Source organism: Streptomyces sp. NPDC053673 (genome assembly GCF_055585225.1).
Genome location: NZ_JBVJKN010000008.1, coordinates 114659 through 228264 on the forward strand (window position 1 = coordinate 114659; position 113606 = coordinate 228264).

At 70.1% G+C, this 113606-nt stretch carries 101 protein-coding genes and 2 pseudogenes (1 of these 103 cut by a window edge); 49 read left to right on the forward strand and 54 right to left on the reverse strand.

Annotation, left to right across the window (positions count from 1 at the left end; genetic code table 11):
- Together ACZ6ZQ_RS14480 and ACZ6ZQ_RS14485 are read right to left on the reverse strand one after the other, a co-directional pair.
- Window positions 1–4, reverse strand: partial view of an effector-associated constant component EACC1 gene (locus tag ACZ6ZQ_RS14480; RefSeq protein ID WP_469768862.1) — the start only. The gene continues 515 nt to the left of window position 1, outside the view; the window shows 4 of its 519 coding nt (coding positions 1–4); it begins with the start codon at window positions 2–4; the stop codon falls past the left edge of the window.
- A gap of 162 nt (window positions 5–166) precedes the next feature.
- A complete protein-coding gene (locus ACZ6ZQ_RS14485) occupies window positions 167–823 on the reverse strand; it encodes a TetR/AcrR family transcriptional regulator (protein ID WP_469768863.1) in 657 nt (218 codons plus the stop codon).
- Window positions 824–888: 65 nt separating this feature from the next.
- On the opposite strand from ACZ6ZQ_RS14485, the gene ACZ6ZQ_RS14490 reads away from it, so the two are divergent.
- The 12 genes from ACZ6ZQ_RS14490 (at window position 889) to ACZ6ZQ_RS14545 (ending at window position 15905) form a co-directional block, all read left to right on the forward strand.
- Entirely contained in the window at window positions 889–2415 is a 1527-nt protein-coding gene (locus ACZ6ZQ_RS14490; RefSeq protein WP_469768864.1) for a monooxygenase, read from the forward strand.
- A complete protein-coding gene (locus ACZ6ZQ_RS14495) occupies window positions 2412–2600 on the forward strand; it encodes a hypothetical protein (RefSeq protein ID WP_469768865.1) in 189 nt (62 codons plus the stop codon). The genes ACZ6ZQ_RS14490 and ACZ6ZQ_RS14495 overlap by 4 nt, the downstream gene beginning before the upstream one ends.
- Before the next feature lie 156 nt (window positions 2601–2756).
- Window positions 2757–3482 (forward strand): hypothetical protein, encoded by a 726-nt coding sequence (locus ACZ6ZQ_RS14500; protein WP_469768866.1) that lies wholly within the window; start codon window positions 2757–2759, stop codon window positions 3480–3482.
- Window positions 3483–3870: 388 nt separating this feature from the next.
- Window positions 3871–4215, forward strand: coding sequence for a TetR/AcrR family transcriptional regulator C-terminal domain-containing protein (locus tag ACZ6ZQ_RS14505; protein ID WP_469768867.1), 345 nt, complete (start codon window positions 3871–3873; stop codon window positions 4213–4215).
- 171 nt (window positions 4216–4386) lie between these two features.
- Entirely contained in the window at window positions 4387–6411 is a 2025-nt protein-coding gene (locus tag ACZ6ZQ_RS14510) for a M4 family metallopeptidase (protein ID WP_469768868.1), read from the forward strand.
- A gap of 68 nt (window positions 6412–6479) precedes the next feature.
- The gene (locus ACZ6ZQ_RS14515) at window positions 6480–7172 is read left to right on the forward strand and encodes a response regulator (protein WP_469768869.1); all 693 of its coding nucleotides are present in this window, start codon (window positions 6480–6482) and stop codon (window positions 7170–7172) included.
- Window positions 7173–7228: 56 nt separating this feature from the next.
- Window positions 7229–8806, forward strand: coding sequence for a sensor histidine kinase (locus tag ACZ6ZQ_RS14520; protein WP_469768870.1), 1578 nt, complete (start codon window positions 7229–7231; stop codon window positions 8804–8806).
- A gap of 327 nt (window positions 8807–9133) precedes the next feature.
- Window positions 9134–10021: a hypothetical protein gene (locus tag ACZ6ZQ_RS14525; RefSeq protein WP_469768871.1), complete on the forward strand. Its 888-nt coding sequence runs from the start codon at window positions 9134–9136 to the stop codon at window positions 10019–10021.
- A complete protein-coding gene (locus ACZ6ZQ_RS14530) occupies window positions 10018–10530 on the forward strand; it encodes a hypothetical protein (protein WP_469768872.1) in 513 nt (170 codons plus the stop codon). Before ACZ6ZQ_RS14525 ends, ACZ6ZQ_RS14530 begins: the two co-directional genes overlap by 4 nt.
- A complete protein-coding gene (locus ACZ6ZQ_RS14535) occupies window positions 10523–11089 on the forward strand; it encodes a hypothetical protein (RefSeq protein WP_469768873.1) in 567 nt (188 codons plus the stop codon). Before ACZ6ZQ_RS14530 ends, ACZ6ZQ_RS14535 begins: the two co-directional genes overlap by 8 nt.
- Before the next feature lie 7 nt (window positions 11090–11096).
- On the forward strand, window positions 11097–11498 hold the full coding sequence (locus ACZ6ZQ_RS14540) for a PASTA domain-containing protein (protein ID WP_469768874.1): 402 nt from the start codon (window positions 11097–11099) through the stop codon (window positions 11496–11498).
- 15 nt (window positions 11499–11513) lie between these two features.
- Window positions 11514–15905, forward strand: a complete 4392-nt coding sequence (locus ACZ6ZQ_RS14545) for an FAD-dependent oxidoreductase (protein WP_469768875.1) — start codon at window positions 11514–11516, stop codon at window positions 15903–15905.
- A gap of 24 nt (window positions 15906–15929) precedes the next feature.
- On the opposite strand, the gene ACZ6ZQ_RS14550 is transcribed toward ACZ6ZQ_RS14545, so the two are convergent.
- Both ACZ6ZQ_RS14550 and glgP read right to left on the reverse strand, forming a co-directional pair.
- Entirely contained in the window at window positions 15930–17150 is a 1221-nt protein-coding gene (locus tag ACZ6ZQ_RS14550; protein WP_469768876.1) for an alginate lyase family protein, read from the reverse strand.
- A 117-nt stretch (window positions 17151–17267) separates the two neighbouring features.
- Complete coding sequence (glgP, locus tag ACZ6ZQ_RS14555) at window positions 17268–19844, reverse strand: alpha-glucan family phosphorylase (protein WP_469768877.1); 2577 nt, start codon at window positions 19842–19844, stop codon at window positions 17268–17270.
- A gap of 627 nt (window positions 19845–20471) precedes the next feature.
- Between glgP and ACZ6ZQ_RS14560 the strand changes: the two genes are divergently transcribed.
- The 4 genes from ACZ6ZQ_RS14560 (at window position 20472) to glgB (ending at window position 28203) form a co-directional block, all read left to right on the forward strand.
- Window positions 20472–22457, forward strand: a complete 1986-nt coding sequence (locus ACZ6ZQ_RS14560; protein ID WP_469768989.1) for an alpha-1,4-glucan--maltose-1-phosphate maltosyltransferase — start codon at window positions 20472–20474, stop codon at window positions 22455–22457.
- Window positions 22454–24286: a maltose alpha-D-glucosyltransferase gene (gene treS, locus ACZ6ZQ_RS14565; protein ID WP_469768878.1), complete on the forward strand. Its 1833-nt coding sequence runs from the start codon at window positions 22454–22456 to the stop codon at window positions 24284–24286. Before ACZ6ZQ_RS14560 ends, treS begins: the two co-directional genes overlap by 4 nt.
- A gap of 184 nt (window positions 24287–24470) precedes the next feature.
- Complete coding sequence (locus tag ACZ6ZQ_RS14570; protein ID WP_469768879.1) at window positions 24471–25910, forward strand: maltokinase N-terminal cap-like domain-containing protein; 1440 nt, start codon at window positions 24471–24473, stop codon at window positions 25908–25910.
- A gap of 22 nt (window positions 25911–25932) precedes the next feature.
- On the forward strand, window positions 25933–28203 hold the full coding sequence (gene glgB / locus ACZ6ZQ_RS14575) for a 1,4-alpha-glucan branching enzyme (RefSeq protein WP_469768880.1): 2271 nt from the start codon (window positions 25933–25935) through the stop codon (window positions 28201–28203).
- On the opposite strand, the gene ACZ6ZQ_RS14580 is transcribed toward glgB, so the two are convergent.
- Together ACZ6ZQ_RS14580 and ACZ6ZQ_RS14585 are read right to left on the reverse strand one after the other, a co-directional pair.
- On the reverse strand, window positions 28160–30370 hold the full coding sequence (locus ACZ6ZQ_RS14580) for a HelD family protein (protein ID WP_469768990.1): 2211 nt from the start codon (window positions 30368–30370) through the stop codon (window positions 28160–28162). The two genes, glgB and ACZ6ZQ_RS14580, sit on opposite strands and share 44 nt — an antisense overlap.
- Window positions 30371–30533: 163 nt before the next feature.
- The gene (locus tag ACZ6ZQ_RS14585) at window positions 30534–30941 is read right to left on the reverse strand and encodes a DUF4259 domain-containing protein (RefSeq protein ID WP_469768881.1); all 408 of its coding nucleotides are present in this window, start codon (window positions 30939–30941) and stop codon (window positions 30534–30536) included.
- Window positions 30942–31018: 77 nt separating this feature from the next.
- Here ACZ6ZQ_RS14585 and ACZ6ZQ_RS14590 point away from each other — a divergent pair, with 77 nt between their 5' ends.
- Window positions 31019–32062, forward strand: a complete 1044-nt coding sequence (locus tag ACZ6ZQ_RS14590; RefSeq protein ID WP_469768882.1) for a DUF6817 domain-containing protein — start codon at window positions 31019–31021, stop codon at window positions 32060–32062.
- Window positions 32063–32071: 9 nt separating this feature from the next.
- Here the strand turns inward: ACZ6ZQ_RS14590 and trxA are convergent, their stop codons facing one another.
- The 4 genes from trxA to ACZ6ZQ_RS14610 form a co-directional block, all read right to left on the reverse strand.
- A complete protein-coding gene (gene trxA / locus ACZ6ZQ_RS14595) occupies window positions 32072–32404 on the reverse strand; it encodes a thioredoxin (RefSeq protein WP_469768883.1) in 333 nt (110 codons plus the stop codon).
- Window positions 32401–32814: a MerR family transcriptional regulator gene (locus ACZ6ZQ_RS14600; RefSeq protein ID WP_469768884.1), complete on the reverse strand. Its 414-nt coding sequence runs from the start codon at window positions 32812–32814 to the stop codon at window positions 32401–32403. Before ACZ6ZQ_RS14600 ends, trxA begins: the two co-directional genes overlap by 4 nt.
- 146 nt (window positions 32815–32960) lie before the next feature.
- Window positions 32961–33839 carry an NAD(P)-dependent oxidoreductase gene (locus tag ACZ6ZQ_RS14605; protein WP_469768885.1) on the reverse strand — a complete coding sequence of 293 codons (879 nt, stop codon included), beginning with the start codon at window positions 33837–33839 and terminating at the stop codon, window positions 32961–32963.
- A gap of 82 nt (window positions 33840–33921) precedes the next feature.
- Window positions 33922–34443: an Lrp/AsnC family transcriptional regulator gene (locus ACZ6ZQ_RS14610; RefSeq protein WP_469768886.1), complete on the reverse strand. Its 522-nt coding sequence runs from the start codon at window positions 34441–34443 to the stop codon at window positions 33922–33924.
- Between the two features lie 131 nt (window positions 34444–34574).
- Between ACZ6ZQ_RS14610 and ACZ6ZQ_RS14615 the strand changes: the two genes are divergently transcribed.
- The 5 genes from ACZ6ZQ_RS14615 to ACZ6ZQ_RS14635 all read left to right on the forward strand — a co-directional run bounded on the left by ACZ6ZQ_RS14615 (window position 34575) and on the right by ACZ6ZQ_RS14635 (window position 39002).
- Window positions 34575–35489 carry an NAD-dependent epimerase/dehydratase family protein gene (locus ACZ6ZQ_RS14615; RefSeq protein WP_469768991.1) on the forward strand — a complete coding sequence of 305 codons (915 nt, stop codon included), beginning with the start codon at window positions 34575–34577 and terminating at the stop codon, window positions 35487–35489.
- Window positions 35486–36370: an aldo/keto reductase gene (locus tag ACZ6ZQ_RS14620; RefSeq protein WP_469768887.1), complete on the forward strand. Its 885-nt coding sequence runs from the start codon at window positions 35486–35488 to the stop codon at window positions 36368–36370. Before ACZ6ZQ_RS14615 ends, ACZ6ZQ_RS14620 begins: the two co-directional genes overlap by 4 nt.
- A gap of 197 nt (window positions 36371–36567) precedes the next feature.
- Window positions 36568–38049 carry a glycoside hydrolase family 16 protein gene (locus tag ACZ6ZQ_RS14625; RefSeq protein ID WP_469768888.1) on the forward strand — a complete coding sequence of 494 codons (1482 nt, stop codon included), beginning with the start codon at window positions 36568–36570 and terminating at the stop codon, window positions 38047–38049.
- A gap of 14 nt (window positions 38050–38063) precedes the next feature.
- Window positions 38064–38369 (forward strand): hypothetical protein, encoded by a 306-nt coding sequence (locus ACZ6ZQ_RS14630; RefSeq protein WP_469768889.1) that lies wholly within the window; start codon window positions 38064–38066, stop codon window positions 38367–38369.
- 141 nt (window positions 38370–38510) lie between these two features.
- Window positions 38511–39002, forward strand: a complete 492-nt coding sequence (locus tag ACZ6ZQ_RS14635) for a DUF1996 domain-containing protein (RefSeq protein WP_469768992.1) — start codon at window positions 38511–38513, stop codon at window positions 39000–39002.
- Window positions 39003–39070: 68 nt separating this feature from the next.
- On the opposite strand, the gene ACZ6ZQ_RS14640 is transcribed toward ACZ6ZQ_RS14635, so the two are convergent.
- The 3 genes from ACZ6ZQ_RS14640 to ACZ6ZQ_RS14650 all read right to left on the reverse strand — a co-directional run bounded on the left by ACZ6ZQ_RS14640 (window position 39071) and on the right by ACZ6ZQ_RS14650 (window position 41423).
- On the reverse strand, window positions 39071–39391 hold the full coding sequence (locus tag ACZ6ZQ_RS14640) for a GYD domain-containing protein (RefSeq protein WP_469768890.1): 321 nt from the start codon (window positions 39389–39391) through the stop codon (window positions 39071–39073).
- Window positions 39392–39490: 99 nt separating this feature from the next.
- On the reverse strand, window positions 39491–39994 hold the full coding sequence (locus tag ACZ6ZQ_RS14645; RefSeq protein WP_469768891.1) for a helix-turn-helix domain-containing protein: 504 nt from the start codon (window positions 39992–39994) through the stop codon (window positions 39491–39493).
- Between the two features lie 46 nt (window positions 39995–40040).
- Window positions 40041–41423, reverse strand: coding sequence for a cation:dicarboxylate symporter family transporter (locus ACZ6ZQ_RS14650; protein WP_469768892.1), 1383 nt, complete (start codon window positions 41421–41423; stop codon window positions 40041–40043).
- A gap of 136 nt (window positions 41424–41559) precedes the next feature.
- Between ACZ6ZQ_RS14650 and ACZ6ZQ_RS14655 the strand changes: the two genes are divergently transcribed.
- The 3 genes and pseudogenes from ACZ6ZQ_RS14655 to ACZ6ZQ_RS14665 all read left to right on the forward strand — a co-directional run.
- Window positions 41560–43185, forward strand: a complete 1626-nt coding sequence (locus tag ACZ6ZQ_RS14655; RefSeq protein WP_469768893.1) for a sensor histidine kinase — start codon at window positions 41560–41562, stop codon at window positions 43183–43185.
- A 79-nt stretch (window positions 43186–43264) separates the two neighbouring features.
- Window positions 43265–43960: a response regulator gene (locus ACZ6ZQ_RS14660; RefSeq protein ID WP_469768894.1), complete on the forward strand. Its 696-nt coding sequence runs from the start codon at window positions 43265–43267 to the stop codon at window positions 43958–43960.
- 76 nt (window positions 43961–44036) lie between these two features.
- A pseudogene (locus ACZ6ZQ_RS14665) lies at window positions 44037–44189 on the forward strand (carbohydrate ABC transporter permease); the annotation flags it as partial.
- A 44-nt stretch (window positions 44190–44233) separates the two neighbouring features.
- On the opposite strand, the pseudogene ACZ6ZQ_RS14670 reads toward ACZ6ZQ_RS14665, so the two are convergent.
- A pseudogene (locus ACZ6ZQ_RS14670) lies at window positions 44234–44793 on the reverse strand (RNA-guided endonuclease InsQ/TnpB family protein); the annotation flags it as partial.
- 18 nt (window positions 44794–44811) lie between these two features.
- A complete protein-coding gene (locus ACZ6ZQ_RS14675; RefSeq protein WP_469768895.1) occupies window positions 44812–45573 on the reverse strand; it encodes a hypothetical protein in 762 nt (253 codons plus the stop codon).
- Between the two features lie 344 nt (window positions 45574–45917).
- Between ACZ6ZQ_RS14675 and ACZ6ZQ_RS14680 the strand changes: the two genes are divergently transcribed.
- Window positions 45918–46526, forward strand: a complete 609-nt coding sequence (locus ACZ6ZQ_RS14680) for a helix-turn-helix domain-containing protein (RefSeq protein ID WP_469768993.1) — start codon at window positions 45918–45920, stop codon at window positions 46524–46526.
- 167 nt (window positions 46527–46693) lie between these two features.
- Here ACZ6ZQ_RS14680 and ACZ6ZQ_RS14685 read toward each other — a convergent pair whose 3' ends face one another.
- Entirely contained in the window at window positions 46694–47719 is a 1026-nt protein-coding gene (locus ACZ6ZQ_RS14685) for an ATP-dependent 6-phosphofructokinase (RefSeq protein WP_469768896.1), read from the reverse strand.
- Window positions 47720–47933: 214 nt separating this feature from the next.
- Here ACZ6ZQ_RS14685 and pta point away from each other — a divergent pair, with 214 nt between their 5' ends.
- From pta to pyk, 3 genes are all read left to right on the forward strand, one after another.
- Window positions 47934–50015: a phosphate acetyltransferase gene (pta, locus tag ACZ6ZQ_RS14690; RefSeq protein ID WP_469768897.1), complete on the forward strand. Its 2082-nt coding sequence runs from the start codon at window positions 47934–47936 to the stop codon at window positions 50013–50015.
- A complete protein-coding gene (locus tag ACZ6ZQ_RS14695) occupies window positions 50012–51250 on the forward strand; it encodes an acetate kinase (protein ID WP_469768898.1) in 1239 nt (412 codons plus the stop codon). Before pta ends, ACZ6ZQ_RS14695 begins: the two co-directional genes overlap by 4 nt.
- Window positions 51251–51324: 74 nt before the next feature.
- A complete protein-coding gene (pyk, locus tag ACZ6ZQ_RS14700; protein ID WP_469768899.1) occupies window positions 51325–52755 on the forward strand; it encodes a pyruvate kinase in 1431 nt (476 codons plus the stop codon).
- Window positions 52756–52959: 204 nt separating this feature from the next.
- Here pyk and ACZ6ZQ_RS14705 read toward each other — a convergent pair whose 3' ends face one another.
- The 4 genes from ACZ6ZQ_RS14705 to ACZ6ZQ_RS14720 all read right to left on the reverse strand — a co-directional run bounded on the left by ACZ6ZQ_RS14705 (window position 52960) and on the right by ACZ6ZQ_RS14720 (window position 57073).
- Window positions 52960–54258, reverse strand: coding sequence for a hypothetical protein (locus ACZ6ZQ_RS14705; RefSeq protein ID WP_469768900.1), 1299 nt, complete (start codon window positions 54256–54258; stop codon window positions 52960–52962).
- A complete protein-coding gene (locus ACZ6ZQ_RS14710) occupies window positions 54248–54769 on the reverse strand; it encodes a DUF6114 domain-containing protein (protein ID WP_469768901.1) in 522 nt (173 codons plus the stop codon). The genes ACZ6ZQ_RS14705 and ACZ6ZQ_RS14710 overlap by 11 nt, the downstream gene beginning before the upstream one ends.
- Window positions 54770–54864: 95 nt before the next feature.
- Window positions 54865–55500: a DUF6230 family protein gene (locus tag ACZ6ZQ_RS14715; protein WP_469768902.1), complete on the reverse strand. Its 636-nt coding sequence runs from the start codon at window positions 55498–55500 to the stop codon at window positions 54865–54867.
- 595 nt (window positions 55501–56095) lie between these two features.
- Window positions 56096–57073: a tetratricopeptide repeat protein gene (locus ACZ6ZQ_RS14720; protein ID WP_469768903.1), complete on the reverse strand. Its 978-nt coding sequence runs from the start codon at window positions 57071–57073 to the stop codon at window positions 56096–56098.
- Window positions 57074–57290: 217 nt separating this feature from the next.
- Between ACZ6ZQ_RS14720 and ACZ6ZQ_RS14725 the strand changes: the two genes are divergently transcribed.
- A complete protein-coding gene (locus ACZ6ZQ_RS14725; RefSeq protein ID WP_469768904.1) occupies window positions 57291–57920 on the forward strand; it encodes a TetR/AcrR family transcriptional regulator in 630 nt (209 codons plus the stop codon).
- A 360-nt stretch (window positions 57921–58280) separates the two neighbouring features.
- Here ACZ6ZQ_RS14725 and ACZ6ZQ_RS14730 read toward each other — a convergent pair whose 3' ends face one another.
- The 5 genes from ACZ6ZQ_RS14730 to ACZ6ZQ_RS14750 all read right to left on the reverse strand — a co-directional run bounded on the left by ACZ6ZQ_RS14730 (window position 58281) and on the right by ACZ6ZQ_RS14750 (window position 61715).
- Entirely contained in the window at window positions 58281–59981 is a 1701-nt protein-coding gene (locus ACZ6ZQ_RS14730) for an acyl-CoA mutase large subunit family protein (RefSeq protein WP_469768905.1), read from the reverse strand.
- Window positions 59982–60076: 95 nt separating this feature from the next.
- Window positions 60077–60409 (reverse strand): DUF3817 domain-containing protein, encoded by a 333-nt coding sequence (locus ACZ6ZQ_RS14735; protein WP_469768906.1) that lies wholly within the window; start codon window positions 60407–60409, stop codon window positions 60077–60079.
- Window positions 60410–60466: 57 nt separating this feature from the next.
- Window positions 60467–60976, reverse strand: coding sequence for a MarR family winged helix-turn-helix transcriptional regulator (locus ACZ6ZQ_RS14740; protein ID WP_469768907.1), 510 nt, complete (start codon window positions 60974–60976; stop codon window positions 60467–60469).
- A gap of 104 nt (window positions 60977–61080) precedes the next feature.
- Complete coding sequence (locus ACZ6ZQ_RS14745) at window positions 61081–61374, reverse strand: MTH1187 family thiamine-binding protein (RefSeq protein WP_453664144.1); 294 nt, start codon at window positions 61372–61374, stop codon at window positions 61081–61083.
- Entirely contained in the window at window positions 61371–61715 is a 345-nt protein-coding gene (locus tag ACZ6ZQ_RS14750) for a DUF3817 domain-containing protein (RefSeq protein WP_469768908.1), read from the reverse strand. Before ACZ6ZQ_RS14750 ends, ACZ6ZQ_RS14745 begins: the two co-directional genes overlap by 4 nt.
- A 215-nt stretch (window positions 61716–61930) precedes the next feature.
- Here ACZ6ZQ_RS14750 and ACZ6ZQ_RS14755 point away from each other — a divergent pair, with 215 nt between their 5' ends.
- The 4 genes from ACZ6ZQ_RS14755 (at window position 61931) to ACZ6ZQ_RS14770 (ending at window position 64682) form a co-directional block, all read left to right on the forward strand.
- Complete coding sequence (locus tag ACZ6ZQ_RS14755; protein ID WP_469768994.1) at window positions 61931–62563, forward strand: AIM24 family protein; 633 nt, start codon at window positions 61931–61933, stop codon at window positions 62561–62563.
- Between the two features lie 94 nt (window positions 62564–62657).
- Window positions 62658–63308 carry an AIM24 family protein gene (locus ACZ6ZQ_RS14760; protein WP_469768909.1) on the forward strand — a complete coding sequence of 217 codons (651 nt, stop codon included), beginning with the start codon at window positions 62658–62660 and terminating at the stop codon, window positions 63306–63308.
- A complete protein-coding gene (locus tag ACZ6ZQ_RS14765; RefSeq protein WP_469768910.1) occupies window positions 63305–64090 on the forward strand; it encodes an AIM24 family protein in 786 nt (261 codons plus the stop codon). The genes ACZ6ZQ_RS14760 and ACZ6ZQ_RS14765 overlap by 4 nt, the downstream gene beginning before the upstream one ends.
- A gap of 115 nt (window positions 64091–64205) precedes the next feature.
- Window positions 64206–64682 (forward strand): MarR family winged helix-turn-helix transcriptional regulator, encoded by a 477-nt coding sequence (locus ACZ6ZQ_RS14770; protein WP_453664139.1) that lies wholly within the window; start codon window positions 64206–64208, stop codon window positions 64680–64682.
- Between the two features lie 83 nt (window positions 64683–64765).
- On the opposite strand, the gene meaB is transcribed toward ACZ6ZQ_RS14770, so the two are convergent.
- Together meaB and ACZ6ZQ_RS14780 are read right to left on the reverse strand one after the other, a co-directional pair.
- Window positions 64766–65725, reverse strand: a complete 960-nt coding sequence (gene meaB / locus ACZ6ZQ_RS14775) for a methylmalonyl Co-A mutase-associated GTPase MeaB (protein WP_469768911.1) — start codon at window positions 65723–65725, stop codon at window positions 64766–64768.
- Window positions 65726–65762: 37 nt separating this feature from the next.
- Complete coding sequence (locus tag ACZ6ZQ_RS14780) at window positions 65763–66971, reverse strand: acetyl-CoA C-acetyltransferase (RefSeq protein ID WP_469768912.1); 1209 nt, start codon at window positions 66969–66971, stop codon at window positions 65763–65765.
- 148 nt (window positions 66972–67119) lie between these two features.
- On the opposite strand from ACZ6ZQ_RS14780, the gene mce reads away from it, so the two are divergent.
- The 7 genes from mce to ACZ6ZQ_RS14815 all read left to right on the forward strand — a co-directional run bounded on the left by mce (window position 67120) and on the right by ACZ6ZQ_RS14815 (window position 76753).
- Window positions 67120–67560 (forward strand): methylmalonyl-CoA epimerase, encoded by a 441-nt coding sequence (gene mce, locus ACZ6ZQ_RS14785; RefSeq protein ID WP_469768913.1) that lies wholly within the window; start codon window positions 67120–67122, stop codon window positions 67558–67560.
- Window positions 67561–67733: 173 nt separating this feature from the next.
- A complete protein-coding gene (scy, locus tag ACZ6ZQ_RS14790; RefSeq protein WP_469768914.1) occupies window positions 67734–71687 on the forward strand; it encodes a polarized growth protein Scy in 3954 nt (1317 codons plus the stop codon).
- 114 nt (window positions 71688–71801) lie between these two features.
- Entirely contained in the window at window positions 71802–72740 is a 939-nt protein-coding gene (locus ACZ6ZQ_RS14795; RefSeq protein ID WP_469768915.1) for a cellulose-binding protein, read from the forward strand.
- A gap of 172 nt (window positions 72741–72912) precedes the next feature.
- The gene (locus tag ACZ6ZQ_RS14800; RefSeq protein ID WP_469768916.1) at window positions 72913–73863 is read left to right on the forward strand and encodes an ABC transporter ATP-binding protein; all 951 of its coding nucleotides are present in this window, start codon (window positions 72913–72915) and stop codon (window positions 73861–73863) included.
- 3 nt (window positions 73864–73866) lie between these two features.
- Window positions 73867–74646, forward strand: coding sequence for an ABC transporter permease (locus ACZ6ZQ_RS14805; protein WP_469768917.1), 780 nt, complete (start codon window positions 73867–73869; stop codon window positions 74644–74646).
- Window positions 74647–74786: 140 nt separating this feature from the next.
- The gene (locus ACZ6ZQ_RS14810; RefSeq protein ID WP_469768918.1) at window positions 74787–75926 is read left to right on the forward strand and encodes an ABC transporter ATP-binding protein; all 1140 of its coding nucleotides are present in this window, start codon (window positions 74787–74789) and stop codon (window positions 75924–75926) included.
- A complete protein-coding gene (locus ACZ6ZQ_RS14815) occupies window positions 75923–76753 on the forward strand; it encodes an ABC transporter permease (RefSeq protein ID WP_469768919.1) in 831 nt (276 codons plus the stop codon). The genes ACZ6ZQ_RS14810 and ACZ6ZQ_RS14815 overlap by 4 nt, the downstream gene beginning before the upstream one ends.
- Before the next feature lie 21 nt (window positions 76754–76774).
- Here the strand turns inward: ACZ6ZQ_RS14815 and ACZ6ZQ_RS14820 are convergent, their stop codons facing one another.
- Window positions 76775–77104: an ATP/GTP-binding protein gene (locus ACZ6ZQ_RS14820; protein ID WP_469768920.1), complete on the reverse strand. Its 330-nt coding sequence runs from the start codon at window positions 77102–77104 to the stop codon at window positions 76775–76777.
- Window positions 77105–77327: 223 nt separating this feature from the next.
- On the opposite strand from ACZ6ZQ_RS14820, the gene ACZ6ZQ_RS14825 reads away from it, so the two are divergent.
- On the forward strand, window positions 77328–78386 hold the full coding sequence (locus ACZ6ZQ_RS14825) for an LLM class flavin-dependent oxidoreductase (RefSeq protein ID WP_469768921.1): 1059 nt from the start codon (window positions 77328–77330) through the stop codon (window positions 78384–78386).
- 128 nt (window positions 78387–78514) lie between these two features.
- Here ACZ6ZQ_RS14825 and ACZ6ZQ_RS14830 read toward each other — a convergent pair whose 3' ends face one another.
- Window positions 78515–78907 (reverse strand): SCO5389 family protein, encoded by a 393-nt coding sequence (locus tag ACZ6ZQ_RS14830; RefSeq protein WP_469768922.1) that lies wholly within the window; start codon window positions 78905–78907, stop codon window positions 78515–78517.
- Window positions 78908–79190: 283 nt separating this feature from the next.
- Between ACZ6ZQ_RS14830 and nucS the strand changes: the two genes are divergently transcribed.
- Window positions 79191–79853, forward strand: coding sequence for an endonuclease NucS (gene nucS, locus ACZ6ZQ_RS14835; RefSeq protein ID WP_469768923.1), 663 nt, complete (start codon window positions 79191–79193; stop codon window positions 79851–79853).
- A gap of 63 nt (window positions 79854–79916) precedes the next feature.
- Here nucS and ACZ6ZQ_RS14840 read toward each other — a convergent pair whose 3' ends face one another.
- The 4 genes from ACZ6ZQ_RS14840 to ACZ6ZQ_RS14855 form a co-directional block, all read right to left on the reverse strand.
- Window positions 79917–82520: a P-loop NTPase family protein gene (locus tag ACZ6ZQ_RS14840; protein WP_469768924.1), complete on the reverse strand. Its 2604-nt coding sequence runs from the start codon at window positions 82518–82520 to the stop codon at window positions 79917–79919.
- A 209-nt stretch (window positions 82521–82729) separates the two neighbouring features.
- Window positions 82730–83053: an STAS domain-containing protein gene (locus tag ACZ6ZQ_RS14845; protein ID WP_469768925.1), complete on the reverse strand. Its 324-nt coding sequence runs from the start codon at window positions 83051–83053 to the stop codon at window positions 82730–82732.
- Between the two features lie 223 nt (window positions 83054–83276).
- A complete protein-coding gene (locus ACZ6ZQ_RS14850) occupies window positions 83277–84125 on the reverse strand; it encodes a 3-hydroxyacyl-CoA dehydrogenase family protein (protein WP_469768926.1) in 849 nt (282 codons plus the stop codon).
- 128 nt (window positions 84126–84253) lie between these two features.
- Window positions 84254–84892, reverse strand: a complete 639-nt coding sequence (locus ACZ6ZQ_RS14855) for a TetR/AcrR family transcriptional regulator (RefSeq protein WP_469768927.1) — start codon at window positions 84890–84892, stop codon at window positions 84254–84256.
- A gap of 81 nt (window positions 84893–84973) precedes the next feature.
- Between ACZ6ZQ_RS14855 and ACZ6ZQ_RS14860 the strand changes: the two genes are divergently transcribed.
- From ACZ6ZQ_RS14860 to ACZ6ZQ_RS14870, 3 genes are read left to right on the forward strand one after another with little or no spacing between them, the layout of a single operon-like run.
- Window positions 84974–85756, forward strand: coding sequence for an ABC transporter ATP-binding protein (locus tag ACZ6ZQ_RS14860; protein WP_469768928.1), 783 nt, complete (start codon window positions 84974–84976; stop codon window positions 85754–85756).
- Window positions 85757–85765: 9 nt separating this feature from the next.
- Window positions 85766–86515, forward strand: coding sequence for an ABC transporter permease (locus tag ACZ6ZQ_RS14865; RefSeq protein WP_469768929.1), 750 nt, complete (start codon window positions 85766–85768; stop codon window positions 86513–86515).
- A 29-nt stretch (window positions 86516–86544) separates the two neighbouring features.
- On the forward strand, window positions 86545–87117 hold the full coding sequence (locus ACZ6ZQ_RS14870) for a cob(I)yrinic acid a,c-diamide adenosyltransferase (protein ID WP_469768930.1): 573 nt from the start codon (window positions 86545–86547) through the stop codon (window positions 87115–87117).
- 150 nt (window positions 87118–87267) lie between these two features.
- Here the strand turns inward: ACZ6ZQ_RS14870 and ACZ6ZQ_RS14875 are convergent, their stop codons facing one another.
- Window positions 87268–87843 (reverse strand): hypothetical protein, encoded by a 576-nt coding sequence (locus ACZ6ZQ_RS14875; protein WP_469768931.1) that lies wholly within the window; start codon window positions 87841–87843, stop codon window positions 87268–87270.
- Window positions 87844–87995: 152 nt separating this feature from the next.
- On the opposite strand from ACZ6ZQ_RS14875, the gene ACZ6ZQ_RS14880 reads away from it, so the two are divergent.
- The 3 genes from ACZ6ZQ_RS14880 (at window position 87996) to ACZ6ZQ_RS14890 (ending at window position 91865) form a co-directional block, all read left to right on the forward strand.
- Entirely contained in the window at window positions 87996–89207 is a 1212-nt protein-coding gene (locus ACZ6ZQ_RS14880) for a sensor histidine kinase (RefSeq protein WP_469768932.1), read from the forward strand.
- Window positions 89204–89860, forward strand: coding sequence for a response regulator (locus tag ACZ6ZQ_RS14885; protein ID WP_469768933.1), 657 nt, complete (start codon window positions 89204–89206; stop codon window positions 89858–89860). Before ACZ6ZQ_RS14880 ends, ACZ6ZQ_RS14885 begins: the two co-directional genes overlap by 4 nt.
- Before the next feature lie 160 nt (window positions 89861–90020).
- Window positions 90021–91865: a glycosyl hydrolase family 18 protein gene (locus ACZ6ZQ_RS14890; protein WP_469768934.1), complete on the forward strand. Its 1845-nt coding sequence runs from the start codon at window positions 90021–90023 to the stop codon at window positions 91863–91865.
- 252 nt (window positions 91866–92117) lie between these two features.
- On the opposite strand, the gene ACZ6ZQ_RS14895 is transcribed toward ACZ6ZQ_RS14890, so the two are convergent.
- From ACZ6ZQ_RS14895 to rho, 20 genes are all read right to left on the reverse strand, one after another.
- Window positions 92118–92564: a DUF2550 domain-containing protein gene (locus ACZ6ZQ_RS14895; protein WP_453669325.1), complete on the reverse strand. Its 447-nt coding sequence runs from the start codon at window positions 92562–92564 to the stop codon at window positions 92118–92120.
- A 135-nt stretch (window positions 92565–92699) separates the two neighbouring features.
- The gene (locus ACZ6ZQ_RS14900) at window positions 92700–93071 is read right to left on the reverse strand and encodes a F0F1 ATP synthase subunit epsilon (protein WP_469768935.1); all 372 of its coding nucleotides are present in this window, start codon (window positions 93069–93071) and stop codon (window positions 92700–92702) included.
- A 294-nt stretch (window positions 93072–93365) separates the two neighbouring features.
- Window positions 93366–94820, reverse strand: coding sequence for a F0F1 ATP synthase subunit beta (atpD, locus tag ACZ6ZQ_RS14905; RefSeq protein WP_469768936.1), 1455 nt, complete (start codon window positions 94818–94820; stop codon window positions 93366–93368).
- On the reverse strand, window positions 94820–95740 hold the full coding sequence (locus tag ACZ6ZQ_RS14910) for a F0F1 ATP synthase subunit gamma (RefSeq protein WP_469768937.1): 921 nt from the start codon (window positions 95738–95740) through the stop codon (window positions 94820–94822). The genes atpD and ACZ6ZQ_RS14910 overlap by 1 nt, the downstream gene beginning before the upstream one ends.
- A gap of 20 nt (window positions 95741–95760) precedes the next feature.
- Window positions 95761–97359 (reverse strand): F0F1 ATP synthase subunit alpha, encoded by a 1599-nt coding sequence (gene atpA, locus ACZ6ZQ_RS14915; RefSeq protein ID WP_469768938.1) that lies wholly within the window; start codon window positions 97357–97359, stop codon window positions 95761–95763.
- A gap of 120 nt (window positions 97360–97479) precedes the next feature.
- Window positions 97480–98295 carry a F0F1 ATP synthase subunit delta gene (locus tag ACZ6ZQ_RS14920; protein ID WP_469768939.1) on the reverse strand — a complete coding sequence of 272 codons (816 nt, stop codon included), beginning with the start codon at window positions 98293–98295 and terminating at the stop codon, window positions 97480–97482.
- Window positions 98292–98840, reverse strand: coding sequence for a F0F1 ATP synthase subunit B (locus tag ACZ6ZQ_RS14925; protein WP_469768940.1), 549 nt, complete (start codon window positions 98838–98840; stop codon window positions 98292–98294). The genes ACZ6ZQ_RS14920 and ACZ6ZQ_RS14925 overlap by 4 nt, the downstream gene beginning before the upstream one ends.
- A 39-nt stretch (window positions 98841–98879) precedes the next feature.
- Window positions 98880–99116 carry an ATP synthase F0 subunit C gene (gene atpE / locus ACZ6ZQ_RS14930; protein ID WP_469768941.1) on the reverse strand — a complete coding sequence of 79 codons (237 nt, stop codon included), beginning with the start codon at window positions 99114–99116 and terminating at the stop codon, window positions 98880–98882.
- A 78-nt stretch (window positions 99117–99194) separates the two neighbouring features.
- The gene (gene atpB / locus ACZ6ZQ_RS14935) at window positions 99195–99965 is read right to left on the reverse strand and encodes a F0F1 ATP synthase subunit A (protein WP_453662646.1); all 771 of its coding nucleotides are present in this window, start codon (window positions 99963–99965) and stop codon (window positions 99195–99197) included.
- 274 nt (window positions 99966–100239) lie between these two features.
- Window positions 100240–100677: a hypothetical protein gene (locus tag ACZ6ZQ_RS14940; RefSeq protein ID WP_469768942.1), complete on the reverse strand. Its 438-nt coding sequence runs from the start codon at window positions 100675–100677 to the stop codon at window positions 100240–100242.
- 275 nt (window positions 100678–100952) lie between these two features.
- Window positions 100953–102284, reverse strand: a complete 1332-nt coding sequence (locus ACZ6ZQ_RS14945; RefSeq protein WP_469768943.1) for an MraY family glycosyltransferase — start codon at window positions 102282–102284, stop codon at window positions 100953–100955.
- 112 nt (window positions 102285–102396) lie between these two features.
- Window positions 102397–103683 (reverse strand): serine hydroxymethyltransferase, encoded by a 1287-nt coding sequence (locus tag ACZ6ZQ_RS14950; protein WP_469768944.1) that lies wholly within the window; start codon window positions 103681–103683, stop codon window positions 102397–102399.
- Window positions 103684–103977: 294 nt separating this feature from the next.
- Window positions 103978–104628 carry an arsenate reductase/protein-tyrosine-phosphatase family protein gene (locus tag ACZ6ZQ_RS14955; RefSeq protein ID WP_469768945.1) on the reverse strand — a complete coding sequence of 217 codons (651 nt, stop codon included), beginning with the start codon at window positions 104626–104628 and terminating at the stop codon, window positions 103978–103980.
- Window positions 104625–105272, reverse strand: coding sequence for an L-threonylcarbamoyladenylate synthase (locus ACZ6ZQ_RS14960; RefSeq protein WP_469768946.1), 648 nt, complete (start codon window positions 105270–105272; stop codon window positions 104625–104627). Before ACZ6ZQ_RS14960 ends, ACZ6ZQ_RS14955 begins: the two co-directional genes overlap by 4 nt.
- Before the next feature lie 40 nt (window positions 105273–105312).
- Window positions 105313–106194, reverse strand: a complete 882-nt coding sequence (prmC, locus tag ACZ6ZQ_RS14965; RefSeq protein ID WP_469768947.1) for a peptide chain release factor N(5)-glutamine methyltransferase — start codon at window positions 106192–106194, stop codon at window positions 105313–105315.
- Window positions 106195–106248: 54 nt separating this feature from the next.
- The gene (gene prfA, locus ACZ6ZQ_RS14970) at window positions 106249–107325 is read right to left on the reverse strand and encodes a peptide chain release factor 1 (RefSeq protein WP_469768948.1); all 1077 of its coding nucleotides are present in this window, start codon (window positions 107323–107325) and stop codon (window positions 106249–106251) included.
- A gap of 168 nt (window positions 107326–107493) precedes the next feature.
- On the reverse strand, window positions 107494–107718 hold the full coding sequence (gene rpmE, locus ACZ6ZQ_RS14975) for a 50S ribosomal protein L31 (RefSeq protein WP_355833260.1): 225 nt from the start codon (window positions 107716–107718) through the stop codon (window positions 107494–107496).
- 153 nt (window positions 107719–107871) lie between these two features.
- Window positions 107872–108960: an LCP family protein gene (locus tag ACZ6ZQ_RS14980; protein ID WP_469768949.1), complete on the reverse strand. Its 1089-nt coding sequence runs from the start codon at window positions 108958–108960 to the stop codon at window positions 107872–107874.
- Between the two features lie 214 nt (window positions 108961–109174).
- On the reverse strand, window positions 109175–110962 hold the full coding sequence (locus ACZ6ZQ_RS14985; protein WP_469768950.1) for a trypsin-like serine protease: 1788 nt from the start codon (window positions 110960–110962) through the stop codon (window positions 109175–109177).
- Between the two features lie 349 nt (window positions 110963–111311).
- The gene (gene rho / locus ACZ6ZQ_RS14990; RefSeq protein ID WP_469768951.1) at window positions 111312–113309 is read right to left on the reverse strand and encodes a transcription termination factor Rho; all 1998 of its coding nucleotides are present in this window, start codon (window positions 113307–113309) and stop codon (window positions 111312–111314) included.
- Between the last annotated feature and the right edge of the window lie 297 nt (window positions 113310–113606).

The window sequence follows — 113606 nt, forward strand, 5'->3', positions numbered from 1 at the left end:
TCACAGTGATGACGATGCGCACGTACTCCCCCGAGATGTCACGCCTGTCACACAGCTACAGGTTGTAGCGTACACATCACTACCCACGGAACGCGGCGCAATGCGGCCAACGCCTGACCGACCGGCGCGCCGGGTGCAGGGCGTAGGGCGTACAGGGCCCCGGTCGTCATCTCCGCGCCCGCAGACCCTCGATGAGCAGGCCGAGCCCGAACTCGAAGTGGGTCGCGAAGTCCTGCGCGCCGGTGAGCACGGGCAGGGTGGCGGCGAGGTGCGGATACGTCCCTGCCGTCACCGCGTCGCGCAGGACCTCCGGGTCGGCCGGACCTCCGTTCCCCGGCCGTAGGGCGGCCTGTTCCTCCAGCGTGTGACCGACGGTGAAGTTGGCCACCGCGAAGAGCGCCCGCGCCGCCTCGTCGTCGCCGAAGCCCGCGTCGCGCAGCACGCCGACGAGCGTCTCGGCGAAGCCCAGGGTGTTCGGGCCGGTCGAGTGCGTACCGGCGAAGACGCGCGCGCCGTCGCGACGGGCGAGCAGGGCCGTGCGCATCGCACGGGCGAGGCCGGCCACCTTCTCGCTCCAGTCCCCGTCCACCGCCGACTCGGCGACGCCCTCGACCATGCGCTCCGCCATCGCCGTGAGCAGGTCCTGTTTGGTCGCGAAGTAGCGGTACAGCGCACCGGCCTGGACGTCCATCGCATCGGCCAGCCGCCGCATCGTCAGCGCGTCGAGGCCGGACTCGTCCAGCAGCCCAAGGGCCGTTTCGACGGTACGGGCCTGGTCCAGCCGTGCGGGCCGGCCTCTTGTCGGGGTTGACGGGGAGCTCATGGATCTCACTATAGTGAACAGTGTTCACGTGAACGTTGTTCACTAAATACGGGAGGACATCTCGGATGGGCACCGATGTGATCGTCGTGGGCGCCGGACCGACCGGGCTGATGCTCGCCTGCGAGCTGGCGCTGGCGGGCGTACGGACCCGGGTCCTGGAGCGCCGCACGGCGCCGCAGCAGGATTCGCGGGCGCTGAGCCTGCACCCGCGCAGCGTGGAGCTGATGGACCAGCGCGGGCTGCTCGACCGGTTCCTCGCGCTCGGCCGCACCGTGCCGGCCTGGCACTTCGCGGGGCTGCGCACCCTGTTGGACTTCACCGCGCTGGACTCCCGGCACGGCTACTCCCTGTTCCTGGCTCAGGCACACACCGAGGCACTGCTGGAGGAGCGCGCGCACGAGCTGGAGGTCGACATCCGCCGTGGCCACGAGACCACCGGTCTCGGCCAGGACGCCGACGGCGTCGAGATCGAGGTCCTCGGACCCGGCGGCATCGAGACCCTGCGCGCCCGGTACGTCGTCGGCTGCGACGGCGCGCGCAGCATGGTGCGCCGGTCCGCCGGGATCGGCTTCCCCGGCACCGACGAGACCCTGACCGGGATGCTCGGCGACTTCGCGCTCGCCGACGCGACCCCCGGCGCCCTCGACCGGGCGCGAGCCCGTGGCGTGCTGATCGCACCGCTGGAGGACGGGCGGACCCGGTTCGTCCTCCTGGATCCGGAGCGGTTGCGCGTGCCCTCCCGGGAGCCGGTGACCCTGGAGGAGTTCCGTACGTCGCTGATCCGGATCTCGGGCTCCGACTGCGGGATCGCCGAGCCCGGCTGGCTGTCGCGCTTCGGCAACGCCACCCGGCTCGCGGAGAGTTACCGCTCCGGCCGCGTCCTGCTGGCGGGCGACGCCGCCCACATCCACTTCCCCGCGGCGGGCCAGGGGCTCAACACCGGTCTCCAGGACGCCATGAACCTGGGCTGGAAACTCGCCGCGGTGATCAACGGCTGGGCGCCGGCCGGACTGCTCGACAGCTACGACGGGGAGCGCCGGCCGGTCGGGACGGCGGTCACCGAGAACACCGAGGTCCAGACCCTGCTGGCGGAGCTGGCGCTCGTCCCGCAGTACCGGCGCCCGGGGGCCGCCCTGCGCAGGCTCCTCGACGAGCTGCTCGGTATGCGGGAGGTCAACCGCCGGCTCGCCGGAGCGGTCTCCGCCCTCGGCACCGCCTACCCGCCCACGGCCGCCGGCGCCGATCCGCTGGTGGGGCGGCGCATGCCCGACGTCGGCCTCACCGCCGCCGGTTCGGAGGCGGTGCGCGTCCACGAACTGCTTCCGCAGGGCCGCTACGTCCTGCTCGGCCTCGCGGGGGACCCGGACCCGCAGAACGCCGTCACCGCGGGGTGGGGCTCACGGGTCACCGCCGTGACCGTCACCGAGCACGACGCGCACGAGGATCTCGACGGCGTGACCGAAGTCCTCGTACGGCCCGACGGCCACATCGCGTGGGCGACCCGTACCACCGACACGGACACTCGCCGCAACGAGCGGGCCGGTGCGCTCACGGCCTGGGCCGGGGCGCCCTCGGTGAAAGACGGCGCATGACCACGGCCCGTATCGGTCACCCGGCCGTGCACGACCCCGCCGAGCAGATCAGCCACGTGGTCACCGTCGACGGCGCCCGGCCCGTGCAGGTGTCCGGGCACGCCGTCCGGAACGCCGACGGACGGCCCATGCGCCCTGGCGACGGCGCCGCGGCCGCCCGCCACCCCGCGCAGACGCGCACCTGACGGACGAGCTGGGCATCAGGAGTCACACGGTGGACTTCACCGAGCGCGACGACGTACGGCGGACGGTGGGGGGCCCGGGGGGGGCGGACGAACTGCTCTCCTCGCCGGCCCGGGCGGGCTCGGACCGCTCCTGGCCGGTGTGATGGAGTGGGGACCATGACGACGACTGACGCGATCGTGGTGCCGGAGCTGTACGTCGGCTATCCCGGGGTGGCCTTCGGCGGGTACGTCGCGGGGGTGCTCGCGGAGCGCTCGGGGGCGAAGACGGTACGGGTGGACTTCCGCGGTCCCGTCCCGGTGGAGGTTCCCGTGCGGATCGCCGGAACGGCCGGCGGGGGTGCGGAGTTGGGCGAAGGGGACCGGCCGCTGGCCACCGCCTGCCCGGCCGAACTGCTGCTCGACGCTCCGGCCGCCCCTTCCCTGGACGAGGCGGCCGCGGCGGCCGAGGCGTTCCGGGCGGCGCCGCCTGTGGGGATCGTCGACTGCTTCGGCTGCGGCCTGGACCGTACGCCCGACCGCGGCCTGCGCCAGCACTGCACCCCGGTGCCGGGCCGTGACCTCGTCGCCTCCGCCTGGATCCCGTCCCCCGCCCTCGCCTCCGAGGACGGCCTGCTCCCGCCGGAACTGGTGTGGGGCGCCCTGGACTGCCCGGGCAACTGGGCGGGCCGCATGCTGGGCACCCAGCGCCCGGGCGCGGTCACCGCGGCCCTCACCGGCGCGCTCCTGCGTCCGGTGCGCGCCGGCGAACCGCACATCTCCTATTCCTGGCTGCAGTCGGAGTCCGGCCGCAAGCACGCGATGGGCGTGGCACTGGCCACGGCCGACGGCGAACTGTGCGCCCTCGCCGAGGCGTTGTGGCTGGATCCCCGGCCGGCGGCCTGACAGGCGGGCGCCAACGGCCGTCGGGACACCCTCGCCGGAACCGACGACCGTCGGGACGCCTCGCCGGAGCCAACGGGTCGGGGACACCCCCACCGGCACCAACGGCCGTAAGGCACCTCCGTCGGCCCACAAGGCCCCGTGAGGTTCGCAGGTCACGGTCAGGAACCATTTATCCGCCCCGGTGCACTGAGTCCGATTCGCCTCTGCGGCACTCTGCCCCCCTCGGGACCGAGAATCCCTGCTCGCACATGGGCGTGCAGCGTCGCGTAGGCGTCAATGACCTTCTTCACCGTGCGCACCACTGCCTGCGCCGACAGCCCGAAATCCGCCTTCAGCCCGGCATAGATCTCCTTCTGAAGGTCGTTGCGGGACTTCTTCGCCGAACGCCATGGCGTACACGGAGTGGGTGCTGCGGGCCATGCGGTCCACGGGGCTGACTCCCTTTCAGACAATTCACGCCCATCTCTCGCTCTTCGCCTATGTGCAGGGAGTGTCGATGGCGGCCGACCTGGAGACACAGGCCCGGCAGGACACCGGACTGTCGGGGGGCGACGAGTGGATGGCACGGAACGAGCCACAGCTCGAGGCGATCGCATCAGGTGGCGCGTACCCTCTGCTCACCACTCTGTTCGAACAGGACGACTTCGAGCTGGACCTCGAAACGCTCTTCGAATTCGGGCTGGCACGGCTGCTCGACGGCCTCGCGGTGATGATCGACGAAACGTCCGCTTAACGAACACGGCCTTTCATCCAACGGACACTTTCCGGCCAATCTGTTGACGCGCTCCTGACAGGAGCCCCTCACGCCTGCCACTCTTCCCCCGATCCACGCACCACATGCTCCGTCGCTCTGCCCGGGCGGCCCACCCAGCCGCCTGTAACCCCCCTCGCAGAAGGAGTTCGCGTGAGACCCACGCCCAGCCGTCGCGCGTCCGCGACCGGCGCTCTGCTCGCAGCCGCCGCCCTCCTGACCGTCGGCATCCAGTCCGGCTCCGCCGCCGCGGCCCCGGACGCCCCGGCGACCGCCCCGAAGCAGCAGGCCACCTCGGCGGCCGACCCCGGCGCACTGCCCGCGCAGCTCACCCCCGCCCAGCGGGCGGAGCTGATACGCGAGGCCAACGCCACCAAGGCGGCCACCGCGGCCGAACTCGGCCTCGGCTCCCAGGAGAAGCTCGTCGTCCGCGATGTCGTCCAGGACCGGGACGGCACCACGCACACGCGCTACGAGCGCACCTACGCGGGTCTGCCCGTCCTCGGTGGTGACCTGGTCGTCGCCGAGACGAAGGCCGGGCGGACCGAGTCGGTCACCAAGGCTTCCGCCGCCGCCCTCAAGAACGTCGACACCAGCGCCGACGTCGCCCCTGCAGCCGCCGAGCAGCAGGCCGTCGCCGCCGCGCGCTCCGACGGCTCGAAGAAGACCGCCGCCGACCGGGCCCCGCGCAAGGTGGTCTGGCTGGCCCAGGGCAAGCCGACCCTCGCGTACGAGACCGTCGTCGGCGGCGTCCAGCACGACGGCACCCCGAACGAGCTGCACGTCGTCACCGACGCCACCAGCGGCAAGAAGCTCTACGAGTGGCAGGCCATCGAGACGGGCACCGGCAACACGATGTACAGCGGCCAGGTCACGCTCGGCACGGCGCCGTCGTACACCCTGACCGACACGGGCCGCGGCAACCACAAGACGTACAACCTCAACCGCGGCACCTCCGGCACCGGGACGCTCTTCTCCGGCCCGGACGACACCTGGGGCGACGGCACCCCGCAGAACGCCGAGACGGCCGGCGCCGACGCGCACTACGGCGCCGCGCTCACCTGGGACTACTACAAGAACGTGCACGGCCGCAGCGGCATCCGCGGCGACGGCGTCGGCGCGTACTCCCGCGTCCACTACGGCAACGCGTACGTCAACGCCTTCTGGTCCGACAGCTGCTTCTGCATGACCTACGGCGACGGCTCCAACAACACCAAGCCGCTCACCTCGATCGACGTGGCCGCGCACGAGATGACGCACGGCGTCACCTCCAACACCGCGAAGCTGGTCTACAGCGGTGAGTCCGGCGGCCTCAACGAGGCGACGTCCGACATCTTCGCGGCGGCGGTCGAGTTCCACGCCAACAACGCGCAGGACAAGGGCGACTACCTCGTCGGCGAGAAGATCGACATCCGCGGCAACGGCACCCCGCTGCGCTACATGGACAAGCCGAGCAAGGACGGCGCGTCCAAGGACTCCTGGTACTCGGGCATCGGCGGCATCGACGTGCACTACTCGTCGGGCCCGGCGAACCACTGGTACTACCTGCTCTCCGAGGGCAGTGGCGCAAAGACCATCAACGGCGTGAACTACGACTCCCCGACCTCGGACGGTCTGCCGGTCGCCGGCATCGGCCGTGACAAGGCCTCGCTGATCTGGTACAAGGCGCTGACGACGAAGTTCAACTCGACCACGAACTACGCGGGCGCCCGCACCGGCACGCTCGCCGTCGCGAGCGAGCTGTACGGGGCCAGCAGCGCCGAGTACAAGGCGGTCGCCGACGCCTGGGCCGGAATCAACGTCGGCTCCCGGCCGGGCGGCGACACCGGTACGTCGTTCGAGAACACCACGGACGTCGCGATCCCGGACAACGGCGCCGCCGTCACGTCCCCGGTCACCGTCACCGGCCGCTCCGGCAACGCTCCTGCCGCCCTCAAGGTCGGCGTCGACATCGTCCACACCTGGCGCGGTGACCTGGTCATCGACCTGCTCGCCCCGGACGGCACGGCGTACCGGCTGAAGAACGCCAGCGGCAGCGACTCTGCGGACAACGTGGTCGAGACGTACACGGTGAACGCGTCGAGCGAGGTCGCGAACGGCGTGTGGAAGCTGAAGGTCCAGGATGTGGCAGCGCTGGACACCGGCTACATCAACAGCGTCAAGCTGACGTTCCCGTAGGCACGTCGGTGAGCGGACCGCCCGGGGGGACTCCGGTTCCCCCGGGCGGTTCCACGTATCGTGACGACATGATCAGAGTGCTGCTGGCCGACGACGAGGCGATGATCCGCGCGGGTGTGAAGGCCATCCTGGCCGCCGACCCCGGTATCGAGGTCGTCGCCGAGGCCGGTCACGGGCACGACGCCGTCGAACTCGCCCTGAAGCACCGGCCCGACGTGGCACTGCTCGACATCCGGATGCCTCGGCTGGACGGGCTGCAGGCCGCCGAGGAGCTGCGGCGCACCGTGCCGGAGACCGCGCTGGTGATGCTGACGACGTTCTCGGAGGACGAGTACATCGCGCGAGCGCTCGGCTCGGGAGTGAGCGGGTTCCTGCTCAAGTCCGGCGATCCGCGGGAGCTGATCGCGGGGATCCGGGCGGTGGCGGAGGGCGCGGCCTTCCTCTCCCCGGAGATCGCACGCCGCTTGATCGCCCATGTCGGCACGGGCCGGCTGTCGAAGGCCGCCGACGCCCGGGCCCGGCTGGAGCCGCTGACGCCCCGTGAGCGCGCGGTGGTCGCACTGGTCGGCTCCGGGTTGTCGAACGGGGAGATCGCCGGGCGGTTGCACATCGTCGAGGGCACGGTGAAGGCACATGTCAGTGCCGTGCTGGCGCGGCTGGGTCTGCGGAACCGGGTGCAGCTGGCGATCCTGGCGTACGAGGCGGGTCTGCTGGACGAGACGGACGACGAGGGCGAGAAGGACGCCCCGGCCGGCCGCTGACCACCCCCTACTTTCGTCGGAGGCCCGGGCCCCGGAGCGTCCGGCACAGTGGGGACATGCGCAGAGACCGGACCCGTGCCTACGTCGTCGACCTGGCCCTGTGGGGCCTGCTGAGCGTGCCGGTGCTGCTGAAGGGCGACCCGAACGACGGCGGTTCGTGGTGGTGGGTGGGCGCGGGTGTCGCGGTGCTCGGGGTGTGCGTCGCCGTGTGCCGGGCCTGGCCGCTGCTCGCGCTGGCGATCGTCGTGGCACTGAGTCTGGCGGCGTCGGTGGAGCTGTTCACGTCGTCGTACAGCCTCGCGCTGGTCGCGTTCGGCTATCTGACCGGGCGGCGCACCGAGCACACACGGTCCGCGCTGTGGACGTTCGGGGCCGTGGCGGCGGCCGGTCTCCTGCTGACGCTGCTCGTGGGGAGAACCCCGTGGGAGTGGTTCACGCTGCTCCTCACACTGGCGCTCGCGATCGTGGCGCCCTGGCTGTTCGGGCGGTACGTACGGCAGTACGCGCAGCTCGTCAGCGCCGGCTGGGAGCTGGCGGACCGCATGGAACGGGAACAGCGTGCGATCGCCGACCGGGAGCGCCTGCGCGAACGTTCCCGTATCGCCGGGGACATGCACGACTCACTGGGGCACGATCTGGCGCTGATCGCAGTACGGGCGGCGGCCCTGGAGGTGGACCGCGAGCTGGGTCCCGCCCAGCAGGCGGCCGCCGGTGAGCTCCGCCGGGCCGCGGCGGAGGCGACCGGGCGGCTGCGGGACATCATCGGCGTCCTGCGCACCGACGACGAGTCCGCGCGTATGGCTCCGGCCGGCGAGACGGCCGGGGACGTGGTGGAACGGGCGCGGGCCTCGGGGATGGCGGTGGAACTGACCGGGGAGGACCTGTCTGCCCGGGACGTGCCGGACATGGTGGGGCGGGCCGTGCACCGTGTCGTGCAGGAAGGGCTCACCAACGCCGCCAAGCACGCCCCGGGCGCGTCCGTGCGGGTGGTGCTGGGCCGGGACGGGCAGACCGTGGCGGTCTCGGTCGCCAACGGGCCCGGCAGGATCCCGAGGACAGGCCCTGGCCCCGAGCAGGCGTCGGAGAGCTCTGCCTCCGGCGGGACGGGGCTTGTCGGGCTCGATGAGCGCGTGCGGCTCGCGGGTGGGACCCTGCGGCACGGTCCGGCGGCGGACGGCGGCTTCACGGTGACGGCGTCCCTGCCGCTGAGCGGCGCCGGCGCACCTGTCCCGGCCGCCCCCGAGGCGCCCACGTCCGCCCGCGAACTGAGCCTCGCGCGACGGCGGGTGCGCCGCGGTCTCGCCCAGGCGATCTGGATCCCGGCGGCGCTGCTCGTCGCCCTGACGGTGCTGATGGGCGGCTTCGCCCTGTACACCCAGACCCAATCGTCCCTGAACCGCACCGACTACGACGCCCTGCGCATCGGCGACAGCCGCACCGACGTCACCGCACGGCTGCCCCCTTACGCGCTGGACGGCCGGCCCGACGGCTCGGAGCCCGAGCCGCCGGGGATGGACGAGTGCGTGTACTACCGGACGACCGACTCCGCCTTGCACCCGGTGTACCGGCTGTGCTTCGACGACGGCCGGCTCGCGGCGAAGGACGTGCTGGATCAGGAGGAGCGACGACGCTAGTGCCGCGACCGGCAATGTTTGCCCGTCAAGGAGCATCGTCCGGTGCGTGCCATCGCAAGGCGGCCGGAAGTCCTTGTAGCGGAGCTACCAGGGCTTTCGGCCAACGCAGCGAGGGTGCGTGCCGGACGACGCGACAGGGCGAAACTTGCCGGGAGGGGCACTGGTGCGGGAGGGGCACTGGGTCGTGACAGCGGTTGGACGCTCCCCAGGGCGCTTTCGCGCTGGGATTGCGACGGGCACCTGTTCGGGCGTCTCGGATGGTGCCGGCACTGACCCCGTGTTTCGCTGAGGACGCAGCACGACGCCGTCACAACGGAGGTCACGGAGATGCCGGAGTGCTACGCAGGTACCTACTACCCACATCTGCGTGAGGTGCTGGACTCCCGGTATGCCGGCTTCTCCGACGGTGAACTGGAAGAGGCCTTCGCAGAGGCGAGCGGTGAGAACATCACCCCCGCGGAGTACGAAGAGTTCTTCGACGGCCTCGGCAGTGCGCTGGCGAAGGTGGCCGAGCCCGCGGGCACGTTCGCCAAGGCCGTCGCTCCCGGCGCACTTCGGGGCGCCGCCGCCGGCAGTGCGCTGGGCCCGTTCGGCGCGCTGGGCGGGGCGCTGGTCGGTGCGGCCGGGTCGGCACTCCAGCGATACGGCGGCCACGATGCCCGTGGCATCGGCGGCGCGGTCGGCACAGCCGGTTCGCCGGCCGGGCCCGGCGGGTTGGCCTCGGGACTGCTGGGCCTGGCCGGAGGCCGCGGCGGCCCGGCTGCGGCCGCGCTGATGGCGTTGCTGCGGCGGCCGGAGACGGCCCGGGCGCTGACTGCCCTGAGCGAGGGCCGAACCCTTTTGATTCCCGTGGGCCGCCGGCAGGTGCCGGTGCCTGCCCACACGTTCGCCGGGCTGCTCGGCGCCCTGGCCCGAGAGGCCGAGGCGGAGTGGACGACCGACGCGGAGTCGGAGGAGGATCCGACGGCCGGTGACGAGCGGGCGGGACGGCTGCTGGGCCTGCTGGTGGGTGCGGAGCGGGACGAGGCGGAATCCGACGACGCCGCCACCGCGGCGTACGAGGAGTTCGGCGCGTACGGCGGGTTCGACGACGACGAAGGGCTCGACGACGAGGACTTCGACGACATCGATCTCGACGACGCCCTGATCGACGACGCCTTGACCGACGACGAGTGCTTCGCCGTCGACTTCGACGAACTGGTCGGTGTGCGATGACCAGTCAGCAGCAGGTGATCGAACTCCTGCAGCGGCACCTCCCTGGCGCGGCTGCAGACACGGACGGCCTGGCCGACCTGGCCGGATCCGACCAGCAGCTCGCCCAGTTGCTCAGCCGGCGCGAGGCGCAGCTGGAGCGCGACCTGGCCGAGGCCGAACAGGCCGAGCTACGGACCGAGGGAGAGGCGCGTCGGCTCTCCGAACCCCGCGAGCCCGCCGAGGACGTACGCCGTCGGCTCGCCGAGCTGGCCGCCCAGCTGGACGCGGCGCACGGTCTGCTCGACGACGTGGCCGCCGCGCTCGGCGCGTGCCCCGCGTGCTTCGGCGCGGACGGCACATGTTGGTGGTGCCGCGGGCGAGGCGTGCCCGGCTTCACCACCCCCGAGCCCGAACTCTTCGACCGGCTGGTCCGCCCGGCCGTCGTCATGCACGCCCGCATGCACCGGCGGGACCGTTCGACCGTCACCACCGACCCACCGTCGATGCGCGAAGGGACAACCCATGACTGAGTACGACGAAATCGGCACGCTGCTGGACGGCACGGAGTACGAGGACTTCGAGGAACGCACACCATACCGCCGCCAGACGGTGCGCACACCGAGCCGACGCAGCAGCTTCGCCGCGAGACATACGCCCGCGCCGGCCAGCCAGGGCCAGGTGCAGTCCACCGCCCGCAACCTGGACAGCAAGATCGAGACCCTGGCCGCCGCGGTCAAGTCGCTGGAGTCGCGGACCAACACGCTCGCCACCGACCAGGCCAAGCTCGCCACCACGCTCCGCAAGGAGTCCGGCGAGCAGAAGAAGGGCTCCGAGGTGATCCGGGCCGACCTGCAGCAGACGAAACTGCTCGCCCTGCTGCTGCCGATGTTCACTCAGGAGACGGTGGACGCCGACGCCGACGGCAGGCCGGTCAAGGTGGTCACCCAGTCGCAGAGCAAGATCGCCGACTTCCTGCCGTTCCTGCTGCTCATGCCGGGCCTGACCGGCGGCAACGAGTCGCACAAGAACGGGCTCGGCGGCGACATGGTCACCAACCTGGTCCTGCTGTCCATGCTGACCAAGAAGTGAGGCGGAGATGGCTGCGTTGACATTCGGCACCACTGCCGGCGCCGGTCCGGACGGCGGCGTGGGCGTGCCCGATGTGGTGGGCAAGACCCGCGCGGAGGCCGAGAAGAAGCTCAGGGACTTCGGGCTGACGCCGCGGGTGCGGGAGATCGTCGCAGAGGGCAAAGCGGGCGACGTCTTCAGCCACGAACCGCCCGTCGGGGGTGTCCGGCCGAAGGGCTCGGTGGTGACTCTGCACGTGATCACCACGCCGCCCACCCCGAGCCCCCTGCCCGATCTGGCAAAGAAGCTGGATGAACTGGCCAAAGCGGTCGCCAGGCTGGAGGACGAAGCCTCCGCGAAGGTGCGGTACGACGCCCTGGTCAAGAAGCTCGACCTGATCGCCGGCAAGGTGTCCGGCAAGACGCCGTGAGCGAAGGGGCCGCCCATGGATCCGGCGCTGCACGAGCTGTCCCGCCGCGGCGACCCCGATGACGAGGTCGGTGTCATCCTCCGGCTGCGCGACCCGGACCGGCCCCCGGCCACGGTGCGGGTCGTCAACACCTTCGGTGACATCGCCACCGTGCGGGTGCGCCGCCGGAACATCGCCGGTCTGTGGGCCGACCCGGCCGCGGTGAGCGTCAAGGCTCCGCGTCTGTACGCACCGGACGTCGAGCCGCCCTCGATCGACACCGAGGCGGCCGGGGGCGAGCCGTTCCTGGACCACGCACGACCGGACCTCGAAGAGACCGGCAGGGGCGTCGTCGTCGGCCTGGTCGACTGGGGCTTCGACTTCGCGCACCCCGACTTCCGCCGACCCGACGGCCGTACCAGGCTGTTGGCCCTGTGGGACCAGCGCTCGGCGGACCCGGCCAGCCCCGGCCCGGCCACACCCTACGGAGTAGGACGGCTGTTCACCTCCGCGCACATCGATGCCGCGCTCGCGCAGCCCGACCCGTACCGGGCGCTGGGCTACCACCCCGCTGACTTCGACTCCGGAACGGGCGCGCACGGCACCCACACGTTGAGCGTCGCCGCGGGCAACGGTCTGGCGGGCGGACCGCCGGGCCTGGCGCCCGAGGCGGACATTCTGGCGGTCAGTCTGAGCAGACAGCCCGGCAATGCGGTTGTTCCCCTGGGCAGTTCGGGTGATCTGCTGGACGCCTGCGCGATGATCTTCGACACCGCAGGGGACCGGTCCTGCGTGATCAATCTCAGTCTGGGCCGACAGGCCGGTGAACACACGGGACGGCTGCTGCTGGAGCAGGCCCTGGACCATCTGGTAAGTGAGGCGCCCGGCAGGGCCGTTGTCCAGTCCTGCGGCAACTACTTCGAGCGCCGCGCCCACGCCGCCTGGCAGTTGCGCCCGGGAGAAGAACGGACCTTCCGGGTCGCGGTGGACCCGGCCGACCTCACCTCCAACGAGGTCGACATCTGGTATCCGGGCCGCGACCGGCTGACCGTCGAGGTGGTCAGCGCCGACGGAGCGCACCGGGCCGTGGTGCCGCTCGGCGACAACGGGGTGATCGGCGTCAACGGGCGTGAGGTGGGCCGGATCTACCACCGGGCGCACGACCCCAACAACGGCGACCATCAGATCAGCCTGTTCCTCGACCCGGACCCCGCGGTCGACGGCTGGCACATCACGCTGCACGCCGACGACGTGGTGGACGGCCGGGTGCACGCCTGGATCGAGCGGGATGCCGGGTGCCGGCACTGCCAGACGCACTTCGACGACTCCGACGTGGACGCCACCACCACGCTCGGCACCATCGTCAACGGGCTTCGTACCATCGCGGTCGGTGCCTATGAGGCGCACCGCCCGGACCGGCCGCCGGGATTGTTCTCCTCGTCCGGTCCGACCCGGGACGGGCGCCAGAAACCCGATCTTGTCGCTCCTGGCGTGCGCGTGCTCGGCGCGCGATCACACCCCGGCGCAAGTGAGCGGGGACCGGCGTACGTCCGGATGTCCGGCACGAGCATGGCGGCGCCGGCGGTGACCGGCACGGTGGCACTGATGTTCCAGGCCGCCGGCCGACCGCTGCCCATCGAAGAGACCCGCCGGGCGCTCCTGGCGAGCTGCGACCCGCCGCTGCCGGGCGCCGACGCGCGTCGGCTGGGCAGCGGCTATCTGCGGGCGGACCGTGCGGTCGCCGCCGTGAGGCCCGGCGGCGAGGCGGGCGACCGGAGCAGCCTGCATACGTACGGCGAGGGCGACGCAGTCGCCGTGGACCGCCCCGGACCCGACGCGTGGGAGACACCTTCCGAGGCTTCGCTGACCGAATACGCTGACCCGTGCGCGCTGTCCAATCTGCGGGTGGCGGTGGTCGGCGGGGGTTTCGCGGGGCTGATGGCCGCCTGGTCACTGGCCTCAGGCGGGGCACAGGTCACCGTGTTCGAGGCCACCGAGCGACTGGGGGGCCGGGTGCGCACGGACCGGTCGCTCGTGCCGGGCAAGGTGGTCGAGGCGGGCGCCGAGTTGATCGGAGAGAACCATTGGGCGTGGATCGCCCTCGCCCGTGCCTTCAAACTGACGCTGACCAAGGTCACCACGAAGGACGAGTACAAGTCCAAGGGGCTCAAGGTCCGGTTGAGATTCGGTATGACCGACCTGACGGATGCCGAGCAGAAGCAGATCGAGTCCGACCTGAAACCGGTGCTTCGCAAGATCGGCGCGGAGGCGAGGGCGGTCGACGCGCTGCGTCCGTGGACCAGCAAGAACGCCGCCAAGCTGGACGCCATCTCGCTCGAGGACCGCCTGAACGACCCGGACATGTTCGGTCAGGCCTCCTCCCTGGCCCGGCACTACTTCGAGTTCATCACCGAGAACGACCAGTGCGTTGCACTGAACAAGCAGAGCTACCTCGGGTACCTGGCCGCGGTGAAGGCGCACTCGATGGCCGGCGACATGCTGGCCTACTGGAGCCGCACCGAAACCGACCGCTGCGAGGGCGGCAACGACCAGCTCGCCACCGCGCTCGCGCGCACCCTGAAGGACGTCCGGCTCAACAGCCCGGTGACCGCGGTCGAGGTGCAGAAGAGCAGCGTGCGGGTGACGTACACCTCCGGTGCCTCCACAGGGGCGGTCTCGACCGCTGATTTCGACTTCGCCATCCTTGCCGGCTCGCCGTTCGTCTGGCCGAAGGTCAGCGGTCCCACGCCTTTCGTCCCGGCCGACTACACCATCCAGCACGGCCCGGCGGTCAAGTTCCTCAGCGCCTTCGAAAGCGACTTCTGGACCGCGAAGGGACTGGCGCCGAGCGCGCTCTGGGACTGGTTGGGCAGCGTCTGGGAGGGCACCGACAATCAGACGAAACCGGCGAAGGGGTTCGACCTGTCCGTCTATTCAGGCGGATCGTTCGTCCTCAGCGCACCGCTCTACAAGACCCGTATGGAGATGCTCTACCCCGGCTACGCCACCCATCTGATGAAGTCGACACTGGTCGACTGGCCGAACGAGCCGTACGTCTGCACCGGTTATGCGGTGCCCGCCCCGGGCCAGGTCACCACGGTCGCGAAGAACCTGAGCAGCGCCTACCAGGGACGGTTGTTCTTCGCAGGCGAGCAGGCCTCGCCGGGGTTCTTCGGCTACATGGAGGGGGCACTGCAGTCCGGCGTGCTTGCCGCCTTCCGCGTGGCCGCCGCGTGGCGGGCGGCATGCGGGCGGTCAGCCGTCACGCCGGAGGCGGTGGAGCAACTGGCCCGGTGGATCGGCGGGGAAGCGGCGCAGAGCGAGGCGGACATGCTTCGTCCCGGTGGCCCGCAGGACCTGTGGGCGTCGGCCCCGCGGGCGGCAACCACCGATGCGTACGAGGCGGAGGTGCCGGTGCCGCCGCCCGCTCCGCCGGCGATCGACCCGGCGTACGGCACGACGAGTTCCGTGATCGACCCGGCGTACGGCACGACGAGTTCCGTGCAGGGGCGGCCCGACGCGATTCACGCCGTCGAGCAGTCCTCCGGAATCGTCGCCCCGCCTCCGCCGCGGCGTCCGTCGTTCGTGGCTCCCGCCCCGCCGAGCCCGGCGCTCGCCGGACCTCCGGTCCTGCGGACGTGCTGCATGCTGTCGCCCGGCTTCCTCACCGGCGCGAGCGCCGCCGGAGGGCACGGCTCCGGCAAGCCGGGCATCGTCTACACCGGCAGAGCCGGGTTCATCGACCTGGCCCACCTGTGGGACGTCTGCGACGGCACGGCATTCGCCTATCAGGAGATCCACCGGGCGAGCGGCACGGCCGGCGCAAAGATCCGTACCGCAGAGGGCGAGGCCACGCTGACCAGCGCGGTGCCGCCGGCGGAGTGGCTGGAGACGGCCCGGTCGATCGCCTTCGACGACGCATTGGGACACGAGATCGCCACGTACCCCATGGGTGCGGGATCTTGCGGCCCCACCATTCCCGGTCTGCACAATTCGTCGTTCTCGCCCGAGGATCTGTGCTCCAACTTCCTCGGCACGGTGGTCGCCCAACGCGCGATCGCCGCCGGCGGGGCCTTCGTCCCGGAGGCCGAGCGTCAGCTGACCGCACTGCTCGCCTCGCTGAACGCGCAGTCGGCCGCCGGAACACGGGCGGCCTTTGCCCTGATCGCGCGTCGGTGGGTCGATCTGACGCTCGGCATCACGAATTCGTGCTACCTCAAGCGGCGGAACTTCACCTCGGTGCCGTTCAGGACCGGTCACAGGAGCGACGCACCCACGCCCCGGTGGGTGGTCAAGCCGTTCGCGTTCACCGCCACGTACGACTACAAGCACGTCACGGGCTTCCGCCGGGCGGACTTCGGCACCCACATCGCCAGGATCAAGGCGGCGGCGCGGGCACAGTACGGCCCCGACTTCGCGTCCCCGTAGCGACCGGGCCCGCGCCTGCCCGTGTCAGTTCGGGTTCTGCGCGTGCGTCAGTGTCTCCCACGCCACGTAGTGGTTCTCGGTGCCCTGCGGCCGGTGGGACTCCGTGTACTGCTTGGTGTTGCTCATGGCGATGCCCATACGGGTGTTCAGCGCGTTGTAGCCGACCTCCGTCACGGGCCCGAGGCCCAGCTTCAGACTGCCGCCGCACAGCGACGACGGCACGGACGCGCCGTTCTCGTACTTCGTGTGGAAGCCGAGCATGTGCCGCAGCCGGTCCTTGATCTGGGGGTAGATGTCCTGGCCCTGGATGCGGCTGGTCTCCGCGACATGGGAGATGGACGCGACGCCGTAGCCGGTGTGGCCGAAGTCGCGGCAGGTCTCCTGGGCGAGCCCGTCCGAGAAGGCCGACTGGCCGTGCCAGTAGTCGATGAGCTCCGCGGTGGTGTCGATGGAGCTGCGCGGCGGGTACTTCGGCTGTGAGCCGTCGCTCGCCAGATAGACGTAGGCGGGGACGCGGCCGTTGTAGATGGACATCGCCTTGTCGTAGCTCGCACTGTCCTCCAGGTGGATGGCGATGCCCTGCGCCGCCTCCATCATGATGAGTTCCCAGTTGCCGTTGCTGTTCGGCTTCCCGTTGATGACCTCCGGGAGGTAGACGTCGCGCAGCATGGTCGCGAAGCGTCCCGCGTTGGGCCAGCTGCCGGTGTAGGTGTACTTGATGATCTCGGCGGCCCGGGGCCAGACCGAGCCGGCCCAGCCGGACTGGAGCGGGGCATTGCTGTTGGTGTGGTCCTTGATGACTCCGGACCAGGCGTCCATCAGCTCGATGGCCTTCTTCGCGTGGCGGTCGTCGCGTGTGATGTACCAGGCGAGGGCCTGGCTGTACGCGGCGATCGCGTCCTCGCGCTCGTCGGAGCAGCCGTAGTTCGGGTTGGAGTACGAGCCGCATTCGACGACCGCGCGCGGCTTGGGGGTGCGGGAGAGCGAGCCGTACTTGCTGCCGAGCATCTGGTCGTACGCGGCCTTCCAGGGCTGCGCGCCGGCCTGCACCTTTCCGCGGACGAAGTCGAGCTGGGGCTTGCTGACGAGCACGCCGGGGTGGGTGAACCGAGCAGGTGCGGCGGCCCGTACGGGGGCGGGTGCGGCAGCCGCTTCGGGCCCTGCGGCGGCGGTGGGGGCCATGAGGAGGGCGGCGGAGAGGGTGAGGCCGAAGCCCAGGAGCGCGACGCCGGTTCTCTTGCGCATGACGGAAGCCTTCCGTTCATCCACATAAACAGTGGGCGGGGGTATGAACGTGACACTGGCCGTGGAACCTAGAGCCATTCCGTGTACACGTCAATCCCCGCCCACCGGGCGCCGGTGTCAGCGCATCAGCACTCCCGCCCCTTCACCCGTCGCCTCCGTAGGCAGCACGACCAGCCCCAGATCGGCGCCGGAGGCGAGCAGCCGATGGGCGGGCAGCACACGTACGGTGTAGCCGAACGGACCGGTGCGGTCGAGCGCGAGCGGGCCCTCGTACACCCTGCGGCCCGCCGCGTCGGGGCCGCCGCCCACCGGTTTCAGCGGGAAGGTCTGGGCGTCGGCGATCGCGTCGTCGGAGTCGACCCGGCCCGCCACCGCCTGCACCTCCACGTCCTCCGGCTGGAGTTCGCCGAGGGCGACGCACACACGCAGGGCGAGCGTGGAGCCCAGCTCCGCCGTGCCCAGGGCCGTACCCGCCTCGACATGGCCGACCGAGACACCGGGCCAGGCCGCGCGCACCCGGGACTTCCACGCCGCCAGCTCCGTGGCGGCGTCCGCGTCCAGGGCGAGGGATCGGTGGGCGCGGGCGGCGGGTGCGTACAGCCGGTCCACGTACTCGCGCACCATGCGGTCCGCCAGGACCTTCGGGCCGAGCGTGGTGAGCGTGTGGCGGACCATCTCGATCCAGCGGCCTGGCAGTCCGTCACCGTCCCGGTCGTAGAAGAGCGGTGCGATGCGCTCCTCGATCAGCCCGTACAGGGCGGCGGCCTCCAGGTCGTCGCGGCGTTCGTCGTCGTGGGCGGCACTGCCGTCGGCGGTGGGGACGGCCCAGCCGAAGTCGGGTTCGTACCACTCGTCCCACCAGCCGTCGAGCACCGAGAGGTTGAGGCAGCCGTTGAGGGCGGCCTTCATTCCGCTCGTGCCGCACGCCTCCAGCGGCCGCAGCGGGTTGTTGAGCCAGACGTCGCAGCCCGGGTAGAGCTTCCGCGCCATCGCCATGCCGTAGTCCGGCAGGAAGACGATCCGATGGCGCACCCGCGGGTCGTCCGCGAACCGCACCAGTTCCTGGATCAGCCGCTTGCCGCCGTCGTCCGCCGGATGGGCCTTGCCCGCGACGACGATCTGCACCGGCCGGGTCGGGTGCAGCAGCAGCTCCATCAGCCGGTCGCGGTCGCGCAGCATCAACGTGAGCCGCTTGTACGCGGGGACGCGGCGGGCGAAGCCGATGGTGAGGACGTCGGGGTCCAGCACCCCGTCGATCCAGCCCAGCTCCGTGGTCCCCGCGCCGCGCTGGCGCCAGGACGCGTACAGCCGTCGGCGTACTTCCCCCACGAGCTGTTCGCGCAGCACCCGGCGCAGCTCCCAGAGATCGGCGCCCGGCGTGTGGACGACGGTGTCCCCGAGACTCAGCACCTCGGGCGCCACCCACGTCGGGGCGTGCACACCGTTGGTGATGGAGGTGATGGGCACCTCCGACGGGTCGAAGCCCGGCCACAGGCCGGCGAACATGCCGCGGCTGACGGCACCGTGCAGCGTCGAGACCCCGTTGGCGCGCTGGGCGAGCCGCAGCCCCATCACCGCCATGTTGAACAGGTTGGGCTCGCCGCCCGGGTAGCTCTCCATACCGAGCCGCAGCACCCGCCCGGGGTCGACTCCCGGCAGCTCGCCGTCGTCGCCGAAGTGGCGGGCCACCAGTTCGCGGTCGAAGCGGTCGATCCCCGCCGGAACGGGCGTGTGCGTGGTGAACACCGTCCCCGCCCTGACAGCTTCGAGCGCGGCGTCGAAGTCCAGGCCGTACGGCATGAGCTCACGGATCCGTTCGAGACCCTGGAATCCGGCATGGCCCTCGTTGGTGTGGAAGATCTCGGGCTCGGGATGGCCACTGATCCGGCAGTACGTTCGAACCGCACGCACCCCGCCGATGCCGAGCAGCATCTCCTGCAACAGCCGGTGCTCGCTGCCCCCGCCGTACAGCCGGTCGGTGACGTCCCGCTCCCCCGGCGCGTTCTCCTCGACGTCCGAGTCGAGCAGCAACAGCGGTACGCGGCCGACCTGGGCGTGCCAGACGCGGGCGCGCAACGACCGGCCGCCGGGCAGGGCGAGGGCGATCACGGCGGGGGTGCCGTCGGGTTCCCGGAGCAGGGTCAGCGGCAGCTCGTCGGGGTCGAGGACCGGATAGTGCTCCTGCTGCCAGCCGTCGCGGGAGAGGGACTGGCGGAAGTATCCGTGCCGGTAGAGGAGCCCGACACCGATCAGGGGGACGCCGAGGTCGCTGGCGGCCTTGAGGTGGTCACCGGCGAGTATCCCGAGGCCGCCCGAGTACTGCGGCAGCGCGGCGGTGATCCCGAATTCGGGTGAGAAGTAGGCGACGGCGGCGGGCAGCGGTTCCCCGTCGCCGGACTGTTCCTGGTACCAGCGGCGCCCGCCCAGGTAGTCGTCGAGATCGCGGGCGGTTTCCGAGACCCGGAACAGGAAGTCCGGGTCGGTGGCGAGTGCCGCGAGCCGGCTGGCGGACACGGAGCCGAGCAGCCGCACCGGGTCGCCGCCCGCCGCCTGCCACCCGGCGGGGTCGACGGCGCGGAACAGCTCCCGGGTCTGCGGATGCCAGGACCAGCGCAGATTGCGGGCCAGGTCGCTGAGCGGAGCGAGGGGTTCGGGGAGGACGGGGCGGACGGTGAATCGACGAATGGCCTTCACAGGTCCCACCTTCGAAGCGGAGGTTCATCCGGGGACGCACAACGGTGTGCGCCCGCCCAACCCTTCGACCGTAGTGGCGTCGCCCCGTCCCCAACCACGGCGCGAGGAGGGCGCATCGGACCGTGCCTCCTTCGGCCGATACCCGGTCGCGTCGCCCGCACCGATGAACAGCTTCGGCCGCCCCGCAATTTTGCCTCGCCGCCTACGCCCCAGTAGTGCTGCACCCCCCGGGGAACGACCCCCGAACCCCCGGCAAAGACGCATCCGTCCGCCCCGCAATCTTGCCTCGCCGCCTACGCCCCAATAGTGCTGCACCCCCCGGGGGACGACCCCCGGACCCCCGGCAAAGACACTTCCGTCCGCCCCGCAATCTTGCCTCGCCGCCTACGCCCCAGTAGTTAACGAACCACCGGATTGCGGACCCGAAGTGCGTGGGAAGGCTCCCCCGGTACGCACCGGAGCGCGCTCGCGACCCTTCCATTCGAGTGAACGCGGACAGGAGCGGCCATGCCCGCAGCCCGCCAGTCGTCGACGGAGCAGTTACAAAGAACACCCACACCCCGCGAAGCGGACTCGCCCGCTCGCCCCGCCATGCCCGCACAGCCCCCAGGTGATGCCGTGAACCCGCTGATTGGCCGCATTCCCGTCCTGGACGTACGCCCGCTCGTCGACTGCGGCAGAAGGCCCGCGAAAGCCGTGGCCGGCGAGACCTTCCAGATCAGCGCGACGGTTTTCCGCGAAGGCCATGACGCGGTCGCCGCCAATGTCGTCCTGTGCGACCCCGGCGGTCGACAGGGCCCCTGGACGCCGATGCGTGAACTCGCGCCCGGCACCGACCGCTGGGGCGCCGACGTGACCCCGGACGCCGAGGGGCAGTGGACCTACTTCGTCGAGGCCTGGAGCGACCCGGTGGCGACCTGGCGCCACCACGCCGGGATCAAGATCCCGGCCGGGATCGACACCGCGCCGATGCTCGCCGAGGGTGCCGAGCTGTACGAGCGCGCCGCCGCGGGCGTACCGAAGAAGGACGGCCGGGAGGCGGTGCTCTCCGCGGCGGACGCGCTGCGCGACGAGAGCCGTTCCGCCGAGGCGCGGCTGGCCGCGGCGCTCGCCCCGGCGGCGGTGGCCGCGCTCGCCCGTCATCCGCTGCGCGAACTGGTCACCGCCTCACCCGCGTTGCCGCTCCAGGTGGAGCGCACCCGCGCGCTGTTCGGCTCCTGGTACGAGTTCTTCCCGCGCTCCGAGGGCGCCACGGTCAAGCGCGGCAAGCCGGTCTCCGGGACCTTCAGGACCGCGGCGCAGCGGCTGTCCGCCATTGCCGCGATGGGCTTCGACGTGGTCTACCTGCCGCCGATCCACCCCATCGGCACCACCTTCCGCAAGGGTCCCAACAACTCGCTCAAGGCGGGCCGGCACGACGTCGGCGTGCCCTGGGCGATCGGTTCGCCCGAGGGCGGCCACGACGCGGTCCACCCCGACCTCGGCACCCTGGAGGACTTCGACGAGTTCGTCCGCTGCGCCCGCGATCTGCGGATGGAGGTCGCCCTCGACTTCGCGCTGCAGTGCTCCCCGGACCACCCGTGGGTGGAGAAGCACCCCGAGTGGTTCCGCCATCGCGCCGACGGCACCATCGCCTACGCCGAGAACCCGCCGAAGAAATACCAGGACATCTATCCGATCGCCTTCGACCAGGACATGAAGGGGCTGGTCAAGGAGGCCCTGCGGGTGCTGCGCCACTGGATGAAGCACGGTGTGCGGATCTTCCGCGTCGACAATCCGCACACCAAACCGGTGGTCTTCTGGGAGAAGGTCATCGGCGAGATCAACCGCACCGACCCCGACGTGATCTTCCTGGCCGAGGCCTTCACCCGCCCCGCGATGATGCACACGCTCGCCGCGGTCGGCTTCCAGCAGTCGTACACGTACTTCACCTGGCGCAACACCAAGCAGGAGCTGACCGAGTATCTGACCGAGCTGTCCGGCGAGGCCGCCGCGTACATGCGGCCCAACCTGTTCGTGAACACCCCGGACATCCTGCACGCCTGTCTCCAGGACGGCGGGCGCCCGGCCTTCGAGGCGCGTGCGGTGCTCGCCGCGACGCTCTCCCCCGCCTGGGGCATGTACGCCGGGTACGAGTTGTGCGAGAACACCCCGCTGCGGCCGGGCAGCGAGGAGTACCTGGACTCCGAGAAGTACCAACTGCGGCCTCGGGACTGGGAGTCGGCGGAGCGGGAGGGGCGCAGCATCGCCCCCCTGATCACCGCGCTCAACCGGGTGCGCCGCCGCCATCCGGCCCTGCAGCAGTTGCGGAATCTCCACTTCCACCACGCCGACAACGACGCGGTCATCGTCTACAGCAAGCGATCCGGTTCGAACATCGTTCTGGTGGTCGTCAATCTCGACCCCCACCACACCCAGGAGGCGACGGTCTCGTTTGACATGCCGGAGCTCGGCCTCGACTGGCACGAGACCGTACCGGTGCGCGACGAGCTCACCGGCGAGACCTATCACTGGGGCAGGGCTGCCTATGTGCGCCTCGAGCCGGGCGTCACGCCTGCGCACGTCGTGGTCCTGCGACCGTCCCCGCCGATCGGAGGGTCACCCACATCATGATCGTCAACGAGCCCGTCCACGACACCTTCGAGGACACACCCGCCAAGGACCGTGATCCCGACTGGTTCAAGCGCGCCGTCTTCTACGAAGTGCTCGTACGGTCCTTCCAGGACAGCAACGGCGACGGAGTCGGCGACCTCAAGGGCATCACCGCCAAACTCGACTATCTCCAGTGGCTGGGCGTCGACTGTCTGTGGCTGCCGCCGTTCTTCAAGTCCCCGCTGCGCGACGGCGGTTATGACGTCGCGGACTACACGTCCGTACTGCCCGAGTTCGGCGACCTCGCCGATTTCGTCGAGTTCGTCGATGCCGCCCACCAGCGCGGCATGCGGGTGATCATCGACTTCGTCATGAACCACACCAGCGACCAGCACCCGTGGTTCCAGGAGTCCCGCAAGGATCCGAAGGGACCTTACGGGGACTACTACGTCTGGGCCGACAACGACAAGCAGTACCAGGACGCGCGGATCATCTTCGTCGACACGGAGACCTCGAACTGGACCTTCGACCCGGTCCGCAAGCAGTACTACTGGCACCGCTTCTTCTCGCACCAGCCGGATCTCAACTACGAGAACCCGGCGGTACAGGAGGAGATCGTCTCCGCGCTGCGCTTCTGGCTGGACCTCGGTATCGACGGCTTCCGGCTGGACGCCGTGCCCTACCTCTACCAGGAGGAGGGCACCAACTGCGAAAACCTGCCGGCGACCCACGAATTCCTCAAGCGGGTCCGCAAGGAGATCGACGCCCACTACCCCGACACGGTGCTGCTGGCCGAGGCCAATCAGTGGCCCGAGGACGTCGTGGACTACTTCGGCGACTTCCCGGCGGGCGGCGACGAATGCCATATGGCGTTCCACTTCCCGGTGATGCCGCGCATCTTCATGGCCGTACGGCGGGAATCCCGCTACCCGGTCTCCGAAATCCTGGCCAAGACCCCGGAGATCCCGGAGAACTGTCAGTGGGGCATCTTCCTGCGCAACCACGACGAGCTGACCCTCGAAATGGTCACCGACGAGGAGCGCGACTACATGTACGCGGAGTACGCCAAGGATCCGCGGATGCGCGCCAACATCGGCATCCGGCGGCGGCTCGCGCCGCTGCTCGACAACGACCGCAACCAGATCGAGCTGTTCACGGCGCTGCTGCTGTCGTTGCCCGGCTCGCCGATCCTGTACTACGGCGACGAGATCGGGATGGGCGACAACATCTGGCTGGGGGACCGGGACGCGGTGCGCACCCCGATGCAGTGGACTCCCGACCGCAACGCCGGGTTCTCGTCGTGCGATCCCGGCCGGCTGTACCTGCCGACCATCATGGATCCGGTCTACGGCTACCAGGTCACCAACGTCGAGGCGTCGATGGCCTCTCCGTCGTCGCTGCTGCACTGGACCCGGCGGATGATCGAGATCCGCAAGCAGAACCGGGCGTTCGGGCTGGGCTCTTACACCGAACTGCCGTCGTCCAATCCCGCGGTGCTGGCGTTCCTGCGCGAGGCCCCCTCGTCGGAGGACGGAATGGACGATCTGGTCCTGTGCGTGAACAACTTCTCGCGGTTCGCGCAGCCGACGGAGCTGGATCTGCGGAGCTTCAACGGCCGTCATCCGGTGGAGCTGATCGGCGGGGTGCGGTTCCCGGCGATCGGTGAGTGGCCGTATCTGCTGACGCTGGCGGGGCACGGCTTCTACTGGTTTCGACTGCGCAAGGAAGCCGTACCGAAGGACGCCGTACCGAAGGCCGCCTCGCCCAAGGACGCCGTACCGAACGCCGTCGTGGCGCAGAGCATCGCGCCGCAGGAGTCCGTGCCGCGGTCCACGCCCATGGGTGCGTGATTCCGGCACATGCCATGTCGCGTGCGGGGCGGTTGTCACCGGTCCGCACGGGGCACGCTCCCCCTCATATCGAGTCCGTACGGACCATCCTCACCCGACACGTCCCGCACAGCCGGACAGCTATTGCCGCAATCCGGGACACTCTTCGCATCCTGTGGTGTGCCCGGGGAAAGGACGCGATGCCATGTCGGAGGCTGCATCCACCCGGACCCCCGTCGCCCTGCTTCCTTCGCTCTCACCACTGCTGCGCGAATGGCTGCCCCGGCAGCGGTGGTTCGCGGGCAAAGGACGCCCGGTCGCCGACTTCTCCCTGGTCTCGGCGGCCGAGCTGCTGCCGGTCGACTCGGCCGGTCCCGGTCTGCTGCACATGCTCGTCCGCGTCCAGCAGCCGGGTCCGGCCTCCGGGAAGAGCTCCGGCGGGAAGGCCATGAACGGGAAGACGGCGGGTGCCAAGTCCGCGACCGGAAGGCGGGACGCCGCGCACGGCGGGGACTGCTACCAGCTGCTGCTCGGTGTGCGGGCCGCACTGCCGCCGTATCTCGCTCCGGCGATGATCGGCCGCGTACCGGACGGCCCGCTGGCCGGCCGGACCGTCTACGAAGGCCTGCACGATCCGCGGCTCGCCGCGCTGCTGCTGGAGCGGCTGCGCACCCCCGGCCGGTTCGGCCCGCTCCGCTTCGACCGTGCGGTGCCCGTGCTCGGCGGACTGCCGGCCCGCGTGCTGGACGCCGAGCAGTCCAACTCCTCGCTCGTGTACGGGAATTCCTACATCCTGAAGATCTTCCGCCGGGTGTATCCGGGCATCAACCCCGATCTGGAGCTGCCGCTCGCGCTCGCCCGGGCGGGCTGTGACCGGGTGCCCGCGCCCGTCGCCTGGTTCGAGTCGGACATGCCCGAGCCCTGCACACTCGGGGTCCTCCAGCCGTATCTGCGGGGCTCGCAGGACGGCTGGCAGCTGGCGCTGAAGGCGCTCGCCGCCGGACGTGACTTCACCGCCGAGGCGCAGGCACTGGGCCGGGCCACCGCCGAGGTGCACACCGCGCTCGCGGGCGCGCTGCCGACCGTGACCCTCGGCCGTCCGCAGACAGAGCACCTCGCGACCGCCATGAACGAGCGGCTGGACGCCGCCGTGCGGGCCGTGCCCGCCCTGCTGCCGTACGTACGCGGGCTGCGCGCCGCCTTCGACGCGATCGCCGGAGCGGCCTTCGCCGGGGACGGGCGCGCGCAGCGCATCCACGGCGATCTGCATCTCGGCCAGACCCTGCGCACCCCCGACGGAGGCTGGTCGGTCATCGACTTCGAGGGCGAGCCGGCCCGGCCGCTCGACGAGCGCCGCCGGGTACAGCCGCCCGTCCGTGACATCGCGGGGATACTGCGCTCCTTCGACTACGCGGCCCGCTCGCACCGCCCCTGGAACCCCGCGTGGGCGGCACGCTGCCGGGCGGCCTACTGCGAGGGGTACGCCGAGGCCTCGGGCACCGATCCGCGGACCGAGCCGGAGCTGCTGCGCGCCTACGAGACCGACAAGGCGGTCTACGAGGTCGTGTACGAGGCCCGGCACCGGCCGGACTGGCTGCCGGTCCCGATGTCGGCGATCAAGCGGCTTTCCGGTGCGGGCGGCTGACGCCCCGGACCCCCTACTGCCCATGCCCCCCCAACACGCCAAGGAGGCCGCCCCCGTGACCCCCCGCAAGCCAGCCGCCCAGCCCCCCGCCCGCCATGGCGTACGCCCCGCGAAGCCGCTCTCCGACTCCGACCGGGAACGGCTGCTCAGCGGCTCGCACCACGATCCGCACTCGCTGCTCGGGGCGCATGTGGAGCGCGTCGGGGTGGTGTTCCGTGTGCTGCGCCCGTACGCAGAGTCGGTGACCGTGCTGGCCAAGGGGCTGCGCGCGGAGCTGCACGAGGAAGGCGACGGCTTCTTCTCGTGCGTGCTGCCGCTGCGCAAGGTGCCCGAGTACTCGCTGCAGGTGGTGTACGAGGACGCCACCATCGAGTTCGCGGACCCGTACCGGTTCCTCCCCGCGCTCGGCGAGCTCGATCTGCATCTGATCGGCGAGGGCAGGCACGAGGAGCTGTGGCAGGCCCTCGGCGCGCAGCCCATGACGCATCAGGGCGTCACCGGAACCCGCTTCACGGTCTGGGCGCCCAATGCGCTCGGGGTCAGGGTCATCGGCGACTTCAACTACTGGGACGGCACGGCCTACCCGCTGCGGTCGCTCGGCTCGTCCGGGGTGTGGGAGCTGTTCGTTCCCGGCGTCGGCGAGGGCGCGCTCTACAAGTTCGAGCTCACCCGCCCCGACGGCTCGCACACGGTGCGCGCCGACCCGATGGCCCGGCGCACCGAGGCGCCGCCCGCCAACGCGTCCATCGTCGAGGAGTCCCACCATGTGTGGCGGGACGAGGAGTGGATGGCACACCGCGGCGACCTGCCGGTGCACGAGGCTCCGTTCTCGGTCTACGAGGTGCACCTTCCCTCCTGGCGCCCTGGACTGACGTACCGCCAGTTGGCTGCCCAACTCCCCTCGTACGTGAAGGAGCTGGGCTTCACCCACATCGAGCTGATGCCGGTCGCCGAGCATCCTTTCGGCGGCTCGTGGGGCTATCAGGTCACGGGCTTCTACGCGCCGACCGCCCGGATGGGCACTCCGGACGACTTCCGGTTCCTGATCGACGCGCTGCACCGGGCCGGTATCGGGGTCATCGTCGACTGGGTCCCGGCCCACTTCCCGAAGGACGACTGGGCGCTCGCGGAGTTCGACGGCCGTCCGCTGTACGAGCACTCGGATCCGGCCCGGGCGGCGCACCCGGACTGGGGCACGCTGGAGTTCGACTACGGCCGCAAGGAGGTCCGCAACTTCCTGGTCGCCAACGCCGTGTACTGGTGCGAGGAGTTCCATGTCGACGGGCTGCGGGTGGACGCGGTCGCCTCGATGCTCTACCTCGACTACTCGCGCGAGCACGGCGATTGGACCCCCAACGAGCACGGCGGCCGGGAGAACCTGGACGCCGTCGCGTTCCTGCAGGAGATGAACGCCACCGTCTACCGCCGCTGCCCCGGCGTGGTCACGATCGCCGAGGAGTCCACCGCCTGGGACGGGGTGACCCGGGCCACCCACCATGTCGGGCCCGGCGGCTTCGGCGGGCTCGGCTTCGGGCTGAAGTGGAACATGGGCTGGATGCACGACTCCCTCGGCTACGTCGAGCACGAGCCGGTGCACCGCAAGTTCCACCACAACGAGATGACCTTCTCGATGGTGTACGCGTACAGCGAGAACTACGTGCTGCCGATCTCGCACGACGAGGTCGTGCACGGCAAGCGGGCGCTGGTGTCGAAGATGCCCGGCGACTGGTGGCAGCAGCGCGCCAACCACCGGGCGTATCTCGGCTTCATGTGGGCACACCCGGGCAAGCAGCTGCTGTTCATGGGGCAGGAGTTCGCCCAGGGCGCCGAGTGGTCGGAGGGCCACGGCCCGGACTGGTGGCTGCTCGACCCATCGTACGCGGCGGAGCCGGACCACCGGGGCGTACGGGACCTCGTGCGTGAGCTGAACGCGGTGTACGGGGCGACACCGGCGCTGTGGCAGCAGGACACCGTCCCCGAGGGCTTCGCCTGGGTCGACGGCGGAGCCGCCGAGGACAATGTCTTCGCCTTCCTGCGTTTCGACGCGGACGGTGCGCCGCTGCTCGCAGTGTCGAACTTCTCACCGGTCGTCCGCCACGAGTACCGGCTGGGCGTGCCGTCGTCCGTGTCCGCCTGGGCGGAGGCGCTCAACACGGACGCGGCACGGTACGGCGGCAGTGACGTCCTCAACCCGGATCCGGTGAAGCCGGAGTCCGTCGCCGCCCACGGTCACCGCACGAGCGTCCAGCTCACTCTGCCGCCACTGGCGACGGTGTGGCTGAAGCCGGTGTGATGATCCCCAGCCGCTGGGTGGCCCGGGTCAGCGCCACATAGAGATCGTTGGCCGTCATCAGCGCGGGTGCGACGACGAGAACCGTGTCGAACTCCAGGCCCTTGGCCTGGCGCGGGTCGAGCAGGACGACGGGCCGGTGCAGGTCCAGCGGCCCGTCGTCGAGTCCGGCGAGTTCCGCGTGGAGTTCGCGCGGGGCGATGACGGCGAGCCTGCCCTCCGCCGGGGTCTCGGCCTCGGCGAGCCGGGCCACCTCGGCGAGCGGCAGGGTGCGCTCCCAGGGCCGTGCTCCGGTGGAGCGGATGGAGCGCGGGGGTTCGAAGGCGGGATCGGTGGCCCGGCGCCGCTCGGCCGCGTACTCCATGATCTCGGCGGGCGTACGGTAGTTGACCCCGAGCCGGGCCAGCTGCCAGCGGTCCTGGACGTACGGCGCGAGGATCTCCTGCCAGGAGTCGCACCCGGCCAGGTCGCCGGTCTGGGCCGGGTCGCCGACCAGGGTCATCGAGCGGGTCGGGCTGCGGCGCATCAGCAGCCGCCAGGCCATGGCCGACAGCTCCTGCGCCTCGTCGACGATGATGTGCCCGAACGCCCAGGTCCGGTCAGCGGCGGCACGCTCGGCGGCGCTGCGGTGGTCGGCCTCCTCCTGACGCTCGGCGAACCGTTCGGCGTCGATGATGTCGTGCGCCGCGAGGACCTCGGAGGCGTCCTCGTCGATGTCCTCCTTGTCCTCGAACTCGTAGGTGCGGGAGGCGTACGAAACGTCGAGGACGCCCTGCGCGTAGGCGATCTGACGGGCCCGCTCGGCCTCGGCGGCGGCCTGGGCGGCGGAGTCGTCCTCGCCGAGGAGCTCGGCGGCCTCGTCGAGGAGGGGCACGTCGGCAGGTGTCCAGGCGGCTCTCTTCGTACGCCGGATCAGCTCGGCGTCGTCCTCGGCCAGATGCGTGGGCTCCTCCAGATAGCCGGCGAGGAACTCCTGCGGGGTGAGCGGCGGCCACAGGGTGGTGATGGCGGCGTGCACCTCCGCGCTGGCGGCGATGCCCTTGCCGAGCTGGGCGATGTCGTCGGGGCCGAGGAAGTTCGGGCCGCCGTAGGGGTCGGCGCCGATGCGGTCGGCGAGCTGCGTGGTGAGATCGTCGATGATCCGGAAGGCGAAGGTGGGCAGGGCGAGATTGTGCGGCAGCCCGGTCTCGCGGGCCTTGTGGCGCGCCTCGACCGCCATGCCCCAGTCGAGAACCAGCTCCCCGTCGTCGTGCGCGATGACGATCGGCTCGTCCTTCTCGGGCACCTGCTGCCGGTCCCGTACTGCCTCGGCCAGCACGCCGGCCATGTCCGCCCGGCCCTTGACGGCGGCGGCCGCGGGGCTGTCGGTGCCGGTGGCGTGCACGCCGGGGAACAGTTCGCCGACCGTCGACAGCAGCACGCCGGTCTCACCGAGCGAGGGCAGCACCTCGCCGATGTAGCCGAGGAAGGCCGGGTTGGGGCCGACGATCAGCACGGCCCGCTTGGCGAGCTGCTCCCGGTGCGCGTACAGCAGATACGCGGCCCGGTGCAGCGCGACCGCGGTCTTCCCGGTGCCCGGCCCGCCCTCGACGACGAGCACCCCGCGCTGCGGGGCGCGGATGATGTGGTCCTGCTCGGCCTGGATGGTCGAGACGATGTCGCCCATCCGGCCCGTGCGGGCACTGTTCAGCGCGGCGAGCAGGACCTCGTCGGCGTCGTGCGACTCGTATCCGGTGCGGGTGGGGTCGGCGAGATCCATGATCTCGTCGTGCAGCGCGGTGACCGTGCACCCCTGCGTGGTGATGTGCCTCCTGCGGCGCAGCCCCATCGGTTCATACCCGGTCGCGAGATAGAACGGCCGCGCGACCGGAGCCCGCCAGTCGATCAGCAGCGGAGTCCGCTCGGCGTCGTCCCGCCGGATTCCGGTGCGCCCGATGTGGTACGTGATTCCGTCGCGCCTGTCGATACGTCCGAAGCAGAGCCCGGAGTCGGCAGCATTCAGCGCAGCGAGCGAGGCAGAGTGCTCGGCCACGCCGATATCGCGCTCCACACGCGCCTGACGATCGGTGCTGACCTGCGCAATCGTGGCGCGCACGGCAGCCTCGGCCTCGGCCCGGAGCTGGTCGAGCCGCTCGTGGGCGAGGGAGACGAATTGTTGTTCCTGCCGCATTTCCTCGGTTGACAATTCAGCTCCTGACGCGATAGAGTACGTTTATTGAAGTTCTCGGTGCGCTTTAGCCCGTGCGAACACGGAACTATTCAATATACGTGAAGAAATACCCCGGCCGTCAAATTCGGACCGGGGTTTTTGTTTGCTGCGGTGCTCGGGCGACTTACGGCGCGGCGGCGAGCACGGCACGCAGCCGCGCGAGGATGCCACGCCACTCGTCGGCGGCGCCGGCATCGGCCCAGAGGTCCGCGAGCTCGGACTCGGGCGCGAGGATCCGGTCGATGGCCCGGACCGAGAGAGCGGCGAGGTCCCCGGGCAGCGACGGAACGGGCTCCTCCGGGCCGTAGACGGAGTCGACCGGCTCGCCACCCGGCAGCCCGGCCGCGACGACCGCGGCGGCGGCCAGTGCCTCGTCCGCGTCGGGCGCCTCGACGTACCCCGGCGCCTCCAGAACCCTCAGCAGAGCGGCTCGTACATGCCCCGCCCTGGCCTCGGGTGCCAGCTCGTCGAGGTCGCCCGCGAAGTCCGCGGCCGAGTCGTTGTCGAAGGGTCCCGTGCCCCATGTCCCCATGGCCTGCTCCCGCCTTGTCGATCACCAGTGCCTCGGGCATCGTGGCAGCCGACACTGACAACGATGGGGGGTCCTTCATGACACAGGCGGCCGACGGCCGGGTGGCCGGGGCGCTGAACCTGCTCCGGGCCTGCGGTGCCGGGGAGATGGAGCATCCCGGTGGGACGCTCCTCGCTCACCTGGAGCGGGTGCGGGCGCGGCTGGCGGCCTGGGGCGCGAGGGACGAGCTGCAGCTCGCGGGGCTGTGCCATGCGTTCTACGGCACGGACGGGTTCGGCGCGTCGCTGCTGCCGCTGGAGCGGCGCGGGGAGCTGGCCGCGGCCATCGGGGCGGAGGCGGAGCAGCTCGTGTACTTCTACGCGAGCTGCGACCGGGACGCGTCCTATGCGACGTTGGCCTCGGACGACGCGGCGTTCCGGGACCGGTTCAGCGGCCGGACGTTCACGCCGGAGTCGGGACAACGGCGTGACTTCGCGGAGCTGACGGCTGCCAATGAGCTCGACCTCGCGGTGGTGAACGAGGACTTCCGGGCCGAATGGGGCGGGTGGCTCCTCATGCTCTTCGCCCGGTTCGCGCCGCTGCTGAGTGATGCCGCGCGCCAGGATCTCCGCACCGGACTCGATCCGGGCGACGAGGCACGTGCCGCCTTCATCCGGACCTTGGAGCGGGGCGAGGCCCGGCGCGGAGTGGTGTCTGCCACCGAGAGTTTCGGCGTGTTCGTGGAGCTGGGCGGCGGGGACGACGGCTTCATCAACTGCGCCGAACTGACCTGGTCGTCCGAGCACTTCGCCCACCCGTCCGAGCTCGTGAGCGTCGGCCAGGAGATCACCGCCACCGTGCTCGACGTCGACTGGAAACGCGTACAGGTCCAGCTGTCCCTCAAGGACCTGGAGCCGGACCCGCTACGGGAGTTCACCCGCACTCAGCTGGGCCGGATCGTGCCCGGGGTCATCACGAAGCGCGCGCCGATCGGGGCCTTCGTCCGCGTGCTGGACGGGGCGGTGGGCCTCGTCCCCGTCGCCGACCTCGCGGGACGCGAGCCGCTGGTCGGCGACGAGGTGAGCGTCGAAGTCGTGGGCGTGAACGTCAGCCGTCGCCGGATCACGCTCGCCCTGCGCTGACCACGACGGTCAGATCACGTCCTCGAGCTCCATCAGAAGCTTCCGCTTCGGCCGCGCCCCCACCATCGACTTCACCGGTTCGCCACCGCGGAACACCATCAGCGTCGGCATCGACAGCACCCCGTACCGCACCGCGACCTCGGGGTTCGTGTCCACGTCGAGCTGGACGACCTTGACGCGGTCCGACTTCTCCGCGGCGACCGCGCCGAGGACCGGCGCGAGCTGATGGCACGGGCCGCACCACTCCGCCGTGAACTCGACCAGGACCGGGCCATCCGCGCCCAGGACCTCCGTGTCGAAGTCCGCGTCCGTCACCGTCGCGACGCCTTCTGCCTGGATCATCCGTCAACCTCCGCATTCACGCTGCCGTATTCACATTGCGGTTCCGGGCCGCCCGGCAGCTCTGCCTCGGCCCGCAACAGCTGCGCGCCGACCTTCGAGCGCACCGTGCGAAGCTGGTCGATGAGCTCGTCCAGCTCGGCGAGCTTGCGCCGGTAGACGGCGAGCGAGGCGGGGCAGGCGTCCCCGGCCGGGTGACCGGCACGCAGGCACTCCACGAAGGGCCGGGTCTCCTCCAGCTCGAACCCGAAGTCCTGCAGGGTCCTGATCTGCTGGAGCAGCCGCAGATCGTGCTCGTCGTACGTGCGGTATCCGTTCACCGCACGCCGTGCGGGCAGCAGCCCCCGGGACTCGTAGTAACGCAGGGTGCGGGTGGTCGTCCCGGCCCGCTCCGCCAGCTCGCCGATTCGCATGCGTAGGACCGTAAGCCTTGACGTCGGGGTCAAGGAAAGCCCGGGACAGGCCGCGGACCGCCGGCGTCGCCCTGCCTGCGGCAGTCGCCCGAAGAGAGCAACGTAAGGGGACGGGCCTGCCCAGGGCGGGTGCCCGGTGGTCGGCGTCAGCGTGCGGAGCGCACGGCCTCCACCGTGCTCGCCCAGTCGTCCGCCCCATGCCCCTTCGCGATCGCCCGGTCCGCGACAGCCTTGATGGATTCCAGGTGGGCGACGTCGAGACCGCGGGTGCGGGCCGCGTGCAGGATGTGGTCGACGCCCGCGGCCATCATGCCGAGGTTGGCCTGGGTACCCGCGTAGGTACCCGCGTCGATGTTCGCCGCCGTGTACTCCGCGATGGGCGGCAGGATCTGGACGATCGTGCTCAGATACGGGGCGATGTCCGCGGCCTTGACCCCGTCGGCCGTGGCCAGCGCGTACGCGTGCACGAGGCCCGACATGCTGCCGTAGAAGAAGTCCAGCAGGGAGAGGTCGTAGAGCGCGGCGAGTCCGGGGTCCGTGCCGACGAAGACGGTCTTGCCGCCGAGGGCCTTGAGGGCGGACTCGTACCGGTCGAACGCGTCCCGGGAGCCGGAGTGGAAGAGCAGCGCGTCGGGCGTGCCGATCACGGGAGTGGGCACCATCACCGAGCCGTCCAGATATGCGATGGACCGCTCCGCCGCCCAGGCCGCGGTCTCCCGAGAGCGCTCGGGGGTGTCGGAGGTGAGATTGACCAGGACCCGGCCCTGCAGCGCATCGGCCAGCGGGTCCAGGATCGCCTGTGCGGCGTCGTAGTCGACGACACAGAGCACGGTCAACTCGCTTGCGCGTACGGCGTCTTCGGCGGTGACGCCCCGTACGGCGCCGCGCGCGACGAGTTCGTCGCCCTTGCCGGGGGAACGGTTCCAGACGGTGGTGGGATGGCCGGCGTCCAGGAAGGCTCCGGCGAGGGCCCGGCCCATCGCGCCGAGGCCGATGACAGTGACGGATGCGTTCTCGGTAGGCATGAGGATCATGCTTCTTCGCCGCATACCGCCCCACAAGTACCGACTTGGAAGTCAGATACTCACCTGGAGGTAAACATCCAGGTCAACCGTCCGTCGGCAGCAGCGGCTTCCGCTCCACGGGCGAGGAGAGCACGATCGACGTCGTCGTGCGGCCGAGTGCGGACGTCTGCTCCAGGATGCCCTCCAGATGCACGGTGTCCGTCGCGGCAACCTTGAGGATCCAGCAGTCCTCGCCGACGACGTGGTGGACCTCCACGACCTCCGGCCGGGCGAAGAGCTCCTGCGAGCGCGGGTGCTTGAGGTTGTAGCCGCCATGCGGGTCGACCCGGATGAAGGCCTGAATGCCGTAGCCGAGCCGGGCGGGGGAGACATGCGCGCCGTACCCGCTGATCGCGCCGCACGCCTCCAGCCGGCGGACGCGCTCGGTGACGGCGGCCGGGCTCAGCCGTACCTGCCGGCCGAGCTCGCTCAGTTTGATACGGCCGTCGCCCTGAACGATCTCCAGAATGTGCCGGTCGACCCGGTCGAAGACGACCGCCGAGGTTTCGTTGGCGGCGGCGCGCAGCTGCCGTGGTTCTTTCGGCGCGGAGGCCGGAACTCCCATGTCTCCCCCTTCAGGACGTGGCCCGCCAACGTAACACTGGTGTTCCTGGCGTCAGGGCCGGCCCGGTCCACCGGACAGGCCCTGACCGCCGACAGGGGCCGACAAGGGGAAAGAGCGACGTGGGGATCGGAATGCGGGACGTGTGCGTGATCGGCGGCAACCGGTATTTCGGAAAGCGGCTGATCGAGCGGCTGCTGCACGCGGGGACGCGCGTCACCGTCATCAATCGCGGCTCGTCCGCGCCGCCCGCCGGGGCCGTTCATCTCGTCGCCGACCGCGATGACGAGGCGGCCCTGACGACGGCGCTCGGCTCACGCACGTTCGATGTGGTGATCGACCAGGTCTGCTACACCCCGCGCCAGGCGGACATCGCCCGCCGGGTCTTCGCCGGCCGAACCCGCCGCTATGTGATGACCTCGACGGTCGAGGTGTACGAGCACGAGGACTCCGCGGACCTGGTCCGCGAGGACGCCGTCGAACCGCGCACCGTGGCCGTCGACCTCGCGCTTCCCTGGGACGACGAGGACTTCCGGGAGGATCACTACGGCGAGGGCAAGCGCCAGGCCGAGGCGGTGTTCGCGCGCGAGCCGGCGTTCCCGTACGTCGCGGTGCGCGTCGCCCATGTGCTGGGCGGGGAGGACGATTTCACCGGCCGTCTCGACCACTACGCCGACCGGATCCGGGCGGGCGAGCCGATCGCGGTGCCCGCCGTGAATCATTCCGCCACCTATGTGTACGTCGAGGAGATCGCCGCATTCCTGGAATGGGTGGCCGGCGCGGAATGCACCGGCCCGGTGAACGCGGCGGCGCACGGGCGGCTCAGCACGGCCGACATCTGCGCGGCGGTGGCCGGGATCACCGGTGGCACGGCGGAGTTCCGTGCGGTCGGGTCCGGTGAGGTCTCCCCGTTCTCCTTCGCCCGCTCGTACGGCATGGACAATTCCCGCGCCGAGCGGCTCGGTTTCCGCTTCGGCCGCAGTCAGGAGTGGCTCGGGCGCGCTGTCGCCGAGACCGTCGGCCCGCGCGCCGCGGAGGTGCGGCGATGACGGCCGTACGGTCGATCGGCGGGATCGAGGTCGGCGCCGTCGGGCTGGGCGCGATGCCGCTCTCCATCGAGGGCCACCCCGACGAGGCGCGGGCGGTCGCCACGGTCCATGCCGCGCTCGACTCGGGCGTGACACTGATCGACACGGCCGACTCGTACCATCCGCCGGGCGGCACGCCCGGCGCCGGTGAGCTGCTGGTCGCGCGCGCCCTTGCCGCGTACGGCGGCGATACCGGGAACGTCCTCGTCGCGACCAAGGGCGGGCGCGGGCGCACCGCCGACGGCGACTGGTCGGTCAACGGCGATCCGCACCATCTCAAGCGTGCCGCGCGGGCCTCCGCCAAGCGGCTCGGCGTCGAGGCGATCGGGCTCTATCAGCTGCACAAGCCGGATCCGGCCGTTCCGTACGCCGAATCGCTCGGCGCGATCCGCGAGCTGCTCGACGAGGGCACGATCCGGCTGGCGGGGATCTCCAACGTCGACACGACGCAGATCGGGCAGGCGCGGGAGATCCTGGGTGACCGGCTGGTGTCGGTGCAGAACCGCTACTCGCCCGCCGTGCGCGACAGCGAGGCGGAGCTGCGGCTCTGCGCCGAGCTGGGCCTGGCCTTTCTGCCGTGGAGCCCGCTCGGCGGGATCTCGCGCAGCTCGCTGGACGGGGCGTCGGGACAGGCGGAGGACCCGGCGTTCACGGGCTTCCACCGGGTGGCGCGGGAGCGCGGGGTGAGCCCCCAGCGGGTGGCACTCGCCTGGCTGCTGGCACGCTCGCCCGCGGTGATCCCGATTCCCGGAGCCAGTAGACCGGAGACGGCAAGAGACTCGGCCGCGGCCGCCGCGCTCGAACTGACCGAGCGGGAGACGGGGCTGATCGACGCGGACTGAGCTGCCGTTCGGTGAACTGAGCTGCCGCTCGGCGATGGCGTGGCGGCACCGGCCGGTCCGGCTGGTGCCGCCAACTGCACTGTGCATTGAGGAAGTTAAGGGAGCGATGTCATTGACGGCTGCCCTGGCTCCATCTACAAAACTCTGTGAGAGCGCTCTCAAGCCCCCCTCGGCACCATCCTCACCGGAGGTGTTCCTTGAGCACGAGCCGCATCCGACGCACTCCCCTGTCCATCCCGCTGTCCACTCCCCTGTTCACCGCACTCCTCGCCATGGCCGTCGCCCTCACCGGCTTCCTCGCCGTCAGCGGCGCGGGGACGGCGCGCGGGGCCGTACCGCCCGCGCCCGGCTGGAATCTGCAGTGGAGCGACGACTTCACCGGACCGGACCGATCGCTGCCGTCGTCCACCAACTGGCAGACGGACACCGGCCACGGCTATCCCGGCGGCCCCGGCAACTGGGGCACCGGCGAGATCCAGAACTACACGTCCAGCCCCGACAACCTCAGCCTCGACGGCAACGGCAATCTCCGTATCACTCCGCTGCGGGACAGCACCGGCAACTGGACCTCCGCCCGGATCGAGACCCGCCGGGCCGACTTCAAGGCCCCTGCGGGCGGCACCCTGCGCATCGAGGGCCGGATCCAGATGCCGAACGTGACCGGTGACGCCGCCCTGGGCTACTGGCCCGCCTTCTGGGCGCTCGGCGCGCCGTACCGGGGCAACTACTGGAACTGGCCCGGTATCGGCGAGTTCGACATCATGGAGAACGTCAACGGCATCAACTCCGTCTGGGGCGTGCTCCACTGCGGGGTGAACCCGGGCGGCCCCTGCAACGAGACGACGGGCATCGGCGCCAGCCGCACCTGCCCCGGCGCGAGCTGCCAGTCCGCGTTCCACACGTACCGCTTCGAGTGGGACCGCTCCGTCTCCCCCAACGAGCTGCGCTGGTACGTGGACGACCAGCTCTTCCACAGCGTGAACCAGAGCCGGGTCGACGCCGGCACCTGGGCCAACATGACGGACCACGCGGGCTACTTCATCCTCCTCAACGTCGCCATCGGCGGCGCCTTCCCCGACGCGCTGGCCGGGAAGACCCCGACCGCCGCGACCGTCCCGGGCCGCCCGATGCTCGTCGACTACGTCGCCGTGTGGACGCGAGGCGGTGGCAGCACGACCCCGCCGGACCCGACCGACCCGCCGCCCTCCGGCTCCTCGCAGCTGTATCTGCGTACGGGCGGTGGCGCGGGTGACGCGACGGCATCGGCCTCCACGGTCACGCTCGCCTCGGCCGGTGGAACCAACCACGACGGCACCCCGAGCAACCCGCAGGTGTTCACCTCGGGCCCGATCACGCGGACGTACAACGGCGGCTCGACACAGTTCGATCTGTTCGTGGACGCCGGGACGACCGTCGCCAACGGCCAGCAGGTGAGGGTGAGTTACGACCGTACGGGCGACGGGACCTGGGACCGTACGGAGACGTACCACTACTTCGCCACCGACCCCGTGCCCGGCTATGAGCACTACACGCAGGCGAGAGGTCTGCAGTCGGCCACCGGGGCGCACGGGAACCTGACCAACGGCAAGGTGCGGGTCGAGGTGTGGAGCGCGATCGGCAACGGCAGCAGCACGCTCGGCACCGGCAACCAGTCCGTCGTCCGTATCCCCTTCGGATGATGGGGGAGTTCTCCATGAAGCCTCTGTTATCCCGAGTGATCGCGGGCGCGGCAGCCGTGCTGTTCCTGGCCACGGCGGGGTGCGCGACGGACCGCGACGGCCACCCGGGTCATGCCGCGCACCCGGGTCATACCGCGCACTCGGGGCACGCGTACACCTACAGCAAGGCCCAGCAGGCGGCGATCGTGGCGCAGGCGGCGGCCCCGTTGCGCGGGAGCGAGTTCCGCGCGGACTGCTTCTCCAGCCACCGTCGGGGCGACGACCCGATCACCCCAAGCCCAACTACGGTGAGCAATGATCCTGTTACACTCAGCCCTTGACGGGTCACGCACCCGTCCGACTGCCGGGAGGGTAGTCGCCGGACGGGCATGACCCGTCAAACTCACCGGAGCAATTCAGGTGAGAGTCCCAGCCACGCTGGCGGGAGAACTCCAATACCAGGGCATCACCGATAAAGAGCCCTGAACCACGCCTGTACGGCGTACCCGCGGGGGTTGCGCCGTACAGGCAACGCGCTGGCCACCTCCCCCGACCAGAATCCGGCCGCGCGCTGGTCCTGCGTCGGCAGGCCCGAGGCCGGCCGGGACTTCATGAACTGCCTGCCCGGCACCAGGCTGGAGAACTATCTGGACTTCCCGACCTGCTGGGACGGGAAGAACCTGGACAGCGCCAACCACCGGGACCACATGGCGTACGCGGCTGGGCAGCCCTGCCCGGCGAGCCATCCCGTGGTCGTACCGCGCCTGGAGCTGCTGATCACCTGGCTGGTGACCGGCGGCGGATTCACCCTGGCCGGTACCCGCGGTGGCGTGAACGTGACGGACGCACCCGGCTACACCTTCCACGGCGACTTTTTCAACGCCTGGGACCAGGCGGAGCTGGAGCGCCGGGTACGAAACTGCGTCGTCGCGGGCTACATCTGCGGGACGGACGGCAATCCGATCCAGCAGTGAGCTGTCAGTCACGTGCCCGCGAGCGGTAGCGCGGCGAGGGACCGTCGGTCTCGGCGCCCTCGCCGCGTTCAGGCGCCCGGGGGCCGGAAGTCGACCTTCTTCTGGGTGGCCGCGTCGATGTCCTCGGGGCTGAGCAGCACGATCGCCTTGGACTCGACGGTTCCGGTGGCGCGGGCCGCCAGGGCGCTGGCGGCCATCGACACGTGGTCGGGCATGTCGACGACGCAGTACAGGTCGGCTTCCCCGAAGGCGTAGTACATCCATTCGAGCGTGCCGCCGCACGACTTGACCTCGTTCTCCACAGCGGTCCTGCGGCGCGTTCCCCCTTCGGCGAGCAGGCCCTTGGTGCCCTCTGCGGTGTAGCTGGCCTGGACCAGGTATTTCGGCATGTGTGCCTCCCGTATCCCGATGCGCCGCCGGGTGCGGCCACGGTTTCACCATTGGGCACGGCACGCGATACGGCCATCCGGAGACCGCCGCTCGTGGTCTCAGCCGCGTGCCCGGAGGGTGGTCGCCGTCGTGCCCGCGCGCGTACGGAGGAGGAGGCGCAGGGTGCCGGGGTTCTCGTAGCCGACACGGCGTGCGATGACCGGGAGCGGAAGTGAGGTGGTCCGCAGCAGATGGCTCGCCTGCTCGACGCGCAGGTCCTGGACGAAGCGGACCGGGGTCGTGCCGAGGGTCCGGGAGACGGCCCGCTGCAGGGTGCGCTCGCTGATGCCGAGCGCACGGGCGGCCTCGGAGACGACGAGCGGCACATGAAGGTGCTCGCGGGCCCAGCGTTCGAAGGCCGAGACGGTCGGATCGCTCTGGGCGAGCGCGGCGGGGATGGTGTACGCGGCCTGGGAGGGGCGTACGACGGCGACTGCGGAGGCCCGGGTGGCGGGGGTCGAGGACGGCAAGCTGTACGCGCACGGGACGACGACGTGCGCGGTGTTCTCGTTCCCGGTGGGCTGACAGGCGTGCGGGCCCCGGCTGGGAGCCGGGGCCCGCACGACCGCTCGGAACTTCTCGGATCTTCACACCACCGCTCGGTCCTTCTCAGACCTTGACGGGCGTCTTCTCGTCCTCGTCGTCCCCCCGCGGCGCCGGTACGTCGGTGGGAGCGTGGCCGGCCGGGGCGTGGTCGTCGACCAGGGTCTTCTCGTCGAACGGGATGCGGCCTGCGAGGACCTCGGAGACCCGGGCCTTGTCGATCTCCTTCGTCCACGTACCGACGAGGACCGTCGCGACGGCGTTGCCCGCGAAGTTGGTGAGGGCGCGGGCCTCGCTCATGAAGCGGTCGATGCCGACGATGAGCCCGACGCCGTCGACGAGCTCGGGCCGGTGGGACTGGAGGCCGCCCGCCAGTGTGGCCAGACCCGCGCCCGTCACGCCCGCCGCACCCTTCGAGGCGATGATCATGAAGACCAGGAGCGAGATCTGCTCGGCGATCGAGAGCGGGTTGCCCATCGCCTCGGCCACGAAGAGCGAAGCCATCGTCAGGTAGATCGCGGTGCCGTCCAGGTTGAAGGAGTAACCGGTCGGTACGGTGATGCCGACGACGGGCTTGGACACACCCAGGTGCTCCATCTTCGCGATGAGCCGCGGCAGCGCGGACTCCGACGAGGAGGTGGAAAGGATCAGCAGGAACTCGCGGCCCAGGTACTTCAGCAGGGCGAGCAGGTTCACCCCGGCGACCAGCCGCAGCAGCGTCCCCAGGATGACGAAGACGAAGACCGCGCAGGTGATGTAGAAGCCGATCATGATGACCGCGAGCGACTTCAGCGCGTCGATTCCGGTCTCGCCGACCACCGCAGCGATCGCGCCGAACGCGCCCACCGGGGCCACCCACATGATCATCGCGAGGATGCGGAAGACCAGTCGCTGGATGTGCCCGACCCCGCGCAGCACCGGCTCGCCGGCCTTGCCCATGGCCTGCAGCGCGAAGCCCGCGAGCAGCGCGACCAGCAGCGTCTGCAGCACCTCGCCCTCGGTGAAGGCGGAGACCAGGGTCTTCGGAATGATGCCGAGCAGGAAGTCGGCCGTGCCCTCACCGGCACCCGCCGCCTGCTTCTCGCCCGCGGCCTTCGCCGCCTCCGTGAGGTGCAGACCGGATCCCGGCTCCAGGATGTTGCCGACGACCAGACCGATGGCGAGCGCCACCGTGGACATCACGAGGAAGTAGCCGAGGGCGAGGCCGCCGACCGCGCCGACCTTGGCGGCCTTGCGGACCGAGCCGACGCCGAGCACGATCGTGCAGAAGATGATCGGCGAGATCATCATCTTGATCAGGTTCACGAAGCCGGTGCCCAGCGGCTTGAGCTCGACGGCGAAGTCAGGGGCGGCGAAGCCGACGATGATGCCGAGGACGACGGCACCGATGACGGCGAGATACAGATAGTGGGTGCGGTCCCGTCTTGCGGCTGCTGGTGGGGTTGCCACGGGGATTCCTCCTCGGCCTGACGAACATCCACGTCCCGGCGGATGTCCTCGATGCCGCGACTATTCATCAGGCTGTGACCCCGGTCACCCTTACGTACGTTTCGTTCACACGAAACCGGCCAGGCAGACTTACGGCATGCACATACCGCGCCTCCGCAGCCTCGCAGGCCAGCTCTTCGCGATGCAGGTCGTGCTGGTCGCTGCGATCGTGGCCGGATTCGCGTTCTTCACGTACGTCACCGACCGCACGCAGGCCGAGGAGACCGCGCGGCGGCAGACGGTGGCCATCGCGACGGCGGTGGCGGACTCGCCGTCGGTGGTGGCCGCGGCGCGGTCCGCCGACCCGTCGGCGGTGCTCCAGCCGTACGCGGAGAGGCTGCGGAAGGACTCGGGCGTCGCCTTTGTGGTGATCATGCAGCCGGACGGTACGCGGTGGACGCACCCGGAGCCGGCCCAGATCGGCCGTACGTATCTGGGGCACATCGACGAGGCGCTGCGCGGGCGCACGTCCTCGGAGACGTACACGGGAGTGCTCGGTCCTTCGGTGCGCACGGTGGCGCCGGTGCGGGACCGTGGCCGGATCGTCGCGCTCGTGAGCGCGGGCATCACGATCGACAAGATCAGCGAACAGGTGGGGAAGCAGGTCACCGCACTGCTGGGGATGGCGGGCGCGGCGCTGGTGCTCGGCGGAGCCGGTACGTACGTGATCAACGCGCGGCTGCGGCGGCACACGCACGGGATGAACGCGGCGGAGCTGAGCCGTATGCACGACTACCACGAGGCCACGCTGCACGCGGTGCGCGAGGGGCTGCTGATGCTGGACGGACGGCGGCGGATCGCTCTGATCAACGACGGCGCCCGGGAGTTGCTCGGTCTTGACGCGGACGCGGTGGGGCGGCCGGTGGACGAGCTGGGGCTGCCGCCCGGCCTCACCGGCGCGCTGCTGGCGAGCGAACCGCGCGTGGACGATCTGCATCTGACCGCCGACCGGGTCCTCGTCGTCTCCACCCAGCCGGTGGTCGGCGGCGAGCGCCGGGGGACGGTCGTGACCCTGCGGGACCACACCGAACTCCAGGCCCTCACGGGCGAGCTGGACTCCGAACGCGGCTTCACGCAGGCTCTGCGCGCGCAGGCCCACGAGGCGGCGAACCGACTGCACACCGTGGTCTCCCTGATCGAGCTGGGCCGCGCGGACGAGGCGGTCGAATTCGCCACCGCCGAGCTCGAGCTGGCCCAGGTCCTCACGGACCGCGTCGTGACCGCGGTCGGCGAACCGGTCCTGGCCGCGCTGCTTCTGGGCAAGGCGGCGCAGGCCAACGAGAGCGGCGTGGAGCTCGTCCTCACGGAGGACAGCCGCATCGACGACGGCGTCCTTCCGCCCTGGCTGCCGCCGCGCGACCTGGTCACCATCCTCGGCAACCTCATCGACAACGCGGTCGAGGCGGCGTCGGCCGCGGCCGCCGAGGTGCCCCGCGCCCGCGCGGGAGAGAGCCGGCCCCGGGTCACTGTCACCGCCCGGACCGACGAGGCCGAGCTCGTCCTTCGCGTCGCGGACACCGGGTCCGGGGTGCGCCCCGGGGACACGGAGGCCGTGTTCGAGCGCGGCTGGTCGACCCGGGGGCCCGGGCGAGGGATCGGGCTCGCGCTGGTGCGGCAGACCGCGCACCGCAGGGGCGGGACGGTCGAGGTGACACAAGGCCCGGACGAGGGCGCCGAGTTCACGGTACGACTGCCGTTGCGCGACGCGGAGGTGAGCGCATGAACCGGCCGGGGGTCCGGGGGTTGCCCCCGGAAAGACACAGCACCGTACGACTGCCGTTGCGCGACGCGGAGGTGACCCCATGACAACACCAGCACCCGCCGGGATCCGCGTACTCGTCGTCGAGGACGACCCCGTCGCCGCCGACGCGCACGCCCTTTACGTGGGACGCGTGCCCGGGTTCACCGTCGCCGGGGTGGCACATTCGCGGGCCGAGGCGTACCGGCTGCTGGACCGGAGGCCGGTGGAGCTGCTCCTGCTCGACCTGTATCTGCCGGACGGGCACGGGCTTCAGCTGCTGCGCTCCCTGCGCGCCGCCGGCCACTCCGCCGACGTCATCGCCGTCACGTCCGCCCGCGATCTGGCGATCGTCCGTGAGGGCGTGTCGCTCGGCGTCGTCCAGTACGTCCTGAAGCCGTTCACCTTCGCCACCCTCCGCGACCGCCTCACCCGGTACGCCGAGTTCCGCGCATCCGCGGGCGAGGCGTCCGGCCAGGACGAGGTGGACCGGGCCCTTGCGACCCTCCGTACGCCGCAGCCCGCCGCGCTCCCGAAGGGCCTCAGCGCGCCCACGCTGGAAGCCGTGTCCCGCACGCTGCGCGACACCCCCGCCGGGCTCACCGCGGCCGAGGCCGGGGCCGCGGTCGGGATCTCACGGATCACCGCCCGCCGGTATCTGGAGCATCTGGTCACCGCGGGCCGGGCCGCGCGCAGCCCGCAGTACGGCCAGATCGGCCGGCCCGAACTGCAGTACCGCTGGATCACTTCCGGCCGCTGAAGGCCGGGCCGAAAGCCCTTTCCGCGCATGGGCATTGAACTTGTTCGCAAGCCCGACCTACGGTCACCGGGCAGCCCTCCTCACCACCTGTCTGCCGATCACGGCGGTGATGGTGCCGGTCTACGGCCTGTTCGTACAGGTCGAACTGATCGACACGATGTACGGAACGGCTTTGTTCCTCACCACGCCCCAACTGCCGTTCGCGATCTGGCTGATGAAGAACTTCGTGACTCCTCCCTCCGGATGAACCCGGAGGGCTTCTCCTGTCGGTGGCTAGGCCACGTCGGGAAGGACCAGCCCGGCCCTGATAGCGACGTTGAGTGCACCGACCTGATCGGCGTTGGCGGTGTGACCGCACTGGGTGCACTCGAACTTCTCTTGGGTAGTGCGGTTCTCGCCGGACACATGCCCGCAGGCGGGGCAGGTGCGGGAGGTGTTGCGGGGGTCCACCGGGATCAGCTTGCGATTGGCGCTCTCAGCCTTATGCGCGAGGATGCCCAGGAACACCCCCAACCCGCATCGTGGATGCTCTTGTTCAGCCCCGCCTTGGCGGCAGCCCCGTTCGGGAGGAATGCACCGGCGTTGTCGGGGTCGGGCTTCGGCTTGGGGGTGCGGATCATGTTCGCGATGCTCAGCCGCTCGTGCGCGATCACGTCGTAGGTGCGGACCAGTGCGAGCGCGGTCTTGTGCGCGTGGTCGGTGCGCTGACGCCGCACCTTGCGGTGCAGCTTGGCGACCTTCTCCACCGCCCGGCGGTGCTTGACGCTGCGGTTCTCCCGCTTCCGGCGCGGAAACGCATCGAGTGCGCGCTGTGCGTCGGCGAGGGCATCGGCGTTGCCGGTGCTGATCCTCTACATGCTGATCGCCCGCCGGCTCGGAGGGGGCTTCACGCTGGGTGGGGCGGTCAAGGGGTGACTGTGTGGTCGACGGGTGCCGTGCAGCCGTGGGCCTTCGCCGATCGGGTGGCGAAGGCGTTGAGCGCCGAGCGGGCGTACGGGGAGGTGGCGTTCTCCTCGACCGGGGAGGAACGCATCACGTACATCGCGCGCCCGGCGGCCGAGGGACAGTCGGCGGTCATGACCAACTCTCGGGTCAGGCCCAGCCGGGATCTGCACGTAGAGGTGGGCCTCCCGGCGGACGGCGAGCACGAGCTCGCCGGGCAGTCCCTTCGGGCAGTCGAGCAGCAGCGACGCGATCGCCTCGCCACCGTCGAGCCGGTCGTCGACGTGCAGCGAGCCCTGGGCGTTCGGCGGGAGGCGGAACGGGAACTCGCCGACCCTCTCGCCCCGCACTTCGGCCACCGGGGCGAGCAGCGCCTCGCCGCGGACCCGGACCTCGGCATCGGGCTCCCACTTCTCAGGGCCGCCGCCCCAGGACAGCCGGCAGTCCAGCAGCGCGCGGCTCTCCTGGTCCGGATCGAGCAGCGTGCCGTACTCCGTCAGTACACCCGCCGAATCGTCCGGCAGAAAGCGGTCCAGCTGGGCCGTCGGCAGCAGTCCGGCACAGGCGCGCTCCAGCTGGGCCCGGTTCTCGGAAAGCTGCCGGTCATGCAGCACGGTCAAGGCGACCGGCAGTCCGCCGGCGACGAGTGCCGCCAGCGCTGTCAGCGCCACGGCCAGGCGCACCTTGGCCCGAGTCGCGAATCCCGGCACGTGTCTCCCCCTCCACGCAAAGATCCACTCCGGACGCTAGCAGACCCGCTACCCGTCGAAGCTACCCGCTGGTACGCTGCGGTCCGACCGCGTGGTACGCGTGTACTCCGACCGCGGCGGTGCGCGAGCAGGCCCCGTCGGAACGACGGAGCGAGACGCCCACCCAATTCGGACCTTCCTACAAGTTTTGACCTTGGGTAAACGCACCGTAGTCAAAGGTGACCCTCTGCTTCTACGGTGTGCCCGTGCACTCCACCCCGCCCTTCAACGCCCCTGCCGCCCGCCGACTGCGCGAGGCGCTGGGGATGGCGCCCGGCCATGTCGCTTACGGACTTCAGGCCCAGTACGGACTCCAGGTCGCCCCGGACACGGTGGCCGCCTGGGAACGAGGGCTGCTCGCGCCGAGCTCCCAGGAACTCACCGCTCTCGCGGGGGTGCTGTGGTGCTCCCCCGCCGAGCTGCTCGGCGCACCCCAGACCCTGCGCGAGCACCGGATGTCCCGGGGCCTGGGCCCCGACGATCTGGCGCGCCGTGTGGGCATGGACACGTCCTCGTACCAGCGGATGGAGGACGGGAACCGCTGGCGCGGCAACGAGCGGCAGACCGCCGCGCTCGCCGAGGTCCTGGCGCTGTCCCCGCGCGAGCTGCTGACGGCGACCGGCAGGAACGAGGAGCTGGCCGAGCTGCTGCGCAGCGCGGCGACGACGCGCTGGCAGGCGTACGTGCGCCCGGTGGGGAAGATGCTGCCGCTGCCCAAGCGGCACCTGGAGGACGTGCTGCAGGAGTTGCACCAGGAGTACCAGGCCCGCATGGTGGCGACGTCGAGCTGGGGCGCGTCGGGAAGCTCCGGCGAGGCGGGCAAGGAGTTCCTGGACCGGGTCGTCGACCACTTCTGGGCACTGACTCCCGGCTAGGCCGTGTCTTCGAAGTCGCGTCCTCCCGGCGGCGTCCGGCACGCACGCTCGCTTGCCCCAGAAGACAGGCCAGGTCCTGCCCGGTCGAAGGTCCGCACACGGTGAGCGCGTCCGACCGACCGCTCGCCGGACGTCGGTTCACCGGAGGACTCGCGCCTCGCGCCGGTTCAGAAGACCGACTCGGCCTCGTGCACCCGGTCCTCGGGCACGGTCTTCAGCCGGGTGACCGCCTCCGCGAGCGGGACCATGACCACCTGTGTGCCGCGCAGCGCGGTCATCATGCCGAACTCGCCGCGGTGTACGGCCTCCACCGCGTGCCACCCGAAGCGGGTCGCGAGCACCCGGTCGTACGCGGTCGGGACGCCGCCGCGCTGGACATGGCCGAGAATGACCGGTCGCGCCTCCTTGCCGAGCCGGCGTTCCAGCTCGACGGCGAGGCGGTTGCCGATGCCCGTGAAACGCTCGTGACCGTACTGGTCGATCTCGCCCTTCTTGTAGTCCATGGATCCCTCGGCGGGGTGGGCGCCCTCCGCGACACAGATGACCGCGAACTTCTTGCCCCGGGCGAAGCGTTCCTCGACCATCTTCACCAGGTCCTCCACCTGGAAGGGCCGCTCGGGCAGACAGATCCCGTGCGCGCCGCCCGCCATTCCGGACTCCAGCGCGATCCAGCCCGCGTGGCGGCCCATCACCTCGACGACCATGACCCGCTGGTGGGACTCGGCGGTGGTCTTGAGGCGGTCGATGGCCTCGGTGGCGACCATGACGGCGGTGTCGAAGCCGAAGGTGCGATCGGTGGAGGAGATGTCGTTGTCGATGGTCTTCGGTACGCCGACGACGGGCATACCGGCGTCGGCCAGCATCCGCGCCGCGGTCAGCGTGCCCTCGCCGCCGATCGGGATGAGCGCGTCGAGATCGTACCGGCGGGCCAACTCCTCGCAGTTCTCCGCGGCTTCGCGTAGCCGGGAGCGCTCCAGGCGGGCGGAGCCGAGGATCGTACCGCCGCGGGCGAGGATGCCGCTCACCGCGTTGAGATCGAGGGGGCGGTAGTGACCGTCGAGGAGGCCCTTGAACCCGTCCTCGAATCCGATGACTTCGTCGCCGTGGCCGGTCATGGCACGGTGCACGACCGACCGGATCACTGCGTTCAGGCCGGGGCAGTCGCCGCCTGCGGTGAGAATTCCGATGCGCATCGTGCTGTGTCTCCTGCTCGCTAGCGGTACGTGTGAGCGGTTCCGATTCTCACACGGCTGGTCTGGACCGCACCCCTCCAGCTGCTCCTCCGGGACACCCGCACACGGCGGGCGCCCTATCCAGCCACGGAGGTATTGTCAAGAGGTCAATGCCACCCTATCGAGTTTTTTCGAGCACACGAGCTCGACCGATGAGCAGGACAGGAGAGCACGCGTGACGCGCAGCGTGTACGTGACCGGGATCGATCGCGGAGACGGCCGCCAGGTGGTGGAGCTGGGAGTCATGGAGCTCCTGACCCGCCAGGTGGACCGGGTGGGGGTGTTCCGTCCGCTTGTGCACGACGGACCCGACCGTCTGTTCGATCTACTGCGTGTTCGCTACCGCCTCTCCCAGGACCCGGCGACCGTGTACGGGATGGACTACCACGAGGCCGCGGCGCTGCAGGCCGAGAAGGGTACCGACGAGTTGGTCTCCCGGCTCGTCGACCGCTTTCTCGCGGTGGCACGCGACTACGAGGTCGTCCTGGTGCTCGGCACGGACTTCCACGCCACCCAACTCCCCGACGAGCTGGCGCTGAACGCCCGGCTGGCCAATGAGTTCGGCGCCTCGGTGATACCCGTGGTGGGCGGCAAGGACCAGCCTGCGGAGTCCGTACGCGCGGAGGCCCGCAACGCCCACCGTGCCTATGAGGTCCTGGGCTGCGACATCCTCGCCATGGTCGTGAACCGGGTGGCGCCGGAGGACCGCGAGGTGATCGCCGAGCGGCTGGCCGCCCGCCTCCCGGTCCCCTGCTACGTCCTGCCGGACGAGCCGGCGCTCGCCGCTCCCACGGTCGCCCAGATCGGCCACGCCCTGGGGGCCACAGTGCTGCTCGGGGACGATTCCGGGCTCGCCCGTGATGCGCTGGACTTCGTCTTCGGCGGTGCGATGCTGCCGAACCTGCTGAAGGCCCTGACCCCCGGCTGCATGCTGGTCACCCCCGGTGATCGCGCCGATCTCGTGGTCGGCGCCCTCGCCGCGCACTCCGCGGGCACCCCGCCCATCGCCGGCCTGCTGCTCACCCTCGACGAGCGCCCGGCCGACGCGATCCTCACCCTGGCGGCCCGGCTGGCGCCGGGCACCCCGGTGCTCTCGGTGGCCGGCGGCTCCTTCCCGACGGCGGCCGAACTCTTCTCGCTGGAAGGAAAGTTGAGCGCGGGCACCCCGCGCAAGGCGGAGACCGCGCTCGGCCTCTTCGAGCGCCATGTCGACACGGCCGGGCTGCTCGCCCGGGTCGAGGTGGCGCGTACCGGCCGGGTCACGCCGATGATGTTCGAGCACGATCTGCTGGAGCAGGCCCGCGCCGACCGGCGCCGCGTCGTGCTGCCCGAGGGCACCGAGGAGCGGGTGCTGCGCGCCGCCGACGTGCTGCTGCGGCGCAACGTCTGCGAGCTGACGCTGCTCGGCGACACCGACGTGATCCGCAAGAAGGCCGCCGACCTCGGCATCGATCTCTCCGCCGTGCAGCTGATCGACCCGGCCACCTCCGAGCTCCGCCAGGACTTCGCCGAGCTGTACGCGGGCCTGCGCGCCCACAGGGGCATGACCGTGGAGCTGGCGCACGACGTCGTGTCGGACGTGAACTACTTCGGCACCCTGATGGTCGAGCAGGGCCTGGCCGACGGCATGGTGTCGGGCTCGGTGCATTCCACGGCGGCGACGATCCGGCCGGCCTTCGAGATCATCAAGACGAAGCGGGAAGCGGCGATCGTGTCGTCGGTCTTCTTCATGTGCCTCGCCGACAAGGTGCTCGTGTACGGCGACTGCGCGGTCAATCCGGACCCGGACGCCGAGCAGCTCGCGGACATCGCCGTGCAGTCGGCGGCGACGGCGGCCCGCTTCGGCGTCGAGCCACGCATCGCGATGCTGTCGTACTCGACGGGCACGTCCGGCTCCGGCGCGGACGTCGACAAGGTGCGTGAGGCCACCAAGCTGGTCCGCGAGCGTCACCCGGAGCTGAGGATCGAGGGCCCGATCCAGTACGACGCGGCGGTCGAGCCGTCCGTCGCGGCGACCAAGCTGCCGGACTCGGAGGTGGCCGGCCAGGCGACCGTGCTGATCTTCCCGGACCTGAACACCGGTAACAACACCTACAAGGCCGTGCAGCGTTCGGCCGGCGCCGTGGCCGTCGGACCGGTGCTGCAGGGTCTGCGCAAGCCGGTCAACGACCTCTCGCGCGGCGCGCTGGTCAGCGACATCGTCAACACGGTCGCGATCACCGCGATCCAGTCCCAGGGTCAGGAGCTCCCCGCATGACCGACTCCCCTTCCGCGTCCCGTGTCCTCGTCCTCAACTCCGGCTCCTCGTCGGTGAAGTACCAGCTGCTCGACATGCGCGACGGCTCCCGGCTGGCGGTCGGCCTCGTCGAGCGGATCGGCGAGCAGACGTCCCGGGTGGTGCACAACCCGCCGGCCGGCAGCGGCGGCGAGAAGCGTGAGCGTACGGGCCCGATCGCGGACCACGCCGCGGCGCTGAAGGCGGTCGCCGAGGAGCTGGCGCACGACGGTCTGGGCCTGGACTCCCCCGAGCTGGCGGCGATCGGCCACCGGGTGGTGCACGGCGGTCTGAAGTTCACCGCGCCGACCGTGATCACCGACGAGGTGCTGGCGGAGATCGAGCGCCTGGTCCCCGTGGCACCCCTGCACAACCCGGCGAACATCACGGGTATCCGTACCGCCCGGGCGCTGCGCCCGGACCTGCCTCAGGTCGCGGTCTTCGACACGGCGTTCCACACGACGATGCCGGAGTACGCGGCGCGGTACGCCATCGACGTGGAGACCGCGGACGCGCACCGGATCCGCCGCTACGGCTTCCATGGCACCTCGCACGCGTATGTCTCGCGCAAGGCCGCCGAACTCCTGGGCAGGGCCCCGGAGGACGTCAACGTGATCGTGCTGCACCTGGGCAACGGTGCCTCGGCGTCGGCGGTCGCGAGCGGCCGGTGCGTGGACACCTCGATGGGACTGACCCCGCTGGAGGGGCTGGTCATGGGTACCCGCTCGGGTGACATCGACCCCGCGGTCACCTTCCACCTCAAGCGGGTGGCGGGGATGTCCGAGGACGATGTCGACGTCCTGCTGAACAAGAAGAGCGGCCTGGTGGGGCTGTGCGGCGACAACGACATGCGGGAGATCCGGCGGCGGATCGAAGCGGGCGATCAGCGGGCGCTGCTCGCCTTCGAGATCTACATCCACCGGTTGAAGAAGTACATCGGCGCCTATTACGCGGTCCTCGGCCGCGTGGACGCGGTGGTGTTCACGGCGGGGGTCGGCGAGAACGCGGCCCCGGTGCGGGAAGCCGCCATCGCCGGACTGGAGGAGCTGGGGCTTGTGGTGGACGCAGGCCTCAACGCCGTACGTTCTGATGAGCCGCGGCTCATCTCGCCGGACTACGCGCGGGTGGCGGTCGCGGTGGTGCCGACGGACGAGGAATTGGAGATCGCCCAGCAGACCTTCGCCCTCGTCGACGGAGGCCGGCCGGCCCACGCCTGAGCGGCCGGGCGCCCATTTGTACATTCCACCAGACGGAATATTCCGCGTAGAAACAAACCGATAGGATCCGCCTTATGCGCCGTTCCAAAATCGTCTGCACACTGGGCCCCGCCGTCGACTCCTACGAGCAGCTGAAAGCGCTCATCGAGGCCGGCATGAACGTGGCCCGTTTCAACATGAGCCACGGAACCCAGGCAGAGCACCAGGAGCGGTACGACCGTCTCCGCAGGGCGGTGGCGGACACCGGCCGCCCCGTGGGAGTGCTCGCCGACCTCCAGGGTCCGAAGATCCGCCTGGAGACCTTCGCCGAGGGACCGGTCGAACTGGTCCGTGGTGACGAGTTCACGATCACCACGGAGGACGTCGCCGGCGACAAGTCCATCTGCGGTACCACGTACAAGGGCCTGCCCGGCGATGTGTCCAAGGGTGACCAGGTCCTGATCAACGACGGAAACGTCGAGCTGCGGGTCGTCGAGGTCGACGGCGCCCGGGTGAAGACGATCGTCGTCGAGGGCGGTGTCATCTCCGACCACAAGGGCATCAACCTGCCCGGCGCGGCGGTGAACGTCCCGGCCCTCTCCGAGAAGGACGTCGAGGATCTGCGCTTCGCGCTGCGGATGGGCTGCGACCTGGTGGCGCTCTCCTTCGTACGCGACGCCAACGACGTCAAGGACGTCCACAAGGTGATGGACGAGGAGGGCCGCCGGGTCCCCGTCATCGCCAAGGTGGAGAAGCCGCAGGCCGTCGAGAACATGGCGGACGTCGTCGCGGCGTTCGACGCGGTCATGGTGGCCCGCGGCGACCTGGCCGTCGAGTACCCGCTTGAGCAGGTCCCGATGGTGCAGAAGCGCCTCATCGAGCTGTGCCGCCGCAACGCCAAGCCGGTGATCGTGGCGACCCAGATGATGGAATCGATGATCACCAACTCCCGCCCGACCCGCGCCGAGGCGTCCGACGTCGCCAACGCGATCCTGGACGGCGCGGACGCGGTCATGCTCTCGGCGGAGTCCTCGGTGGGTGCGTACCCGATCGAGACGGTCAAGACGATGTCCAAGATCGTCACGGCCGCGGAGGAGGAGCTGCTCTCCAAGGGCCTCCAGCCCCTGGTCCCGGGCAAGAAGCCCCGCACCCAGGGCGGCTCGGTCGCCCGCGCGGCCTGCGAGATCGCCGACTTCCTCGGCGGCCGCGCCCTGGTCGCCTTCACCCAGTCCGGCGACACGGCCCGCCGGCTCTCCCGCTACCGCGCCCAGCAGCCGATCCTGGCGTTCACGACGGAGGAGTCGACCCGTAACCAGCTCACCCTGAGCTGGGGCGTGGAGCCGTTCATCGCCCCGTTCGTGGAGACCACGGACGCGATGGTCGACCTCGTCGACGCGGCCCTGCTGAAGCTGCAGCGCTTCAACGAGGGCGACATCATGATCATCACGGCGGGTTCCCCTCCGGGCGTGCCGGGCACGACGAACATGGTGCGGGTGCACCACCTCGGTGGCGTGAAGCACGACTGACGTGCGCCCCGCACGTACGGCGGTGGGCCGCACCCCTTCGGGGGTGCGGCCCACCGTGCGTTACGGGGCCGGACGGCCGGTCCGGCTCCGGCCGGACGCCGATGACACACACGAAGTACACCTCACCGGACCGCACGCAACTGTGGGCCGCACCCCCCGCGGGGGATGCGGCCCACAGCCTTCCGCGGCTCCCGGAAGTCTCTGTCAGGCGCCCGTGTAGTAGTTGTGCAGCCCCGGCACGGTCAGCGTGCCGCCGAACTGGCCTGCCTGCTTGATCTTCACGTTGGTGAAGATCGCGAAGGGGACGTCCAGCGGAGGCGGGGTCGCAGGGCTGAAGGTGACCGGGATGATGCCGAAGAGGTTGCCCTTCAGCTCCTCCGTGTACATGGTCACCGTGCCGTTGCGGATGGTGGACGTGGAGCCCGGGTCCGACGTGACGTGTGCCGTGGTGCCGTTGGGGCCCACCACCAGCTGGTGCAGATCCTTGATGTCGACCCCGGTCGCGGTGAACTTCAGGGCCTTCTTGATCTTGCCGCTGCCGGTCTTGACCTCGACGATGCCGTGGTACTTGAGCCCGTTCAGCGTGAGCTTGGTGCTCTCCAGCCGCCAGGGGTCGTCCGGCAGCAGCGGGATGCCCGGCTCCAGCTCCGCGTTCGCCAGCGCCTCGGGGTCGGCGGTCGGGCACGGGAAGCGGGGCTTGCCGTCGGCGCCCTCGGGGATGTCCTCGTCCTTGACCGGGTCGAGGCCCTTGACCTTGTCGTCGAGCTCCGTCACCTCGGCGCCGGCCTTCTCGGCCGCTTCCTTGATGGCGTCCTTGGTCGTGTCCGAGGTCGCGCCCGTGTCCGTGGCCGTGTCCGCCACGTCCTTGACGGGATCCTTCGCCGGTTCCTCCGGAGTGGCCGAAGCCTCCTCGGACGGCGTCGCCGTGTCGCTCGGTGTCGGCGTGGCCGTCGGCTCCGTGTCGGGGCCGTCGAACAGGTCCTTGATCGCATCACCCACACCCAGCGGGTCCAGCGGGTTCCTGGTCTCGGTGGGCGTCGGCGTCGGCGTCGCGGTCGGCGCGGACTGGGCGGCCTGTGTGCCGGTCGACTCGGAGGCCGACGGGGACGCTCCCGGCTCCGGCTCGTCCTTCGCGTCGCCGGCGTCACCGGACGGGCTCGCCGAGGGCGCCTCAGAGGGCTGCTCGGACGATTCCCCGGCGCTGTCCGACGGCTTGTCGGAAGGCTTCGGCGTCTCCGACGCGGAGGCGGACGGCTCGTCCGAACGCGTCACGCACGGGCCCGGTGCGAAAGGAATGTCCTTGTCGTCCGCGAGCGCGAGCTTGGGCGTCAGACCCATGCCCACGAAGACGGCAGTGGGCATCGCGGCCAGCGCTATCGCCTTGCCCGCGGGTGCCTGGAGCTTGTTCAGCAGCGACTTCCTCGGGGCCGCGTGGCGCGGCCCCCTTCTCTGGCGGGGTTCATCGCCGTCAGCCGCTGAGAGCAGCGTTTCGTCACCCCGCACTGTTCCTCCCGCCGTTGGCATGCGCAATCGAATCCATCACGTTCGGGTCCTCCCCGGCGTGCTGCTCGGGGAGCGTGGGGTCCTCGGCCTCCGGCGACTCGGTCGCCGCCGGCTCTTCCGGCTTGCCCGGCACCCATGCGACGGAGAGGGCTCCACCCAGGAGGGAGAACAGGAAGCCGATCAGGAAGCCGCCGATGTTGGAGACGGGGATGGAGATCAGAGCCAGCAGGATCGCGGCGATACCGGCGAACACCCGTACTGCGCTGTGGAACCACATCGTCAGCCCCAACGTCACCAGCAGTACGCCGATGATCAGCGAGCCCGCACCCGCGGTGGTCGACATGGCAATCGTCATATTGCCGAGGTGCATGTTGGCGTACGGGAAGTACGCGATCGGCAGACCACCGATGAGGGTGAACAGGCCGGCCCAGAAGGGCCGAGTGCCCCGCCAGTCACGGAAGCGAAGCCGCCAGTAGGTGAAGCCGCGGGAACCTGTGGTCTCGGCGCTCATGGAAAACAGCTCCCTGGAACCGGTGTTGCTGTGAAAGTCGAAAGGACCGGGCGGGCCGGACAGCCTGGACCGTCAGGCCCGCCCGCTGAGAGCGCCTAGTAGCACTCGTACTTCTTGGGGTCACCCGTGTGCAGCCCCAGCTTCAGGTTGGGGAGCTTGAAGGTGCCCGCGGTGGTCGCCCACGCGGTCTGCTTCACGTCGGTCAGCGTGGCGATCCTCGCCTGCTGCGCGAAGCCGTACGGGTTGGCCTTCGTGTTCGGCTGGATGCCGGGCGCCTTGGTGGAGCCCGCCGCAACACCGATGTCGATGTCGTCGAACTTGGCGTCCGCCTCGAGGTCGGCGACGTCGAGGTAGATGTTGCCCGCCTCGATGTCCGTACCCTTGTTGCCCGCCTCCAGGCGCAGCGTCACGTTGCCGATGAACGGCACGTTCGGCGTGACCACGGACTGGCACATGTTGGTGATCGTGGCCGTACGGAAGCCGGAGACGGCGACCGGGTGGACCTGGTCCTTGCCGTCAAGGCTCTTGCCGGCGGCGACGCTTCCGTACTGCACGAAGTCGTGACCGACGAGCTTGTCGGCCGTCACCTTGAAGCTCTGGCCCGACACGCTGAACGACGCCGCGAGAGCGCCCTGCGCCAGGCCGACGCCTATCGCGGCCGTGGCGGCCACGGACGGCACCATGACGACCGCGAACCGCTTCCATCTGGTCCCACCACGTACCTGGGACATATCTGTTCCTCCTTCTCGGACGTACATCTCCGGTACGGACCACGCAGGTCCGACCTGGGATGGGAGAAGTGCTACGTCCTCGGGAAGGAGAGCGCCTGTGTATCAGGCGCTAGCCGCGTCCGAATCACCGGCGATCACCCCCGAGCGACAACCACTGGCCACGCCTTCGCGCAACCGCAACGGACAGGCCCTGCCGGTCGGGCAGGAACCCCCCTGTCCTCGGCCGGCGCCTCTGCCGCCGGCCCACTCGGTGGGGACCCAAGAGCGCGTACGCGGCTGGCTGCCGGGCTGGTGCGGTAATGGACCGAGCGTGGCCGATCGTGGTCCATTAAGCGCCGGGGCACAAGGGGGTTCGTTACTGACTAGTAACGGACGTATAACCACGCCACGACCGGGTGATGTCGCCTGGCCACACAGGGTGCCTCAGACCCCGTCGACATATGGGGAGATTGCCGAGAAAAAGCGGACAGAACAACGGGGTTGATTTACTGCGAGTAACAGCGGCCGCGTTTACCAAGTTTTGGTAAAGCGCGGCCGCGCTTTGTCACTCTGTCGCCAAATCGGCGACCACGCCCCGGGCGCTACAGGGCAAATGTCAGAACAGCACTCGGGCCAGTGCCGTACGGGCCGCCGTCACCCGCGGGTCGTCTGCGCCGATGACGTCGAAGAGCTCCAGCAGCCGTACGCGGGCGGCGTCGCGGTCCTCGCCGGCCGTGCGCCGTACGGTCTCGACGAGCCGGCCGAAGGCGTCCTGGACATGACCGCCGGCGAGGTCCAGCTCGGCGGCCGCGATCTGGGCCTGCACGTCGCCGGGCTTGTCCGCGGCGTCCTTGCGCACCGTCTGCGCGTTCATGGACCGCACCCGGCCGAGCAGTTCGGCCTGGGCGAGGCCGGCCTTGGCCTCCGTGTTGCCCGGGTCGTCGGTCAGGACGTTCTTGTACGCCTGGACGGCACCGGCGAAGTCGTCCGCGTCGAGCGCCTGGAGCGCCGCTTCGAGCAGCGCGTCGTGCGGTCCGGCCGGGGCCTGGGACGGGCCCGCGGCGCCCTGTTCGGCATCGGCGTCGGCGTCGACCGTGAGGCCGGTGAGCCCGAAGCGCTCCTCGCCGACCTGGATCAGCTGGTCCAGGGTCTGCCGGATCTGCGGCTCCGGCGCGGCGCCCTGGAAGAGCGGCAGCGCCTGACCGGCGACCACCGCGAAGACGGCCGGGATGCTCTGGATCCCGAACTGCTGCGCCAGCATCTGGTTGGCTTCGACGTCGACCTTGGCAAGCACGAAACGGCCGTTGCACTCCTGGGCCAGCTGCTCCAGCAGCGGGCTGAGCTGCTTGCACGGCTCGCACCACTCGGCCCAGAAGTCGAGGACGACCGGGACCTCCGAGGAGCGCTGGAGGACATCGCGCTCGAAGCCCGCCTCGTCGACGTCGATCACCAGACTGGCAGGGGACACGGCACCGCCGCCGCCCTGGCGCGCGGCCTCCGCGCGGGCCTGCTCCGCCTTGGCCTTGGCCTCTCCGGCCGCCTTCAACGCGGCGAGGTCGACGACGCCGCTCATGGACATGTTCCTAGGCTGCATGAGTACATCCTCCCCCTTCCGCGCGCACGAGTGAAAAGACCGCGGACTCCGATCCGGACTCCGATGCTGAGCGCTGTGGCGCCGGGTCCCCACCAGGCGCCTGTGGTCGTCGCTTTCGCTACGGGTCGTAGCGTAACTCGTATACCACCGAACCGGGTGGATTCCACTGGTGAGCTGACTCACAGCGAATCACCTACCCGCCGGTATGGTCACCGTCATGTGTAGCCGCCACCGTCCGAAAACGATCCGCACCGGCCGCCCCCGCAGCGCCGAGGCGGACGCCGCCATCCTCGACGCGACCAGAGCCGCGCTGGTCGAGCTGGGCTGGTCCAGGCTCTCGATGGGCGATGTGGCGACCCGGGCAGGGGTGGCCAAAACCACCCTCTACCGGCGCTGGGCGGGCAAGAGCGAACTCGTCGTGGACGCGGTCGCGGTCCTCTTCGACGAGCTGGAGCTCCCCGACCGGGGCTCACTCGCCGCGGACATCGAGGGCGTGGTGGTGCAGTTCGCGGCGCTGCTCGAACGGCCCGAGGCCCGCACCGCACTGATGGCGGTGGTCGCCGAGTCGACCCGCGACGAGCCGCTGCGCGAGCGGATCCGGGGCTCGATCGTGGACCGTCAGAAGCGGCTGGTCCTGGAGGGCAGGGCGCGGGCTCAAGCGCGCGGCGAACTGCCGGTGGAGTCCGACCCGGCCGCGGCGGCCCGCACCGCAGACCTGATCTTCGACGTGATCGCGGGCGCGGTGGTCCACCGGGCACTGGTGAGCGCCGAACCCGTCGACGCGGACTGGGCCCAGCGCTTCACGGCGCTCCTGCTGGGTGGCCTCGGGGCGGCGGCGCAAGCCTGATTCCCTGCACTTCGCCGCCGGATCACCACCGGCGCGGGGCCGTTGCGGCGCAGCGCGACGCGAAGTCGGCGGTGCAGCCGGCGTACGGCGAACAGGTGAAACCGGCACACGGCGAAGAGCAGCCGAGCCATCGGTGACGCGCCACCACATCGCCTGCCGGAAGCGGCAGTTCGATGTTCCGGAGCCGTGTTCCACAGCACCGGGTCACCGCCCGCGACACCGAAGGAGACCCGGGGACGGGAGCGATCCAGCTCGCCTCCCTCACCCGGGAGTTCAACGGCAGGAGCCCCGGCTCGACCGGCCGGGGCTCCATGTTGCGGAGGCGTCGGGAGTGACCTGCCCGGCGCTGCGCGGGATCCGTCAGAAGCCGGGCGGCTCGGTGTACGTCCCCCACTCGTCCCGGAGCGCGTCGCAGATCTCACCGAGAGTGGCCTCGGCGCGGACCGCGTCGAGCATCGGCCCGATCATGTTGCTGCCGTCGCGGGCGGCAGCCAGCATGGCGTCCAGTGAGGCCCGTACGCGCGCGTCGTCGCGCCGCGACTTGCGCTCGCCGAGAATGCGGACCTGCTCCCACTCGACCTCGTGGCTGACGCGGAGGATCTCCAGGTCGCCGGTGACCGAACCGTGGTGGACGTTGACGCCGACGACGCGCTTGTCGCCCTTCTCCAGCGACTGCTGGTAGCGGAACGCGGACTCGGCGATCTCGCCGGTGAACCAGCCGTCCTCGATGCCGCGCAGGATGCCGGAGGTGATGGGCCCGATGGGGTGCTGTCCGTCCGGATGGGCCCGCCGGCCGCGCTCCCTGATCTGCTCGAAGATCTTCTCGGCGTCGGCCTCGATGCGGTCGGTGAGCTGCTCGACGTACCAGGATCCGCCCAGCGGGTCGGCCACGTTGCCGACGCCGGTCTCCTCCATCAGCACCTGCTGGGTGCGCAGGGCGATCTCGGCGGCCTGCTCGGACGGCAGGGCGAGGGTCTCGTCCAGCGCGTTGGTGTGCAGCGAGTTCGTGCCGCCGAGCACGGCCGCGAGGGCCTCCACGGCCGTCCGTACGACGTTGTTGTACGGCTGCTGAGCGGTCAGCGAGACACCGGCGGTCTGGGTGTGGAAGCGCAGCCACTGCGCCTTGTCGGTCTTCGCGCCGTACACGTCCTTCATCCAGCGGGCCCAGATGCGCCGGGCCGCGCGGAACTTGGCGATCTCCTCGAAGAAGTCGACGTGCGCGTCGAAGAAGAAGGACAGACCGGGTGCGAAGACGTCCACGTCCAGGCCACGGCTCAGGCCGAGCTCGACGTATCCGAATCCGTCCGCGAGCGTGTACGCCAGCTCCTGCGCGGCCGTCGCTCCCGCCTCGCGGATGTGGTAGCCGGAGACGGACAGCGGCTTGTACGCAGGGATGGAGCCGGCGCAGTGCTCCATCAGGTCGCCGATCAGACGCAGATGGGGCTCGGGCTGGAAGAGCCACTCCTTCTGCGCGATGTACTCCTTGAAGATGTCGGTCTGCAGGGTGCCGTTGAGCACGGCCGGGTCGACGCCCTGCCGCTCGGCGGCGACGAGGTACATGCAGAAGACCGGGACGGCCGGCCCGCTGATCGTCATCGACGTCGTGACGTCGCCGAGCGGGATGCCCTTGAACAGGACCTCCATGTCGGCGGCGGAGTCGATGGCGACGCCGCAGTGGCCGACCTCGCCGAGCGAGCGCGGGTCGTCGGAGTCGCGGCCCATCAGCGTCGGCATGTCGAAGGCGACGCTGAGCCCGCCACCGCCGGCGGCCAGGATCATCTTGTACCGCTCGTTGGTCTGCTCGGCGTTGCCGAAGCCGGCGAACTGGCGGATGGTCCAGGTGCGGCCGCGGTAGCCCGTCGGGTACAGCCCGCGGGTGAACGGATACTCGCCGGGCCAGCCGATCCGCTCGAAGCCTTCGTAGGCGTCCCCGGGCCTGGGCCCGTAGACCGGCTCGACCGGATCACCGGAGAGCGTGGTGAAGTCGGCGTTCCGCTTCTTTGCGGAGTCGTAGCGGGCCTGCCAGCGGCGGCGGCCCTCCTCGATGGCGTCAGCGTCCATACCTCGAATTTACTAGGACGTCCTAGTAAATGTCGATGGCACCACCGCGGAGCGGCTGATGTCACAGCGCCGTACGCACCCGTACGGCGGTGGGTCTACGCCTCGGCGACGGCCGGAACCTGCCCGCTGACCAGCGGCTCCACGGCGCGTGTGACCTTGCGCTCGACGAAGAAGGCGGCGAAGGGAATGGTCCCGGAGAGCAGCACCCACAGGAGCTTGCCGAACGACCACTTGGCCTTGGAGCCCAGATCGAAGGCGAAGATCAGATAGATGATGAAGAGGAAGCCGTGGACCTGGGAGACCGCGAAGGTGATGTCGTCGCCCATGTCGGTGCTGTACTTGACCGCCATGCAGGCGCACAGGATCAGCAGCATGACGGCGGTGACGTAAGCCATCACCCGGTAGCGAGTCAGGACGCTCTTCTTCATGGCGACGAGCGTAACCGTCCGCTTTGGGCGATCTTCCGGGGGGTCGGGAGACGCAGGTCACTTCTCGTCGAAGTCGTGCGCGGCGATGCGCAGCGGCCGCAGCAGAGCGAAGATCTCCCCGCACTCCTCCGCGTCGTACGCTCCGAGACCGAAGTCCATCGCCATCAGATCGCGAGTCGCGGCCTCCACGACCTCGCGGCCCTTCTCGGTGATGGAGGCGAGCGTGCCGCGGCCGTCGTTCGGGTTGGGGCGCTTGGCGACCAGGCCGGACCTCACCAGCCGGTCCACCGTGTTCGTCACCGACGTCGGATGCACCATCAATCGTTCGCCGATCTTGGACATCGGCAGCTCGCCGGCCTTGGAGAAGGTGAGCAGCACCAGCGCCTCGTACCGCGCGAAGGTCAGTCCGTACGGCTTGACGACGGCGTCGACCTCGGCGAGGAGGATCTGGTGCGCGCGCATGATCGAGGTGATCGCGGCCATCGAGGGCACGGGGCCCCAGCGCTGCTGCCAGAGCTCGTCGGCTCGGGCGATGGGGTCGAAGGGAAGACTGAGCGGCTTCGGCACGGCACCGACCTTACCCACTGGTCATATGCTGGTCAGCCCTGTCTCGAACTTCGGTATTCCTGGCTCCCCGCGGGCGGTGGCACCACGGGGAGCCCGAAAGGCGTTCACGCCGAGAGGTGGCGCTCCACCGTCTCGACCTTGCCGGTCAGCCCGTCGGTGACACCGGGCCTGATGTCCGCCTTGAGGACGAGGGAGACGCGCGGCGCACGCGCCTCGACTGCGGCGACGGCACGCTTGACGACGTCCATGACCTCGTCCCATTCACCTTCGATCGACGTGAACATGGCGTCCGTGCGGTTCGGCAGCCCCGACTCCCGGACGACGCGCACGGCGTCGGCGACGTACTCGCCGACGTCCTCACCGACACCCAGCGGGGTGACGGAGAAGGCGACGATCACGCGTCCACCGTGCCCACGCGGCGGGCACGGGCGGCGATGACGGCGTCCTCGGCGGCGCGCTTGAGCTTGCGCTCGGCGAAGAAGCCGCCGAAGGGCAGCACGGAGAGGACGAAGTAGACCGCGGCCGTCTTGACGTCCCACTTCGTACGGTTCCAGGCGTCCAGCCAGAAGATCACGTACAGGATGAACAGCACACCGTGGATCGCGCCCATGACCGGGACCGCGTTGAACTCCGTCGTGCGCTTGAGCACCGAGCAGACGAGCAGCAGAAGGAACGACACGGCCTCCGGCGCGGAGACGAGCCGGAGGCGGTGGAGGGAGGAGGCGGTCTTGATGTCCACGGAGGCACCTTCGGTGGAGGGGGCGATTGTCTTGTGAACGCACGCACAAGCGCGTCCATTGTGGCACCGCGCTTTCCCTGGCCTTTACCCGGGTGGCCAGGCCCCGTCCGGCCGCCGGTCCGGCCGGACCGGCTCTAAGGGTCCGGTCAGGGTCGACATCATTCCGGAGGGCCTGTCCCGGAACGTCCCCCGCCCTATAACGTCCTCCCGTGGCAATGTTCCGACTTCAAGGCAGCAAAGTGCTGGCCGTCGACATGACCGGGGACGCCGTCAGGGCGAAGAACGGGTCGATGGTCGCGTACGACGGCCAGATAGCCTTCAAGAAGATGTCCGGCGGGGGTGAGGGCATCCGCGGCATGGTGACCCGCCGCCTCACCGGCGAGCAGATGACCATGATGGAGGTGAAGGGCCAGGGCACCTGCTACTTCGCCGACCGCGCGTCCGAGATCAATCTCGTCTCGCTGCACGGCGACAAGCTGTACGTCGAGTCCAGCAATCTACTCTGCACGGACGGCGGGCTGCGCACCGGCACCAGCTTCACCGGTCTGCGCGGCGGCGCGACCGGCAACGGTCTGTTCACCACGACCGTCGAGGGCACGGGCCAGGCGGCGATCATGTCCGACGGGCCGGCCGTGGTACTGCGGGTGACGCCCCAGTACCCGCTCTCCGTCGACCCCGGCGCGTACATCGCGCACCAGGGCAATCTCCAGCAGAACTTCCAGTCCGGCGTCACCTTCCGCACGCTGATGGGCGAGGGCGGCGGCGAGGCCTTCCAGATCCGGTTCGAGGGCGACGGGCTCGTGTACGTGCAGCCGAGCGAGCGGAACACGATCGGGGGCGAACTGTGAGCGACGCACGCGCGGCCACCGGCCCGCAGCCGACGGCGATGGCCGCACCTCTGCGCCGCGCGGGCGGAGCAGCGAACGATCGAAAGGCGGTCTGATGCCGTTCCGCGAGATCAACTCGAAGATGGTCGAGGCGACGGTGATCCCCGGCCAGAAGATGTTCAGCCAGCGCGGCGCGATGCTCGCGTACAAGGGCGAGGTGTCCTTCACCCCGAACATGGCGGGCGGCCAGGGCGGCCTGATGTCGATGATCGGGCGGCGGGTGGCCGACGAGGCCACCCCGCTGATGACGGTCGAGGGCTCCGGGACCGTGATGTTCGGCCACGGCGGCCACCACATCCAGGTGATCAACCTGACCGGCGACACCCTCTACGTCGAGGCGGACCGGCTGCTCGCCTTCGACGGGACGCTGCAGCAGGGCACGATGTTCATGGGCTCGCAGGGCGGGGTCATGGGCATGGTGCGCGGCCAGGTCACCGGCCAGGGGCTCTTCACCACGACCCTGAAGGGGCACGGCGCGGTCGCGGTCATGGCGCACGGCGGAGTGATCGAGCTTCCCGTCACGCCCGGCCGGCCGGTCCATGTCGACCCGCAGGCGTACGTCGCGCACCACGGCGACGTCCGGAACAAGCTCTCCACCGCGCTGGGCTGGCGCGACATGGTGGGGCGCGGCTCGGGCGAGGCGTTCCAGCTGGAGCTGAGCGGCAGTGGTGCGGTGTACGTCCAGGCGTCGGAGGAGAAGCTGTGAGCACGCCGGTGATTTTCGACCCGATGACGCTGCCGAGCGACGACAACGTCAACGCCTACACCTTCTGTGTGGAGCTCAAGGGCTCCCAGTGGTTCCTGCAGAAGGGCAAGATGATCGCCTACTACGGGCGCATCGACTTCAACGGGATCGGCCACGGCCGGCTGGACCGGCTGATGCGTACGAGCTTCCACTCGCCGCTGCACGCGAGCGACTGGGTGGTGGCGGAGGGCAGCGGGAAGATGCTGCTCGCGGACCGGGCCTTCGACGTCAACTCGTTCGACCTCGACGAGGGCAATCTGACGATCCGGGCCGGGAATCTGCTCGCGTACCAGCCGTCGCTGGCGCTGAAGCAGTCGATCGTGCCGGGGTTTCTGACGCTGATCGGTACGGGGAAGTTCGTGGCGGCGTCCAACGGCCCCGTGGTCTTCATGGAGCCGCCGATCCGGGTCGACCCGCAGGCGCTGGTCGGATGGGCGGACTGCCCGTCGCCGTGCCACCACTACGACCACGGCTATATGAGCGGGGTGATGGGCGGGCTGCGCTCGCTCACCGGGGTCGGCGGGGCGTCGGGCGAAGAGCACCAGTTCGAGTTCGTGGGGGCCGGCACCGTCCTGCTCCAGTCCACCGAGACACTCATGGCCGACCAGGCGACCGGTACGGTGCCGCACGAGCCGGGAGTGCCCGGCGGGGGCGCCGGGGGCCATGGGGCGCCTGGTCAGCACGGGTCCTCGCCCCGTCTCCCGGGTCAGCTGGGGGACCTCCAGCGTCGCTTCGGCTTGTGAGCGGTAGGCTGCGGAGTGTGACGTCGAACGTCTGCACCCTTGATGGGGGATCGGGGTGGGGCGTCACTGTCCCCTACTTCGTCCGTCTTTCAACTTCTTAGGGTAGTATCCATATATGGAGACCGAGACGGCCACGCGCTGGCTGAGCGATACGGAGCAGTGCGCCTGGCGCACCTATCTGGATGTCAACAGGCTGTTGACATACCAGATGGAGAAGGATCTGCAACCGTTCGGCCTGACCAACAACGATTACGAGATTCTCGTCAATCTCTCGGAGTCCGCGGAACAACGCATGCGGATGAGCGATCTGGCGGCAGCCACGCTCCAGTCCAAGAGCCGGCTCTCCCACCAGATCACCCGCATGGAGAACGCGGGTCTGGTCCGCCGGGAGAACTGCGAATCCGACCGCCGCGGACTGTATGCCGTCCTCACCGACCAGGGGATGGAGACCATGCGGAAGGTCGCGCCGCACCACGTCGAGTCGGTGCGCCAGCACTTCATCGACCTGCTGTCGCCCGAGGCACTCGCCGACCTCCACGAGTCGCTCAAACCGGTGGCGGAGCATCTGCGCGGCCGCCGCGGCAAGGTCTGACGAGGAGCCTCCGGTCCCCGGCCCGGTGGGCGCGCACACCACCCACCGGGCCGCACACGCACACCGGGGCCGGGGCCGGGACCTCAGGACGAGGTCGTCAGCCCCGCCACCAGTTCGTCCGCCGCCGCGTACGGGTCGAGCTCGCCCGCCACGATGCGGGACGCGAGGGAGTCGAGACGGCGGTCGCCATGGAGGTCGCCGATGCGCTCGCGCAGGCGCGTGACCGCGATGGTCTCGACCTCGTGGGCCGCGCGGCGGGTACGGCGCTCGGTGAGAATGCCGTGCTCCTCCATCCAGGCCCGGTGCTTCTCCAGGGCCTCCACGACCTCGTCGATGCCCTCGGAGCGCGCGGCGACCGTCTTCACGATCGGGGGCCGCCAGTCCCCGGGCGCCCGGGACTCGCCCAGACCGAGCATGTGGTTGAGCTCGCGGGCGGTGGCGTCGGCTCCGTCGCGGTCCGCCTTGTTGACCACGTACACATCGCCGATCTCCAGGATGCCCGCCTTGGCGGCCTGGATCCCGTCGCCCATGCCGGGCGCGAGCAGCACCACCGACGTGTCCGCCTGCGACGCGATCTCGACCTCCGACTGGCCGACGCCGACCGTCTCCACGAGCACCACGTCGCAGCCGGCCGCGTCCAGGACGCGGATCGCCTGGGGCGCGGCCCAGGCGAGGCCGCCCAGATGGCCGCGGGTGGCCATCGAGCGGATGTACACGCCCGGGTCGGACGCGTGATCGGACATCCGGACCCGGTCGCCCAGCAGCGCTCCACCGCTGAACGGGGAGGACGGGTCGACGGCCAGGACGCCGACCCGCTTCCCTGCCCGCCGGTACGCCGTGACCAGCGCGGAGGTGGACGTGGACTTGCCGACCCCCGGCGAACCGGTCAGGCCCACCACGTACGCGCCGCCGGTCAGTGGCGCCAGCTCCGCCATGACCTCACGCAGCTGCGGGGACGCCCCCTCGACGAGCGAGATCAGCCGGGCCACGGCCCGCGGCCTGCCCTCCCTCGCCTGGGCGACCAGCTGGGGGACGTCCACCATCACGCTGCTCCGTTCGTCAAGGCCCAATACTCAGGATCTACGCAGACTTGGCCGGTACGCGGACGATCAGCGCATCGCCCTGACCACCGCCACCGCACAGCGCTGCCGCGCCGACCCCGCCCCCGCGCCGCTTCAGCTCCAGCGCGAGGTGCAGCACGAGCCGCGCACCCGACATGCCGATCGGGTGGCCCAGGGCGATCGCGCCACCGTTGACGTTCACCTTTTCCGGGGACACCCCGAGGTCCTTCATCGACTGCACGGACACCGCGGCGAACGCCTCGTTGATCTCGATGAGGTCGAGGTCGGACGCCTCCAGGCCCTCCTTCTTGAGGGCGTGCTGGATCGCGTTGGACGGCTGGGACTGGAGCGAGTTGTCCGGGCCCGCCACATTGCCGTGCGCGCCGATCTCGGCGATCCACTCCAGGCCGAGCTCCTGGGCCTTGGCCTTGCTCATCACGACGACCGCGGCCGCGCCGTCGGAGATCTGCGAAGCCGTACCGGCGGTGATCGTGCCGTCCTTCGCGAACGCCGGACGCAGCTTGCCGAGCGACTCGACGGTGGTTTCCGCGCGGATGCCCTCGTCCTTGCTGAAGACGACCGGCTCGCCCTTGCGCTGCGGGATCTCGACGGGCGTGATCTCGGCCTCGAAGATGCCGTTCTTCTGCGCGGCGGCGGCACGCTGGTGCGACAGCGCGGCAATCTCGTCCTGCTCGGGCCGGGCGATGCCGAGGCGGGTGTTGTGCTTCTCCGTCGACTCGCCCATGGCGATGCCCTCGAAGGAGTCGGTGAGGCCGTCGTGCGCCATCGCGTCGAGCATCTCGATCGCGCCGTACTTGAAGCCCTCGCGGGACTTCGGCAGCAGGTGCGGCGCGTTGGTCATGGACTCCTGGCCGCCGGCGACGATCACGTCGAACTCACCCGCGCGGATCAACTGGTCGGCGAGGGCGATCGCGTCGAGCCCGGAGAGACACACCTTGTTGATGGTCAGCGCGGGCACGTTCATGGGGATGCCGGCCTTGACGGCGGCCTGCCGGGCGGGAATCTGGCCCGCTCCGGCCTGCAGCACCTGGCCCATGATCACGTACTGCACCTGGTCGCCGCCGATGCCGGCGCGGTCCAGCGCGGCCTTGATCGCGAAACCGCCCAGTTCGGCGCCGGAGAAGGACTTCAGAGAGCCGAGCAGCCGCCCCATGGGGGTTCGGGCGCCGGCGACGATCACGGAGGTGCTGCTGTTCGTACCAGACATGAGAGGGGTTCCCCTTCCAGCACGGCGGCTGAGGAGTGAACGAGGGTTTACTCGAACTGTACTGAGCGGTATGCGTTCGGGTCACCGGGCAGCCGGTGTGATCGCGCGCACGTTGCGTAACCACCTCGGAGAGCGCTGCACTGGAGCCATGCTGACGCGAATCGACCACATTGGAATCGCCTGTTTCGACCTCGACAAGACAGTCGAGTTCTATCGTGCGACCTACGGTTTCGAGGTGTTCCACACCGAGGTCAACGAGGAGCAGGGCGTGCGCGAGGCCATGCTCAAGATCAATGAGACCTCGGACGGCGGCGCCTCCTATCTCCAGCTCCTGGAGCCCACCCGCGAGGACTCCGCGGTCGGGAAGTGGCTGGCCAAGAACGGTGAGGGGGTCCACCACATCGCCTTCGGAACCGCAGACGTCGACGGTGACGCCGAGGACATCCGCAGCAAGGGCGTACGGGTGCTGTACGACGAGCCGCGCATCGGCTCGATGGGATCCCGGATCACGTTCCTGCACCCCAAGGACTGCCATGGAGTCCTCACCGAACTCGTCACGTCCGCTGACCCGTCCTCCGCGGAGCACTGACCTCCGGATTCCTGGCCCGGTAGAGTGGGCCGCTCCGGGCCGGGGCCGGGCCGGAGCCGTTCCGCGGCTTCGTGGTTGAGTGTCTGATCTGCCACCATTCCCCGGGGGGCCGTTCGCCACGAACGGTTCTCGTCTGTACAGAGTCGCGACCAGGGGACGGATGGGACCGCGTAGTGCGGGGCTACGAACGCCAGGAGAGCCACCGAGCTGACGACGACCACCTCTCGCGGTTCGAAGCCGAGATGGACCGGCTGAAGACCGCGCGGGAGAAGGCCGTCCAGCACGCCGAGGACCTCGGATACCAGGTCGAGGTGTTGCGCGCCAAGCTCCACGAGGCACGCCGCGCTCTGGCGTCCCGTCCTGCCTACGACAACGCCGACATCGGCTACCAGGCCGAGCAGCTGCTCCGTAATGCCCAGATCCAGGCCGACCAGCTGCGCTCCGACGCCGAGCGAGAGCTGCGCGAGGCCCGGGCGCAGACCCAGCGCATCCTCCAGGAGCACGCGGAGCACCAGGCCAGGCTCCAGGCCGAGTTGCACGCGGAGGCCAACCAGCGCCGCCAGCGCCTCGACCAGGAGCTGGCGGAGCGGCGCCAGACCGTCGAGGCGCATGTCAACGAGAACGTGGCATGGGCCGAGCAGCTGCGTGCCCGTACCGAGTCCCAGGCCCGCCGGCTCCTCGACGAGTCCCGCGCCGAGGCCGACCAGGGCCTGGCCGCCGCCCGCGCCGAGGCCTCCCGGGTAGCCGAGGAGACCCGCCAGCGGCTCGGCTCCGAGGCACAGACGGCCCGTGCCGAAGCCGAAGCAATCCTGCTGCGCGCCCGCAAGGACGCCGAGCGGCTCCTCAACGCCGCCTCCAACCAGGCGCAGGAGGCCACCAGCCACGCCGAGCAGCTGCGTTCCACCACCACTGCCGAGTCCGACCAGGCCCGCCAGCAGGCCGCGGAGCTCAGCAGGGCCGCCGAGCAGCGGCTGCAGGAGGCGGACGAGAAGCTGCGCGAGGCCCGCGCGGAGGCCGAGAAGCTCGTCACCGAGGCGAAGGACGCCGCGGGCAAGACGCTCGCGAGCGCCGAGTCGGCGAACGAGCAGCGCACCCGCACCGCCAAGTCGGAGATCGCCCGGCTCGTCGCGGAGGCCACCAAGGAGTCCGAGGCCCTCAAGACGGAGGCCGAGCAGGCGCTCGCGGACGCCCGTGCCGAGGCGGAGAAGCTGGTCGCGGAGGCCGGGGACAAGGCCCGTACGGTCGCCGCCGAGGACTCCGCCGCGCAGCTCGCGAAGGCCGCCCGTACCGCCGAGGAGGTCCTGAACAAGGCCTCCGAGGAGGCCAAGAACACCACTCGCAAGGCCTCCGAGGAGGCCGAGCGGATCCGCCGCGAGGCCGAGGCCGAGGCGGACCGGCTGCGCGCCGAGGCCCACGACACGGCCGAGGAGCTCAAGGGCGCCGCCAAGGACGACACCAAGGAGTACCGGGCCAAGACGGTCGAGCTGCAGGAGGAGGCGCGCCGGCTGCGCGGCGAGGCCGAGCAGCTGCGCGCGGAGGCGGTCGCCGAGGGCGAGCGGATCCGCAGCGAGGCGCGCCGCGAGGCCGTCCAGCAGATCGAGGAGGCGGCCAGGTCCGCCGAGGAGCTGCTGACCAAGGCGAAGGCCGACGCGGACGAGGTCCGTTCCGGGGCGACCGCGGACAGCGAGCGGGTCCGTACGGAAGCGATCGAGCGGGCGACGACGCTGCGCCGGCAGGCCGAGGAGACGCTGGAGCGCACGCGCGCCGAGGCGGACCGGCTGCGCACCGAGGCCGAGGAGCAGGCCGATCACACCCGCGCCGAGGCGGAGTCCGCCGCCCGTGAGACGCGCGAGGAAGCGGCGCGCGCCGCCGTCGCGCGGCGCCGGGAGGCCGACGAGGAGCTGACCCGGCTGCACACGGAGGCGGAGTCCCGTCTCGTCTCGGCCGAGCAGGCGCTCTCCGAGGCTCGCGGTGAGAGCGAGCGGATCCGTCGTGAGGCCGCCGAGGAGACCGAGCGGCTGCGCACCGAGGCCGCCGAGCGGATCCGTACGCTCCAGGCCCAGGCCGAGCAGGAGGCCGAGCGGCTGCGCGACGAAGCGGCTGCGGACGCCTCGGCCTCGCGCGCCGAGGGCGAGGCCGTGGCGGTTCGGCTGCAGACCGAGGCCGCCACCGAGGCCGAGCGGCTCAGGACGGAGGCGCAGGAGAGCGCGGACCGGGTCCGCGGCGAGGCGGCGGCGGCCGCCGAGCGGGTCGGTCAGGAGGCCACGGAGGCGCTGGCCGCCGCGCAGGAGGAGGCGAACCGGCGTCGGCGGGAGGCCGAGGAGATCCTCACCGCGGCTCGTACGGAGGCGGACCAGGAGCGTGACCGGGCCCGCGAGCAGAGCGAGGAGCTGCTGGCCTCCGCCCGCAAGCGGGTCGAGGAGGCACAGACCGAGGCTCAGCGGCTGGTCGAGGAGGCGGACCGGCGGGCCACCGAGATGGTGTCCGCCGCCGAGCAGACCGCCCAGCAGGTGCGGGACTCCGTGTCCGGTCTCCAGGAGCAGGCCGAGCAGGAGATCTCCGGGCTGCGCAGCGCGGCCGAGCACGCGGCGGACCGTACGAGGTCCGAGGCGCAGGAGGAGGCGGACCGGGTCCGCGCCGACGCGTACGCCGAGCGGGAGCGGGCCACCGAGGACGCCAACCGGATCAAGGCGCGCGCCGACGAGGAGTCCGAGGCCGCGAGGGTGCTCGCCGAGCGGACCATGGCCGAGGCGATCGCCGAGTCGGAGCGGCTGCGCTCGGACTCCGCGGAGTATGCGCAGCGGATGCGTACGGAGGCGTCGGACGCGGTCGCCACCGCCGAGCAGGACGCGGCGCGTTCCCGCGCCGAGGCCCGCGAGGACGCCAACCGCATCCGTTCCGAAGCTGCCGCGCAAGCCGACCGGCTGGTGGGCGAGGCGACGAGCGAGAGCGAGCGGATCACCACCGAGGCGTCGGAGCTGCTGTCGCTCGCCGAGCAGGACGCGGCCCGGCTGCGTACCGAGGCGGAGCAGGTCAAGGCCGACGGCGAGGCGCAGGCCGAGCAGCTGCGGGCCGCCGCCCGCGCGGACGGCGAGCAGGTGCGGGACGAGGCCCGCAAGGCCGCCGACAAGCGCCGTGCGGACGCGGCCGAGCAAGCCGACCAGCTCATCGCCGAGGCGTCCGGGGAGGCCGAGCGGCTGCGTGCCGAGGCGGCCGAGACCGTGGGCTCCGCCCAGCAGGCCGCCGAGCGCATCAGGGCCGAGGCGGAGCGGCTGCGTGCGGACGCCGAGAGCGCGGCGGAGCAGACGCGCTCCGAGGCCCGTGGGGAGGCCGACCGTACGCTCGACGCGGCCCGTCAGGACGCGGCGAAGCGCCGTGCCGACGCGGCCGAGCAGGCGGACCAGCTCGTCGCGAAGGCCCAGGAGGAGGCGCTGCGCGCCACGACCGAGGCCGAGTCGCAGGCCGACACGATGGTCGGCGCGGCCCGCAAGGAGGCCGAGCGGCTGGTCGCGGAGGCGACCGTCGAGGGCAACTCACTGGTGGAGAAGTCCCGTACGGACGCCGACGAGCTGCTGGTGGGGGCGCGCAGCGACTCGACCGCCATCAGGGAGCGCGCGGAGGAGCTGCGTACGCGCATCGAGGCGGAGATCGAGGAGCTGCACGATCGGGCCCGCCGGGAGTCCGCCGAGCAGATGAAGGCGGCCGGCGAGCGCTGCGACCAGCTGGTGAAGGCCGCGACCGAGCAGCAGGCCGAGGCCGAGGCGAAGGCCAAGGAACTGGTGTCGGATGCCAACTCGGAAGCCGGCAAGGTCCGGATCGCCGCGGTGAAGAAGGCCGAGGCGCTCCTCAAGGAGGCCGAGCAGAAGAAGGCCGAGCTGGTCCGCGAGGCCGAGAAGGTGAAGGCGGAAGCGGAGCGCGAGTCCGAGCGCATGATCGCGGAGGGCCAGCGGGAGCTGGACGTGCTGGTGCGCAGGCGCGAGGACATCCAGGCGGAGATCTCCCGTGTCCAGGATGTGCTGGAGGCGCTGGAGTCCTTCGAGGCGCCGTCCGGCGGCAAGGAGGGCGGGGTCAAGGCGGGTGCGGCAGCAGGGGTTACACGTTCGAGTGGCAAGTCGTCCGACGGCTAGCCACCCAAAAGGCTGGACATTCTCCATATCAAACGGGCATACGCTCGATGACACGCCGCTTCGGCCCCTAGGATTCCCTCTAACACCTCACCGGTCTCATTCGACAGGAACCCCATGAGCGACACTTCCTCCCCCTTCGGCTTCGAGCTCGTGCGGCGTGGGTACGACCGCGGTCAGGTGGATGACCGCATTACCAAACTCGTCGCCGATCGTGACAGTGCTCTCGCACGGATCACCTCTCTGGAAAAGCGCATCGAGGAGCTCCACCTCGAGACGCAGAATGCCCAGGCCCAGGTCAACGACGCGGAACCGTCGTACGCGGGACTCGGTGCGCGTGTCGAGAAGATCCTCCGTCTCGCCGAGGAGGAGGCGAAGGACCTGCGCGAGGAGGCCCGTCGCGCCGCCGAGCAGCACCGTGAGCTCGCCGAGTCGGCGGCCCAGCAGGTGCGCAACGACGCCGAGTCGTTCGCCGCCGAGCGCAAGCAGAAGGCCGAGGACGAGGGCGTCCGGATCGTCGAGAAGGCCCAGGGCGAGGCGAACTCGCTGCGCGCCGAGGCGCAGAAGGACGCGCAGTCGAAGCGCGAGGAGGCGGACGCACTCTTCGAGGAGACCCGCGCCAAGGCCGCCCAGGCCGCCGCGGACTTCGAGACGAACCTGGCGAAGCGCCGCGAGCAGTCCGAGCGCGACCTGGCGTCGCGCCAGGCGAAGGCGGAGAAGCGCCTGGCGGAGATCGAGCACCGCGCGGAGCAGCTGCGCCTGGAGGCCGAGAAGCTGCGTACGGACGCGGAGCGCCGCGCCCGTCAGACGGTCGAGACCGCGCAGCGCCAGGCCGAGGACATCGTGGCCGACGCGAACGCGAAGGCGGACCGGATCCGCAGCGAATCGGAGCGCGAGCTGGCGGCGCTGACGAACCGTCGCGACTCCATCAACGCCCAGCTGACCAACGTCCGCGAGATGCTGGCCACGCTGACCGGTGCGGCGGTCGCCGCGGCGGGCACGCCGGCCGACGACGAGCCGATCTCGCGCGGCGTCCCGGCCCAGCAGAGCCGCTGACGCGTCTGCGACACGCCTACGAGGCCACGCCCGTGCCCGGCGCCTGCAAAGGTGCCGGGCACGGGCGTTTGCGTCTGCGGACGGTGGGCCGCAACCGCGGGGGTCCGGAGGCGTCAGCCCCCGGTCACCGAAAGCGGTGGCAGAGGACATCCTGCGCACGTAGCGTGAACGCATGATCGAGCTCGAAGGTCTCACCAAGCGCTTCGGCACGAAGGTCGCCGTCGACCATCTGTCCTTTCAGGTCCGGCCGGGTGTGGTGACGGGCTTCCTCGGGCCCAACGGCGCGGGCAAGTCGACGACGATGCGCATGATGCTCGATCTGGACAACCCCACGAGCGGGACCGTCCGGATCGACGGCAAGCACTACCGGGATCTTCAGGAACCGCTCAAGTACATCGGCGCACTGCTGGACGCCAAGGCGATGCACGGTGGCCGCAGCGCCTACAACCATCTGCTCTGCCTCGCCCAGGCGAACCGGATCCCGGAGAGCCGGGTGGCCGAGGTCCTCGACGTGGTCGGGCTGACGCCGGTGGCGAAGAAGAAGTCCAAAGGATTTTCGCTCGGTATGGGGCAGCGGCTGGGAATCGCCTCCGCGCTCCTGGGCGATCCGGAGATCCTGATGTTCGACGAGCCGGTCAACGGTCTGGATCCCGAAGGAATTCACTGGATCCGCAATCTTATGAAGACCCTCGCCGCCGAAGGCCGGACGATCTTCGTTTCCTCGCATCTGATGAGCGAAATGGCCCTCACCGCCGATCACTTGATCGTGATCGGGCAGGGCAAGCTGCTCGCCGACACCTCGATGGCCGATTTCATTCATCAGAACTCGCGCAGTTATGTACGGCTCCGCTCACCGCAGCGGGAGCGGCTGCGCGACATACTCCACGAGTCGGGCCTGACGGCCATCGAGGCGGGCAACGGGACGCTGGAGATCGACGGCGCCACCACCGAGCAGCTCGGTGAACTGGCTGCGCAGCACCGGATCGTGCTGCATGAACTGAGCTCCCAGCGCGCCTCGCTGGAGGAGGCGTTCATGCAGATGACGGCAGGCGCGGTGGAGTACCACGCACACTCCACCGCCGGTCACGGCCCCCAGTGGGCCCCGCGCAACGAGGGAGCCTGACCCATGGCCTCGGTACCCGCCGTCCTCCAGTCCGAGTGGACCAAGATCCGCACGGTCGCCTCCACCACATGGACGCTCGTGAGCGCCTTCGTCGTGACGGTCGCCGTCGGCGGGCTGCTCTGCGCGCTGCTGGCCTCGACCTTCGACGATCTTCCGGCCGCCGAGCAGGCCACGTTCGACCCGACGCTCGTCAGCTTCTCCGGGATGGTGCTCGGCCAACTGGCGATGGTCGTCTTCGGCGTCCTCGTCGTCGGTACGGAGTACAGCAGCGGAATGATCCGTACCTCGCTCGCCGCCGTCCCGCAGCGTGCCACGTTCCTCTTCAGCAAGATCCTGGTGGCCGGGCTGCTGGCGCTGGTGGTGGGGATGGCGACGAGCTTCCTCAGCTTCTTCCTCGGCCAGGCGCTGCTCGGCGACCACCGCACCTCGATCTCCGAGGAGAACGTGCTGCGTGCGGTGATCGGCGGCGGCCTCTACATGGGCCTCATCGCAATCTTCTCGATGGGCGTCGCGGCGATGCTGCGCAGTTCGATGCTCTCGCTCGGCATCCTGATGCCGTTCTTCTTCCTGGTCTCCCAGATCCTGTCGGCGGTGCCGTACGCGAAGGACGTCGCCCGCTACTTCCCGGACCAGGCCGGCTCGAAGATCATGCAGGTGGTCCCGGAGGCGATGAACAGCGAACCGGCGCCCTACGGCCCGTGGGGCGGGCTCGGGATCATGCTGATCTGGGTGGCGGCGGCACTGCTGGGCGGCTTCCTGGTCCTCAAGAAGCGGGACGCATGACGGGTCGCGCATCGATGTGACGGACTTCCGGGACTTGGCCGGAACCGTCAAGCCCTGGATATCCTCCTAACTCTTACGGGGGGCCTGTGGCCATGTCCGGTCCGTGCCCCGACGACCTGAACTGTCGATGGGGCTGGAGAATGATCGAGGCAGTCGGCCTGACGAAGCGCTACGGCGCCAAGACGGCCGTGTACAACCTTTCCTTCCAGGTACGGCCCGGTGCCGTTACCGGCTTCCTCGGGCCCAACGGCTCCGGCAAGTCGACGACCATGCGGATGATCCTGGGACTGGACCAGCCGACTTCCGGCCATGTCACGATCGGCGGCTACCCCTTCGGGAAGCTGCCCAACGCACCCCGGCAGGTCGGCGCGCTGCTCGATGCCAAGGCCGTGCACGGCGGCCGGAGCGCACGGAACCATCTGCTCTCCCTGGCCCAGCTGTCCGGCATTCCGGCCCGCCGGGTCGACGAGGTCCTCGGCGTGGTCGGTCTGCAGGATGTCGCCCAGCGGCGTTCCAAGGGGTTCTCGCTGGGTATGGGGCAGCGGCTCGGCATCGCGGCCGCGCTGCTCGGCGACCCGCAGGTGCTGCTCTTCGACGAGCCGGTGAACGGTCTCGACCCCGAGGGCATCCTCTGGGTGCGCAATCTGATGAAGCAGCTGGCCGCCGAGGGCCGTACCGTTTTCGTCTCCTCGCATCTGATGAGCGAAATGGCCCTCACCGCCGACCACTTGATCGTGATCGGGCGCGGTCAGCTGCTCGCCGACATGAGCGTCAAGGACTTCATCTCGCACAACTCGGCGGACTTCGCGCGGGTGCGTACGCCGCAGACCGAGCCGCAGCAGCGGGAGAAGCTGACCACCGTCCTCACCGAGGCCGGCGGGCAGGTCATGCCCGAGCCGGACGGGGCCCTGCGGGTGACCGGTCTGGCGCTGCCTGCGATCAGTGACCTGGCGCACGACGCCGATGTCCGGCTGTGGGAGCTGTCGCCGCACCAGGCCTCCCTGGAGGAGGCGTACATGCGGATGACGCAGGGCGCCGTCGACTACCGCTCGACGGACGACCAGAAGGCCGGTCTGATGCAGCAGCAGCCGATGGGGTACGTGCCGCCGCAGCCGGTCGTCCCCGAGGTGCCGCAGCAGGGCTGGTACGCCCCGCCGCCGCCCGGACAGAACCCGTACGCGACTCCCCCGGCCGGCGCACCGGTCGCTCCCCCGGCCACCGCCGCTCCCGCTCCCGCCTCCGCAGACCTGACCAAGAGCAACAACGAGGACGCCCGATGACGACCCCGTACCAGCAGCAGGGCGCGTACCCGCAGGGCACGTACAGCTCCCCGATTCCCGTGCGGGCGGCGCACCTCGGTGACGCGCTCGCTTCCGAGTGGACGAAGATCCGGTCGGTCCGGTCCACCATGTGGACGCTCGGCGTGATGATCGTGCTGATGGTGGGCATCGGCCTGCTCTCCGCCTTCGCCGTGGCCTCCTCCGACGCCGAGCTGGGCGAGGAGTCCGTTCTGAGCCTCGGCTTCTTCGGCGTACTTCTCGGCTCGATCTGTGTGATCACGCTCGGCGTGCTGACCATCGCGTCCGAGTACGGCACCGGAATGATCCGTACGACCCTGACCGCGTGCCCCAGCCGCGCCCGGGTGCTGACCGCGAAGGCGATCGTCTTCTTCGGGCTGGTCTTCGTGATCACGACGGTGACCGCCGGCATCGTCGGCGCCCTGCAGACCTCGATCGTGGACAGCGGCGTCACCACCGGCGAGGACTGGTTCCACGCGACGGTCGGCATCGGTCTCTACGTCGCCCTGCTCGGCCTGCTCTCGCTCGCCGTCGGCGCACTGATCCGGCACTCGGCGGGCGCCATCACCATCATGATCGGTCTGGTGCTGCTGCCGCTGGTGCTGGCGCTGTTCATGTTCTCGCCATCGCTGCGGGAGGTGCAGGAGGCGCTCTTCGAGTACTCGATCCCGAGCCAGCTGGGCGTGCTCTACAACGCCCCGGTGACCGAGTCCGGCCCGACCGGCTGGGATCCGCTGTGGATCATGCTGGCGGCCACGGCGGTCGCTATGACCGGAGCCTTTCTCTCCCTCGCCAGGCGCGACGTATGAGCGTCTGAGCCTGTTCGGTACTCAGTGCCGAGGTGCGTTACGGGACCGCTGCACCCGCGAGGTGCGGCGGTCCTTCGCGTTCCAGCACGCCTTGTGCCAGTGCCGCCGGTCGTCCACGCCGCCGTACTCCGGCCAGGCCACCACATGCGGCGTCCCGGAGGGGATCTCCTGGTCGCAGCCGGGGCAGCGGTACCGCTTGCCGACGGTGTTCGCCCCGGCGACATGGCGTACGGACCACTCCTCGCCCTGCCAGCTCTCGGTCCGCTGCACCCCGCCGTAACGGTCGCCCGCCTCGCCTGCGGGGTCGGACGGCTTCTCGCCGCCGCGAGGGCGGTTTCGGCGCGGGGACACGTGACACCTCACTGAGCACTGGGCAGACCGGACAGTTCCCTTCCAGCCTACGGTCCGCCGCTGTGGGTACACGTCCTGCACGGCGCCGGACCTGACCACCCACAGGGGCCAGTTACCGGAAAATCGCAACAACTTCACGAGTGGCCGTGCCTTTGGCACGTGTCAGACGTTGTTGCCTGTGTGTGGGGGGAGTGCCGCGTCGGCCGCAAGGAGGCAAAAGGCGATGCGCGTTGGAGCTTTTGTACTGGCCGCCCAGTTCCCGGGCCAGGGCCAAGGGGAGGCACTGCACCGGGCGGTGCGGTCCGCGGAGGCCGCGGAGGCGGCCGGTCTCGACTCGGTCTGGCTCGCCGAGCACCACTTCGTACCGTACGGGGTGTGCCCGTCGGCGGTGACTCTGGCCGCGCTGCTGCTCGGCCGCACGGAGCGGATCCGGGTGGGCACGGCCGTGAGTGTGCTGCCCACCGCCCACCCCGTCGCACTCGGCGAGCAGGCGGCGCTGCTGCACCTCACCTCCGGGGGTCGGTTCTCCCTCGGTGTGGGCCGTGGCGGCCCCTGGGTCGATCTGGAGGTCTTCGGATCCGGTCTCGCGGCGTACGAGAAGGGTTTCCCCGAATCGCTGGATCTGCTGCTGCGTTGGCTGCGCGACCCCCGTGTCTCGGCCGAGGGGGAACGATTCACTTTCCGTGAAGTCCCCGTCGTGCCAAGGCCGGACGAGCTCCTCTGCGGCAACGGCGGAGGCATCGGGGATCCGGACGGTTCCGAGGGTCCGGAGGTGATCGTGGCGTGCACCTCCCCCGCGAGCGTGCGGCTGGCGGCCGAGCGCGGACTGCCGATGCTCCTCGGGATGCACTGCGGCGACGAGGAGAAGGCGGAGATGGTCGCCCTGTGGCGCAGGCACGCCCTCGCCGCGGGCCGGGCGCCGGAGACGGTCGCGCGCGCCGGCCATGTGTCGGCCGGTGTCGCGCAGATCGCGGACAGCCGTGCGGCGGCGGAGGAGACTCTGGTCAAGGCCATGCCCGGATGGCTCAAGCAGGGGCTGGACGCCCACGTCACGGTCGACGGCAGGCATCGCTCGATGCGCGATCCCGTGGCCTACACGGAGCTGTTGTGCGGGCTGCATCCGGTGGGCCCGCCGCGGCTGGCGGCCGACCGGCTCGCCGCGACCTCGGAGCGCACCGGCATCACGCGCTTCGCCCTGCTGGTCGAGGGCTCCGGCGATCTGGCGGCCACGGAGGAGAACGTGCAGCGGCTGGGTTCCGACGTGCTGCCGCTGCTCCGCTGAGCAGACGGGATGAGCTTGCGGGCCGCACTTCCGTACGGTCCGCACTCCTCCACCGGCCCGTCGTCCGGAAGATGCTGCCGCTCCGGCGTGCATGAAGCCTCCCGCGGCGCGGAGCGGCAGCAAAGGCATCAGCAGTCGCGCAGTTCGGGCGACTGGTTGAGCAGCTGGGCCCTTACGGAAGTGAAGCGGGCGAGCCGCTCGTCCACCGAGGGGTCCAGAGGAAACACCGCGACGCGGTGGCAGTTCTGGAAAGCGAGTCGTACTCCGAAGTGCCGCTGCAGGGCACCCCGGATGGCGTCACTCGCGAGCGCGCGCAACAGCTGACCACGTGCCTGCTCGTCCGGCGGCGGCGTCTGGTTGTCGGCGAACTGACCGCCGTCCACCTTCAGCTGAGCCACCAGAGAACTGATCATCTCCCATGCATAGGGCAGGGAGGTCCGGACGCAGTCGACGAATGCAGCTTCGTCGACCTCGCCTCGCTCGGCCTGTTCCAACAGCGCCGGTGAGACGTCGAGCGACATGGGTTCTCCTCTCGCGACCCCGATGAACGAGGTCTTACGGGCAGGGAAGGAGGCGACGGCGCACGACTGAGTACGCCGCTCACGACGACGCAGCGTGCACGACCGGCGACCTCCTGCTTCCACGTTAGGCGCGCTGTCTGGTCCGCACCAGGAGAATGGGAACACAACCGGCCAATTACGAAGGGGACAAGAGGGGCGAGCCGGAGGGTCCCGGCCAGGGGCGGCGTTGGGCGAAGGTGCGCGAATCGCGCGGGCGGGGCCCGGTCGAGTAGCGTTGCGCACCATGCGTCTCGTCATCGCCCGCTGCTCCGTGGACTACGCCGGCCGGCTCACCGCCCACCTGCCCACCGCCCCCCGTCTGATCCTGGTCAAGGCAGACGGCAGTGTCTCCATCCACGCGGACGACCGGGCGTACAAACCGCTGAACTGGATGTCGCCTCCGTGCACGCTGAAGGAGGGCGACGACAGCGTGTGGACGGTCGTCAACAAAGCAGGCGAGAAACTGATCATCACCATGGAGGAGATCCTCCATGACTCGTCGCACGAACTGGGTGTGGACCCGGGCCTCATCAAGGACGGCGTGGAAGCGCACCTCCAGGAGCTCCTCGCGGACCGGATCGAGACACTCGGCGAGGGCTACAGTCTGATCCGCCGCGAGTACCCCACGGCCATCGGCCCGGTCGACATCCTGTGCCGGGACTCCGACGGGGCGACGGTGGCGGTGGAGATCAAGCGGCGTGGCGAGATCGATGGTGTCGAGCAGCTCACCCGCTACCTGGAGCTGCTGAACCGCGACCCTCATCTGGCCCCGGTCCGCGGCCTCTTCGCGGCCCAGGAGATCAAGCCCCAGGCCCGCGTCCTGGCGACGGACCGCGGCATCGGGTGCGTGGTGCTGGACTACGACGCCCTGCGCGGCATCGAGGACGACAAGCTGCGCCTGTTCTGAGGCTGTCCGATGGGGGTGTGGAGGCTGACGCCCCCCCACACCCCGATCAGGACGTCAGGACCGTCAGGACGAGGAGCCGCTCGGCAGCGCCTGGCTGCTGCTGGGGCTGGTGCCACCCGTGGTGCCGCCGCCCGTGCCGGTCGTCGTGCCGCCGTCCATGGTGCCGCCCGTCGTGGTCCCGCCGCTGTCCGTGCCGCTGGTGGTCGTACCGGTGCTGTCCGTGCCGGTCGACGTCGTGCCGCCGTCCGTGCTGCCACCCGTCGTGGGAGAGGGCGACGAACTGCTGCCGCCGGTCGTGGTCGGCGACGAACTGCTGCCGCCCGTCGTGGGCGAGGAGCTGCCGCCCGTCGTGGGAGAGGGCGACGAACTGCTGCCGCCGGTCGTGGTCGGCGACGAACTGCTGCCGCCGGTCGTGGTCGGGGACGAGCTTCCGCCGCCGGTCGTGGACGTGCCTCCGGTCGTCGAACCCGTCGTGCCCGGTCCCCCGCCCGTGGGCGACGGGTCGCCACCCGGCGTCGACGGGTCGCCCGCAGAACCGCTCTCGCCCGGCTGGGCGGTGCCGGGCGTGCCCGACGTGTCGCCGCCGGTCGTGCCGTCGGGGCGGCGGGTGGAGTCGTCCGCCGGTTCGTCCGCGTCGAGACCGTCGCCTCCGTCGTCCTCGTTCGCCGACTGTTCGTTGGTGACGCGGTCCGCGGGGTCCTCGTTGCCGGAGGTCGCGCCCAAGGTCACCACCGTGCCGAGGACGGCGGCCAGCAGCGCACCCGCGCCGGCCGCGACCAGGTTGCGGCGGGCGCCGGTGAGAATCGTGCGGCGGGCACGCTCGGCCAGGGACGGCGACGGGGTCTCCTGACGGGTGACCAGCGTCTCGGCCGGTTGGAGGGCGGCCGGGACGCCCCTGGGCGGGGACGCCGACTCCTCGTACCGCGCGGCCGGGACCTCCTCGCCCGCCGGGGTGCGCCCCCCGGGTGCGTGGCCGCCCTCGCGGTCGGCCACGAGCGCGAGGGCCCGCCGGCCGGCGACCGTACCGCTCTTGTCGGCGAGCGCGCCGCGCATGCCGATGGACGCTTCCAGTTCGGCGCGGGCCCGGTCCAGGCTCCCGGCGCACAGCGCGAGCACGCCCAGCTCGTGGTGGAAGTACGCCTCCTCGGCGACCTCACCGGCGATCCTGGCCGCCTCCTGGCCGGTCCGCAGCGTGCGCTCCCAGGCGCCCCAGTGCAGTCCGGCGGCGAACGCGGGCGCGGCGCTGCGGGCGAGCAGCACGGCGGCGCTGGAGTGTCCTGCCTCGTCGCCCGGCACCAGCGCGCTCATCGCCGCGAGGATCGCGTCGGCCTCGGTCGCCGCCCGTTCGGGCGCCACCGAGGGGTGGCCGGCCCACCAGGCGTAGTGCTGGGCGGCGGTGTGGGCGCGGGCTACGGCGCCCTCGCCGTAGCCGATGGCTTCCAGCTGGGCCGCGACGCCCGCCGCCAGCCGATAGCGGGAACCGACGGGGCTGAGCAGGGCGCAGCTGGTCAGTTCGCCGAGTGCGGCGTCCGCGTGGGTGTCCCCGACGAGGGCGGGCAGATGCGCCTGGTGCGGAACCTCGCCGCCGAGCGCGACGGCGAACCGGAGGGTGTCACGGGCCGATTCGCTGAGCCGGGAGGCGAGCAGCGCGGCGGGCGCGGCGCCCTCACCCAGCGTCGGCAGCGGTACGTCGTGGCCGTCGGCGAACACGTTGTCCGCGGCGTCTTCTTCGTCGTCCGGTCCGTCGGGCACGGCGCGGAGCGCGTCGCGCTGCCGCAGCAGTGCGCCCGCCTGGACGAAGCGCAGCGGCAGACCCTCCGACTCGAACCAGAGGTCACCCGCCCAGTTCGCCTCGTCGTCGGTGAGCGACCGGTCCACGGCCCGCTCCAGCAGCTCCAGGGCGGCGCTGCGGCCGAGCCCGGGGAGGAACACCTCTTCGAGGTGGGAGTCGGCCGAGGGTGCCGCGACGTCGGGTGTCGCGGCGAGCAGGAAGGCGCACTCGGGGGTGGCGTCGAGGAGCTCGTCCAGCGCACTGCCGCCGAACTCCAGGTCGTCGAGGACGACCACGGCACCGATGTCACGGACGAACTCGAGCAGTCCGGCCCGGTCGGGGCGGTGCAGCGGCGCGCTGTGGACGGCGCCGAAGAGTTCGTACAGCAGCTCGGTCGGCGTGCGGTGGTAGCCGGAGAGGCGGACGACTCCGTCGGGTGCGAGGTCCGCGCAGTCGGCGGCGACGGCGTCGAGCAGGGCCGTACGCCCGGAGCCCGCGGGTCCGGTGAGCCGGACCGACCGGCCGCGTCCCAGCAGCCGTACCAGCCGCTCGCGCTCCTCGTGGCGCTCGAGCAGCGGCAGCGGGGGCGCGGCGGGGCCGGGCGGCAGCGGCGGCTGGGCGGCACGCCGACGCTCCTCGCGCATCTCGGCGCTGTGCCGGACCGGTCGGGCCGGCTCTTCCCCGGGCCGGCAGGGCTCTATCTCACTGCCGTCGACGGGGTTGACGGTGAGCAGGAACTCACCGGAGACGAGCCGGACGGTGCGGGCGAGCGCGGGTGTCTTCTGCCCGAAGTCGGGAGTCACCGCGTCGCGCTGCGGTCGCTGCGCGCTGCCGTCGTCGTCGAGGCGGTTGTTGTCGTGGCCGTACTCTTCCGGTCCCCGGTTCATCGGGTCCATGGTCAAAGCCCCCCAGATGGCGTTTCGTGCGGAAGCCCCTCCGGCCTGTCTGCATGCTCCGCTGTCGCTTCTGGTCCGGTGCCGGCCGTGATGGGTCTGTGAATCGGCAGGCGACCGAACCCTAGACCTTCGCTCAGTATTCGGGAACAGTCGGGGTGCCGGGCAGCCCAGGACGTCACGGTCTCGTGAGGATTGCGCGCCCTGCCCGGTCAGACCCGAGGCAGGGACTCTGCGGCGATTCCGCCCTCGATGGCCAGGATTCGGTGGAGCCGGGTGGCCACCAGGAGGCGCTGCATCTGGGGCGGCACGCCGCGCAGGACGAGCCGTCGGCCGCAGCGGCCGGCCCGTCGGTGCGCCCCCATGATGACCCCGAGTCCGGTGGCGTCCCAGGAGTCCAGATCGGTCAGGTCGAGTACCAGGTCGCCGACTCCGTTGTCGACGGCCGAGTGCAGGACCGTACGGGCGTCCGCCGCGCTGCGGACGTCGAGGCGGCCCTCGACGACCAGCCCGGCGTGGTCGCCCCTGATGTGCATATGCGCTCCCCGAGAGTGCTTTCTCCGTCAGGTCTGTCTGCTCTGTCTGCGTTCCGACTGCTGGGTCCTGCCGGCCCTGCTGCGGTTCCACTGCGGTTCTGCTGTTTGTTTCTTTGCAACAACTGACTGCCGTACGGACAGAGAAGTTGCCGCCTGTAAGCGAACCGATACCGAATTCACCCGGAGGGGTGATGATGCGCAGGCTCGTGCGGTCGGTGCGCGGTCAGTGCTTGTAGAAGCCCTGCCCGCTCTTGCGGCCGATGTCACCGGCGTCAACCATCCGGCGCATCAGCTCCGGCGGCGCGAACTTCTCGTCCTGCGACTCGGTGTAGATGTTGCTGGTGGCGTGCAGCAGGATGTCGACACCCGTCAGGTCGGCGGTGGCGAGGGGGCCCATGGCGTGGCCGAAGCCGAGCTTGCAGGCGATGTCGATGTCCTCGGCGGTCGCGACGCCCGATTCGTACAGCTTGGCGGCCTCGACGACGAGCGCCGAGATCAGGCGGGTGGTGACGAAGCCCGCGACGTCACGGTTGACGACGATGCACGTCTTGCCGACGGACTCGGCGAACTCGCGGGTGGTGGCGAGGGTTTCGTCACTGGTCTTGTAGCCGCGGACGAGCTCGCACAGCTGCATCATCGGGACGGGCGAGAAGAAGTGCGCGCCGACGACGCGCTCCGGACGCTCCGTCACGGCCGCGATCTTCGTGATCGGGATGGCGGAGGTGTTGGAGGCGAGGACCGCGTCGTCCCGCACGAGCTTGTCGAGGGCGCGGAAGATCTCGTGCTTGACCTCGAGCTTCTCGAATACGGCCTCGACGACGATGTCCGCGTCGGCGACGGCGTCGAGGTCGGTGGTCGTGGTGATGCGCGCCAAGGCCGCCTCGGCATCGGCCGCTTCGAGCTTGCCCTTGGCGACGAACTTCTCGTACGAGGCCTTGATGCCGTCGGTGCCGCGGGTCAGGGCCGCGTCGGTGACGTCACGCAGCACGACGTCCCAGCCCGCCTGGGCGGAGACCTGCGCGATGCCGGACCCCATGAGTCCGGCCCCGATGACGGCGAGCTTCCTGGCCACTGCTGCACCCCTTAACACACGTTTACATGTCGTATCCCTGCCGGAGGTTATCGGTCGTGGGCGGCCCTGTGGCGGCGAAGAGATGCGCGTCACGTCTCAGATGACGGACATCACACCGGTACGGGCCGTCATGTGAGCCGTGCCGCATAACCAAGGACCCGCTCGCTGAGCAGATCCTCCATGTCGTCGATGAGAACGAGCACCTCGCGGGAGACCTCGGAGGGCCGGCGACCGGCCATCATCTCCCGGCCGATGGCGCCCATGACGGTCTCGTACACCCAGTTGATCTGCCCGGCCATCAGGGAGGGCATCACGTCGTCGGGGGCGGCGCCCGTCTCCTCGCGCAGGGCCTGCGCCAGTCGGCCGACGATCTCCCGCTGGAAGGTCAGGACACGGGACTGGAGGGAGGGGGCGCCGTGGATGACGCGGAGGAAGCGCTCGTACCCGTCCAGCAGTCCGACCGACGGCGAGACCGCCTCCACCTCGGCACGGAGTTCGCGCAGCACGGCCGTGGCCGCCGACTCGCCCGCGTCCCGCGCGCGGACCCAGCGCGCGAGCCGGTCGACGAGGGCGGTCTCGCGGTCGAAGAAGAGGTCCTCCTTGGCGGGGAAGTAGTTGTAGACGGTGTTCACGGAGACGTCCGCGGCTTCCGCGATCTCCACGATCGTCACCGCGTCGAAGCCGCGCTCCATGAACAGACCCGTGGCCACGTCCGAGATGTGCTGCCTGGTCCGGCGCTTCTTCCGCTCCCTGAGTCCCTCAGCCATGGGTTCATCGTAGCCCTCGTTGGGCTTCCTTAATTTTTGGAGTCATTGCAAATTTTCAGTGCCTCTGTTTTTCTTGAGGTCATGGCAGTCATCACGACCTCCGGCCTGGCCCGGACGTTCACCACGAAGAGCGGACCCGTCGACGCGGTCCGCGGCATCGACCTCACCGCCGAACGAGGCGAGATCCTCGGCTTCCTCGGACCGAACGGGGCGGGCAAGACCACGACCCTCCGCATGCTCACCACGCTCCTGCCGCCCACCGGCGGCACCGCCACCATCGCGGGCCGCGACCTCACGACGGACCCCGCGGGCGTGCGCGAGAAGATCGGGTACGTAGCCCAGTCCGGCGGCGTCGATCCGGCCGTGACGGTGCGCGAAGAGCTCGTGACCCAGGCGCGGTTCTACCGCTTCTCCCGGGCCGAGGCGGCCGCCCGCGCCGAGCAGCTCGCCCGCGACCTGGACCTCACCGGTCTCCTCGACCGTCCGTGCGCCGCGCTCTCCGGCGGCCAGCGGCGCCGGCTCGACATCGCGATGGCGCTCACCCACCGGCCCGAGGTGCTCTTCCTCGACGAACCGACGACCGGCCTCGACCCGGGCAGCCGCGCCGATCTGTGGCAGCTGGTGCGCCGGCTGCGCGACGAGCACGGCACCACCGTCTTCCTCACCACGCACTACCTCGACGAGGCGGACGAGCTGTCCGACCGGATCGTCGTCGTCGACAAAGGCTCCGTCGTGGCCACGGGCACCCCGGCCGTGCTGAAGGAGCGGCACGCGGGGTCGGCGGACGCCTCGCTCCAGGACGCCTTCCTCGCCATCACCGGACGCGGTCCCGCGCCGGTGGACACCACCCCCGTCGCCGTCTAGGAGCCCCCTGTGCTGATGCACGACACCGCGCTGGTCTTCGGCCGGTACGCCCGCCAGACACTGCGCTCCACGTTCCAGATGCTCTTCGGCGTGCTGATGCCGCTGCTGTATCTGCTCTTCTTCGGGCCGCTGCTCACCGGTCTGCCACTCGGCTCGCAGGGCGACTCCTGGCAGGTGCTGGTGCCGGGACTGCTACTGCAACTGGTGTTGTTCGGCGCGTCGTTCGCCGGGTTCGGCGTCATCGTCGAGAAGCAGACGGGCGTCGTCGAACGGATGCGGGTCACCCCGGTCAGCCGGCCGGCGCTGCTGCTGGGACGGGTGCTGCGCGATGCCGCGGTCCTCGTCCTCCAGTCCGTGCTGCTGGTGCTGGCCGCGGCGGTGCTGGGGCTGCGGGCGCCGCTCGGCGGCATCCTCATCGGTTTCGCCTTCGTCGGCGCACTGACGATCGGGCTCGCGTCGCTCTCGTGCGCGATGGCGATTCGGGTCTCCACGCCGCAGGAGTTCGGGCCGCTCATCAACGCGGTGACCATGCCGTCGATGCTGCTGTCCGGGCTGATGCTGCCGATGGCGCTGGCTCCGCTCTGGCTGGACGTCCTCTCGCACTTCATGCCGTACCGCTATCTGGTGGACGCGGTACGGGCCGGGTACGTCGGCGACTACGGCGGTACGTCGATGCTGTACGGAGTCCTGGCCGCCCTCGGCTTCGCGGCACTCGGCGTGACCGCGGGGACACGGGTCTTCCGGAAGGCCGGCGCGTGATGGAGCGGGCGCATAACTAGGCTGGCCACATGGTCAATCTGACGCGCATCTACACGCGCACCGGCGACAAGGGCACCACGGCGCTCGGCGACATGAGCCGCACCGCCAAGACCGACCTGCGGATCTCGGCGTATGCCGACGCCAACGAGGCCAATGCGGTCATCGGTACGGCCGTCGCACTCGGGCAGCTGCCGGAGGAGGTCGTGAAGGTCCTCGTCCGGATCCAGAACGATCTCTTCGACGTGGGCGCGGATCTGTCCACACCGGTCGTCGAGAACCCGGAGTACCCGCCGCTGCGGGTGGAGCAGTCGTACATCGACAAGCTGGAGGCGGACTGCGACCGCTTCCTGGAGGACCTGGAGAAGCTCCGCTCCTTCATCCTCCCGGGCGGGACGCCGGGGGCGGCGCTGCTGCACCAGGCGTGCACGGTCGTCCGTCGCGCGGAGCGCTCCACGTGGGCGGCGCTGGAGGTGCATGGCGAGACGATGAACGCGCTGACGGCGACGTATCTCAACCGGCTGTCGGACCTGCTGTTCATTCTGGCGAGGACAGCGAACAAAGAGGTCGGCGACGTGCTCTGGGTGCCAGGCGGCGAACGCTGAGACGACCCCCGGCAACGCCCCCTGACGGGGGTCCGGGGGTCGCCCCCGGGAGACACAGCATTCTGGCGAGGACCGCGAACAAGGAGGCCGGCGACGTGCTCTGGGTGCCAGGCGGCGAACGCCGGCGCTCCACGCGGACCGGTGGCAGCGCTAGCGCTCCACGCGGACCGGTTCGCGGTCCGGCTTCGCGGGCGCCGGTGCCTTCTTCGGCCAGATCGCGTACGTCAGCGCGACCAGGCCGTGGATGCCGGCCGTCCGCCACGCCGTGTACATCCAGCTCTCCAGCGCGCCGGTCCGGCTCGCGTCGCCCACGTACCAGATCGCGATCTGCAGCAGCGCGGTCGCGACGGCCGCCGCGGCCAGCGTGCCCAGCCAGATCCTCCCCTCGTGGCGGGCCCGGGCCGTCCCGTACCGCGGCGGCTTCGGCGGCGGCGGGGCCCCGCCGAGGCGGTGCGCCGCATGCCCGTCGAGCCACTTCACCGTGCGGTGGCCGTGGCCGACGGTGTAGCCGATGTAGAGCGCGGCCAGACCGTGCGTCCAGCTCGGGTCGGCGCCGTTCCTGAGATCGACCGCGGTCGCGACCAGCAGCACGACCTCCAGCAGCGGCTCGCACAGCAGCAGCGCGGCGCCCGTCCGCGGCATCCTCAGCAGATAGCGCACGGCCAGTCCGGCGGCCAGCAGTACCCAGAAACCGATCTCACAGATCACGATCAGCGTGACGATCACGGCGTCGCTCCCTTCGTCCCGATCCAGAATCGCTGCCGGGGAGCGCCGGATCGTCGTCGTGAGTGACGAACCGTGACTGCATCGTTCGATGTATCCCGGGCTCAGCCCGGACGGGGAGGACCGGAGCTGCCGGCTCCGTGTTTGATGGAGCGGTGACGTTCCCCCGCCCCCACCGCCACGACACCTTCTTCGCAGCCGCCGGGCTCGCCGGCGGCCTACTGCTGTGGTCGCTCGGGCTGCACACCACCACGGGCGTCAGGCCGCTCACCGCGTCCTGGGTGACGCTGGTGCCGCTGGTCGTGATGGCCTGTATGGAGCTGCTGCGGCGGACCATGCCGCAGACGGCGCTGGCCGTGGGCACGCTCGCGGTGGTGGTGGACCAGCTCACGAAGGGCAACATGGCGACGGTCCTGATGTTCACGGACCTCGTGTACACCGCCGTCGTGTACGGCACGCCCGCCTCCGCCCGCCGTATCCCGTACACCACGGGGCTTGTCACGGTCGCGGCGACAGTCGGGTTCCTCGCGTGGTACAGGGAGCCCGCCGCGTTGCTGATCGGGCTGGTCATCGGGCTGGTGTCGTTCGCGCCGGCCACCACCGGCGCGCTCGTCCGCAACCACCGCGAGGCCGCCGACGCGGCACGGCTGAGGGCCGAGCAGACCGCACTGCTCGCCGAGATGGACCGCAGGCAGGCGGTCATCGCCGAGCGCGCCCGGATGGCCCGTGAGCTGCACGACATGGTCGCCAACCATCTGTCGGCGATCGCCATCCACTCCACCGCCGCGCTCTCCCTCGACAAGCCGTCGACCACCCGGCAGGCGCTCACGGTCATCCGGGAGAACAGCGTGGAGGGCCTCGCGGAGATGCGCCGGCTGATCGGGCTGCTCCGGGACAGCAGCAGCGGTGACGCCGAGCCGGCCGCCGCGCCGACGCTCGCCGGCCTCGACGCGCTGATCGCACAGGCCCGTACCAACGGCGGGGCGAGCGGGCTGACCTTCACGCTGGACGACGCCCGGGAGGAGGGCGGCGCACTGCCCGCGCCGGTGGAGCTCGCGGCGTACCGGATCGTGCAGGAGTCGCTGACCAACGCGTTGAAGCACGCCGATCCGGGTGAGGTCGCGGTGAGTCTCGCGGGCGCGGCGGGCAACGCGCTGACGGTGTCGGTGACGAGCCCGTACGGCAGCCGGCCGGGGCCTCGCGCCCCGGGTTCCGGCGCCGGGCTGGTGGGCATGCGGGAACGGATCGCACTGCTGGACGGGGAGTTCGCGGCGGGGCCGGAGCCGGGTCCGCCCGCCGGACCGGCGAAGATCTGGCGGGTACGAGCAGTGCTGCCCATGGTGGACGACAAGGAGCCCTCGGCATGAGCGGTGTGATCCGTGTGCTGGTCGCGGAGGACCAGAGCGCAGTGCGGGCCGGGCTGGTCCTCATCCTGGGCAGTACCCCCGGCATCGAGGTGGTCGGGGAGGCCCCGGACGGCGAGGAGGCGGTGCGGCTGGCCCGGGAGCTGCGCCCGGATCTGGTCCTCATGGATGTGCAGATGCCCCGTCTGGACGGGGTTTCCGCGACCCGGCAGGTGGTCGCGGAGGGCCTGTGCGACGTCCTCGTGCTGACCACCTTCGACCTCGACGAGTACGTCTTCGGCGCGCTGCGCGCCGGGGCCGCGGGCTTTCTGCTGAAGAGCGCGGACGCGAAGGACCTGATCGAGGCGGTGCGTACGGTCGCGCGCGGCGAGGGGCTGATCGCCCCGGCCGTCACCCGCAGGCTGATCGCGGAGTTCGCGGCACCGAAGCCCGTACGGTCCGCGAACGCGCCGGACCCCGCTGTGCTCGACGCCCTGACGCGTCGTGAGCGTGAGGTGCTGTCGTGTCTGGGTCAGGGGCTGTCGAACGCCGAGGTCGCGGTGCGGCTGCAGATGGCGGAGGCGACCGTGAAGACGCATGTGAGCCGGCTGCTGGGCAAGCTGGAACTGCGCAGCAGGGTGCAAGCAGCCGTCCTGGCCCAGGAGTTGGGGATCTGAGGAACCGCGGGGCGCGCCCTCGTTCGACTTTGGTCTGGACCTATTGACGATTGGTCCAGACCTTCCTACTCTCACCGCACGGCACGCCGCGGTGAGCCCCGCGGAGTGCGCTGCACGGACCGACCCCAGATTTGTCCGTCCGCAACTCGAGGAGCACCCCTTGAGCACGAGTACCCCCCGCATCAGAAGCAGATTCAGATCCAGAGCGACGGCGGGACTCACCGCCCTGCTGCTCCCCCTGGCCGCGATGGTCGGCCTCGCCACCCCCGCCGAGGCGGCCACCTCCGCAACGGCGACCTACGCCAAGGTCCAGGACTGGGGCACCGGCTTCGAGGGCAAGTGGACGGTGAAGAACACCGGCACCACCTCGATCGCCTCCTGGACCGTCGAGTGGGACTTCCCCTCCGGCACGTCCGTCACCTCCGCCTGGGACGCCGACGTCACCAGCTCCGGCACCCACTGGACCGCGAGGAACAAGTCGTACAACGGCACCCTCGCTCCCGGCGCCTCGGTCTCCTTCGGCTTCAACGGCGCGGGCCCCGGCTCCCCGTCCAACTGCAAGCTCAACGGCGGTTCCTGCGACGGCGGGACCATTCCCGGCGACAACCCGCCGTCCGCCCCCGGCACCCCGTCCGCGAGCAACATCACCGACACCTCGGTGACGCTGAGCTGGACCGCGGCCACCGACGACAACGGCATAAAGAACTACGACGTGCTCCGCGACGGTACGAAGGTCGCGACGGTCACCGGTCTCACGTACACCAACACCGGACTCACCGCCGGCACGGACTACTCGTACACCGTCCAGGCCCGTGACACCGCCGACCAGACGGGCCCGGTCAGCGGCGCCCGCGCCGTCCGCACCACCGGCGGCGGAGGCGGCGGAGGCGGCAAGGTCAAGCTGGGCTACTTCACCGAGTGGGGCGTCTACGGCCGCAACTACCACGTGAAGAACCTGGTGACCTCCGGCTCCGCGTCGAAGATCACCCACATCAACTACGCCTTCGGCAACGTCCAGAACGGTCAGTGCACGATCGGCGACGCCTATGCGGACTACGACAAGGCGTACACCGCCGACCAGTCCGTCGACGGAGTCGCCGACACCTGGGACGCCGGAGCCCTCCGCGGCAACTTCAACCAGCTGCGCAAGCTCAAGAAGGCGTACCCGAACATCAAGGTGCTCTGGTCCTTCGGCGGCTGGACCTGGTCCGGCGGCTTCCCGCAGGCCGCGGCGAACCCCACCGCCTTCGCCGACTCCTGCTACCGCCTGGTGGAGGACCCGCGCTGGGCCGACGTCTTCGACGGCATCGACCTGGACTGGGAGTACCCGAACGCCTGCGGTCTGTCCTGCGACACCAGCGGACCCGCCGCGTTCAAGAACCTGATGCAGGCCATGCGCGCCAGGTTCGGTACGAACAACCTGGTCACGGCCGCCATCACGGCGGACGCGAGCAGCGGCGGCAAGATCGACGCGGCCGATTACGCGGGCGCGGCGCAGTACACCGACTGGTACAACGTGATGACGTACGACTTCTTCGGCGCCTGGGCGGCGCAGGGCCCGACGGCTCCGCACTCCCCGCTCACGTCGTACACCGGCATCCCGCAGGCGGGCTTCAACTCCGCCGAGGCGATCGCCAAGCTCAAGGCGAAGGGCGTCCCGGCGGCGAAGCTGCTGCTCGGCATCGGCTTCTACGGCCGCGGCTGGACGGGCGTGACCCAGTCGGCACCGGGCGGCACGGCGACCGGCCCGGCCCCCGGCACCTATGAGCAGGGCATCGAGGACTACAAGGTCCTCAAGAACTCCTGCCCGGCCAATGGCACGGTCGCGGGTACGGCGTACGCACACTGCGGCTCGAACTGGTGGAGCTACGACACCCCGTCGACCATCGGCGGAAAGATGAGCTGGGCGAAGAACCAGAGCCTGGGAGGCGCGTTCTTCTGGGAGTTCAGCGGCGACACCGCGAACGGTGAGCTGGTGAGCGCGATCAACAGCGGCCTGGGATAACACCCACCGGCCGGGTACGGCAGCGGGGGCGGTGCATCGCACCGCCCCCGCTTCACGTTCTGCGTCCGCGTTCCGCGCTCTGCGTTCCTCGCCCCGCGCCCTACGCCCTACGCCCTACGCCCTACGCGACATTGTGCTCTCCCCCAGACTTCGTCCGGGGGGACCCCCAACCAACCAGCAGCACTATTTAGGCGACATTGACTCTCCCCCAGACTTCGTCCGGGGGGACCCCCAACCAACGAGCAGCACTATTTAGGCGACATTGACTCGTTGGCCGGGAGGCGCCGCCTCCAGCCAGGCGAGGAAACCGGTCAGTGCGTCCTCGCTCATCGCCAGCTCAAGGCGCGTCTCCCGGTGGAGACAGCCCAGCACGATCGCGTCCGAGAGCAGCGCCAGCTCTTCCTCGCCCTCCGGCGTACGTCGCGAGAGCACCTCGATCTGGGAACGCTCCAGGACCCGCCGCGGCCGGGGCGCGTACGAGAAGACGCGGAACCATTCGACCCGGTCACCGCTGTAGCGGGCGACGCCGTACACCCACCCTTTGCCGGAGTGGTCGCTCTCCTCCGGGACGTTCCAGCGCAGGCTGCAGTCGAAGGTGCCGCCGGAGCGCTGGATCAGCCTGCGGCGCAAGCCGAAGACGAAGAGCCCGATCACCACCAGTGCGACGACCAGTCCGCTCACAAGCAGAGCGAGGAACATCTTCACCGACCTCCTCGCTTCGTCCCGTAGCGGAATACAACCTGCATCTGCACCTGCATTGCCTCAGCCGCGACCCGGTCTGGAGAAGTCCAGCCCGGGCCGCGGCTGAGGGTGGTCCATCAGCGGGGGGTGCGCTCAGCGCACCGCCACCGCGCGCAGCCGGACGTCGGCGCGCCGCTCGGCGGCAGCGTCCGACTCGGCCTTGGCGCGCTCCAGCGCACGCTCGGCGCGCTGGGCGTCGATCTCGTCCGCCAGCTCGGCGATCTCGGCCAGCAGCGACAGCTTGTCGTCGGCGAACGAGATGAAGCCGCCGTGCACAGCGGCCACGACCGTTCCCTCGCTCGTACGGATGGTCACCGGGCCCGATTCCAGCACACCGAGCAGCGGCTGGTGACCGGGCATGACGCCGATGTCGCCGGACGTGGTGCGCGCCACGACCAGGGTGGCCTCGCCGGACCAGACCTGGCGGTCGGCGGCGACCAGCTCGACGTGCAGCTCAGCAGCCAAGGGTGGCTCCTCGGGTCACCACCCGGCGGTCATGCCGGGTGTTGGGTCATAAGTCTAATAGGGCTCCGTGCGCCGAAACGCCGGGGCTCACCCCAGGCCTCACGGCCGGGGGTCCGGGGGTCGCCCCCCGGGAAACACAGCGGGCTCCGTGCGCCGAAACGCCGGGGCTCACCCCAGGCCTCACGGCCGGGGGTCCGGGGGCCGCGCGGCGTCAGCCGCATACCGGTGCGGTCCCCTGGTAGGGCGTACAGAGGGGGGCGGGAGGAACCCGCCCCCCTCTGTGAGTCACGGGACTCAGGAGACGCCGAGCTCCTTGGCGTTGGCCTTGAGGTCCTCGAGGCCACCGCACATGAAGAACGCCTGCTCGGGGAAGTGGTCGTACTCACCGTCGCAGATCGCGTTGAACGCGGCGATCGACTCGTCGAGCGGAACGTCCGAACCGTCCACACCGGTGAACTGCTTCGCCGCGTGGGTGTTCTGGGACAGGAAGCGCTCGACACGACGGGCACGGTGGACAACGAGCTTGTCCTCCTCGCCCAGCTCGTCGATACCGAGGATCGCGATGATGTCCTGGAGGTCCTTGTACTTCTGCAGGATTCCCTTGACGCGCATGGCGGCGTTGTAGTGGTCCTGCGAGATGTAGCGCGGGTCCAGGATGCGGGACGTGGAGTCCAGCGGGTCCACCGCGGGGTAGATGCCCTTCTCGGAGATCGGACGGGACAGAACCGTCGTCGCGTCGAGGTGGGCGAAGGTGGTGGCCGGCGCCGGGTCGGTCAGGTCGTCCGCGGGGACGTAGATCGCCTGCATCGAGGTGATCGAGTGACCACGGGTCGAGGTGATGCGCTCCTGCAGGAGGCCCATCTCGTCCGCCAGGTTCGGCTGGTAACCCACCGCGGACGGCATACGGCCGAGCAGGGTGGACACCTCGGAACCGGCCTGGGTGAAGCGGAAGATGTTGTCGATGAAGAACAGCACGTCCTGCTTCTGCACATCGCGGAAGTACTCCGCCATGGTCAGACCGGCCAGGGCCACGCGCAGACGGGTGCCCGGGGGCTCGTCCATCTGGCCGAAGACCAGCGCGGTCTTGTCCAGCACGCCGGACTCTTCCATCTCCGCGATGAGGTCGTTGCCCTCACGGGTGCGCTCACCGACACCGGCGAACACGGAAACACCCTCGTGCAGCTTGGCCACACGCATGATCATTTCCTGGATGAGGACGGTCTTGCCCACACCCGCGCCACCGAACAGACCGATCTTTCCACCCTTGACGTACGGGGTGAGAAGGTCGACGACCTTCAGGCCGGTCTCGAACATCTCGGTCTTCGACTCGAGGTCCTCGAACTTCGGGGCCTTGCGGTGGATCGCCCAGCGCTCGGTCTCCTGGCCGTTGGCCTCCGGCTCGTTCAGCACCTCACCGAGGGTGTTGAACACCTTGCCCTTGGTGAAGTCGCCGACCGGGACGGTGATGCCCTTGCCCGTGTCGGTCACCGAGGCCTGGCGGACCAGACCGTCGGTGGGCTGCATCGAGATCGTGCGGACCACGCCCTCACCGAGGTGCTGGGCAACCTCGAGGGTCAGGGTCCGGGTGGCGCCGGCCTGGGCCGGGTCCGCGACCTCGACGGTCAGCGCGTTGTAGATCTCCGGCATCGCGTCGACGGGGAACTCCACGTCGACGACCGGGCCGATGACCCGCGCGACGCGGCCAGTGGCCACGCCAGCAGGAGCGGTCGGCTCAACAGTGGTGGTCATTAGTAGTCACTCCCCGCGGTCGCGTCGGCCAGGGCGCTCGCGCCACCGACGATCTCGCTGATTTCCTGGGTGATTTCGGCCTGGCGGGCCGCGTTGGCAAGTCGGGAATACGTGTTGATCAGCTCGCCCGCATTGTCGGTCGCCGACTTCATCGCCCGGCGGCGGGCCGCGTGCTCGGAAGCGGCGGCCTGCAGCAGAGCGTTGTAGATCCGGCTCTCGACGTACCGCGGCAGCAGGGCGTCGAGGACGTCCTCCGCCGACGGCTCGAAGTCGAACAGCGGAAGGATCTCGCCCTTCTTGCTGTCCGCCTCCTCGTTGACCTCGGCGAGGCTGAGCGGCAGCAGCCGGTTGTCCACCGGCGTCTGCGTCAGCATCGAGACGAACTCGGTGAAGACGATGTGGAGTTCGTCCACACCACCCTCGGCCGTCTCCTTCTCGATCGCCTCGATCAGGGGCGCCGCGACCGCCTTGGCGTCCGCGTACGACGGGTTGTCGGTGAAGCCGGTCCACGAGTCCGCGATCTTGAGCTCACGGAAGCCGTAGTAGGCGACACCCTTGCGGCCGACGATGAAGGTGTCGACGTCCTTGCCCTCGCCACGGAGCCGCTCGGTGAGCCGGGCGGCCGTCTTGATGGCGTTGGAGGAGTAGCCGCCGGCCAGACCGCGGTCGCTCGTGATGAGCAGTACCGCGGCGCGGCTCGGGGCGTCCGCCTCCGTGGTCAGCGGGTGCTTGGTGTTCGAACCGGTCGCCACCGCCGTGACCGCGCGGGTGAGCTCGGTCGCGTACGGCGTGGAGGCGGCCACCTTGCGCTGTGCCTTGACGATGCGCGAGGCGGAGATCATCTCCATCGCCTTGGTGATCTTCTTCGTCGCGGTGACCGACTTGATACGACGCTTGTAGACCCGGAGCTGTGCTCCCATGAGTCAGGTCCCTTCCGTCGTCACTTCGAGACGTTGACGGCGGCCGGAGCGTCCTCGCCGAGGAGCTTGCCGTCGGAGGTCTCGAACTGCTTCTTGAAGGTGTCGATCTGCTCCGCGATCTTGGCGATGGTGTCGTCCGACATCTTGCCGCCCTCGACGATGGAGGTCATGAGGGGCTTCTGCTCGCGGTGCAGGTACTCGAGGAGCTCGGCCTCGAAGCGGCGGATGTCCGCGACCGGGACGTCGTCCATCTTGCCGTTGGTGCCGGCCCAGACGGAGACGACCTGGTCCTCGGTGGAGTACGGGGCGTACTGCGGCTGCTTGAGCAGCTCGACCATGCGCTTACCGCGCTCCAGCGAAGCCTTCGACGCGGCGTCCAGGTCGGAACCGAAGGCGGCGAACGCCTCCAGCTCGCGGTACTGGGCGAGGTCCACACGGAGGCGGCCGGAGACCTGGCGGATCGCCTTGTGCTGGGCGGAGCCACCGACTCGGGAGACCGAGATACCGACGTTCAGAGCCGGACGCTGACCGGCGTTGAACAGGTCGGACTCCAGGAAGCACTGGCCGTCGGTGATGGAGATGACGTTGGTCGGGATGAACGCCGACACGTCGTTCGCCTTGGTCTCGACGATCGGCAGACCCGTCATCGAGCCCTTGCCCATCTCGTCGGAGAGCTTGGCGCAGCGCTCCAGCAGACGCGAGTGCAGGTAGAAGACGTCACCCGGGTAGGCCTCACGGCCCGGCGGGCGGCGCAGCAGCAGGGACACGGCACGGTAGGCGTCGGCCTGCTTCGACAGGTCGTCGAAGATGATGAGGACGTGCTTGCCCTCGTACATCCAGTGCTGGCCGATGGCCGAACCGGTGTACGGCGCCAGGTACTTGAAGCCGGCCGGGTCGGACGCCGGAGCGGCGACGATCGTCGTGTACTCCAGGGCGCCGGCCTCCTCCAGCGCGCCACGCACGGACGCGATGGTGGAGCCCTTCTGGCCGATGGCGACGTAGATGCAGCGGACCTGCTTGTTCACGTCGCCGGAGCGCCAGTTGTCGCGCTGGTTGATGATCGTGTCGACGGCCAGCGCGGTCTTGCCGGTCTGACGGTCGCCGATGATCAGCTGACGCTGGCCACGGCCGATCGGGGTCATCGCGTCGACGGCCTTGTAGCCCGTCTCCATCGGCTCGTGGACCGACTTGCGCTGCATGACCGTGGGGGCCTGCAGCTCAAGGGCGCGGCGGCCCGAGGTCTCGATCTCGCCGAGGCCGTCGATCGGGTTGCCGAGCGGGTCGACAACGCGGCCGAGGTAGCCCTCGCCGACGGCGACGGACAGGACCTCGCCGGTGCGCTGGACCGGCTGGCCCTCCTCGATACCGCTGAACTCACCGAGGACGATGGCACCGATCTCGCGCTCCTCGAGGTTGAGGGCGAGGCCGAGGGTGCCGTCCTCGAACTTCAGCAGTTCGTTGGCCATGGTCGAGGGAAGACCCTCGACCTTCGCGATGCCGTCGCCGGCAAGGCTGACCGTACCGACCTCCTCGCGCGAGGCCGCGTCCGGCTTGTACGACTGGACGAAGTTCTCCAGCGCGTCCCGGATCTCCTCCGGCCGGATCGTGAGCTCCGCCATCTGGGTTCCCTGCTCTCCTTGTTGGGCCCGAAGTTTCACTTTGGGGGTCTGGGGGCGACCCCCAGGAATCCTCTGCGGCCCAACCGGGCCGCTCTAGCAATGCTTTTGAGTTGGTGGCCGTCAGCCGGCGATGCGGCGGTTCGCCTCGGCGATCCGGTCCGCGATCGTGCCGTCGATGACCTCGTCGCCGACGCGCACCGAGATCCCGCCGAGGACCTCGGGGTCCACGTCCAGGTTCAGGTGCATGTCGCGCCCGTACAGCTTCGCCAGCACGGCTCCGAGCCGCTGCTTCTGCTGGTCGGTCAACGGCACCGCCGAGGTCACGACCGCGACGATCCTGTTCCGGCGCGCCGCGGCGAGCTTGGAGAGGGACTCGAGTCCCGCTTCCAGGCTACGTCCCCGGGGCGCGGTCACAAGACGCACCACCAGACGCTCGGTGACCGGGCTGACCTTGCCGCCGAGCAGGCTGCGCAGCAGCTCGCCCTTGGCGGAGGCCTTCGCCGTGCGGTCCGTCAGCGCCGCCCGCAGCTCCGGGCTGGAGGTGACGATCCGGCCGAACCGGAACAGCTCGTCCTCGACGTCGTCGAGGACGCCGGCCTGCTGGGCAGCGGTGAGGTCGGCGGTGGCCGCCAGCTCCTCGACCGCGTCCACCAGGTCACGCGACTGCGACCAGCGGGAACGGACCATGCCGGAGACCAGGTCGACGGTCTCGCCGCCCACCTGACCGCTCAGCAGTCGCGCAGCCAGCTCGGCCTTGGCCTCTCCGGCCTGCGCCGGGTCGGTCAGGACCCGACGCAGCGACACCTCGCGGTTGAGCAGCGCGGTAACGGCGGCCAGCTCCTCGGCGAGCTTCGCCGCGTCGACCGACGTGTTGTCGGTCAGCGCGTCGAGGGACTCGCGTGCGGCAACCAGTGCCTCGCGGCTCGCTCCGTTCATCGGGCAGCCTCGGCCTTCTCCTCGAGCTCGTCGAGGAAGCGGTCGATGGTGCGGCTCTGGCGGGCGTGGTCGTCGAGGGACTCACCGACCAGCTTGCCGGCCAGGTCGGTGGCGAGCTTGCCCACGTCCTGGCGCAGCGCGGACGCAGCGGCCTTGCGGTCGGCCTCGATCTGGGCGTGGCCGGCCGCGACGATCTCCTCGCGCTGCCGCTGGCCTTCCGCGCGCATCTCGGCGATGATCGCGGCGCCCTGCTCGGTCGCCTCCTGGCGCAGACGAGCGGCCTCGTGACGGGCCTCGGCGAGCTGAGCGCGGTACTGCTCCAGCACGCTCTGGGCCTCGACCTTGGCCTGGTCGGCCTTCGCCATGCCGCCTTCGATGGCCTCGCGGCGCTCTTCCAGAACCTTGTTGATGTTCGGGATGAGCTTCTTGGCGAGGAAGAAGAAGACGATGGCGAAGGCGATGGCGCCGACGAGCAGCTCGGGACCAGGAGGAACAAGCGGGTTCTGCTTCTCCTCGGCCGCCAGCTGTACGAGGTTGGCGATCACATCAGTGCCTTTCGTCGAAAGTGGTCAGTGAGAGCTAGATCACTGGCCGTAAACGAACGGCATGACGATGCCGATGAGGGCGAGCGCCTCACAGAAGGCGAAGCCGAGGATCTGGTTGGCACGGATCAGGCCGGCAGCCTCGGGCTGACGGGCCAGAGCCTGGGTGCCGTTACCGAAGACGATGCCGACGCCGACGCCGGGGCCGATGGCGGCGAGGCCGTAGCCGATGGAGCCGAGCGAACCGGAGACGGCGGCGAGGGTCTCAGTGGCAGCCATGCTGATTCTTCCTTTTCATTTACGGACCGGTGGGGGTTGGCCACCGGACGTTTCCGGGGTGGTACGGGGCGGGATTACTCAGTGGTGCTCGGCGAGAGCGCCCTGAATGTAGGAGCAGGCCAGCAGTACGAAGACGTACGCCTGGACGGCCTGCACGAAGAGCTCGAAACCGATCATGCCCATCGTCATCACGAAGGAGACGCCGGCGGCCGGGATCAGCCAGCTGTTCAGCAGGTACCAGGAGGCGACCGTGAACATCACCAGCATCAGGTGACCGGCGAACATGTTGGCGAAGAGTCGGACCGCGTGCGTGAACGGGCGCACGAGCAGGTTCGAGAAGAACTCGATGAACGACACCAGCCACTTGATCGGGCCGAGCGACGGGTCGTAACCGGTGATGTTCTTCCAACCGCCGACGAAACCGTGGCGCTTGAAGGTCAGCGACACCCAGATCACGTAGACGAGGAGCGCGAGGACCATCGGGTACGCGATGATCGAGGCCACCGGGAACTGGGCCAGCGGGATCACGGACCAGATGTTCATGATCCAGACGAAGAAGAAGATCGAGACCATGAGCGGGACGTACTTCTCGCCCTCACGCTTTCCGATGGTCTCGTAGACGATGCCGCGGCGTACGAAGTCGTAGCCGGCCTCGCCGATCATCTGGAGCTTGCCCGGCACCACCTTCGCCTTGCCGAAGGCCGCCCAGAAGAAGCCGACGACGACAAGCGTGGTGATCAGCGCGAGCAGCATCACCTTGTTGAACTCGAAGCCGCCGACGGTGGCCATCGGCTTGAAGAGAAAGGAGTGGAGGCCCGGTGCCGGAAAGCCACAGCCGTTGTCGGCCATGATGCGGCAGCTCCAGTCAAAGGCGAGCGTGGTCTGTTCAGCACTCACCGCGGGCTCCTTCGGCGTGACGCATGGGTTCGGCAACCTCGTTGTGTCGGCGCGGCGCGCAGCCGCGAGTCGGCACCGGACTGGTGTTTCGGATGTGGGGGCGGCGGTCAGGCATCGAGGCCTCGCGATCGAGCAGGCGTCAGCTCAGATGCCCGCGCCCGCAGTGCCGCAGCTGGCACCGGACGATAGCAGGATCGCGAACGCTCGCTTATCCCGGCCCTACCTGTCACGACGACGGACCCGTCTTTTCGCCCTTGTGGGCATCGGACGGCTCCGGCTCGACGTAAAGGATTTTGGCCTTCATGTGGGCACGGGCCTGAGCAGCCACCCAGACGAGCGTCGACGCGAGAAGCGTGGCCGCGAATGTCTTGGGGTTGAACAGAGTCGTGTTCTTGAAGGCGGCGACGAAGACGAACAGCACGAGCAACTGCGTCGTGTAGAGCATCAGCCCCATCGCCTGGAACAGCTGCGGGAGGCTCTTCGCGGTTCGCTGCAGGACGACGATCCCGATGCCCATGAAGACGATGACCACCAGCGTGCCGACGACAGCGCCGAGGGCTCCCTTGCCGCCGGCGACCACACCGCTGATCACGGCGGCGATCGCGCCGGCGGCAGCGGTGGGTACGACGGTCTGAAGGAGAGTCCGGACGTCGTTGGACGGCATGGCGGCAGCTCCGCTTGGTGGTGGGGGCAGTGGTGTCGTCATGGACGAGCGTAGATCCGGTCCGAGGTGTGTCCCGGGGCCGAAGAGACCGTCGCACTACGGTCTTTCGGCTCTGTCTCCGGCTCTCGTGAACCGTATCACAAACTATTTGAATAGGTCTTTACCCAGGAGTGTGCCAACTCTCACACATGAGAGTGACCCTGCGCGTGTGTGCACGACAGCGGGCCGGTTTGCCTGGTATTGCCCAGGAATGCGGCCTCGCCCATACGAGAACGTCAACTGGGCGTTCCGGCTTTACGCCGGTCCGTGAAGCGCGAGCGGGAGCCGATCGCGGTCGCTCCATTGATGCCTGCGGGCACCGGAATGCGCTCTTCCGGGCTCTCGCCGACCGCTTCCTCACCCGTCTTGCCGTACGAGAGCGTCAATGCGGGCTGCGGACGACGGCGCCGGTAGCGCGGCGGAACGAAGGCCTCCGCCCAGCGCGGGGCGCGCGGGGTGAAGCGCGGCAGCAGCAGGAGCACCAGGCCCACGAAGCTCAGCACGACGATCGCGAAGACGATCCACATCGACGCCGAGTGCACCGAGTAGAGCACGACACCGAAGGCGATCAGCGCGGACCAGAAGTACATGATCAGCACGGCGCGGCTGTGCGAATGCCCGATCTCCAGCAGCCGGTGGTGGAGATGCCCGCGGTCGGCCGCGAACGGCGACTTGCCGCTCCAGGTGCGGCGGACGATCGCCAGCAACAGGTCCGCGACCGGGATCGCGATGATCGTCAGCGGCAGCAGCAGCGGGATGAACACCGGCAGCGCCGCGTGTGTGGCCTCGCGGGTGCTGCCTTCGAACAGCTTCAGCGCGTCCGGGTCGACCTGTCCGGTCACCGAGATCGCGGAGGCGGCCAGCACCAGACCGATCAGCATCGAGCCGGAGTCGCCCATGAAGATCCGCGCCGGATGCATGTTGTGCGGCAGGAAGCCCAGGCACATGCCCATGAGGATGGCGGTGAACAGCGTCGCGGGGGCGGCGGCCTCGATCGTGTAGCCGTACCAGATGCGGTACGCGTACAGGAAGAAGGCGGCAGCGGCGATGCAGACCATGCCCGCGGCCAGACCGTCCAGGCCGTCCACGAAGTTCACCGCGTTGATCGTGATGACGACCAGGGCGACCGTGAGCAGTGTGCCCTGCCACTGGGTGAGGGAGACCGTGCCGATGCCGGGGATGGGCAGCCACAGGATCGTCAGACCCTGCATCACCATCACACCCGCGGCGATCATCTGGCCGCCCAGCTTGATCAGCGCGTCGATCTCGAACTTGTCGTCCAGCACACCGATCAGCCAGATCAGCGCAGCACCGGAGAGCAGCGCCCGTGGCTCGTTGGAGAGCTCGAAGACGCTGTTGAGATTCGACAGATGGTCGGCGACGAGCAGCCCCGCGCACATGCCGAAGAACATGGCGATGCCGCCGAGCCGCGGCGTCGGTTCTCGGTGTACGTCGCGGGCACGGATCTCCGGCATCGCTCCGGTCGCGATGGCGAACTTCCGCACCGGACCGGTCAGCAGATAGGTCACCGCGGCCGTGACACAGAGCGTCAGCAGGTAATCACGCACGGGCTGCCCCACAGGAATCGCTGGCCATCTCAGCCCCACACCCTAGCTTTGTTGGCCACATGCTTGAGGACATACGGGCGGCGCCGATGGTTGCACGGGGGCTCGTCTACCCCTAATACGGCGGAAATCTCCCGGCCAGTTCACGCACTTCTTCGCGGACGCGGCGGGTTTCGTCGCCCTCCGCGCCCAGCGCCGTGGCGAACAGCACAGCGATCCTCGCCATCTCCGCCTCGCCCATGCCCTGCGTGGTGATGGCGGCGGTGCCCAGCCGGATGCCGCGCCCGTCCCCGTAGGGCAGCGCACAGGTGTCCAGCACCAGACCGGCCGCGGCGAGCCGGCCACGGGCGGTACGGCCGTCCACACCGAGCGGAGAAGGGTCCGCGGTGATCAGATGCGTGTCGGTGCCGCCGGTGGTGATCGCGAAGCCCTCCGAGGCCAGCCCTTCGGCGAGGACCTTGGCGTTGGCCACCACCTGATGGGCGTACGCCGTGAAGTTCGGTGTGGCCGCCTCGCCGAACGCGACGGCCTTGGCAGCGATCGTGTGCATCTGGGCGCCGCCCTGGGTGAAGGGGAACACCGCCCGGTCGATACGCTCCGCCAGATGGCTGTCGCAAAGGATCATCCCGCCGCGCGGGCCGCGCAGCACCTTGTGCGTGGTCGCGCAGACGACGTCGGCGTACGGGACAGGGCTGGGCGCCGCTCCCCCGGCGATGAGGCCCATCGGATGAGCCGCGTCGGCGATCAGATAGGCGCCCACCTCGTCGGCGATCTCCCGGAACACGGAGTAGTCGGGGTGGCGGGGGTACGAGATCGAGCCGCAGACGATCGCTTTCGGCCGATGTTCGCAGGCGAGCCTGAGCACCTGCTCGTAGTCGAGGAGTCCGGACTCGGCGTCGACGCCGTAGGGGACGAACTCGAACCAGCGGCCGGAGAAGTTGGCCGGTGAGCCGTGGGTGAGATGCCCGCCGAACGCAAGTCCCATCGCGAGCACCGTGTCACCGGGCCGCAGCAGCGCCGCGTACGCCGCGAGCACAGCGGACGAACCGGAGTGGGACTGCACATTGGCGTGCTCGGCGCCGAACAGGGCGGTCGCCCGCTCGACGGCGATCCGCTCAGCGGCGTCGACCAGCTCGCAGCCGCCGTGGTGACGGGCGCCGGGATAGCCCTCGGCGTACTTGTTGGCGAGCTGGGAGCCGAGGGCGGCGAGGACCGCGGGCGAGGTGAAGTTCTCCGCGGCGATCAGCTGCAGGCTGTCCGACTGCCGGGCCACTTCGCCGAGGATCACCTCGGCGATCTCCGGATCCTGCCTGCGCAGCGCCTCCAGCGGCGGCGCGAGCGTGGCGGCTGACGCGGTTGAGGCGGTTGATGCGGCTGGTGCTTCAGTGCTGCTGACCGGCATCTCGGGCTCCGGGGCCTCGGAAACGGGTGCGTGCGACCAATGTAGGCCGCGCACGCTGCCGCTGCCTGCCGATCGGCGGGGAGTTTCGGTCCCCTGCCGACCGTTCAGCGGCGTCCGTTCAGTGCCGACCGTTCAGCGGCGTCCGTTCAACGGCGGAGTGCCTCGGCTCAGTGGCGCAGTGCCTCGACAGGCTGGATTACCGTCCGGTGAGCAAACCGATGGCAGGCGCGGCGGCCACCGTGAGCGGGGCAGCGGGCGGACAACCGAATCCACCGAGCACCTGTCTGATGCACATCACGAACGATTCGAGACACCCGTCAGCGCCGTGACCACCGGATCCAGCGCCTGGTGGATCTCGTCGCCGATCGAGCGGAAGAAGGTGATCGGCGCACCGTACGGGTCGTACACCTCGTCCGCCTCCGCGCTGGGCGCCAGCAGCCAGCCGCGCAGCGCGGCGGCCGCGCGGACCAGGGCACGGGCGCGCTCGACGACGCCTTCTCCGAGGGGGTCCGGGAGGGTGGCCGGGTCTATCGCGCGGACGAGACGGGTGAACTCCTTCAGAGTGAAGGTACGCAGGCCCGCGGAGTGGCCCATGGAGATGACCTGGGCGCGGTGGTCGCGGGTGGCGGTCAGCACCAGGTCCGCTCGGATGACGTGCTCGTCGAGCAGTTCGCGGCCGACGAAGCCGCTCGGGTCCGCGCCGAAGTCGGCGAGGACCGCCGCGGCGTTCGCCTCCATGGGGGCGCCCTCGTGGCCCCAGGTGCCCGCGCTCTCCACGATCAGCCCGCCCACGAGAGAGTCGCCCAGGCGGTGGCTGAGGGCATGGCGGGTCAGCCGCTCGGTGATCGGCGAGCGGCAGACGTTGCCGGTGCTGACGTGGAGGATTCTGAACGTGTCGCCGGCGGCGACCGCACCGCCTATGCCACGCCCCTCAGGGGCAGTCAACTGGCCACCTCGAGGTCGGGTACGACCTTGCGCAGCTCGTCCGCGTCCAGCGCGCCCGCGCGCAGCAGCACCGGGACCTTGCCCGTGACGTCGACGATGGAGGACGGCACGATTCCGGGCGTCGGACCCCCGTCGAGGTAGACGGAGACCGAGTCGCCGAGCATGTCCTGCGCGGCATCGCAGTCCTCGGGCGCCGGGTGTCCGGTCAGGTTCGCGGACGACACCGCCATCGGGCCGACGTCCGTGAGCAGCTCGATGGCGACCGGGTGCAGCGGCATCCGGATGGCGACGGTGCCGCGGGTGTCGCCGAGGTCCCACTGGAGGGACGGCTGGTGCTTGGCGACCAGCGTCAGCGCGCCCGGCCAGAAGGCGTCGACGAGCTCCCACGCCTGCTCGGAGAAGTCGGTGACCAGGCCGTGCAGGGTGTTCGGCGAGCCGATGAGGACGGGGGTGGGCACGTTGCGGCCACGCCCCTTGGCCTCCAGCAGGTCGGAGACCGCTTCCGAGCTGAACGCGTCCGCACCGATGCCGTACACGGTGTCGGTGGGCAGCACGACGAGCTCGCCGCGACGGACGGCCGATGCGGCCTCACGCAGGCCGGTGGTGCGATCCGTAGCGTCGTTGCAGTCGTATCGCCGAGCCATCAGCGGGCCTCCTGGTACACGGTCGTCACAGTGCGGGTCATCACGGCATGGCCTTGCGGGCGGTCGCGAAGCGCGGGCGGTTGTTCAGGTCGGGGTGGTCGGCCGCGTCCGCCCAGCCGGCCTCCTCGTTGAAGATCCACGGCACCTGGCCGCCCTGTGTGTCGGCGTGCTCGACGACGACGAGCCCGCCGGGGCGCAGCAGCCGGTGCGCGGTGCGCTCGATGCCGCGGATCGTGTCGAGACCGTCCTCACCGGAGAAGAGGGCCATCTGAGGGTCGTGGTCACGTGCCTCGGGGGCGACATACTCCCACTCCGTGAGCGGGATGTACGGCGGATTGGAGATGACCAGGTCGACCTGGCCGTTGAGCTCCGGGAGGGCACTGAGGGCGTCGCCCTGGTGGACGGTGACCCTGGAGCCCTCGGCGTTCTTCCGCGTCCACCCGATGGCGTCGTCGGACAGTTCCACGGCGTGCACGCGCGAGCGCGGGACCTCCTGCGCGATGGCGAGCGCGATGGCGCCCGAGCCCGCGCACAGATCGACGACGAGCGGCTCGACGACGTCCATGGCACGTACGGCGTCTATGGCCCAGCCGACGACCGACTCGGTCTCCGGGCGGGGCACGAACACGCCGGGACCGACCTGCAGCTCCAGATAGCGGAAGAAGGCACGTCCGGTGATGTGCTGCAACGGCTCGCGCGCTTCGCGCCGGGCGACGGCCTCCCAGTAGCGCGCGTCGAAGTCCGCGTCCTTGACCAGGTGCAGTTCACCACGCTTGACGCCGTGGACGAACGCTGCGAGCTCCTCCGCGTCGAAGCGGGGTGAGGGCACGCCGGCGTCGGCCAGCCGCTGGGTGGCCTGGGCCACCTCGGCAAGCAGCAAGGAGCGGGGGTACGGGGGTCGTCCCCCGGGGAGCGACTGCACGCTGATCCTCCGGGCTGGGCAGGTCGGTCTGACGGCTCGCGCCGCCGGTACGGCTTACGCGGCGGCGAGCTTCGCGGCGGAGTCGGCGTCGACGCAGGCCTGGATCACCGAGTCCAGCTCCCCGTCGAGCACTTGGTCCAAGTTGTACGCCTTGAAGCCGACGCGGTGGTCGGAGATCCGGTTTTCCGGGAAGTTGTACGTACGGATCTTCTCGGAGCGGTCGACCGTACGGACCTGGCTGCGGCGCGCGTCCGCGGCCTCCTGCTCGGCCGCTTCCTGGGCCGCGGCGAGCAGCCTGGAGCGCAGGATACGCATGGCCTGCTCCTTGTTCTGGAGCTGGCTCTTCTCGTTCTGGCAGGAGGCGACGACACCGGTCGGCAGGTGCGTGATGCGCACCGCGGAGTCGGTCGTGTTGACGGACTGGCCGCCGGGGCCGGACGAGCGGTAGACGTCGATCCGCAGATCGTTCATGTTGATCTCGACGTCGACCTCCTCGGCCTCCGGGGTCACGAGGACACCGGCGGCGGAGGTGTGGATCCGGCCCTGGGACTCGGTGGCCGGCACGCGCTGCACGCGGTGCACACCGCCCTCGTACTTCAGCCGCGCCCAGACACCCTGGCCGGGCTCCGTGGCGCCGTTGCCGCCCTTGGTCTTCACCGCGACCTGGACGTCCTTGTAGCCGCCCAGCTCGGACTCGGTGGAGTCGATGATCTCGGTCTTCCAGCCGACCCGCTCGGCGTAGCGCAGATACATCCGCAGCAGGTCACCGGCGAACAGCGCCGACTCGTCGCCGCCCGCGCCCGCCTTGATCTCCAGGATGACGTCCTTGTCGTCGCTGGGGTCGCGCGGGACGAGGAGCAGCCGCAGCTTGTCGGTGAGCTCCTCGCGCTGCTTCTCCAGCTCCTTCACCTCGGCGGCGAAGTCCGGGTCGTCGTGGGCGAGTTCCCGGGCCGTCTCGATGTCGTCCCCGGTCTGCTTCCAGGAGCGGTAGGTGCCGACGATCGGGGTCAGCTCGGCATACCGCTTGTTGAGCTTGCGCGCATTCGCCTGGTCGGCGTGGACCGAAGGGTCGGCGAGCTGCTTCTCGAGATCGGCGTGCTCGCCGATCAGTTCCTCGACCGCTTCGAACATCGGAGGCTCCTGGTCATTCGTACGGGGTGAGCTGCGGGACGGCGCTGTGTACTCCGGGGACTGCGACACCAGCGGCTGGCGCCGCGTGGCCCCCGGACCCCCAGCGACAAAAACACCGGTCCCGGCCGCCCCACACAGGGGCAGCCGAAGACCGGCGCAGTTGGCTCGCTACTTCTTGGCGGAGCCGGCAGCCTTGCCGAAGCGGGCCTCGAAGCGGGCCACACGGCCACCGGTGTCGAGGATCTTCTGCTTGCCCGTGTAGAACGGGTGGCACTCGGAGCAGACCTCGGCGCGGATGGTGCCGCTGTCGATCGTGCTACGGGTGGTGAACGACGCGCCACAGGTGCAGCTCACCTGGGTCTCGACGTACTCGGGGTGGATGTCGCGCTTCAAGGTGTCTCCTAGTTTCGGGAGGGCACCGGGTCGCACACGCGGGATGCGGGTACGTGAACCGGGGCCGACGTACCAGTCTGCCAGGACCGGCCGTATCTCCCAAAACCGGGGTCGGCCGTCAAGTATTCCTGGCTCCTGTCCGAGTGGTCCCGGCTACTTCACGACACCCTGGGCCTCGCCGTCCGCGGTGCCCTTGGTCGCCGAGGCGGGGATCGGCAGATCGTTCTTGAGGGCGGTCCAGACCTGCTTGCCCTGCTTCTTCAGCGGCACCACACGGTTGGGGTCGGTCTTGTCGTACTCCACCGGCATCGTGATCATCTGTACGTCGTCGGCGCCCAGGCCCTTGAGGCCGCTCGCGAAACCGACGAGCTCCTTGACCGAGTCGAGCTCGGAGTCGGGCGTGATCGCCTTGGTGGCGGTGTCCGCGAGGTCGTAGAGCTTCTTCGGGCTGGTGAACACCCCGACGTCCTTGACCTGCTGGATCAGCGCCTTGATGAAGGCCTGCTGCAGCTGTATTCGGCCGAGGTCGCTGCCGTTGCCGACGGACTTGCGGGTGCGGACGAGCCCGAGGGCCTGCTCACCGGTGAGCGTGTGCTTGCCCGGCTTGAGGTCGAGATGGCTCTTGGAGTCGTCGATCCGCTCGGTGGTGGTGACGTCCACGCCGCCGAGCTCGTCGATGAGCTTCTTGAAGCCGGTGAAGTCGACCTCCATGTAGTGGTCCATGCGGATGCCGGAGATCTTCTCGACGGTCTTCACCGCACAGGCCGGGCCGCCGACCTCGTAGGCCGTGTTGAACATGGCGCGGCGCTCACCGGGGACGGTCCTGCCGTCACTGTCGGCACACCGGGGCCGGTCGATGAGGGTGTCGCGGGGCACGGAGACGACGGCGGCCTTCTTGTGGCCCTCGTAGACGTGCACGATCATCGCGGTGTCGGAGCGGGCGCCGCCCTCGTCCGTGCCGTACTTACCGTTGGCGCCGGCGCGGGAGTCGGAGCCGAGGACCAGGATGTCCATGGAGCCGTTGTCGACGTTGTCCGGGCGGTCGGTGCCGAGCTGGTTGTTGATGTCGACGCCCTGGATGTTGCCGTTGAGCTTGATGTAGACGTAGCCGAGTCCGGACCCCCCGATGAGCACCAGTCCGGCCGCGGACCACGCGGCGAGCGTCGCGGCCTTGCGTCGCGTGGTGGGCGGCTTACGACGCGCGCCCGTGCCACCTATTCGACCCTTGCTCTGGTCGCCCATATCCCCTCAAGTCCTCGTTGGTCCCGTTACCCCCGGCCATGGCTTTCAGGCACGGTTTGTCCACCCTGTCAAGTTTTGTTACGCCACTGGTGAGACGGCGGAGTGCCCAGAAGGGTTGCACAGGCGACTGAGAGGTGAATGAGAAAAGGGTCTGTGCGCCCCGTGTGTGACACGGAGCGCACAGACCCTTGTTCACCTGCGGTTTTCGGCCGGATCAGCCAAACAGGTTGTACGCCTGCCAGCCGGTGCCGAAGTCCTTGCGTGTGGCGAAGATCCCACCCGTCGAGGCGCCGTTGCCGTTGCCCGGGTAGAGCCAGAGCTTGCCGGCGGAGTCGCGGGCCAGGAGGTCGGCGTGACCGTCGCTGTTCACGTCACCGACCGTGGCCAGCGCGGTGAAGGTGCTCAGGCTGAAGGTCCCGACCAGGCGGCGGGCCTCGAACGGGGCAGAGGCCTTGCCGGTGCCCCTGTAGAGGTAGGTGGCGCCGCCGGCACCGCGCGCGATCAGGTCGGCCTTGCCGTCGTTGGTGAAGTCACCGTGGCCGCGCAGCACGCCGTACTGGCCCCAGCCGCCGCCGACCAGCGTCGGCGCGGCGAAGCCGCCCGCGCCGTTGCCCGCGTAGAGGTGCAGGTTGCCGGACGAGTTGACCGCGAGCATGTCGGGCACCTCGTCGCCGGTGAGGTCACCAGGGGTCACGATCTGCTTGTGCGCGCCCCAGCCCTTGGCTATGAGCTTGAACTGCATCTCGCCCTCGGCGCCGCCGGTCCCGGGCACGTAGTGGTCCCAGTACACGTCGCCGTTGCCGACGCGGTACACCAGGTCGTCGTAGTCGTCGCGGTTCAGGTCGTTCTGGACGACCAGGTTGACGTTGCCGAAGTTGCCCAGGTTGTAGGTACGGGCGAGGCTCGTGACCTTGGAGTGCCAGGTGAACAGGCTGTTGTCCGACGCGCGGCGGGCCAGCAGGTCGGCGGTGTGGTCACTGCTCCAGTTGGCGTCGTCGACGCGGGCCTGGATCGGGGCGGAGTACGTGGAGACCTTCGCGTACACGCCGTACTTGCCCTGGGCCGAGCAGTTGAGGTCGCCCCAGGAGACGATGCCGGCGAGCTTGCCGCCGACGACCAGCGGACCGCCGGAGTCACCGTTGCAGGTGGTCTCGCTGGTGGCGTCGTCACCCGTCGGCGCGGCACCGGCGCAGAGCATGTGGCCCTTGACGAAGCCGTCGGGGTACGCGGCAGCGCACGCGGTGTCGGAGACGGTGTCGGCGTCGGCGACCTTCAGCACCGGCGAGGCGCTGTTCTGCTCGGTGGAGCTGGTACGGCCCCAGCCGTACACCTTGCCGTCCAGGCCCGCCTGGTACAGGGCCGAGTCGGTCGGCTGTGCGAGCGGCAGCGGCTTGACGGTGGCCGGGACCTTCGAGGTCAGCGTGAGGACGGCCACGTCGTTGTCGATCGTGTCCCAGCTGAACCCGGGGTGGTTCCACTGCCGGTACGCGCCGAGGAGCGTGCCGCCGTGGAAGTCCCACGTGCCGTCGGTGTTCTGGGTGGGCGTCCGGTCGGTGCCGACGATGATGGTGCCGCCGCTGTAGTACTTGGCGCCCTTGACACAGTGCGCGGCCGTCGCGACCTTCGTCGGGGCGATGACCACGCCGCCGCAGAAGAAGCCGGTACCGGTGGCCTCGTCGTAGTAGTGGAGCTGCGCCATCCAGGGGGCGACCGAGATGGTGGTCGTCGAGCCACCGATGATGCGTGCGCTCGGCGCGCTTGCGGACTCGCTGTCCGCTGCGGGGTCCGGCTGCGTGATGAGGGACCGCTCGCTCTTGGCGTCGGCCTTCATCGCCTGGCCGACGCGCTGGCGCAGCTCGTCCTGCGACGGCTGTGCGGGCTTCTGCGTCTCCGCGCTGAGCTGAGGCACCTCGCCGGCCTCGGCGGAACCGGATCCGGTGAAGGCGATGCCCGCCCCTGTCAGCGCGACGATGGCGGCGACAGCCGGTACCGCGAGTCTCATGCGGCGCTTGTGGCGGCCACCACGGGTGCGTATCTGCACTCGGTAAACCCCTTGGGTTGAACCGGCAGGGCGCGACCGCCCCACCGGAGGAATCTGCGGTAGTGGTGGGGCACAGCAAGCTTTGTCGGCAGCACGCCTCAAGAGGCCCCCCGACCTCGGCTGGTGCTACGCAGAGGAAATCCCCCCACCTCGATCCGCCGATGATACGTGCGTCAACTGACGGTTGACCAGTGGCGGATGGGGTCACGGGCAAAACGAGACCGCCCCGTCACCTCGGAGGTGACGGGGCGGTCCGTTACGCGTTTGCACGGCTGGGCAGCTACGCGTCGAGCCGCGTACTGATACGACGTCAGTCGCCGTTGGGCATCGGCGTCGTCTTCTGGATCTGCAGCAGGAACTCGGCGTTCGACTTCGTCTGCTTCATCTTGTCGAGCAGCAGCTCGATCGCCTGCTGCGAGTCGAGCGCGTGCAGCACCCGGCGCAGCTTCCAGGTGATGGCGAGCTCGTCGCTGCCGAGCAGGATCTCTTCCTTGCGGGTACCGGACGCGTCGACGTCCACCGCCGGGAAGATGCGCTTGTCGGCGAGCTTCCGGTCGAGCTTGAGCTCCGCGTTGCCGGTGCCCTTGAACTCCTCGAAGATCACCTCGTCCATGCGTGAACCCGTGTCCACCAAAGCGGTCGCGAGGATGGTCAAGGATCCGCCGTCCTCGATGTTGCGCGCGGCACCGAAGAAGCGCTTCGGCGGGTAGAGCGCGGTCGAGTCGACACCACCGGACAGGATGCGGCCGGAGGCAGGGGCCGCCAGGTTGTACGCACGGCCCAGGCGGGTGATCGAGTCCAGCAGGACGACCACGTCGTGACCCAGCTCGACGAGACGCTTGGCGCGCTCGATGGCCAGCTCGGCGACCGTGGTGTGGTCCTCGGCCGGACGGTCGAAGGTCGAGGAGATGACCTCGCCCTTGACCGACCGCTGCATGTCGGTGACCTCTTCCGGACGCTCGTCGACGAGGACGACCATCAGGTGGCACTCGGGGTTGTTGTGCGTGATCGCGTTGGCGATCGCCTGCATGATCATGGTCTTGCCGGTCTTCGGCGGGGCCACGATCAGGCCTCGCTGGCCCTTACCGATCGGCGACACGAGGTCGATGATGCGGGTGGTCAGCACGCCCGGGTCGGTCTCCAGGCGCAGCCGGTCCTGCGGGTACAGCGGGGTCAGCTTGTTGAACTCCGGTCGGCCGCGGCCCGATTCGGGCGCCATGCCGTTGACGGAGTCCAGCCGGACCAGCGCGTTGAACTTCTCGCGGCGCTCGCCCTCCTTGGGCTGACGGACCGCACCGGTGACGTGGTCACCCTTGCGCAGACCGTTCTTGCGGACCTGGGCCAGCGACACGTACACGTCGTTCGGGCCCGGCAGGTAGCCGGAGGTCCGGATGAACGCGTAGTTGTCGAGGATGTCCAGGATGCCCGCGACGGGGATCAGGACGTCGTCCTCGGCGACCTGCGGCTCGGCGCCGAACTCGTCGCGGCCACGGCGGCCACGGCGGTCGCGGTACCGGCCGCGGCGTCCACGCCGGCCGCCCGCCTCGTCGTCGAAGTCGTCCTGCGGGCCGCCGCCCTGCCGCTGCTGCTGGCCGCCGCCCTGCTGCTGGCGCTGGCCGCCCTGCTGGTCCTCGCCCTTGCCGCCGCGGCGGTCGCGGTCGCGCTGACGGTCACGGCGGTCGCCGCGCTCGCCACGGTCGCGCTGGCGGTCGCCGCGCCGGCCCTCGGCGGTGTCGGCCGCGGCCTCGGCCTTGGCCTCCGGCTGCGCCTCGGTCCTGGCCTCGGCCCGCACCTCGGTCTTGACGTCGCCCTTCGGCTCGGCCTTGGCGGCCTCGCCCTCCGGGCTGCCGGCGGGGGCGGTGGCCCGGCGCCGACGGCGCTCACCGGCGGGGGCGTCGTCGCTGGCCGGCTGACCCGGGATGTCGATCTGCTGCTGAGCAGCGGGCTTCTCGGCCTTCTGCTCGGCTGCCGCGACGCTCTCGTCAGTCGTACGGGCCTTGGAGGTCGCGCGGCGCTTCGGCTTGGTCTCGGCCTCGCCGCTGCCCGCCTCGGCGGCCTTGGCCGCGGCTCCGCCTCCGGCCTGCGCCTCCTTGATGACCTCGATCAGCTGGCTCTTGCGCATCCGCGCGGTGCCCCTGATGCCGAGGCCGGACGCGACCTGCTGCAGCTCGGCCAGGACCATGCCCTCGAGGCCGGTGCCGGAACGGCGGCGCCGTGAGGTGGTGCCAGTGGCAGCACCTGCGGCGGGCGCGGCGGTGTCGACACTGTTGTCGGCAGTCACGCCCATCAGATCGGTGGTGTCGCTCACGAAGGGTCCTTCCCTGGAGCGGACGTCGGCCTTCTGGCTCGGCGACCGGTTGTGCTGTCCGACGGCGGTCCGTGTGGCGGACCGAAGCCGGGGCGGTGGTCCCGCCGGGTACGGCGGAAGAGATGTACGTGCAAAGTCCGGCCCGAGTTCCCCCTGCTCGGCCCTCTCTTCCGGGAAAAGCGAGGGGTGTCGTGCCGGTTCCGGAGCGTGCTCGAAACTGCTCAGGCAGGCTGCTCAGGCAGTTGGGGAGGCTCCCGGAAGAATGGTGGTCCCGAAGGGGGACGCGAAGCACCGCAC

Coding starts and splice junctions, on each gene's coding strand:
- ACZ6ZQ_RS14485 (WP_469768863.1), bottom strand. CDS start 823: ATGAGCTCCCCGTCAACCCCGACAAGAGGCCGGCCCGCACGGCTGGAC.
- ACZ6ZQ_RS14490 (WP_469768864.1), top strand. CDS start 889: ATGGGCACCGATGTGATCGTCGTGGGCGCCGGACCGACCGGGCTGATG.
- ACZ6ZQ_RS14495 (WP_469768865.1), top strand. CDS start 2,412: ATGACCACGGCCCGTATCGGTCACCCGGCCGTGCACGACCCCGCCGAG.
- ACZ6ZQ_RS14500 (WP_469768866.1), top strand. CDS start 2,757: ATGACGACGACTGACGCGATCGTGGTGCCGGAGCTGTACGTCGGCTAT.
- ACZ6ZQ_RS14505 (WP_469768867.1), top strand. CDS start 3,871: ATGGCGTACACGGAGTGGGTGCTGCGGGCCATGCGGTCCACGGGGCTG.
- ACZ6ZQ_RS14515 (WP_469768869.1), top strand. CDS start 6,480: ATGATCAGAGTGCTGCTGGCCGACGACGAGGCGATGATCCGCGCGGGT.
- ACZ6ZQ_RS14520 (WP_469768870.1), top strand. CDS start 7,229: ATGCGCAGAGACCGGACCCGTGCCTACGTCGTCGACCTGGCCCTGTGG.
- ACZ6ZQ_RS14525 (WP_469768871.1), top strand. CDS start 9,134: ATGCCGGAGTGCTACGCAGGTACCTACTACCCACATCTGCGTGAGGTG.
- ACZ6ZQ_RS14530 (WP_469768872.1), top strand. CDS start 10,018: ATGACCAGTCAGCAGCAGGTGATCGAACTCCTGCAGCGGCACCTCCCT.
- ACZ6ZQ_RS14535 (WP_469768873.1), top strand. CDS start 10,523: ATGACTGAGTACGACGAAATCGGCACGCTGCTGGACGGCACGGAGTAC.
- ACZ6ZQ_RS14540 (WP_469768874.1), top strand. CDS start 11,097: ATGGCTGCGTTGACATTCGGCACCACTGCCGGCGCCGGTCCGGACGGC.
- ACZ6ZQ_RS14545 (WP_469768875.1), top strand. CDS start 11,514: ATGGATCCGGCGCTGCACGAGCTGTCCCGCCGCGGCGACCCCGATGAC.
- ACZ6ZQ_RS14550 (WP_469768876.1), bottom strand. CDS start 17,150: ATGCGCAAGAGAACCGGCGTCGCGCTCCTGGGCTTCGGCCTCACCCTC.
- treS (WP_469768878.1), top strand. CDS start 22,454: ATGATCGTCAACGAGCCCGTCCACGACACCTTCGAGGACACACCCGCC.
- ACZ6ZQ_RS14570 (WP_469768879.1), top strand. CDS start 24,471: ATGTCGGAGGCTGCATCCACCCGGACCCCCGTCGCCCTGCTTCCTTCG.
- glgB (WP_469768880.1), top strand. CDS start 25,933: ATGCCCCCCCAACACGCCAAGGAGGCCGCCCCCGTGACCCCCCGCAAG.
- ACZ6ZQ_RS14580 (WP_469768990.1), bottom strand. CDS start 30,370: ATGCGGCAGGAACAACAATTCGTCTCCCTCGCCCACGAGCGGCTCGAC.
- ACZ6ZQ_RS14585 (WP_469768881.1), bottom strand. CDS start 30,941: ATGGGGACATGGGGCACGGGACCCTTCGACAACGACTCGGCCGCGGAC.
- ACZ6ZQ_RS14590 (WP_469768882.1), top strand. CDS start 31,019: ATGACACAGGCGGCCGACGGCCGGGTGGCCGGGGCGCTGAACCTGCTC.
- trxA (WP_469768883.1), bottom strand. CDS start 32,404: ATGATCCAGGCAGAAGGCGTCGCGACGGTGACGGACGCGGACTTCGAC.
- ACZ6ZQ_RS14600 (WP_469768884.1), bottom strand. CDS start 32,814: ATGCGAATCGGCGAGCTGGCGGAGCGGGCCGGGACGACCACCCGCACC.
- ACZ6ZQ_RS14605 (WP_469768885.1), bottom strand. CDS start 33,839: ATGCCTACCGAGAACGCATCCGTCACTGTCATCGGCCTCGGCGCGATG.
- ACZ6ZQ_RS14610 (WP_469768886.1), bottom strand. CDS start 34,443: ATGGGAGTTCCGGCCTCCGCGCCGAAAGAACCACGGCAGCTGCGCGCC.
- ACZ6ZQ_RS14615 (WP_469768991.1), top strand. CDS start 34,575: ATGCGGGACGTGTGCGTGATCGGCGGCAACCGGTATTTCGGAAAGCGG.
- ACZ6ZQ_RS14620 (WP_469768887.1), top strand. CDS start 35,486: ATGACGGCCGTACGGTCGATCGGCGGGATCGAGGTCGGCGCCGTCGGG.
- ACZ6ZQ_RS14630 (WP_469768889.1), top strand. CDS start 38,064: ATGAAGCCTCTGTTATCCCGAGTGATCGCGGGCGCGGCAGCCGTGCTG.
- ACZ6ZQ_RS14640 (WP_469768890.1), bottom strand. CDS start 39,391: ATGCCGAAATACCTGGTCCAGGCCAGCTACACCGCAGAGGGCACCAAG.
- ACZ6ZQ_RS14655 (WP_469768893.1), top strand. CDS start 41,560: ATGCACATACCGCGCCTCCGCAGCCTCGCAGGCCAGCTCTTCGCGATG.
- ACZ6ZQ_RS14660 (WP_469768894.1), top strand. CDS start 43,265: ATGACAACACCAGCACCCGCCGGGATCCGCGTACTCGTCGTCGAGGAC.
- ACZ6ZQ_RS14680 (WP_469768993.1), top strand. CDS start 45,918: ATGGCGCCCGGCCATGTCGCTTACGGACTTCAGGCCCAGTACGGACTC.
- ACZ6ZQ_RS14685 (WP_469768896.1), bottom strand. CDS start 47,719: ATGCGCATCGGAATTCTCACCGCAGGCGGCGACTGCCCCGGCCTGAAC.
- ACZ6ZQ_RS14695 (WP_469768898.1), top strand. CDS start 50,012: ATGACCGACTCCCCTTCCGCGTCCCGTGTCCTCGTCCTCAACTCCGGC.
- pyk (WP_469768899.1), top strand. CDS start 51,325: ATGCGCCGTTCCAAAATCGTCTGCACACTGGGCCCCGCCGTCGACTCC.
- ACZ6ZQ_RS14710 (WP_469768901.1), bottom strand. CDS start 54,769: ATGAGCGCCGAGACCACAGGTTCCCGCGGCTTCACCTACTGGCGGCTT.
- ACZ6ZQ_RS14715 (WP_469768902.1), bottom strand. CDS start 55,500: ATGTCCCAGGTACGTGGTGGGACCAGATGGAAGCGGTTCGCGGTCGTC.
- ACZ6ZQ_RS14720 (WP_469768903.1), bottom strand. CDS start 57,073: ATGCAGCCTAGGAACATGTCCATGAGCGGCGTCGTCGACCTCGCCGCG.
- ACZ6ZQ_RS14725 (WP_469768904.1), top strand. CDS start 57,291: ATGTGTAGCCGCCACCGTCCGAAAACGATCCGCACCGGCCGCCCCCGC.
- ACZ6ZQ_RS14730 (WP_469768905.1), bottom strand. CDS start 59,981: ATGGACGCTGACGCCATCGAGGAGGGCCGCCGCCGCTGGCAGGCCCGC.
- ACZ6ZQ_RS14735 (WP_469768906.1), bottom strand. CDS start 60,409: ATGAAGAAGAGCGTCCTGACTCGCTACCGGGTGATGGCTTACGTCACC.
- ACZ6ZQ_RS14755 (WP_469768994.1), top strand. CDS start 61,931: ATGTTCCGACTTCAAGGCAGCAAAGTGCTGGCCGTCGACATGACCGGG.
- ACZ6ZQ_RS14760 (WP_469768909.1), top strand. CDS start 62,658: ATGCCGTTCCGCGAGATCAACTCGAAGATGGTCGAGGCGACGGTGATC.
- ACZ6ZQ_RS14770 (WP_453664139.1), top strand. CDS start 64,206: ATGGAGACCGAGACGGCCACGCGCTGGCTGAGCGATACGGAGCAGTGC.
- meaB (WP_469768911.1), bottom strand. CDS start 65,725: ATGGTGGACGTCCCCCAGCTGGTCGCCCAGGCGAGGGAGGGCAGGCCG.
- ACZ6ZQ_RS14780 (WP_469768912.1), bottom strand. CDS start 66,971: ATGTCTGGTACGAACAGCAGCACCTCCGTGATCGTCGCCGGCGCCCGA.
- mce (WP_469768913.1), top strand. CDS start 67,120: ATGCTGACGCGAATCGACCACATTGGAATCGCCTGTTTCGACCTCGAC.
- ACZ6ZQ_RS14795 (WP_469768915.1), top strand. CDS start 71,802: ATGAGCGACACTTCCTCCCCCTTCGGCTTCGAGCTCGTGCGGCGTGGG.
- ACZ6ZQ_RS14800 (WP_469768916.1), top strand. CDS start 72,913: ATGATCGAGCTCGAAGGTCTCACCAAGCGCTTCGGCACGAAGGTCGCC.
- ACZ6ZQ_RS14805 (WP_469768917.1), top strand. CDS start 73,867: ATGGCCTCGGTACCCGCCGTCCTCCAGTCCGAGTGGACCAAGATCCGC.
- ACZ6ZQ_RS14810 (WP_469768918.1), top strand. CDS start 74,787: ATGATCGAGGCAGTCGGCCTGACGAAGCGCTACGGCGCCAAGACGGCC.
- ACZ6ZQ_RS14815 (WP_469768919.1), top strand. CDS start 75,923: ATGACGACCCCGTACCAGCAGCAGGGCGCGTACCCGCAGGGCACGTAC.
- ACZ6ZQ_RS14825 (WP_469768921.1), top strand. CDS start 77,328: ATGCGCGTTGGAGCTTTTGTACTGGCCGCCCAGTTCCCGGGCCAGGGC.
- ACZ6ZQ_RS14830 (WP_469768922.1), bottom strand. CDS start 78,907: ATGTCGCTCGACGTCTCACCGGCGCTGTTGGAACAGGCCGAGCGAGGC.
- nucS (WP_469768923.1), top strand. CDS start 79,191: ATGCGTCTCGTCATCGCCCGCTGCTCCGTGGACTACGCCGGCCGGCTC.
- ACZ6ZQ_RS14840 (WP_469768924.1), bottom strand. CDS start 82,520: ATGGACCCGATGAACCGGGGACCGGAAGAGTACGGCCACGACAACAAC.
- ACZ6ZQ_RS14845 (WP_469768925.1), bottom strand. CDS start 83,053: ATGCACATCAGGGGCGACCACGCCGGGCTGGTCGTCGAGGGCCGCCTC.
- ACZ6ZQ_RS14855 (WP_469768927.1), bottom strand. CDS start 84,892: ATGGCTGAGGGACTCAGGGAGCGGAAGAAGCGCCGGACCAGGCAGCAC.
- ACZ6ZQ_RS14860 (WP_469768928.1), top strand. CDS start 84,974: ATGGCAGTCATCACGACCTCCGGCCTGGCCCGGACGTTCACCACGAAG.
- ACZ6ZQ_RS14870 (WP_469768930.1), top strand. CDS start 86,545: ATGGTCAATCTGACGCGCATCTACACGCGCACCGGCGACAAGGGCACC.
- ACZ6ZQ_RS14885 (WP_469768933.1), top strand. CDS start 89,204: ATGAGCGGTGTGATCCGTGTGCTGGTCGCGGAGGACCAGAGCGCAGTG.
- ACZ6ZQ_RS14895 (WP_453669325.1), bottom strand. CDS start 92,564: ATGTTCCTCGCTCTGCTTGTGAGCGGACTGGTCGTCGCACTGGTGGTG.
- atpD (WP_469768936.1), bottom strand. CDS start 94,820: ATGACCACCACTGTTGAGCCGACCGCTCCTGCTGGCGTGGCCACTGGC.
- ACZ6ZQ_RS14910 (WP_469768937.1), bottom strand. CDS start 95,740: ATGGGAGCACAGCTCCGGGTCTACAAGCGTCGTATCAAGTCGGTCACC.
- atpA (WP_469768938.1), bottom strand. CDS start 97,359: ATGGCGGAGCTCACGATCCGGCCGGAGGAGATCCGGGACGCGCTGGAG.
- ACZ6ZQ_RS14920 (WP_469768939.1), bottom strand. CDS start 98,295: ATGAACGGAGCGAGCCGCGAGGCACTGGTTGCCGCACGCGAGTCCCTC.
- atpE (WP_469768941.1), bottom strand. CDS start 99,116: ATGGCTGCCACTGAGACCCTCGCCGCCGTCTCCGGTTCGCTCGGCTCC.
- atpB (WP_453662646.1), bottom strand. CDS start 99,965: ATGGCCGACAACGGCTGTGGCTTTCCGGCACCGGGCCTCCACTCCTTT.
- ACZ6ZQ_RS14940 (WP_469768942.1), bottom strand. CDS start 100,677: ATGCCGTCCAACGACGTCCGGACTCTCCTTCAGACCGTCGTACCCACC.
- ACZ6ZQ_RS14950 (WP_469768944.1), bottom strand. CDS start 103,683: ATGCCGGTCAGCAGCACTGAAGCACCAGCCGCATCAACCGCCTCAACC.
- ACZ6ZQ_RS14960 (WP_469768946.1), bottom strand. CDS start 105,272: ATGGCTCGGCGATACGACTGCAACGACGCTACGGATCGCACCACCGGC.
- prfA (WP_469768948.1), bottom strand. CDS start 107,325: ATGTTCGAAGCGGTCGAGGAACTGATCGGCGAGCACGCCGATCTCGAG.
- ACZ6ZQ_RS14980 (WP_469768949.1), bottom strand. CDS start 108,960: ATGGGCGACCAGAGCAAGGGTCGAATAGGTGGCACGGGCGCGCGTCGT.
- ACZ6ZQ_RS14985 (WP_469768950.1), bottom strand. CDS start 110,962: ATGAGACTCGCGGTACCGGCTGTCGCCGCCATCGTCGCGCTGACAGGG.